This is a genomic window from bacterium (genome assembly GCA_041649255.1).
Classification (GTDB): Bacteria; Hydrothermota; UBA3073; order JACQXS01; family JAQTXJ01; genus JAQTXJ01.
On record JBAZNK010000001.1, the window covers coordinates 1 to 115,343 of the forward strand.

General features: G+C 36.4%; 99 protein-coding genes, 1 tRNA gene, 1 other RNA gene and 1 pseudogene (1 of these 102 running past the window's edge). 52 read left to right on the top strand and 50 right to left on the bottom strand.

The annotated features are described in order from the left end of the window. From WC614_00005 to WC614_00095, 19 genes are all read right to left on the bottom strand, one after another. Window positions 1–765: DUF4424 family protein (locus WC614_00005; GenBank protein ID MFA5031377.1), on the bottom strand; the 765-nt coding region annotated here is incomplete at its 3' end. Window positions 766–770: 5 nt separating this feature from the next. Beyond that, entirely contained in the window at window positions 771–1,940 is a 1,170-nt protein-coding gene (locus WC614_00010) for a VCBS repeat-containing protein (protein ID MFA5031378.1), read from the bottom strand. An 8-nt stretch (window positions 1,941–1,948) separates the two neighbouring features. After that, window positions 1,949–3,331, bottom strand: coding sequence for a two-component regulator propeller domain-containing protein (locus tag WC614_00015; GenBank protein ID MFA5031379.1), 1,383 nt, complete (start codon window positions 3,329–3,331; stop codon window positions 1,949–1,951). A gap of 11 nt (window positions 3,332–3,342) precedes the next feature. After that, window positions 3,343–5,496, bottom strand: a complete 2,154-nt coding sequence (locus WC614_00020; protein MFA5031380.1) for a T9SS type A sorting domain-containing protein — start codon at window positions 5,494–5,496, stop codon at window positions 3,343–3,345. Window positions 5,497–5,524: 28 nt separating this feature from the next. Beyond that, the gene (locus WC614_00025) at window positions 5,525–6,982 is read right to left on the bottom strand and encodes a T9SS type A sorting domain-containing protein (protein MFA5031381.1); all 1,458 of its coding nucleotides are present in this window, start codon (window positions 6,980–6,982) and stop codon (window positions 5,525–5,527) included. 18 nt (window positions 6,983–7,000) lie between these two features. Further along, on the bottom strand, window positions 7,001–7,471 hold the full coding sequence (locus WC614_00030; GenBank protein ID MFA5031382.1) for a T9SS type A sorting domain-containing protein: 471 nt from the start codon (window positions 7,469–7,471) through the stop codon (window positions 7,001–7,003). After that, window positions 7,455–8,549: an FG-GAP and VCBS repeat-containing protein gene (locus WC614_00035; protein MFA5031383.1), complete on the bottom strand. Its 1,095-nt coding sequence runs from the start codon at window positions 8,547–8,549 to the stop codon at window positions 7,455–7,457. The genes WC614_00030 and WC614_00035 overlap by 17 nt, the downstream gene beginning before the upstream one ends. Before the next feature lie 32 nt (window positions 8,550–8,581). After that, window positions 8,582–8,968 (bottom strand): hypothetical protein, encoded by a 387-nt coding sequence (locus WC614_00040; GenBank protein MFA5031384.1) that lies wholly within the window; start codon window positions 8,966–8,968, stop codon window positions 8,582–8,584. An 11-nt stretch (window positions 8,969–8,979) separates the two neighbouring features. After that, on the bottom strand, window positions 8,980–11,142 hold the full coding sequence (locus WC614_00045) for a T9SS type A sorting domain-containing protein (GenBank protein ID MFA5031385.1): 2,163 nt from the start codon (window positions 11,140–11,142) through the stop codon (window positions 8,980–8,982). A 30-nt stretch (window positions 11,143–11,172) separates the two neighbouring features. Beyond that, a complete protein-coding gene (locus tag WC614_00050) occupies window positions 11,173–13,590 on the bottom strand; it encodes a T9SS type A sorting domain-containing protein (protein MFA5031386.1) in 2,418 nt (805 codons plus the stop codon). Between the two features lie 338 nt (window positions 13,591–13,928). Further along, entirely contained in the window at window positions 13,929–14,066 is a 138-nt protein-coding gene (locus WC614_00055; protein ID MFA5031387.1) for a hypothetical protein, read from the bottom strand. A 99-nt stretch (window positions 14,067–14,165) separates the two neighbouring features. Further along, complete coding sequence (locus WC614_00060) at window positions 14,166–14,993, bottom strand: T9SS type A sorting domain-containing protein (GenBank protein ID MFA5031388.1); 828 nt, start codon at window positions 14,991–14,993, stop codon at window positions 14,166–14,168. Between the two features lie 125 nt (window positions 14,994–15,118). Continuing rightward, on the bottom strand, window positions 15,119–16,387 hold the full coding sequence (locus WC614_00065) for a YncE family protein (protein MFA5031389.1): 1,269 nt from the start codon (window positions 16,385–16,387) through the stop codon (window positions 15,119–15,121). An 11-nt stretch (window positions 16,388–16,398) separates the two neighbouring features. After that, a complete protein-coding gene (locus WC614_00070; protein ID MFA5031390.1) occupies window positions 16,399–18,504 on the bottom strand; it encodes a T9SS type A sorting domain-containing protein in 2,106 nt (701 codons plus the stop codon). Between the two features lie 113 nt (window positions 18,505–18,617). Continuing rightward, window positions 18,618–19,205, bottom strand: a complete 588-nt coding sequence (locus tag WC614_00075) for a response regulator (GenBank protein MFA5031391.1) — start codon at window positions 19,203–19,205, stop codon at window positions 18,618–18,620. Next, window positions 19,198–19,650 (bottom strand): response regulator, encoded by a 453-nt coding sequence (locus WC614_00080; GenBank protein MFA5031392.1) that lies wholly within the window; start codon window positions 19,648–19,650, stop codon window positions 19,198–19,200. The genes WC614_00075 and WC614_00080 overlap by 8 nt, the downstream gene beginning before the upstream one ends. A 245-nt stretch (window positions 19,651–19,895) precedes the next feature. Next, window positions 19,896–21,338, bottom strand: a complete 1,443-nt coding sequence (locus tag WC614_00085; GenBank protein ID MFA5031393.1) for a sigma-54 dependent transcriptional regulator — start codon at window positions 21,336–21,338, stop codon at window positions 19,896–19,898. After that, window positions 21,335–23,443 (bottom strand): ATP-binding protein, encoded by a 2,109-nt coding sequence (locus WC614_00090; protein ID MFA5031394.1) that lies wholly within the window; start codon window positions 23,441–23,443, stop codon window positions 21,335–21,337. Before WC614_00090 ends, WC614_00085 begins: the two co-directional genes overlap by 4 nt. 287 nt (window positions 23,444–23,730) lie before the next feature. Then, a complete protein-coding gene (locus WC614_00095; GenBank protein ID MFA5031395.1) occupies window positions 23,731–27,648 on the bottom strand; it encodes a S8 family serine peptidase in 3,918 nt (1,305 codons plus the stop codon). Between the two features lie 261 nt (window positions 27,649–27,909). Between WC614_00095 and WC614_00100 the strand changes: the two genes are divergently transcribed. From WC614_00100 to murJ, 9 genes are all read left to right on the top strand, one after another. Continuing rightward, on the top strand, window positions 27,910–30,645 hold the full coding sequence (locus WC614_00100; GenBank protein MFA5031396.1) for a kelch repeat-containing protein: 2,736 nt from the start codon (window positions 27,910–27,912) through the stop codon (window positions 30,643–30,645). A gap of 37 nt (window positions 30,646–30,682) precedes the next feature. Next, window positions 30,683–31,264 (top strand): manganese efflux pump MntP family protein, encoded by a 582-nt coding sequence (locus WC614_00105; GenBank protein MFA5031397.1) that lies wholly within the window; start codon window positions 30,683–30,685, stop codon window positions 31,262–31,264. Window positions 31,265–31,572: 308 nt separating this feature from the next. After that, a complete protein-coding gene (locus WC614_00110; GenBank protein MFA5031398.1) occupies window positions 31,573–32,028 on the top strand; it encodes a PilX N-terminal domain-containing pilus assembly protein in 456 nt (151 codons plus the stop codon). Between the two features lie 17 nt (window positions 32,029–32,045). Further along, a complete protein-coding gene (locus tag WC614_00115) occupies window positions 32,046–32,645 on the top strand; it encodes a hypothetical protein (protein ID MFA5031399.1) in 600 nt (199 codons plus the stop codon). Between the two features lie 12 nt (window positions 32,646–32,657). Further along, entirely contained in the window at window positions 32,658–35,300 is a 2,643-nt protein-coding gene (locus WC614_00120; GenBank protein ID MFA5031400.1) for a PilC/PilY family type IV pilus protein, read from the top strand. Window positions 35,301–35,445: 145 nt separating this feature from the next. Continuing rightward, on the top strand, window positions 35,446–36,039 hold the full coding sequence (locus tag WC614_00125) for an L-threonylcarbamoyladenylate synthase (protein ID MFA5031401.1): 594 nt from the start codon (window positions 35,446–35,448) through the stop codon (window positions 36,037–36,039). Further along, entirely contained in the window at window positions 36,026–36,166 is a 141-nt protein-coding gene (locus WC614_00130; protein ID MFA5031402.1) for a hypothetical protein, read from the top strand. Before WC614_00125 ends, WC614_00130 begins: the two co-directional genes overlap by 14 nt. Before the next feature lie 12 nt (window positions 36,167–36,178). After that, entirely contained in the window at window positions 36,179–36,943 is a 765-nt protein-coding gene (gene map, locus WC614_00135; GenBank protein MFA5031403.1) for a type I methionyl aminopeptidase, read from the top strand. Beyond that, window positions 36,943–38,250, top strand: a complete 1,308-nt coding sequence (murJ, locus tag WC614_00140) for a murein biosynthesis integral membrane protein MurJ (GenBank protein MFA5031404.1) — start codon at window positions 36,943–36,945, stop codon at window positions 38,248–38,250. Before map ends, murJ begins: the two co-directional genes overlap by 1 nt. Before the next feature lie 412 nt (window positions 38,251–38,662). Here the strand turns inward: murJ and WC614_00145 are convergent, their stop codons facing one another. From WC614_00145 to WC614_00175, 7 genes are read right to left on the bottom strand one after another with little or no spacing between them, the layout of a single operon-like run. Continuing rightward, the gene (locus WC614_00145; protein MFA5031405.1) at window positions 38,663–40,594 is read right to left on the bottom strand and encodes a M14 family zinc carboxypeptidase; all 1,932 of its coding nucleotides are present in this window, start codon (window positions 40,592–40,594) and stop codon (window positions 38,663–38,665) included. Then, a complete protein-coding gene (locus tag WC614_00150; protein ID MFA5031406.1) occupies window positions 40,594–42,222 on the bottom strand; it encodes a glycosyltransferase family 9 protein in 1,629 nt (542 codons plus the stop codon). The genes WC614_00145 and WC614_00150 overlap by 1 nt, the downstream gene beginning before the upstream one ends. Window positions 42,223–42,267: 45 nt before the next feature. Continuing rightward, window positions 42,268–43,353 (bottom strand): glycosyltransferase, encoded by a 1,086-nt coding sequence (locus WC614_00155; GenBank protein MFA5031407.1) that lies wholly within the window; start codon window positions 43,351–43,353, stop codon window positions 42,268–42,270. Window positions 43,354–43,357: 4 nt separating this feature from the next. After that, the gene (locus WC614_00160; protein ID MFA5031408.1) at window positions 43,358–44,071 is read right to left on the bottom strand and encodes a class I SAM-dependent methyltransferase; all 714 of its coding nucleotides are present in this window, start codon (window positions 44,069–44,071) and stop codon (window positions 43,358–43,360) included. A 6-nt stretch (window positions 44,072–44,077) separates the two neighbouring features. Continuing rightward, window positions 44,078–44,440 (bottom strand): hypothetical protein, encoded by a 363-nt coding sequence (locus tag WC614_00165; protein MFA5031409.1) that lies wholly within the window; start codon window positions 44,438–44,440, stop codon window positions 44,078–44,080. Between the two features lie 9 nt (window positions 44,441–44,449). Next, window positions 44,450–45,730, bottom strand: a complete 1,281-nt coding sequence (locus tag WC614_00170; GenBank protein ID MFA5031410.1) for a glycosyltransferase — start codon at window positions 45,728–45,730, stop codon at window positions 44,450–44,452. 35 nt (window positions 45,731–45,765) lie between these two features. Further along, window positions 45,766–46,599, bottom strand: coding sequence for a hypothetical protein (locus WC614_00175; protein MFA5031411.1), 834 nt, complete (start codon window positions 46,597–46,599; stop codon window positions 45,766–45,768). Between the two features lie 277 nt (window positions 46,600–46,876). Here WC614_00175 and tsaE point away from each other — a divergent pair, with 277 nt between their 5' ends. From tsaE to WC614_00270, 19 genes and pseudogenes are all read left to right on the top strand, one after another. After that, window positions 46,877–47,296, top strand: coding sequence for a tRNA (adenosine(37)-N6)-threonylcarbamoyltransferase complex ATPase subunit type 1 TsaE (gene tsaE / locus WC614_00180; GenBank protein ID MFA5031412.1), 420 nt, complete (start codon window positions 46,877–46,879; stop codon window positions 47,294–47,296). Between the two features lie 251 nt (window positions 47,297–47,547). Continuing rightward, window positions 47,548–48,732 carry a succinate--CoA ligase subunit beta gene (locus WC614_00185; protein ID MFA5031413.1) on the top strand — a complete coding sequence of 395 codons (1,185 nt, stop codon included), beginning with the start codon at window positions 47,548–47,550 and terminating at the stop codon, window positions 48,730–48,732. Window positions 48,733–49,284: 552 nt separating this feature from the next. Next, window positions 49,285–50,319, top strand: coding sequence for a radical SAM protein (locus WC614_00190; protein ID MFA5031414.1), 1,035 nt, complete (start codon window positions 49,285–49,287; stop codon window positions 50,317–50,319). A 62-nt stretch (window positions 50,320–50,381) separates the two neighbouring features. Then, entirely contained in the window at window positions 50,382–51,332 is a 951-nt protein-coding gene (locus WC614_00195; protein ID MFA5031415.1) for a branched-chain amino acid ABC transporter permease, read from the top strand. Continuing rightward, entirely contained in the window at window positions 51,332–52,444 is a 1,113-nt protein-coding gene (locus WC614_00200) for a branched-chain amino acid ABC transporter permease (GenBank protein MFA5031416.1), read from the top strand. Before WC614_00195 ends, WC614_00200 begins: the two co-directional genes overlap by 1 nt. A gap of 43 nt (window positions 52,445–52,487) precedes the next feature. Then, on the top strand, window positions 52,488–53,252 hold the full coding sequence (locus WC614_00205) for an ABC transporter ATP-binding protein (GenBank protein MFA5031417.1): 765 nt from the start codon (window positions 52,488–52,490) through the stop codon (window positions 53,250–53,252). Beyond that, window positions 53,245–53,949, top strand: coding sequence for an ABC transporter ATP-binding protein (locus WC614_00210; protein MFA5031418.1), 705 nt, complete (start codon window positions 53,245–53,247; stop codon window positions 53,947–53,949). Before WC614_00205 ends, WC614_00210 begins: the two co-directional genes overlap by 8 nt. 99 nt (window positions 53,950–54,048) lie before the next feature. Continuing rightward, complete coding sequence (locus WC614_00215) at window positions 54,049–54,849, top strand: hypothetical protein (GenBank protein MFA5031419.1); 801 nt, start codon at window positions 54,049–54,051, stop codon at window positions 54,847–54,849. 6 nt (window positions 54,850–54,855) lie between these two features. Next, a complete protein-coding gene (locus WC614_00220; protein ID MFA5031420.1) occupies window positions 54,856–55,131 on the top strand; it encodes a hypothetical protein in 276 nt (91 codons plus the stop codon). A 1-nt stretch (window position 55,132) separates the two neighbouring features. Then, on the top strand, window positions 55,133–55,435 hold the full coding sequence (locus WC614_00225; protein MFA5031421.1) for a hypothetical protein: 303 nt from the start codon (window positions 55,133–55,135) through the stop codon (window positions 55,433–55,435). Window positions 55,436–55,678: 243 nt separating this feature from the next. Beyond that, complete coding sequence (gene purE / locus WC614_00230; GenBank protein ID MFA5031422.1) at window positions 55,679–56,104, top strand: 5-(carboxyamino)imidazole ribonucleotide mutase; 426 nt, start codon at window positions 55,679–55,681, stop codon at window positions 56,102–56,104. A 288-nt stretch (window positions 56,105–56,392) separates the two neighbouring features. Next, window positions 56,393–57,643 (top strand): UDP-N-acetylglucosamine 1-carboxyvinyltransferase, encoded by a 1,251-nt coding sequence (murA, locus tag WC614_00235; GenBank protein ID MFA5031423.1) that lies wholly within the window; start codon window positions 56,393–56,395, stop codon window positions 57,641–57,643. Window positions 57,644–57,729: 86 nt separating this feature from the next. Beyond that, window positions 57,730–57,936: a DNA polymerase ligase N-terminal domain-containing protein gene (locus tag WC614_00240; GenBank protein ID MFA5031424.1), complete on the top strand. Its 207-nt coding sequence runs from the start codon at window positions 57,730–57,732 to the stop codon at window positions 57,934–57,936. A gap of 194 nt (window positions 57,937–58,130) precedes the next feature. Then, window positions 58,131–59,345, top strand: a complete 1,215-nt coding sequence (locus WC614_00245; protein ID MFA5031425.1) for an ATP-binding protein — start codon at window positions 58,131–58,133, stop codon at window positions 59,343–59,345. Between the two features lie 326 nt (window positions 59,346–59,671). Next, window positions 59,672–59,755, top strand: a pseudogene (locus WC614_00250) (UDP-N-acetylglucosamine 1-carboxyvinyltransferase). A gap of 62 nt (window positions 59,756–59,817) precedes the next feature. Beyond that, complete coding sequence (gene rpmA, locus WC614_00255) at window positions 59,818–60,087, top strand: 50S ribosomal protein L27 (protein MFA5031426.1); 270 nt, start codon at window positions 59,818–59,820, stop codon at window positions 60,085–60,087. A gap of 521 nt (window positions 60,088–60,608) precedes the next feature. Further along, on the top strand, window positions 60,609–61,724 hold the full coding sequence (rnhB, locus tag WC614_00260) for a ribonuclease HII (protein ID MFA5031427.1): 1,116 nt from the start codon (window positions 60,609–60,611) through the stop codon (window positions 61,722–61,724). Between the two features lie 113 nt (window positions 61,725–61,837). Then, window positions 61,838–63,064: an ATP-binding protein gene (locus WC614_00265; protein MFA5031428.1), complete on the top strand. Its 1,227-nt coding sequence runs from the start codon at window positions 61,838–61,840 to the stop codon at window positions 63,062–63,064. Window positions 63,065–63,067: 3 nt separating this feature from the next. Beyond that, window positions 63,068–63,220, top strand: a complete 153-nt coding sequence (locus WC614_00270) for a hypothetical protein (protein ID MFA5031429.1) — start codon at window positions 63,068–63,070, stop codon at window positions 63,218–63,220. A 310-nt stretch (window positions 63,221–63,530) separates the two neighbouring features. On the opposite strand, the gene WC614_00275 is transcribed toward WC614_00270, so the two are convergent. From WC614_00275 to WC614_00285, 3 genes are all read right to left on the bottom strand, one after another. After that, a complete protein-coding gene (locus WC614_00275) occupies window positions 63,531–64,331 on the bottom strand; it encodes a hypothetical protein (protein MFA5031430.1) in 801 nt (266 codons plus the stop codon). Window positions 64,332–64,787: 456 nt separating this feature from the next. Next, window positions 64,788–65,492: a hypothetical protein gene (locus tag WC614_00280; protein MFA5031431.1), complete on the bottom strand. Its 705-nt coding sequence runs from the start codon at window positions 65,490–65,492 to the stop codon at window positions 64,788–64,790. Between the two features lie 855 nt (window positions 65,493–66,347). Continuing rightward, entirely contained in the window at window positions 66,348–67,385 is a 1,038-nt protein-coding gene (locus tag WC614_00285) for a Fic family protein (protein ID MFA5031432.1), read from the bottom strand. 298 nt (window positions 67,386–67,683) lie between these two features. Between WC614_00285 and WC614_00290 the strand changes: the two genes are divergently transcribed. Next, window positions 67,684–68,562 carry a hypothetical protein gene (locus tag WC614_00290; protein MFA5031433.1) on the top strand — a complete coding sequence of 293 codons (879 nt, stop codon included), beginning with the start codon at window positions 67,684–67,686 and terminating at the stop codon, window positions 68,560–68,562. Window positions 68,563–68,683: 121 nt separating this feature from the next. Continuing rightward, window positions 68,684–69,046 carry a hypothetical protein gene (locus WC614_00295; GenBank protein MFA5031434.1) on the top strand — a complete coding sequence of 121 codons (363 nt, stop codon included), beginning with the start codon at window positions 68,684–68,686 and terminating at the stop codon, window positions 69,044–69,046. Window positions 69,047–69,101: 55 nt separating this feature from the next. Here WC614_00295 and WC614_00300 read toward each other — a convergent pair whose 3' ends face one another. The 9 genes from WC614_00300 to WC614_00340 all read right to left on the bottom strand — a co-directional run bounded on the left by WC614_00300 (window position 69,102) and on the right by WC614_00340 (window position 74,797). Further along, the gene (locus tag WC614_00300; protein MFA5031435.1) at window positions 69,102–69,749 is read right to left on the bottom strand and encodes a hypothetical protein; all 648 of its coding nucleotides are present in this window, start codon (window positions 69,747–69,749) and stop codon (window positions 69,102–69,104) included. A 7-nt stretch (window positions 69,750–69,756) separates the two neighbouring features. Then, window positions 69,757–70,008 carry a hypothetical protein gene (locus WC614_00305; protein MFA5031436.1) on the bottom strand — a complete coding sequence of 84 codons (252 nt, stop codon included), beginning with the start codon at window positions 70,006–70,008 and terminating at the stop codon, window positions 69,757–69,759. A 3-nt stretch (window positions 70,009–70,011) separates the two neighbouring features. Continuing rightward, window positions 70,012–70,767 (bottom strand): TIGR04255 family protein, encoded by a 756-nt coding sequence (locus WC614_00310; GenBank protein ID MFA5031437.1) that lies wholly within the window; start codon window positions 70,765–70,767, stop codon window positions 70,012–70,014. 110 nt (window positions 70,768–70,877) lie between these two features. Continuing rightward, a complete protein-coding gene (locus WC614_00315; protein MFA5031438.1) occupies window positions 70,878–72,053 on the bottom strand; it encodes a hypothetical protein in 1,176 nt (391 codons plus the stop codon). 258 nt (window positions 72,054–72,311) lie between these two features. Then, window positions 72,312–73,007, bottom strand: a complete 696-nt coding sequence (locus WC614_00320) for an HNH endonuclease (GenBank protein MFA5031439.1) — start codon at window positions 73,005–73,007, stop codon at window positions 72,312–72,314. Window positions 73,008–73,028: 21 nt separating this feature from the next. Beyond that, window positions 73,029–73,250 (bottom strand): hypothetical protein, encoded by a 222-nt coding sequence (locus tag WC614_00325; protein ID MFA5031440.1) that lies wholly within the window; start codon window positions 73,248–73,250, stop codon window positions 73,029–73,031. Between the two features lie 14 nt (window positions 73,251–73,264). Next, the gene (locus WC614_00330) at window positions 73,265–73,528 is read right to left on the bottom strand and encodes a hypothetical protein (protein MFA5031441.1); all 264 of its coding nucleotides are present in this window, start codon (window positions 73,526–73,528) and stop codon (window positions 73,265–73,267) included. Further along, window positions 73,525–73,824, bottom strand: coding sequence for a hypothetical protein (locus WC614_00335; GenBank protein MFA5031442.1), 300 nt, complete (start codon window positions 73,822–73,824; stop codon window positions 73,525–73,527). The genes WC614_00330 and WC614_00335 overlap by 4 nt, the downstream gene beginning before the upstream one ends. Before the next feature lie 28 nt (window positions 73,825–73,852). Next, window positions 73,853–74,797 carry an HNH endonuclease gene (locus WC614_00340; protein MFA5031443.1) on the bottom strand — a complete coding sequence of 315 codons (945 nt, stop codon included), beginning with the start codon at window positions 74,795–74,797 and terminating at the stop codon, window positions 73,853–73,855. 182 nt (window positions 74,798–74,979) lie between these two features. Between WC614_00340 and WC614_00345 the strand changes: the two genes are divergently transcribed. The 9 genes from WC614_00345 to kbl all read left to right on the top strand — a co-directional run bounded on the left by WC614_00345 (window position 74,980) and on the right by kbl (window position 81,086). Next, on the top strand, window positions 74,980–75,375 hold the full coding sequence (locus WC614_00345; GenBank protein MFA5031444.1) for a hypothetical protein: 396 nt from the start codon (window positions 74,980–74,982) through the stop codon (window positions 75,373–75,375). A gap of 154 nt (window positions 75,376–75,529) precedes the next feature. Continuing rightward, the gene (gene acpS / locus WC614_00350; protein MFA5031445.1) at window positions 75,530–76,213 is read left to right on the top strand and encodes a holo-ACP synthase; all 684 of its coding nucleotides are present in this window, start codon (window positions 75,530–75,532) and stop codon (window positions 76,211–76,213) included. Window positions 76,214–76,757: 544 nt separating this feature from the next. Continuing rightward, window positions 76,758–78,458: an acetate--CoA ligase gene (gene acsA / locus WC614_00355; protein ID MFA5031446.1), complete on the top strand. Its 1,701-nt coding sequence runs from the start codon at window positions 76,758–76,760 to the stop codon at window positions 78,456–78,458. After that, window positions 78,451–78,612 carry a hypothetical protein gene (locus tag WC614_00360; GenBank protein MFA5031447.1) on the top strand — a complete coding sequence of 54 codons (162 nt, stop codon included), beginning with the start codon at window positions 78,451–78,453 and terminating at the stop codon, window positions 78,610–78,612. Before acsA ends, WC614_00360 begins: the two co-directional genes overlap by 8 nt. Continuing rightward, window positions 78,609–78,809, top strand: a complete 201-nt coding sequence (locus tag WC614_00365) for a hypothetical protein (protein ID MFA5031448.1) — start codon at window positions 78,609–78,611, stop codon at window positions 78,807–78,809. The genes WC614_00360 and WC614_00365 overlap by 4 nt, the downstream gene beginning before the upstream one ends. A gap of 99 nt (window positions 78,810–78,908) precedes the next feature. Next, window positions 78,909–79,148 carry a DUF4160 domain-containing protein gene (locus tag WC614_00370; GenBank protein MFA5031449.1) on the top strand — a complete coding sequence of 80 codons (240 nt, stop codon included), beginning with the start codon at window positions 78,909–78,911 and terminating at the stop codon, window positions 79,146–79,148. Then, on the top strand, window positions 79,126–79,365 hold the full coding sequence (locus WC614_00375) for a DUF2442 domain-containing protein (protein ID MFA5031450.1): 240 nt from the start codon (window positions 79,126–79,128) through the stop codon (window positions 79,363–79,365). The genes WC614_00370 and WC614_00375 overlap by 23 nt, the downstream gene beginning before the upstream one ends. Window positions 79,366–79,581: 216 nt before the next feature. Next, window positions 79,582–79,839: an acyl carrier protein gene (locus WC614_00380; protein MFA5031451.1), complete on the top strand. Its 258-nt coding sequence runs from the start codon at window positions 79,582–79,584 to the stop codon at window positions 79,837–79,839. Then, window positions 79,839–81,086 carry a glycine C-acetyltransferase gene (gene kbl, locus WC614_00385; protein ID MFA5031452.1) on the top strand — a complete coding sequence of 416 codons (1,248 nt, stop codon included), beginning with the start codon at window positions 79,839–79,841 and terminating at the stop codon, window positions 81,084–81,086. The genes WC614_00380 and kbl overlap by 1 nt, the downstream gene beginning before the upstream one ends. A 72-nt stretch (window positions 81,087–81,158) precedes the next feature. Here kbl and rplL read toward each other — a convergent pair whose 3' ends face one another. Next, window positions 81,159–81,551 carry a 50S ribosomal protein L7/L12 gene (gene rplL / locus WC614_00390; GenBank protein ID MFA5031453.1) on the bottom strand — a complete coding sequence of 131 codons (393 nt, stop codon included), beginning with the start codon at window positions 81,549–81,551 and terminating at the stop codon, window positions 81,159–81,161. A 1-nt stretch (window position 81,552) separates the two neighbouring features. Next, on the bottom strand, window positions 81,553–82,059 hold the full coding sequence (gene rplJ, locus WC614_00395) for a 50S ribosomal protein L10 (protein ID MFA5031454.1): 507 nt from the start codon (window positions 82,057–82,059) through the stop codon (window positions 81,553–81,555). A 165-nt stretch (window positions 82,060–82,224) separates the two neighbouring features. Between rplJ and WC614_00400 the strand changes: the two genes are divergently transcribed. The 3 genes from WC614_00400 (at window position 82,225) to WC614_00410 (ending at window position 84,591) form a co-directional block, all read left to right on the top strand. Further along, window positions 82,225–83,316, top strand: coding sequence for a branched-chain amino acid ABC transporter substrate-binding protein (locus WC614_00400; protein ID MFA5031455.1), 1,092 nt, complete (start codon window positions 82,225–82,227; stop codon window positions 83,314–83,316). Then, window positions 83,317–84,450 (top strand): M20/M25/M40 family metallo-hydrolase, encoded by a 1,134-nt coding sequence (locus WC614_00405; GenBank protein ID MFA5031456.1) that lies wholly within the window; start codon window positions 83,317–83,319, stop codon window positions 84,448–84,450. A 56-nt stretch (window positions 84,451–84,506) separates the two neighbouring features. Next, window positions 84,507–84,591 (top strand) — tRNA-Leu (locus tag WC614_00410). Between the two features lie 209 nt (window positions 84,592–84,800). Here WC614_00410 and WC614_00415 read toward each other — a convergent pair. The 5 genes from WC614_00415 to WC614_00435 all read right to left on the bottom strand — a co-directional run bounded on the left by WC614_00415 (window position 84,801) and on the right by WC614_00435 (window position 96,366). Further along, a complete protein-coding gene (locus WC614_00415) occupies window positions 84,801–87,497 on the bottom strand; it encodes a kelch repeat-containing protein (protein ID MFA5031457.1) in 2,697 nt (898 codons plus the stop codon). Window positions 87,498–87,688: 191 nt separating this feature from the next. Then, window positions 87,689–90,865 carry a BTAD domain-containing putative transcriptional regulator gene (locus WC614_00420; GenBank protein MFA5031458.1) on the bottom strand — a complete coding sequence of 1,059 codons (3,177 nt, stop codon included), beginning with the start codon at window positions 90,863–90,865 and terminating at the stop codon, window positions 87,689–87,691. 160 nt (window positions 90,866–91,025) lie between these two features. After that, a complete protein-coding gene (locus WC614_00425; GenBank protein ID MFA5031459.1) occupies window positions 91,026–91,898 on the bottom strand; it encodes a FlgD immunoglobulin-like domain containing protein in 873 nt (290 codons plus the stop codon). Between the two features lie 14 nt (window positions 91,899–91,912). Further along, window positions 91,913–93,976: a hypothetical protein gene (locus tag WC614_00430; GenBank protein ID MFA5031460.1), complete on the bottom strand. Its 2,064-nt coding sequence runs from the start codon at window positions 93,974–93,976 to the stop codon at window positions 91,913–91,915. A gap of 191 nt (window positions 93,977–94,167) precedes the next feature. Beyond that, window positions 94,168–96,366, bottom strand: coding sequence for a C1 family peptidase (locus WC614_00435; protein MFA5031461.1), 2,199 nt, complete (start codon window positions 96,364–96,366; stop codon window positions 94,168–94,170). 222 nt (window positions 96,367–96,588) lie between these two features. Here WC614_00435 and ssrA point away from each other — a divergent pair. Beyond that, window positions 96,589–96,968, top strand: a transfer-messenger RNA (tmRNA) gene (ssrA, locus tag WC614_00440). Between the two features lie 155 nt (window positions 96,969–97,123). Here ssrA and WC614_00445 read toward each other — a convergent pair. Beyond that, window positions 97,124–98,254, bottom strand: coding sequence for a T9SS type A sorting domain-containing protein (locus WC614_00445; GenBank protein ID MFA5031462.1), 1,131 nt, complete (start codon window positions 98,252–98,254; stop codon window positions 97,124–97,126). Between the two features lie 249 nt (window positions 98,255–98,503). Between WC614_00445 and WC614_00450 the strand changes: the two genes are divergently transcribed. The 6 genes from WC614_00450 (at window position 98,504) to WC614_00475 (ending at window position 104,778) form a co-directional block, all read left to right on the top strand. Further along, window positions 98,504–99,421 carry a prohibitin family protein gene (locus WC614_00450; protein MFA5031463.1) on the top strand — a complete coding sequence of 306 codons (918 nt, stop codon included), beginning with the start codon at window positions 98,504–98,506 and terminating at the stop codon, window positions 99,419–99,421. Between the two features lie 93 nt (window positions 99,422–99,514). Further along, the gene (locus tag WC614_00455) at window positions 99,515–100,306 is read left to right on the top strand and encodes a DUF4412 domain-containing protein (protein ID MFA5031464.1); all 792 of its coding nucleotides are present in this window, start codon (window positions 99,515–99,517) and stop codon (window positions 100,304–100,306) included. Window positions 100,307–100,545: 239 nt separating this feature from the next. Further along, window positions 100,546–101,223, top strand: a complete 678-nt coding sequence (locus tag WC614_00460) for a YggS family pyridoxal phosphate-dependent enzyme (GenBank protein ID MFA5031465.1) — start codon at window positions 100,546–100,548, stop codon at window positions 101,221–101,223. Between the two features lie 169 nt (window positions 101,224–101,392). Next, the gene (locus WC614_00465; GenBank protein ID MFA5031466.1) at window positions 101,393–102,799 is read left to right on the top strand and encodes an acetate kinase; all 1,407 of its coding nucleotides are present in this window, start codon (window positions 101,393–101,395) and stop codon (window positions 102,797–102,799) included. Beyond that, window positions 102,796–103,860, top strand: a complete 1,065-nt coding sequence (gene buk, locus WC614_00470; GenBank protein ID MFA5031467.1) for a butyrate kinase — start codon at window positions 102,796–102,798, stop codon at window positions 103,858–103,860. Before WC614_00465 ends, buk begins: the two co-directional genes overlap by 4 nt. 12 nt (window positions 103,861–103,872) lie before the next feature. Next, window positions 103,873–104,778, top strand: a complete 906-nt coding sequence (locus tag WC614_00475; protein MFA5031468.1) for a bifunctional enoyl-CoA hydratase/phosphate acetyltransferase — start codon at window positions 103,873–103,875, stop codon at window positions 104,776–104,778. Window positions 104,779–104,858: 80 nt separating this feature from the next. Here the strand turns inward: WC614_00475 and WC614_00480 are convergent, their stop codons facing one another. The 3 genes from WC614_00480 to WC614_00490 all read right to left on the bottom strand — a co-directional run bounded on the left by WC614_00480 (window position 104,859) and on the right by WC614_00490 (window position 111,512). Beyond that, on the bottom strand, window positions 104,859–107,279 hold the full coding sequence (locus WC614_00480; protein MFA5031469.1) for a S8/S53 family peptidase: 2,421 nt from the start codon (window positions 107,277–107,279) through the stop codon (window positions 104,859–104,861). A gap of 25 nt (window positions 107,280–107,304) precedes the next feature. Continuing rightward, on the bottom strand, window positions 107,305–110,103 hold the full coding sequence (locus tag WC614_00485) for a kelch repeat-containing protein (protein MFA5031470.1): 2,799 nt from the start codon (window positions 110,101–110,103) through the stop codon (window positions 107,305–107,307). Between the two features lie 185 nt (window positions 110,104–110,288). Continuing rightward, window positions 110,289–111,512, bottom strand: a complete 1,224-nt coding sequence (locus WC614_00490) for a MiaB/RimO family radical SAM methylthiotransferase (GenBank protein ID MFA5031471.1) — start codon at window positions 111,510–111,512, stop codon at window positions 110,289–110,291. Between the two features lie 220 nt (window positions 111,513–111,732). On the opposite strand from WC614_00490, the gene rpsO reads away from it, so the two are divergent. The 3 genes from rpsO to apt are packed head-to-tail and all read left to right on the top strand — an operon-like array spanning window position 111,733 to window position 114,641. After that, the gene (gene rpsO / locus WC614_00495) at window positions 111,733–112,002 is read left to right on the top strand and encodes a 30S ribosomal protein S15 (GenBank protein MFA5031472.1); all 270 of its coding nucleotides are present in this window, start codon (window positions 111,733–111,735) and stop codon (window positions 112,000–112,002) included. Between the two features lie 28 nt (window positions 112,003–112,030). Next, entirely contained in the window at window positions 112,031–114,082 is a 2,052-nt protein-coding gene (locus tag WC614_00500) for a polyribonucleotide nucleotidyltransferase (GenBank protein ID MFA5031473.1), read from the top strand. Window positions 114,083–114,128: 46 nt separating this feature from the next. Beyond that, a complete protein-coding gene (gene apt / locus WC614_00505) occupies window positions 114,129–114,641 on the top strand; it encodes an adenine phosphoribosyltransferase (protein MFA5031474.1) in 513 nt (170 codons plus the stop codon). Window positions 114,642–114,667: 26 nt separating this feature from the next. On the opposite strand, the gene WC614_00510 is transcribed toward apt, so the two are convergent. Then, on the bottom strand, window positions 114,668–115,343 hold the end of the coding sequence (locus WC614_00510) for an MATE family efflux transporter (protein ID MFA5031475.1). 716 nt of this gene lie beyond the right edge of the window; the window shows 676 of its 1,392 coding nt (coding positions 717–1,392); the start codon falls outside the window, past its right edge; the stop codon is at window positions 114,668–114,670.

Consider the following 115,343-nt stretch of genomic DNA (forward strand, 5'->3'; position numbering starts at 1 on the left):
TTTTTTGTAACACTTATTTAAATCAATTGTTATATTTGCTTTTCCTATTGGACCTTTCCAGCCTGCGCCTGTTTCTAATATATAACTTATAACATGATGCGTACCGGCACTCCACATTGAAGGGTAACCCCAGTATGTATTTCTTATTGTTTTTGTTTCGCCTTTTGCGAAATCTACTTTCCACGTGTACCATTTTCTTACCGGGAACTCTACGTCTTTTTCCCCGGTCATTTCATTTTCGCCTCTTTTTGTTTCTTCTTTTATATTAACCGGAACGGGTTTATTATCAATCCAAACATTGAAATCGTTAAGATTAGAATCGTAAAAGGAATGCTGAGTTTCATCAACTCCCGGGAATCCCAATAAAGCATCTTTGACTGCTTCTCCTGTATTTACGAACTTAAAGATACAATCAACGAGAATTTTTTTCTTAGCCCAACCGTATATTTTTGTTGAATCTGAGGGGGGGGCTACTTTTATGTTTACTGTTTCTGCTTGCATAACAATATTTTTACTATTTATAGGATATACGTTATGTGCCGATTCAAAAAGCAGCGCATCATCTGCGAATAAAGGGTTACAAAAAACCAAAGCAATCAATAGAATTTTTAGAATCGGACTTCCATCAAAGAGACTGTAACATAGCTGAGAAGGACTTGATATATTTACCAGCTTGGAATTATCAGACATCTTCTCTGTATCTACTTTTAGTAACTTTGATTTTCCTTTTTCCCGTTCAGATGTAACTAATGTTATAAAATGCATATTATTTATCTATAAAATAAATATTTGGTTTTATAATCCGGTTCTTTCTCTCCCTGTTTACGCGCCCGATGTCCTTTTTTGACTTTCTCATCCGTGTTTGTCAAAGGCACTGTTTTATCATCAAATTTGTCCTCCTGCCCTGAATTCAATGTCATTACTCCTTCCCCTTTTCCATCTAAATTTATCACTGATGTTTCAAAATTAGCGCAAGCGCAGCAGTTTGATTCCAATGCTTTCAATATCCTGAAGTTATTTTTCATTTCAAAAATTACTGTTTGAAAGTAACTATAAGGATGTAAACTATCAGGAGCGCATTCTACACATCCCAAAAAACATTCTTTTCCTTTGATATAAATGGGTTTGAAATGTCCAAGCAAGAAAGGGGGTTCTTCAGTGTGTCCTTTAGTTATTATATTCCCTTCCGCGACAATAAAAGACTTCGTTAGTTCTAACTTGTTTTTGTTCCACATTAATAAATTGTATGTTGTTGGACTCACATCAGATTGTTCTTTAGCTATTACTAACTGTTTTCGGTGAATATTTTCCACATTGGCAATACAAACCAATTTATCAGATGTATTATAATTAACATATCCAAGCTCCCCATTGTCTGTCCATAGAAAGTGTAAAGAATCTTTTTCTGCTTTTATAATACAAAGATAATATTTATGTCCCCTATTTTTTTCTCCAAATACTACAAGTTCCTTAAAGTTATCATTATTGACATCACCAATTAAGGCATCGCCAACTAAATAAGGCAACTCATTTACTGTTTTTTCAAATTCTTTTCCATTCCATTCATATCTTATCATAGATTGTTCTTTGAATAGTATTATTTCATCTTTGCCATCATTATTTAAATCGCCAGTTGTCCATTTAGTATTTTTTGCCGAGTTGCTATCATTAAGTGTAATTTCGTAAAAGGTTTTCCACTCTTTTTTAACAAACTGCAGAATTTTAAAAATACTAGTATCTTTTATTACAATAAATTCTTGCCGGTTGCCAAGTAAATTAGCCGACTTCAGTTCCATTGTATAAGATACATGCTCAATGTTATAAGATATTGGTTCGGGTAAATATCCTTCATATATTAAATTGAAATCAGGTAACTTTGCCATAAGATTTGAAGTTGATAATACAGTCCCTATAAATATGCCGGAAAATATTTTTTTCATAATTCTTTTTACTTCATCAATACAAGTTTTTGGGTTGCTTTATATTTACCGGTAGCGAGAGTAGCAAAGTAAATACCTGAAGGTAAATCTTTTGCATTCAGGTTTAGATTATAACTTCCTGCTTCTTTTTCCTCATTTACAAGGATTTTTACTGTTCTACCTGAAAGGTCATAGAGAGTTAAGGAAACATTTGTCTTGGTAGGTATGAAATAGCTAAGAATTGTTGATTTTAAGAATGGATTTCTTCCTACTTCCAATTTTGCTTTTTGTCTCGTTATGGAAGAAACGGAATTTTCTTCTATGCCTTCATTCCCAGTATAAATTGTTACTCCCCTATTAACAGTGCCTACCCATATATTACCATTTTTATCTATTGCAAGACTGGATACCCCATCATAAGGCAACCCGGAATTGGAATAATCATACGTTTTCCAGTTAACTCCATCAAATTTTGTTAACCCACGGGCTCCAATCCATATGTTACCACTATCTATTGCGATAGTCCTAACACTGTTATCTGGCAAACCAGAGTTAGAAGTATCATACACTGTCCAATTAGTTCCATCAAATTTTGCTAATCCAGCTTCTTGTGTTCCAACCCATATATTGTTATCATCATCTACTGCGAGAGCACCAACAAAATTATAAGGTAAATCAGAATTAGAAGTATCGTATACTGTCCAGTTCGTCCCATCAAATTTTGCTAGGCCTCCTTTATATGTTCCAATATATTTATTTCCATTTTTGTCTATGATAAGAGTTTGAATAGAATTGTCTGGCAACTCAGAATTAGAAGTGTCATATACTACCCATGTTGTTCCATCAAATTTTACTAAACCTCCAGTTGTTAAGCCACCGCATGCAGTCCATATATTGTTGCTATCATCTATTGCAATGAAGCTACCCGGATTATAAGGCAAACCAGTAGAAGTATCATACAGTGTCCAATTTGTGCCATCAAACTTTACTAAACCTGCCCACGTGGCTACCCAGATATTTTCACTATTGTCTATAGCAACAGCATCTATGCAATCATGAGGCAGACCAGAGTTTGATGTATTATATACAGTCCAATTTGTCCCATCAAATTTTGCTAATCCTCCAACGAATGTTCCAATCCACTTGTTCCCGTTCTTATCTACAGCAATAGCTGTAACAACATTTTCAGGCAAGCCCGAGTTAGCCTTGTTATAAAAAGTCATAGAATCCGTAGTTTTATCCAATTTTACTAATCCTCCTCCTGTTCCTATCCATAATTCATTCCCATTGTCAGCTAAAGCTTCCACACGTTGCCCGTTTGTATAATTAATCCAATTAGGATATTGGGCAAAGGAATTAGAGGAGATTGCGGCAACAAAAAAGACAGAAAATAAAATCAAATATTTTTTCATGTTTTTTCTCCCTATTTCATTAAGATTAGTTTCTTCGTTTCTTTATACGTGCCTGTTGTCAGTCTCACAAAATAAATTCCTGTCTTTAGTTCTTTTGCGTTCAGGGTTGTGGTATAAGCGCCTGCAGGTTTTTCTTCATTTATGAGTGTCTTCACACAACTGCCGGAAATGTCGAAAAGAGTTAACGAAACCTTACTTGTGGCAGGTATTTGATACTTGATAACTGTTGATTTAATGAACGGATTTTTTAGGATCTGGAGGGAAGCGACACCCTGTCCTGGCGGTGGTGAGTTTTCTTCTATTCCTAACCCATCATCCTTAAGCACCCAAACTCCACCTGCATCATAACAGCTTACATACATCAAAGTATCTTGTGTATTAACTGCAATACATCTCAATCCTTTTCCCGTACCCACAGGAACTGTTTGTATTAATGAATTATTTGTTCCATCAATTACAGAAACATTATTACTATCCGCACCTGCTACATAAATTTTATTTGTTATTGGATTTACACATATCCCCCAATAATGAAGCCCGACGGTTACTGCCCCAACCACTGAATCATTTGTTCCATCAATTACTGAAATGTAGTTACTATTTTTATTTACCACATAGATTTTATTTGTTGCCGGATTTACACAGATATCATTAGGAGAAGAGCCGACGATTACCTTAGCAACCACGAAATTACTTGCCCCGTTAATTACTGAAACAGTACTATCGTTAGAATTTGCCACATAAATTTTGTTTGTGCTTGGATTTACACATATAGCACAGCAATAAGAATAGATAGGTACTGTAGTGACTACTGAATTATTCGTCCCATCAATTACTGAAACATTATGACTATAATTATTTGCGACATAGATTTTGTTTGTAGTCGGATTTACACATATACCTTCAGGTCCATCCTTGACCGTTACCGTAGCAACCACTAAATTACTTGTCCCGTTAATTACTGAAACATTACCGCTATAATTATTTGCGACATAGATTTTATTTGTACTCGGATTTACACATATACCCCATGGCCGAGTCCAAACAGATACTCTAGCAAGCGCTGAATCATTTGCCCCATCTATTACTGAAACATTATTACTAGGCTGATTTGGTACATATATCTTGTTTGTGCTCGGATTTAAACATATATCTGAAGGGGAAAACTTGGTAACTATTACACCAACCACTGAATTAGTTGTCCCATCTATTCGTGAAATAGTATTACTACCACAATTTGCTACATAGATTTTATTTGTAGTCGGGTTTGCACATACGCTTATAGGACATGATCCGACAGCTAATACATTAAACAGTGAATTAGTTACTCCATCAATTATTGAAACAATATCGTTCCCATAATTTGTTACATAAATCTGACTTGTTGTTGGATTTACACATATTCCCATAGAATAAGACTGAAAAATAGATACTGTAACGAGCACTGAATTATTTGCCCCGTTAATTATTGAAACAGTAGCCTTACCTGAATTTGCCACATAGATTCTATTTATGCTCGGATTTACACATATACAACAAGGCAAAGAATCAACTTTTACTGTAGCGACCACTGAATTATTTGTTCCATCTATTACCGAAACATTTTTGCTATTATTATTTGCCACATAAATTTTGTTTGTGCTCGGGTTTACACATATACCATAAGGTTGGGACCCGACAGATACTGTAGCAATCACTGAATCATTTGCCCCATCTATTGCTACGACAGTACCGCTAGCCGCATTTGCCACATAGATTCTATTTGTGCTTGGATTTACACATATACCCCGGGGATGAGACCCAATGGGTATTGTAGCAATCACTGAATCATTTGCCCCATCTATTATTGAAACAGTATGACTATAGTTATTTGTCACATAGATTCTATTTGTTATTGGATTTACACATATGCCAGAAGGAATAGACCCAACGGGTATTGTAGCAATTACTGAATTATTTGTTCCATCAATTACGGAAACATTATTGCTTCTGGAATTTGCTACATAAATCTTATTTGTTGTCGTATTTACAGTTGTTGCAACCGGATTTACTCCATTCCCTGATTTCGGTCCCAACAATATGCTGTCAACCACTGACAACTTTGCCCATACACATTGACTCAGTATTGTAATTACAAATACTATTAATATATTTAGTTTTTTCATAAATTCTCCTACTTTATCAAAATCAACTTTATTGTATCAAGATTAATTTCTTTGCTATGTTATAATTTTCTATGTGAACATTTACAAAATAGATGCCATTAATTTTTATATTAGGTGCAAACGTATAATTGCCTTTAGTTAATGTGCCTTGGTAGACAGTATTTTTTAATCTGCCACATAAATCGTAAATTTTCACATCCGCGTTTATTGTTTTCGGAACATCCAAATAAATCTTATTCTTTATAATTTTAAACTCTAAACTTTTTACTCTTAACTCTTTACTTCCTTCTTCTATCCCGACATAACCTAATGAGTCAGTCTTTATAAGATATACATTTGCAGAATCCGGTGTGCCTGTACCGAAAGAGTACGTATATCCTGCAACTATATAACCTTTATCCGCAGTTTGTTGAACTGCATTAGCACAATCTTCATCAGTTCCACCAAAAGTTCGTGTCCATAATGTATCTCCCGTTGAATTAATCTTTATAAGCCATACATCATAACCGCCTGCCCCATAAGAACCGGTCTCGCCCGCTATTATATATCCGTTATCGCTGGTCTGTTGAATTGAATTTCCATATTCAGTGCCGGTTCCGCCATAAGTTCTTGTCCATAAACTATCTCCTGTTGAATTTATTTTTATAATATAGACATTAAAACAAGTTGGAGTCCCTACACCGTAAGAGCTTGTTATACCTGCAACTATATAACCGTTATCCGTCGTTTGTTGGACTGAAAAACTTCCATCGGTGCTCGTTCCCCCATAAACTCTTGTCCATATGGTATCCCCGCTTGAATCCGTTTTTATAAGGTAGACATTAGAACCGCTTGCACCGTAGGAGTTTGTATATCCCGAAACTATATAACCTCCGTCATTAGTCTGCTGAACTGCATAACCCCAATCGTTGTTAGTCCCGCCATAAGCCCTTGTCCATAAAGTATCTCCCATTGAGTTTGTTTTTACGAGATAAACATTGGTATATATTGGAGCGCCTGCACCGTAAGAGCCTGTCATCCCTGAAATTATATAACCACTGTCTTTTGTTTGCCGGACTGCGTAGCCTCCGTCATTACCGGTCCCACCATATGTTTTTGTCCACATAGTATCACCCGATGAATTTGTTTTTACAAGATAAACATCTCCTGCTCCTGCACCATATGAGTATGTCCATCCCCCAACTATATAACCGCCATCATTAGTCTGCTTAACTGATCGTCCGTAATCTCCATTATTTCCACCATAAATCCGTTTCCATGAGGTATCTCCCGATGGGTTTGTCTTTATAAGGTAAACATCCGGGCCACTTGTACCGTATGACCATGTTCCTCCTGCAACTATATAACCGGTGTCGGTAGTTTGTTGAACTGAATTGCCACCGTCATCTTTATTCCCGCCATAAGTTTTTGTCCATCCTGCGTTTACGGTATTGGCTATAATTAAAGCCATTCCCATCAAAACCCAAACTCCTAAATTTTTATTCATAATCTCTCCTCCTTGTTTTTATCTTATAACTGTAATCTTCCTTGTAGCTTCAACTGTGCCGGCTGTCAGTCTCACAAAATATATACCTGTTTTTAGTTCTTTTGCATTTAGGGGTGTGGTATAAGTGCCCGCGGGTTTTTCTCCATTTATTAATGTTTTTACACAACTGCCTGAAATATCGTAAACGCTTAATATCACTCGAGTTCTAATGGGTATGAAATACTTCATCATTGTTGAATTAATAAAGGGGGTTTGAAGTATCTCTAATTTTGCTCCGCCTGAGGCGGATTGATTTTTAATGTTTGATTTCTCTTCTACTCCCGGTCCCGTGTATTTGCAAATCCACACTTTATGAGGAGTATTATCTGCAAAAAAATTGGAAAATATGATTTCATCCGTACCATCTCCATTTATATCCACAGCTGTAACAGCACCTCCTATTCCTTGCGTGTCTGCACCTACTGCTAAAGCATCATAGATCGTATCCATTAGAGAACCCATCATATATACGTAAAGCTCTACCTCTTGGTAAGTAAGCGGGGTACATGGGAGCTCCTACAATCAGAGCTTTTCCCCCGGCAGGATGGATTTTTCTTGACCCGCAAACTGCATTCCCAAAATAAAGTCCTGAATCTGCAAAAACCATATCTATTGTACTATCCATTGGATTACCACCCCAGTAAACAAAGACAGTATCACGCACTGCATTAAGAGGTTCTCCTACAACTGCTTCATCAAAACCATCGTTATTCAAGTCCGGCACTAATGCAATGACGTCTCCAAAAAAATCTTGAGTCCTTGGAGGACCTATCATTTCTACATCTGGAATAGTATCCATCGGATTACCGCCATAATAAATATAAGTTTTGCCTCTCCACGTTGCTACTGTATCACTGTATGCCATTGCACTGACAAACAAATCATCATAACCGTCATTATTAACGTTATACCCGCTTTCAAGATATGCCCCAAAATTACTTGCAGGCTCTCCGTTTAAAATTATATCTGGTACACTATCAGGGACAAGACTTCCAAAATATATTCTTACTAAACCAGCATTGCCATTGGCTTGATATTGACCAATTATCCAATCATCATAACCATCGCCATTTAAATCTCCTGCTCCTGCATAAAGTCCTGCTTCCATACTTAAATCAGGTAGCGAATCCATTGGATTGCCTCCAAAATATACATTACAACCTTCTCCTGCGGTTGTGATTATATCATCATATCCGTCTCCGTTTACGTCCCCAACGCCTATAAAAAGACCATATCCACGAAATATATCGCCTACAAGAGTTACATCCGGTATGCTATCTATTGTGTTGCCTCCATAAAATACAAATACAAGTCCATGTTTACCTGGAATATTTGAATGTCTTCCTACAACAATATCCTTAATCCCATCTCCATTGATATCCCCTGAAGAAAGTCTTTCCCCGAATCCTCCCAATGTGGTATCCGGGTCTGATATCTCAAGTAAAAGTTCTAGATTATGTAGTTCCAAAGGATATATTGGGGATAAAAAAACAATACTCCCTAATAAAATACTTATAAAAAATTTCATATTATATATTCTCTTTCTAATTTATAGATGTTTCATTTTTGCGGTTTTTTCTCTATTTTTCTTCCTATTTCCATACTAAGGAATAGACATATTATTACTACCGTAACAATAATATCCTTTGTTCCCGATATGTTCGGATAATAAATATGTTTTGGTAAAGTTTGATTAAAAGCAAGCCATCCAAAAATATTTATAGTAGGGAGGACTGTTAAAAAACACATAGTATCAAATGCTAATCTTAACCATAAAATAGGATTTTTATACCAGCGATTACTAAAGAAAAAAAGTATCGTCCCTATAAGACATCCTATCGCCCATATAATTCGTACGGAAAGTATGACGGTTATGTTTATAGCGATAATTGAAATCAGGAAAATAAGAATTCCTGAAACGCTAAGATAAACAGATTTTTTATTCATTTTGCCTTCCCTTACTTCATCAAAACCAACTTCTTTGTCTCCTTAAAGTTACCTGCCGTCAGTCTCACAAAATATATTTCTGTTTTTAGTTCTTTTGCGTTTAAAGTTATATTATAAGAGCCTGCAGGTTTCTCTTCATTCACTAATGTTTTCACACAACTGCCGGAAATATCATAAAGGGTTAACGAAACTTTACTTGTGGCGGGTATTTGATATTTGATAAATGTTGATTTAACAAATGGGTTTTGGGAGAGTTGTAATTTTGCATTTTGAATTTGGGCTTTTGGATTGGAGTTTTCTTCTACTCCTATTCCATCCTCCTTAAGCACCCAAACCCTCTCTGTAGCATAGCAACTTACATATATCAGGCTATCTTGCGGGTTAACTGCAATAGAAAACGGGATACTTCCCACAGGCACTGTTTGTATTACCGAATTATTTGAGCCATTAATTACTGAAACCATATTAGTCCATAGACTTACTACATAGATTTTATTTGTCACAGGGTTTACAGATATTCCCCGAGGATGAGATCCAACAATTACTGTGTCAATTACCAAATTAGTTGCTCCATCAATTACTGAAACACTACTACTATCCCAGTTTGTCGCATAGACCATGTTTGTCATAGGGTTTACACATATTCCCCGAGAACAAGATACAACAGATATGGTATCAACAACTGAATTAGTTGCCCCATCAATTACCACAACATTATTATTCCAGTCACTTGTTGCATAAACTCTATTTGTTGTTGGGTTTACACATATAGCATAAAGCCCAGTCCCGGTTCCTACATTAGCCATAACTGTATCATTTGTCCCATCAATCACTGAAACGTAATTACTAGTAGTCGCATAGACCCTGTTTGTCAAATGGTTTACACATATCCCATCATGGGTGTCCCCTTTAGTTGTTGTGGCAATCACCGAATCATTTGAGCCATCAATTACTGAAGTACCATAACCACCATTGCAATCTGCCACATAAATTTTATTTGTTGTTGGATTTACACATATCTCACCGGGATAAGACCAGTTAATGGGGACAACGGCAACCATTGAATTATTCGTTCCGTCAATTACTGAAACATTATGACTGTTCCAATTTGCCACATAGATTTTATTTGTGGTTGGGTTTACGCTTATGCCATAAGGACAAGACCCGGCTCCAACAGTTACCGTGGCAATAACTGAATTATTATTCCCGTCAATTACTGAAACGTTGTTGCTCCAGCCGTTCGCTACATAGATTTTATTTGTGGTTGGATTTACACATACACTGCTGGGAGAAGATCCAACAACTATCGTAGCCACAATTGCGTCGTTTGTCCCGTCAATTACTACAGTATACTTATTACTACTATTTACTACATAGATTTTGTTTGTCATTGGATTTACACAGATACCATCGGGTCTACCCATTACGGCTTTTGTAGCCGTAACCGTATCAGTTGTTCCATCAATTACGGAAACACTTGCGCCAAGATAATAACTATTTGCTACATAAATTTTATTTGTCGTTGGATTTGCACATATACCTGCAGGATAATATCCTACGGGGATTATAGCAACGATTGAATCAGTTGTTCCATCAATTACGGAAACATTATTTCCCTGATAATTTGCCACATAAATTTTATTTGTTGTTGGGTTTACAGATATAGCAAAAGGCCCATATCCAAATCCAATTATAGAATCTACAACTGAATCAGTTGCTCCATCAATTACTGAAATATTATTGCTATTATAATTTGCCACATAAATTTTATTTGTTGTTGGGTTTACGCATATTCCCCCAGGAGAATTCCCGACAGTTATGGTATCTATAACTAAGTTACTTGCGCCATCAATTACGGAAACATTATTTCCACCACTCGTTACATAAATCTTATTTGTTGTGGAATTTACACATATACCAGCCGGATAAGAAGGTCCAACGGTTGTGGTAGTAATGAGTGAATTAGTTGTCCCGTCAATTATTGAAACATTATTACTACTCTGATTTGCTACGTAAATTTTGTTTGTTGTCGGATTTACGGCTACTGCACATGGATTTAACCCATTTCCTGCTTGAGGACTTAACAATATACTGTCAACTACTGATAACTTCGCCCATACACATTGACTCAGAATTGTAATTGCAAATACTATAAGGACATTTAATTTTCTCATAATTTCTCCTCTTTTATTTAGTTTATAATATTATTTCATCAATATCAATTTCTTCGTTTCTTTATTCCCGCCAACTGTTAGTCTCACAAAGTATACTCCCGTCTTTAATTCTTTCGCGTTCAGAGTAATATTATAAGTTCCAGCAGTTTTTTCTTCATTTATTAAAGTTTTCACACAACTACCGGAAATGTCATAAAGCTTTAATGACACTTTACCTTTAAGCGGAATCTGATAGCTAATAAGTGTGGATTTAATAAACGGATTCTTAGTTATTTGGAGCGTAGCGACATTCCATCCTGGCTGTGGCGCATTTTCTTCTATTCCAATTATCCCGCTTATTACAGTCAAATTACTACTATGATAATTCGCTACATATATTCTATTGTTTGTCTGATTCAATGCAAATGCGCAGGGGGATGTTCCTACTTTTAGGGAAGTTAACACTTTATCAAGTTTGCCGTCTATCACAGTAACTTCACTGTCACTGTTAGTAAGATATGCGGAATTGTTTTTTGAGTCCCAGAAAATACTACCACAACAATAATCATAACCATTATTATAAGAAATGCCAACGGGTATAGTTTTAATTACCGTATCTCCCGCGCAATCTATTATCATTGTCGTATCATTAATCGCATAGTATATTTTATTATTCGTTGAATTGTAAGCCAGTTTCCCATTCCCATAAGGATTATGCAAAGTCGTAATAACTGTGTCTCCCTTACCGTCTATAACTACCAGGGAATCATACGCAGAACAATATACTTTATTATTAGAAGTATTTACCGCAATGTCACCGTTCCAGAAATCAAGACTACCCATAATGGTATCTGCCGGCAAGTCTATTATCTTAATACTGCCATAACCGGAACAATATAGTTTACTACTTACCGGGTTCCATGCCATAATTCCGCTTCCCACCGCCATATTTTTTGTAATAGTATTGCTTGCACCGTCTATTACAACCAAATTATAATAGTTGCCGCAATATATTTTATTATAAACAGAATCCCATACCATTGCATAAATCGCACCGAGACCGGTTGAAATCGTATCAACAATAGAATCGGTAGCGCAATCCAATACTTCAATCCCTCCATATCTATCATGTCCAATATATATTTTATCATTCGTAGAATTCCAGACAAAAGCAGTAGCGAATCCTTTTATCTTCAGGGCTTTGATTGGCAAGTTTGTTGCTCCATCTATTACCGCTATATGACCATCTATATAAGTAGAATCGGGAGCGCTTAAACAATATACTTTATTGTTTTTACTGTGCCATAAAAGAGCAGACGGCCATACTCCCAACAATTTATCCGTAATAAGCGTATCTCCAAAGCCATCCATTATTTTGACATTGTCTGAGTTGGGATTGTAACTACTATGTCCAACATAGAATCTATAATACTTGTTCTCCACCGGGTTCCATTTTACAGGAACATATCCCACATTGAAATGGAATTGGGATGCGATTACATCAGTCTTGCTGTCAAGCACAAAAGTTGTTTCCGCGACATTAAAATATATTTGATTTTCTATTGTATCGCACAGCCATATATACGGATGTGAGCTTGTTGGGAGACTATCAATTATCGTATCTCCTTTGCAGTCAATTATAAGGATACCGTTGTCGTTGTTTCTGGATGCATATATCTTATCAGTCTTAGGATTCCATGTTATTAAGCATCCCCCGGTTACAATACTATCAGTAATTACATCAGTAACACCATCTATCACATAGAGACAGTTTGAGGAGGGGCAATATGCCTTGTTATCAATATTATTACAAACAATGCCATTATTATAAATTACAGGTAAAGTACCGAATACCGTATCCCCTACGCCATCAATTATTCTCATATTCTGTGCGCTTGAACGGGTATTACAATATACTCTGTTGCTTACGGGATTCCATGTCAGACCGGTACTAAAAGGAAGAGCCATTTTCTTGATTAGCGTATCTCCTACTCCATCTAATATAAAGACAGTGTCAGATCCATTGGCATAAATTTTATTGTTAGTAGAGTTAAATGCATAAAACTCGCCATAATACGGAATGGTCTTTTTTAGGGTATTGGTTGCGCAATCTATAACATTAGTAAAAGCAGTAGAATAACCATACCTACTGCAATATAGCTTATTTCCTGTTGGATTCAAAAACATAGGCAGGGAATAATACGTATAGGGAGTAGTTCCCCCGGGAATGTCTATCACGGGTAATAACATATTAGTTGAGCCGTCAATTACAACTATCCTATTATTGTTTCCCCCACCAATATATAATTTATTATTGACATAATTAAATAAAGCAGTTGGTCTTACTATTGCTGAATTGCTCTCAGGTAGATAAATCGTGGTTTCTAAGGTCTGGGCATTTACGATTTCGGGTGCTGTAAAAATTCCTAATCCTACAACCATCCCAAAAAATCCAAATACTTTTTTCATCTTTCCTCCTATTTATTTCATCAACAAGTATCTTTATACTTAAATATTCTCAAAACCTATCTTTGTCAATCTTTAATGCCAACTTTTTTCATTCCTTGGGGAAATCAAAAAATTGGGGTAAAAATCCTGTGCCATATTGGGGTAAAGATTTGTGAAAATCTCTCCTGTATTTTTCGAGAAAATTGAGCGATAAAAATTTCTTCCGGATTTCTTCCAAAAAGTGGTCAAAATTGATCAAAATCCATCAAAATAAAATCATAAAAAAAAGGGGGATTTCATTAGGGTTATCACGGGATTCAGTTGAATTTACTGGGGGTTACGAAAATGGTCAAATCTGTTTAGAAATCCGTTGCTCTATCCAGTTGAGCTACGAGGGCAATATTACGGAACATATATAGTTTATTGAATTTGTCAAATTTTTTTACTTTTCTTGTATTGAATATATTATTTTGTATCTTTATAAGGGATGCATACATTCAAAGCGGTAAAAAAATAAACTTCTTAAATAACCACCCTAATCAATCTTGCGGATTTAATTTTTTTAACTTGTCTTAGATACTATCCAATATTATACATTATCTCATAAGTATTAGTTTCTTTATTTCTTTATAATGTCCGGCTGTAAGTCTTACAAAATATACTCCTGTTTTTAAATCTTTTGCGTTCAGATTAATGGTATACCTTCCCGCTTCTTTCTCCCCGTTAACTAATGTCTTCGCGCAACGCCCGGAAACATCGTAAAGAGCTAATGAAACTTTGCTTGTGGCAGGAATGGAATAACTTATAACCGTTGACTTAATAAACGGGTTTTTTGATATTTGGAGCGTAGCGACATCCCGCCCTGGCGGTGATGATTTTTCTTCCACCCCTGTATTATCCTTCAATACCAACACTTCCCCGGCATCACTGCAACTTACGTATATTATGTTTGTTTGCGGATTGACTGCAATCCTGGTCGGTTTCCTCCCTAAGGATATTTTCTGTATCAGCGAATCCCCTATTCCATCTATTACCGAAAGGGTGCTATCGTACTGACTTACCGCATATATCCTATTTATTGTAGGATTAACGCATATCCCGGTAATATAATTTCCGGTAGGCACTACGGCTATAATGGAATCATTTATTCCGTTTATTATTGATATATTTGTCCCCCCTGCATATATTTTGTTTGTTATTGTATTTACACAAATACTCCCGCTGGCAACTAGTGTATCTACAATCTCATTTGTTGCTCCATCTATTACTAAAATATTGTTATTACCTACATACATTTCACATACATATATTTTATTCGTAGTTTCGTTCCCGCAAATAGCTCCAATTCCCCCAAAATTCATAAAACCGCCATATTTATTTATATTTATTGTATCTATAATTGAGTCTTTTCCCCCATCTATCACAGGAATATGGATGATACGCGTGCCGCCGAAAAAACCTATAATAGTTCCAACATATATTCTATTTGTTGTCGGATTTACACATATAGAGAAAGGAAGTCCACCAATATATCCGGTATATATTCTATTTATAACCGTATCATTACTCCGTCTATTACTGAAATATTCGCAGAACTTCCGGCACCATTTTTATTTTTTGGGGATCCGCCTAAGAATCCGCTTAATGCTGCATATATTTTATTTGTAGAAGAATCTACACATATGTCGGAAAAATAATACCCGACATCTGTCGTAGAAATGATCGTATTGTTTGTCCCGTCTATTACTTTAACATCATTACTTACAGAGTTCCCCACGTATATTTTATTCGTTGACGGGTTTACACATATACCGGAAGGGCATTCATTGTATCTGACTGTTGCTATAATTTCATCACTTGCCCCCGATAATACTAGGATATCGCCGTTTACCGTATATATTTTATCCGTTACGGGATTTACACATATATCAGAAGGGCCTAAACCCGTTTCTACTGTTTTTATTAGTGAATCACTGGCTCCATCTATTACTGCAATATTTTTCTGATAACCGTTACTTACTATATATACTTTATTCGTTGAAGGATTTACACATATAGCTTCAATATATTCAAAAACACAGATTGTTTTTATAAGTGTGTCAGCGTTCTCATTTACTACAAAAAGACTATAACTATCTATTGCATATATTTTATTTGTTATAGGATTCAAACATATGTCAGATACAGAAATCGGGATTGTATCCATAACAGTATCGCTGATGCCATCTATTATTGAGATTTTGCCATTACCTGCTACATATACTTTATTTGTTAGTGAATTAATACAAAGTCCTCTCGTATAATTTCCAATCACTATGGTATCCACAACGGTATTAGTAAAACCGTCTATTACAGATATTTTACCTTTTTGCCCATTGGATAAATATATTTTATTCGTTGCTGTATTTACGCCTATATGCCCATTTTCATAATAAAATGCCATTGTATCTACGGTTATCGTATCTACAACTTTACCGGTTGAGCCATCTATTACTGAAATATTGTTACTTCCTTTATTTACCACATATATTTTATCGGTCACGCTATTTACACATATATCTACAGGTGTATCCCCGACTGCTATTGAAGCTACAAGTGTGTCGGCATTCCCATCTATTACCGAAACGTTATTGCTATTTTGATTCACCACGTATATTTTATTTCTTATAGTATCTACATCAACTGCCACAGGGGTTTTCCCAACACCAATTGTTGGCTTAAGCATTATACTGTCCGTTATTTCCACCTGTGCCAATGCAGATTGAACCGCTAACGTCATAAACAGTATTCCTATTATTATATTTAATTTTTTCCTCATCTTGTTTTCTTTTATTTCATCAAAATTAATTTCTTAGTTAGTTTATACTTATCTGCCGTAAGTCTTACAAAATATACCCCTGTTTTTAATTCTTTTGCATCCAGATTAACACTATAACTTCCCGTTTCCTTTTCTCCATTCATTAAAGTCTTTACGCATCTCCCCGATAAATCATACATTTTTAATGAGATTTTACTCTTTGCCAGAATCTGATAACTGATAACCGTTGATTTAATAAATGGGTTTTTTGATATTTGGAGCGTAGCGACATCCCGCCCTGGCGGTGATGATTTTTCTTCTATCCCTACATTATTATATACTGCAAGTCCACCGCCCAAAGTTCCGACCCATATACTATTGTCTTTTATTGTAAGACCAATGATAAAGTTATTCGGCAACCCGGAATTTGAAGTGTCGTAAACTGTCCAGTTATTCCCATCAAACTTCGCAAGTCCTCCCCCCAAAGTCCCAATCCATTTATTGCCCTCCTCTACTACAAGGTTAGAGATACCATTAGACGGCAAACCGGAATTTAAAGTATCATATACAGTCCAGTTATCACCATCAAACTTCGCAAGACCTCCCCACAAAGTACCAATCCAAAGATTTCCCTCTTCTATTGCAAGTGCAGTAACAATGTTATCGGGCAATTCTGAATTTGAAGTGTCATACACAATCCAGTTAGTACCATCAAACTTCGCAAGACCTCCAAAAGTACCAATCCAGATATCACTTACTTCTATTGCAAAAGCACGGACAATGTTATCGGGCAATTCTGAATTTGAAGTGTTATACACAGTCCAGTTAGTGCCGTCAAATTTCACAAGCCCGCCACCTAAAGTTCCAATCCATTTTTTATTTCCTTCTATTGCAAGAGCAACGATGTCATTAGTAGGCAACCCGGAATTTGATTCATTGAATACAGTCCAGTTAGTACCATCAAACTTCGCAAGACCTCCCCACAAAGTACCAATCCATTTGTTACTCCCTTCTATTACAAAAGCAGAGACAATGTCACAAGGCAACCCGGAATTTAAGGTATTATAGACAGTCCAATTAGTGCCGTCAAGCTTTGCTAAACCATTGCCGGTCCCAATCCATTTATCGCCAGTCGTCCCTTCTATTACAAGAGTAAAGATATCATTGGTAGGCAACCCAGAATTTGAGGTTGGGAAAATAGTCCAGTTTATATCGTCAAATTTCGCAAGGCCATTACGAGTACCAACCCATTTATTATTTCCTTCTACTATAAGAGCGTTAACATCGTTATTTGGCAATCCAGAATTTAAAGTATCATAAATTGTCCAGTTATTATCGTTAAACTTTACAAGACCACAATAAGTCCCAATCCATTTATTCATACCTTCTATTGTAATAACAAAAATATCGTTAGAAAGTAACCCGGAATTTAAGGTATTATATATTGTCCATTTAATATCATCAAATTTCGCAAGACCAGCATCAGTGCCAATCCATTTATTATTCCCTTCTATTGCAAGAGTATTGACATAATTAGAGGGCAACCCGGAATTCGAGATGTTATAGACAGTCCAGTTGGTGCCGTCAAACTTTGCAAGACCAGCGTTATACCCCCCAACCCATATATTACTACCTTCTGTTGCAAGAGCATTGATACAATTAGAAGGCAGCCCGGAATTGGAGGTATTATAGACAGTCCAGTTGGTACCATCAAATTTCACAAGACCAAGGTTATAACCATCCGCACCAATCCAGATATTACTACCTTCTATTGCAAGAGCCCGGATATAGTTATACGGTAAACCAATATCATACACAATCCAGTTAGTTCCGTCAAACTTCGCAAGACCACCATTAGTGCCAACCCAGATATTATTCCCAGCTATTGCAAGAACATTGACATTATTATCAGGCAATCCGGAATTTGAGACGTTATAAAATGTCATTACCGCGGTAGTTTTGTTCATTTTTATGAGTCCACCGCCACTAGTGCCAATCCATAATTCATTACCATTATCAGCAACAGCTGCGACGTATTGTCCACCATGGGTATAACTGGTCCAGCCCATATATTGACCAAAACAGTTAGGGACAATTACAGTAAAAAGAACAAAAAATAAAACAATGTTTTTTCCCATCTTTTCCTCCTGAGTCAAAATTATATTTTAATGAGAAATATTTATAACTATTAAGATAACGGTTGAAAGAGTAAATAGACGCTACTTCCCTTGAGTTTTCAGACTTCTGTGTTTTATACGTACGCTCTATTTTTTTCTTTGTAATTTCTTTCTAAACTAATTAAATCCAATGGACCAATTTCTAATAGTTTATTTCTGATTACCGCCAATCTTTGTTTTTGGATAATCTCTTTAACTTTATCTGCAATTTTACCAAGATTAACAGGTTTTGTTAAATAATAAGACGCTTCATTATTTAATAAATTGATTGCATTTATTGTTTCCAGACAGTCCGCAATTATAATTACTCCTATATCGGGATACATTTCTTTAAAATACGGCACTAATTCTATTCTTTCCATTCCCGCCAGCAAAACTATATTAAAGAATCTATTCCGCAATTTTTTTAAAGCATCCTGTCCTGTTCCGGCGGTATCTACCCCAAAACCTTTTTTATATAAAAAATACTTAAACATAAGGCACATCTCTATATTATCATCCACTATTAAAACACTGTGGGCGGGTCTTTTCTTTAGCTTAGAAATCTCTGTAAAATTAGAGGTTTTATAGGAATATTGCCCATTTTGCCTTTGAATTCTATTCTCTTTAGAATCAAACTGTTTTGCTATTTTAGATATTTTAGAAAAAACCGTTTTATTCATTTTTTTGATACCCTCCTGTTTGCTTACATCCAACCAATGTTTTCTCCGGCATTTTTCTATCATCAATTATTAGACATTGTTTTTCAATTGCTTCGCTAATCTTAAAAAGTAGTTCATCTATGTCAAAAGGCTTAACAACATAACTCAATGCCCATTTGTCTAAAATTTTCATAGAAATGTTTAGATAAGAAAATCCGCTAACTATAATTATCTTCATAGTCGGATGTATCTTTTTAAGCAAAGGGACTAATTTTGTCCCTTCTATATCCGGCAATTTAATATCCAGTAAAATTACGTTAAAAAATCTATCCCGGACCTTTTTAATAGCTTCCCCCCCTGTCATAGCCGTATCCACTTCATAATCATTAAGATTAAATATCTGTTTCAACATAAAACACACATCTTTGTCATCATCAATTATTAAAATACTGTTCTTTATGTTCATAATTACTTATAGTATTAAGCAAGTTTTGTGCCAAAAAATTAAATTTCAGCAAAAGCCCGTTCATGATTGCTATTACGAAATAAATGCGGAAAATTAATTATCAGAAAATTTGAGTGCTGCGGCACTCACAAAATGGAGATAAAACAATATAAATCAAGTGTTTTAAGCTAAGTTTAAGTAGTGAGTGCGTTAGCACTCAATTATGTGGGTTGAATTTCGTGTTTAATTATGTTAGGGGATAGTATTTATTTTTTATATTTCGTTGCTTCTATACCGTATTCTTTAAGCTTTTCCGTTAAGTATCTTCTGTTCATTTTAACACTCTGTGCTGCTTTTGATATGTTACCATTGGATTTCTTGACTAAATCTATAAAAAAAGCTCGCTCAAAATCTTTAATAAAATTAGTTTTTAACTCAGTAAAGGTTTTATCTTTAGGAGAAGATTTATCTTTACCTGTACGCCCCTGGGACGGATAATCTATTTTATTATTCCCTTCGCTAATAAATTCCGAAGAATTGATGCCATAATCAGAAAAAATCTTGTGTAAACTTTCTAATGTCACTACTTTTGTTTCGGACAATAATATTAATTTTTGAATTGTATGTTTAAGTTCGCGAACATTACCGGGCCATGAGTATTTTTTTAGTTCTCCTACAACTTCTTCGGCAAGTTTAATATTTTTTTTGAATTCCTGATTAAATACATTTAAGAAGAAGTTTATTAGTTCCGGAATATCCTCGATTCGCTCTCTCAACGGTGGAATATTGATTTCCACGACTTTCAATCTTTGATATAAATCCTGTCTGAATTTTCCTTCCGCGACTTCTCCTGAAAGGGGTTTATTTGTTGCTACTATTATTCTTACGTCTGCATTACGAACTCTTGTTTCCCCAAGTTTTCTAAATTCCCCGGTCTCCACAACTCGTAATAGTTTTCCCTGGGTTGAAGGAGAAGCATCAGCTATTTCATCAAGAAAAATTGTTCCACCGTCTGCAACTTCAAAAAGTCCATATTTATCAACATTTGCTCCCGTAAATGCCCCTTTGATATGTCCAAATAATTCGTCATCCAAAAGCGTTTCGGGTAAAGCACTGCAATTTACAATCCAGAATGGTTTTTCTTTACGAGGATTATACGTATTATAATGCACGGCTCTAGCAATCAATTCTTTCCCGGTTCCGCTTTCCCCGGATATTAATACCGGAACAGTTTCTTTTGCAACTTTATCCACTATTTCTAAAATTCTGTCCATTTTAGAACCTTTATAAACAATACTCGCCATACTTTTACGAGCCTGGACCCTGTAACTTTCTATTTCTTTCTGGAGTTTGTATATTTCCAATGTTTTAGCAACCCTAAATAACATATCTTCTATATTGAAAGGTTTTTGGAGATAGTCATCGGCACCTTTATTCAAAAGTTCGAAAGCCTGTTGATAATCCCCAAAAGCGCTCATAATAATAACCGGTAATTTGCTGTTCTTCTGCTTTATTTTACTTAACACCTCTATCCCGTCCATTCCCGGCATTCTTATATCAAGTATTATGAGGTCATACTTATTATACCTGCTTAGCGCATCTTTCCCATTAAGAACGTAATCCGCATTAAAGCCGGCTTGTTCCAAGCATTGTTTAACAAAGGAACACATTCCTTCTTCATCATCAACGATTAAAATATTTTTACTCATAAATGGCTTACGGGAAGTCTTATTATGACCTCTGTTCCTTTCCCTTTCTTGCTGCTTATTTTGATATCTCCCCTATGATTATTAATTATTATCTTCGAAAAAAATAACCCTAAACCCGTCCCGGTATTTTTAGTAGTAAAAAAGGGATTGAATATTTTGTCAAGATACTTTTTTTCTATTCCCGACCCGGTATCTTTAATTTTCACTTCAATCTGTGACTTATTATCTTTTATACCTGTAGAGATTTCAATCTGTCCATTCTTAGACATACTTTCAATTGAATTATTTAAGATAACGGTAAACACTTCGCTGAGTTGGTTTTCATCTCCTTCTATTTCCAATGAACTTAATTTAAAATAATTTCTTTTTATAATAATCCCCTGTTTCTTTAATAAATACTGATGCAAAGTTATTATTTTATCTAATATCAAATGAATGTTTAGTTTGTTAAATTTAATATTTGATCTTGTAGTAAGGTTCAGAAGTCCCGTTACTAAATTAGATGCACGGTTAATTTGTTCTCCTATAATTAACAAACTATTAGAGATGTTTTTATCGTCTATTTTTGCTATTTTATCGTTTCTGGATATTAACTGAGTATGTCCCAGTATTATTGCTAATGGGTTTTTAAGTTGATGTGCCAGCCATGGAGCCAATTGTTCCAATATCTTGATTTTTTCTGTTTGAAATTTCTGTTGTTCTATTCTTTTTTTCTCCGTAACATCTTTAAAAATAACAAGTATTTTCCCTTTTTCTTCTAAAGATATTACCTTTCCTACAATTTCAAATATTTTCGCATCGGATTTTCCTGTTTTATAAATTATTTCAAGATTGTCCAGCATCTTTCCCGTTTTTATAATTTCCGTTAAATTATTTCTAAGAGTTCCGGTTCTATTCACTTTTTTTAATAAAACATCCGTAATAAAACGCCCTTTTATTTCTCGATAATTCCCATGAAATAGAGCATAGAAAGTTTGATTATTGCTAATTATTTTTAAGTTCTTGTCAAGAATGACAAGTAAATCAGGTATAGTTGCTATAATATTTTCCGAAAAAGTTTTTTCTCTTTCTAATTCTATTGTTCTACTTCTTACTCTAATTTCTAATTCTTCTTTATTTAAAATAGTTAATTTTTCATATTTAAGAATTCCATCGGGAAAACTTTGAATAATATCAAAAAATATAGGAGTATCTTTAATTTTGTTTTTTATTATTGCAAAAGTTTTTTCAAAAACCTCCGTAGCATAAGTTGGGGAAGTTACCGTTCCATATAATGTTATAATTTTCGAAATAAGTAAGGAAAATAAATTACAAATTATTTTTATTTTATCTTTCCCGTATAATTTATTGATATTTAAAGCAATCGCTGATACATCTATTGTTAAATCATCTCTTATTTTACAGTTTTCAAAAAACATAGGATTATTTTCAAAATATTCTACCAGCGTATTTCTTAAGATTTTATCCCCTGTTGCGGTTCGCACTACCGTCAGAAACATATTGAGCATAACGACATAACTATTAACAGCCAGCACATCATCTTTGAAAAGCATTTTCCACCCGATATGTTCCAGTGCTATTACTTTTAGTTTCATACTCATAAAAAGTTTTCTTTCTCCTATCGCAAAATTTATAAAGGCAACCATAATAGCAAGCTGTATCACTATGCTCCAGGCAGCTTCGGAAATAATAGATAAAATTATTGCCCAGAAAAGCAATACGGCTAATAAAAGTACTAACATACTAAATGAACGGTATATCTTATGGGGGATTATTCTCAGAAGTTTTAACAGAGGAATCCTGTAGTTTTTTGCAATGGTTAGCACCGAAACAATATTACTTAATAAAAGAATACTTACTCCAACTACAAACAGGAGGAATAAAACAAGATAGAGAAGCTTTAAATTAAATGCACTATAACTTACAAAAATTATTGTTGAATAAATAATTTCTACAAAAGTTATAATAAGAGTCCCGATAATTAAAAGATATTGAGTACTTACCGCACTTAAAATAAGCGAATTTCTAAAAACATAGTAAATGAAGATTATAGCAGAAGCTATGGTGATAATACTTACAATTAGACCAACCAATGGCGTATACATTTATAATTTAACTTATTAGAGTAGAATCCTTATACATTAATAGACAATTGTCTTTTAAAAATATCTTTATAGCACTTACCATCGGGAAAGATACTGTTTTTCTCACTTAAAAAATTAGCCCAACAATAGGAACATATGTTAACTTTATAATCTTTGAATATCCTAATCTGTCCTAATCTCTTTCTATACTATCTCATAAATATCAGTTTCTTTGTTTCTTTACCCAGCATAGCTGGATAGAACTCCCTAAGAACTAAAGTTCTAAGGGCCTTCTATATTTTCCGCTTTTATTTCATTAAAATTAGTTTCTTTGTCTCTTTATAGTTTCCAGCTGCAAATTTCGTAAAATAAATTCCCGAAGCTAATTTCTTTCCTGCGTTATCTTTGCCATGCCATCCGGCCACATAATATCCCGGCTTCTCTTCCCTGTCTATTAATGTGCACACTTCTCTTCCCGTTAAATCGTATATCCTCAGAGAAACCTTGCTCTTCGCGGGAAGCTGGTATTTAATAAACGCCGACTTTCCGCACGGATTTGGATAAGCTCCCGAAAAAGCAAAAACTTTTGGAATGGAAAGTTCCTCTACTCCGATAAATCCGGTAGCTTCAGAAGAATAACTGCTCTCCTTAAAGTTATTATCAAGAACCGTATAAACATAATAATATATCACACCTTTACTTGAATCCGCATAAGTTGTATCAATAATAATCTTTGAATTAAGCAATGTATATGGCCCGCCTGAAGTCGCGCTCCTGTAAATATTATACCCAAGTAAATTAGCTATGGTTGAAGGATGCCACGAAAGAGCTATCTTAACAACGTCGGACTGTGCAATTAACTCTCTGGATGCGCTTCCTGCCGTATAAACACGAAATCTACCACGAGTATCAACAGGCATAATAAAAGAAGCATCCTGAGCATTAGCAACTCTTATGGTATAAGTAGAATCCAATACCATTTCATTAATAAAATACTTACCGTTCCAGTGCATTAAATCAACCCATTTTCCGCTAATTTCATATTGAGTTAGATTTGTATCTATTCCAAAAGTGACTTCCGGGGTAACAGTTGTATCCATTTGCTTACTGAAAGCAAGATGAGTATACAGAGTTTCTATGCCTGCCGGCTCAGGATAAACGTTTATGCTGTCAAGATATGGCGGAGCGGCTATATCCGGAGATGTTAATAAAGGAGTATAATTTACAAGCCCGAGATTCATTGCGTCATCATTCATATCCCAGATATGCTCATCAATCGTATCGGTATTTGTCGTTCCCCACCAGTTGCTGTCTGCAGACATAGAAACAGAAGACGTATTTTGGAATGCATAGCCGGTATTACATAAAATATTATTGTGATGTACCCGACTTATTTTTTCTCCTCTTATTCCCGGCCCCGAATTATTTATAATCGTATTATACATTATCTCTTTAGTTTCCCTGTAACCTGTCGAGGTTGTTACTCTTATTCCACCGGAATCATTACCTGCTATTACGTTTGAATCTACACAAATTATGCTGTTGTTAATGCTGCCTATGTTAGATACACCGTAGCCTTTATTATTTATTATTCTGCAGTTGGTTATTATTCCGCTTGCCCCGTTTATAAAAACAATACCGTTGCCAAGATTATTCTCTATCAGATTGTTACTTACTTTTGACAAAGAATCAAAACCGCCCCATAACATAATGGCGCCGCCACCTTCGCTCCCAATATTATTACCTATATAGTTATTGCTGATATCATAATGAGTAAACTCGGGGCCGCTGTTCCCGCCGCATTGGAGACCGCTTCCGCTTTGATAACTGCTCCCGGAATTATTGGTAATGGTATTTCCAGTTACTTTAAGAATATTTCCTGACGTCATCCGCATCTGCAAATATACTCCTCCTCCCGTTCCCGAAGATTTCCAATCTCCTTCTGCCGTATTGCTGTCTATGATATTCCCGGAAAGAGTCAACATTAAAACATCTTGCCCCGCGATTCCTCCGCCGTAAGCCTCCATTGCTCCACCGATATGTTTTACTTTATTATTTATTATGTAATTGTCCTTGATTACGCCTCCCGCATAAGATAAGGCAATCCCTCCACCATAACTTGCCGTTCCCATGGCGCTGTCTCTACGAAGATTATTAGTTATCAAACATTTATGAATAAACAGTGATGCTGTGTCGCAGTTTATTGCCGGTCCCGCATATTGTATCGAACAGTACTCCAGTATGCTTCCCGACAAATAGTTTCCGGAACTATCATACGAAGCATCCGTCGCCGAATTTGTAAAACGAATCCCATACCAGTTCCCCGGTTTCGGTATCGTATCATTGGAGGTGAATTTAATTGTGTCCGCAGAATCGCCTCTTGCAATTAGTTCCCCGTCTACTCTTATCATTTTGCCCGACTTAACTCTTATTTCCGTCCCCGGTTCTATCGTAAGAGTTACTCCCGGCTGTACTATTACGGGATTGGTAACTATATAAAGTTTATCTTTTGTCCATAACGTATTTGTGCTTATCATCCCGCTTACGTTATAACTATTCTGAGTCCCTATGGAAAATTCTATCGTGTCCCGGTAAGTTCCGCTGTTTGAAGCTATCTCCAACCTGAATAATGCATTATGTTGAGGACATCCTCCCGAAAGAGAAAACGTAAATACGTCCCCGGAATTTGCTTTCTTTACACGCGCAAGTATGTCGCCGAAATTGGACGTAGAATCCGTAACCGTAATGTTTGCATCGTCCGTATGCAAAACTCCAAATACGCCGGTTGCATCCATTCCGTTATTCTGTAACGCAATCACCAAATTTACCGTTTCGCCTGCATCCGGCACGCCGTCATTATCACCGGCCGGGTCTTTTACCGTATCTCCAAGCATTGCAAGTTTCGGCAATAATCCTCCCGTAAGTACAAGATGCGCATTCAGCCTTCCACTTCCTATTTTTCCTGCATAAGTCGGATTTAAAGTATCAATAGGATCAGTATTATTCACAATCATGTTCATTATTGCGCCCGTAGAAAATGTCGGTTTATAAGCTGCAATCAATGCTGCAACTCCGGATACAAAAGGAGCCGCCTGTGAAGTGCCCGTAAATCTTGCATAATCATTTAGTCGTGTATTGTATATACTAACTCCCGGCGCTGACAAATCCACCCAGCTCCCGTAATTCGAGCCGTCCCATTTTACGTCATTGCTATCCGTTGCTGCGACTGCAAGTACCGTTGAAAAACAAGCAGGATAAAACAACTGCTCTTTATTATCATTCCCGGCTGCTCCTACGGGTACTGATGTAGCATACGCATTTATGAGCGCATTCTCCAGAAGAGTAGAAGAAGCATATCCGCCCAAACTCATATTTATAATTTTTGCATTATTGTTAGCCGCATATACTATTCCCAACGCAATATTCGAGTAAAGTCCGGTACCATTATTATTAAGCACTTTAACTGCCATAACTTTTGATTTCCAGCTTACACCTGCTACTCCGGTTCCATTATTTGTTACTGCGCCCGCGATACCTGCGCAATGAGTACCGTGACCGGCATCATCATTCGGGTTGTTATTATTACTTACAAAATTCCATCCGTATACGTCATCAACAAATCCATTTACATCATCGTCTATACTATTACCGGGTATTTCATCTTTGTTTATCCATAAATTATTTACTATGTCGGGATGAGCCGTATCAATTCCCGTATCAAGTATTCCAATTACAACTGAAGTATCCCCGGTAGTTGTATCCCATGCGGCTTCTGCTTGAATTTTATTTAGTCCCCATTGTTCGCCAAAATATGAGTCATTTGGAGTTGCGCAACTATGGGCAATATAATCAGGTTCGACATATAAGACATCAGGATTATTTTTATATTCTTTGACTGCAGAAAGAATATCTGCATCTTCATTGAGAGTTAAAACATAAATATTTGAAAGAGACGGGACATCTACTATCTTATCTTTTATGACTACTGTTTTTGTAACAGGCGTATAATTTTTAAATAATTCGGTTGCTTGTTTCGCGGAATATTTTTCATTCAATTTATCTACACTCTGTATTCCTGTTAAAACACTACCTTTTTGATTTGAGATATTAACCCCATCTTTAAACTTTACAATAAGTCTGCCCTTTGCGAAGTCCTGAGCTGATGCTGTTGCACAAGTAAGTGCAAATAAAATTCCTAATCCTGTAAATTCAAAAAGTTTTTTCATCTTTCCTCCTGTTATCCATAAAAAGACTTTTTTCTCTATTTGTTGTATTTTGAACTATGTATCACAATATCTTCTTTTTGCAACAAAAATCTATAAAATTCAATATTTTTACGGTTTATCTTAGCATTTATAAAAATTCTTATTTTAAATCCCCTCCCGGTGTTTTAAGAATTTCTTATCCAATTTCAAAAAAAATCAGTTTTGTCTTGACAATTAAGGTAGAAATGTACCATATAATCATATGATCATTTTGGAGGTATTATGTCTAAAATCAAAATTTTCTCATTTGTGATCTTTTTTTTATTTTCAACAATTGCCGGAAGCGCGGGAAGATGGGGAAGAACGGGCGACCTTAACGTAGGCAGATGTGGTTCTCCAACATCATTACTTTCAGATGGGAAGCTAATAATAATCGGAACGCAGGACTCAGAAACTTCAGGCTATGAGGTTTTTGATCCCGCAACGGGAAAATGGACAAGAACTGCAATGCCTTCAGGAGTTGAAGACGATGATGCTCATACAAATGCCATCCTTCTTCCAAATGGTAAAGTTTTTTACGTAACAAGTTGGACATTTAATAAAAACTGGCTTTACGATGAATCTGCAAATACTTTCACTGCATCTGCGGCATCCAACAGTTTTAGCAAATGTGGCGCATGGGCAACACTATTCAGAAATGAAAAAGTAATTATAGCGGATGATGGGAGAACTCCATATATTTATGACTATACTACAGATGCCATAGCCGTAACAGGTCTTCCGTCTAATTATCATTATAACGCTTCAGAAGTTTTATTACCTTCCGATAAAGTTCTTATAATTGGAGGTGGATCTTTTGCATGGAGTGGAGACAGCAAAAATTGCGAAATTTATACTTATTCTTCAGGGACATGGGCAACCACAGGGCTTATGAATATCAGTAGAACCAGTGCTACCGCAGTCCTTTTGCCCCCGCCATGGAATAATAAAGTATTGGTAGCGGGTGGAGTTGGCGGAGGCGTCAGGTTAAAAACATGTGAACTTTATGATATTAACGCCGGGGCATGGTCGATTACCGATAGTATGAAGATTGGAAAATGTGCAGGAGGATTTGCATTATTACCGTCAGGAGATGTTTTAGCAACGGGTGAAGGCACTTTAGTATCCGAACTTTATTCACCTGCAACCGAAACGTGGTATTCCACGGATACAACACTAATAGCAAGAGGGCACGGAACCCTTGCCATTTTACCTACCGGCAAAGTATTGGCGATTGGGTCTTCTGCGGGAGGAGCTCCATTTACAAAACAAGTCGAAATATATGACCCTTCAAATGGATTATGGCAAAACAAAAACTCATTTAATACCGCACGTGAAGCTCAAACCGTAACGATACTCCCGATAATACACACGAGCAATTGCAGCACTAATGTTCTTATTGCAGGGGGGCAAAATGTCGGTGGTGCGCTTAGTTTATGTGAATTATATAATTATTGCAAAGATACCGTAAGCAACACAGCTTCTCTTAATGACGCAAGAAGCAACCATACCGCAGTTTTATTGACATCCGGGAATGTTTTGGTAGCGGGCGGGAAAAACGTTTCTGCCATCAGTTCGGCAGAACTATATGACGTATCAACTGAGACATGGGCAAACACAGGAAGTATGGCTACCGCAAGATTTAATCACAGCGCTACTTTTCTTAGTGATGGAAGAGTTCTTGTAGCCGGTGGAGAAAATAGTAGTGTTTTAAATTCTTGTGAAGTTTATAATTCAGGCGTCTGGAATAGTGCAGGAAATATGAATGTTCCAAGGACAAAGCATACGTCCGTTCTTTTACTGGATGGCACCGTTCTTGTTATAGGCGGACAAACAACAGGGGGAAATTCTTCGGCCACCTGTGAATTATGGGATGGTACAAACTGGACAAATAAAGCCTCTTTAAACACGGCAAGATATTTTCATACTGCTACTCTTTTACAATCGGGACAAGTTTTGGTAATAGGCGGAACAACTGATGGAACATCTCCATTGTCAACCTGTGAAATATATGACCCGGTTGCAAATACGTGGACATTAGAAGGCGCTTTAAATAATGCAAGGTTTTTACATAACGCTACTATCCTTTACTCCGGTCTTGTTCTGGTGACAGGGGGGCACAATGGGGTAACCCCACTTTCAAGTTGTGAAATATGGGACCCTGCCGAACGAATTCCGGGAACAAACACAAATAAATGGAAAAACACCGTATCACTTTCCACTCCACGAGCATATCATTCTTCTGTTCTTGTTCCTGCCGTGCAACCATATATATTAACAATCGGCGGAAATAATGGGACATATCTTAATTCCATTGAACAATATGATATAGGGCTCGGATATAGAAATGAATGGCAATCAACAATAACAAATCATCAAAGCGTAAGCACTTTATCTACTAACACACATATAGAAGGGACACTTTTCAGAGGTGTATCCGAAGCAGATGGAGGAAATTACTGTCATATGGCTTCAAATGACCATCCAATTATGTCATTTGTCCGTGTTGGCGGCGGGAATTTTCAGGGCAACGGAGGCGGAGAATTGCTTTATATGCCGATTAGCACTTCCTGGAATGAAACACATACGGACGTAACTCTTCCATCCAATGCAGCTGCGGGGAATTACAGAATATGGTCAATAGTTAATGGAATACCTTGCAGGTGGTGTTTAGGTTGTCAGGCCGGGATTGAAGAAAATACGAAACCTAAAATTAACAACACAATATTGAAAATATCTAAAAACCCATTTACCTATTCTACAAATGTAAGTTATTTCATACCCAAAACAACTAAAGTTTCATTAACAATATATGACATATCGGGAAGGACAATTAAAACACTGGTTAATTCGGAACAAGAACAGGGGAACTACAATATTAATGTCAGCGCAAAACATTTAAAACCGGGCATCTACCTCATAAGATTAAAAACAAATTCTTTAATTTCAACTCAAAAACTTATCCTGATAAAAACATAATTATTATTTACTTTTATTTCACATAATTCAAGGGATTATGTTAACTTATGTATTTATAGCTTTTGGTCTGGCAATGGATGCTTTTGCTGTCTCCATTACGAGTGGCGCAATTATAAAAAATGTAAAATCCGGTCCCCCTACAAAGAAAGGCGAGATCTTCGACAATGCGTTAAAAATTGCACTCTTCTTTGGTGTGTTTCAGATGGGTATGCCATTAATAGGCTGGTTTGTGGGATCTTACCTTGACCGTTTTATTTCAAGTTTTGACCACTGGGTAGCCTTTGGATTATTAAGTTTAATAGGGATTAAAATGATTCATGAAGCAACAAAAAAAGAATCAGAAAAAAAAGAAATTAACCCGTTGAACTTATATGTACTGTTGTTATTATCCGTTGCCACAAGCATTGACGCATTAGCGGTTGGTTTGAGTTTTGCATTTTTAAGAGTTTCCATCATAACCCCAATAATGATTATTGGGATTATCACTTTTTCACTCTCTTTTATAGGCGTGTTTATTGGCAATAAAGCCGGGCATTTTTTTGAGAATAAAATCGAAATTCTTGGCGGTATAATTTTAATTGCTATTGGATTAAAAATTCTCATACAACATCTAATCTGAAATATAAGTTACACGTTTTTTCTCACATTTATATTCTATTTAATTGTCGAGATTCAGGGTTCTATTTAGTTGGAGTTCCCAAGACAATGATGATTATAGCAAGCCCTTTCCAGCTATACTGGATTAGGGATTTCTATCCAGAGCGTAGCGTGGGCCTCCAACTTATCCAGCTCTGCTGGACATTCTGATTCGCCTGCTTGTCCGCCGATCTTTTTGGTGGAAGGCGGAGAAGAATCTCATCTCTGCCGATAAGAAAATGAAAAAATGTATTGACAGTTTCAGGGATTTGCTTCATATATATAATAGCTATGGATAAAGAAAGAGGTGTTTCACTCATATTGGTCATGAGCGTACTCGTTATACTTGGATTATTGGTTATAACTTTAATGACAATGAGTATGAGCGAAATTAGAATCAGTGTTGCGGGTTCAGACTCGAAAATTGCATTTCATTCTGCAGAAGCCGGGTTAGAACGGGGCATATCAGAGGTGCCGGCAAAATGTGAGGCATTCCCGGCATCACCGGATACATGGATTACGCTTGTTAATAATGCAAAATATAAAAGCGGGTTGCCAAATACGATTCCAACTCCTCCTCAACTTGTTGGCGCTGCTTATAAGGAGGGATTCAGCATAGAAGAAGGCAACGAATTCTTTGATTTCAAGTATGATGTAATAACTTCAGGCAAAATGAATAAAAGTAAACGTGTCGTAAAAGCGAGAATTAAATGTGGTCCGCTTGGAAGAGGTGGAACACAGTATTGATTACTATAGGGGGGAAAATGTTGAACAAAGGGAAATTCATTTCAGGTGGAAATAAGTTAATTTTTGGAATATTTATGTTTATGCCTTTGGTATGTTTTTCTGCAAATGAAGGGATTATTATTTCTCTTGAAACAAGGCTCCTGTCTGATAATATTGTATATAAAACTTTTATCAAACAGGAAAACAATAGAATTCGGATAGAAGAGACCTTGCCTAACTCAGAAGAAATAGGACTCGTAATGATATCCGATGAAAAAGAATGTTGGTATATACCTGCTTTCGGCAAGATGCAAAAGATGCCGCCAATAAAAGATGCTCTGGAGGTGGTAGGTATTAAAATGGAAAAAGGCAAAACGCAGATAAAGTTAGGAGATAAAATAGAAAAAGCTTCTTCAAATAAGGAGATAATTAGTTATAAAAATTATATAGAAACCGACGATTTGGGGTGGATTCCAAAAACAATAGAAAAGTATGATTCTACGAACACATTACAGTCTACAACTGAAGTTAAAGATGTAAAAGAAGGGATAGATATTTCTGACAATATGTTTAACTATAAAAACGTAAAATTTTCCTATAAAGTACAGGAAATGGCAAAAAAATTACATTTTGAATAGGAGGGAAATAATATGAAAAAACTCATTTTCGTACTATCTTTTTTATGTTTCTCTATAAAAGCGATTTCTGAAGATGTTGACCTTTTTACTATAACTGTTTACCCGGATATATTACTTATTTTTGATACTTCCGGCTCAATGACTTTTGATATGAACGGCAATTACACATGGGGAGATGGAAGCGATTTGTATCCCGGCAGAGATACAAATGGAGATGGATTTAAAAATGATTCGAGAATGTATATTCTGAAAAATGGGCTTCGGCAGGCTATTCAGGCACACAATAGTATAAGATTCGGTTTAATGACTTATGGGCAATATAAAGCTACCAATGAATATGCTCGTGATTGGTATCGAACATCTCCTTATACCGATTCAAAAGTTCAAAAAATTCCATGGCACGGAGTAGATGGAAGCGGAAACGATTACTGGCCTAAAAATTACCCTGAAGCAACAAAAACGATTTTAAGGGCAAAAATGGGATCTTCCCTGGACTCTATTAAACAATGGATTGATAACACCGGGCAAATCAATGAATTCCGAGCAGATGGAGGAACTCCTATGGGTGGCGCTCTTTACTGGGCAAAACAGTATTATACACAGGAAATCATACCTAAAGATGTCGCAAAACGCTGCAGAGGGTATTTTGTATTGCTTTGTTCCGATGGTGCAGAAACCGGATACCCCAGTTATAATACCCATTCACCTTATACTGAAGCAAAAAATCTTCGAAATATACAGATTTTAGGAATTAAGTATGATGTTAAGACTTTTGTTTGTGGCGTAGCTGTCGCAGGAGGTGCTGACGCTAAATGCCTTGATTCTATTGCTAAACTCGGTGGGACTGAACATTACTACCCCGCAACATCACCTGACTTGCTTGACTCAGCTCTTAATCAAATCATTGGAATAATGGAAGAACGCGCTACTTCTTTTTCGGGTCCTGAAGTTCCTTCCGTCAGAACCGAATACTATAATAATATGTATATAGCTTCTTTTATGCCTTCTGAATCCAGCCCTTTCTGGCAAGGATACTTAAAAGCTTTTCGTTTAAATCCCGATGGAACATTACCTCAAGATGATTCAGGATATATTCTATCAACTCCTCTATGGGAAGCAGGGACAGTTCTTAAAAATATGACCTCCGCGGAAAGGACTATTTATACTCAAAAAAATAACAGTCGCGTCGTGTTTAATCCAACTTATATAGATTCTAATGATTTAGGAGTTGCCGATGATTCCGTGGAATCTCTTATAAATTATGTAAGGGGAGATAATGAGTATAGTTGGAAATTAGGAGATATATTCCATTCCTGGCCTGTTTGTGTGGGTCCACCTTCTCCGTGGTATACCGATGAGGGATATGAAGGGTTCAAGGCAGTAAATAAACATCGCAGGAAAATCGTTATTAGTGGTGCAAATGATGGTATGTTACACGCATTTGATGCAGGAACGTATGTAGCACAGGGAGATACTTTTACTCCCGGGACAGGACAAGAATTATGGGCGTTTATTCCCAAAAACCAGTTGTCCAGATTAAAAAACTTAACAACCACGCACGGCTACTATGTGGATGGTAATCCTATTGTATTTGACACATGGATTCCATCAACCATTGGCGATACAACAAAAGACAGCACTGAATGGAAAACCGAATTGATTTGCGGAGAACGTAGTGGTGGGAGTTATTATTTCGGACTTGACGTAACCAATACTCAAAATCCATCATTCTTATGGGAAATTGGTGGCGACACAATGTTCGCACAAACATGGTCAAGCCCGGCAATAGGAAGAGTAAAGGTAGGGACAGGAGAAAAAACTATTGCAGTGATTGGTGGCGGATTTAACAAAGCATCCGGAACTTTGGGACGGGCAGTTTATGTTATTGACGCAAAAGATGGAACCGTGCTTAAGAAATTTACTAATACACATATGACAAATTGCATACCTTCCGACCCTATTCTTGTTGATACTTCAAATGATGGACTTTCAGATTATATATATATCGGGGACATAAAAGGACAGTTATGGAAATTTGATATTCGCAGTACTCTCCCGGCAAGTTGGACAGGCAGTAGAATTTTTGTATCCACAAGCGAACAGCCATTCTATTACCCTCCATCCTGCGCTTACGACGCAGATGGGCATTTATGGCTATTCTTTGGTGGAGGGGATAGAGATTCTTTAAGAAAAACCAATACTTACAACAGATTCTACGGTATGAGAGATAATAAGCAAACCACACCTTATACGGATTCAGACTTATCAAATATTACGGGTGGAGGGACGGCTAATAGTAATGGATGGTATAGAGCGCTTAGTAAAAATGAAAAATCCATTTCAAAACCAATTGTATTTAATGAAATAGTTTATTTTACGACTTATGAACCTTTAAATCCTGATAACCCTTGTAATATTGAAGGATTGGCAAGATTATATCACACGAAATTTACAACGGGTAAAGCGCCGGATGACGACTCCCTGTTTGAAGAAATTGGTGAAGGTGTGCCTATGAGTCCGCAAATATCCGTTACCGCAACCGGTGATTTTGTTATTACTATCGGCGGCAGTAAAGGGGAACTTATAAGCGAAAAAGTTAAAGGGCCATCCAATTTCAAACAAATAATTTATTGGAAAGAACAAAAGAATTATTAGTATCGCTTGAGTGATAGTTCTGCCTACTTGATAATTAATAAATAAGGGTAGATGGGGTGACGTTACCCCATCTACCCTGTACTTAATTTGTTTCTGTCTAGAGTTGATATCCCGAACAAAAGTTCGGGCAAAGTATAGGGAATAAATGAATAAAACGGATTTAATAGAAGGTGCGATATCTACACTTGGCAACGGGGGAATAATCGGATTTCCCACGGATACTGTTTATGGAATAGGTTGTGATGCGCATAATTTAATTGCAATTGACAAAATATATAAAATAAAACACAGGAACAAGGCAAAACCTTTGATTCTTTTCATTAAAGATACATCCGAACTTGATAAATATGTATATGTTCCTGAAATTGGATCAAAGCTAATAAATACTTTTTGGCCCGGCGCATTAACGATTATTTTCAAAGCCAAACCGGGTTCACCTGTCACAAGTTCTAATAATACACTTGGCGTAAGAATTCCTGATTCCGAACCTATTCTTTCCGTTTTATACCAATATAAAAACCCTCTTGTAATGACAAGCGCAAATATACAATCCGAGCCTCCTCCAACTTCTCACTCAGGGCTAAATATTAAATTAGATTTTGTTATCCCGGGGACTTCCGGCAATATTCCTTCTACAATTATTGACATAAGTTTTTCTCCTGTTATACTACGGGAAGGTAAAATTTCTAGAGAAGAAATAGAATCGGTCATAGGAAAAATAACGAATGCCAAATACTGAATTACAGATAGTAGAAAAAACTTTAACCACAGAGAACACAGAGAAGAGACAGTTGAGAGTTAAAAGAAGAACAGACAACAAAATGGAGATAGAAAACAGAGAGGGCACAGAGAAAAAAAGAAATTAATAATGCAATAAGATGATTAACTTGAAATCTCAAAGAGAAATTGCTTTAATGCGAGAAGCGGGAGCAATTGTCGGTAATTTACTGAACTTATTTAATTCAATGGTAAAACCGGGAGTCACTACAATTGAACTGGATAAATTTGCAGAGAATTTCATAATTAAACATAACGCTAAACCTGCTTTTAAGGGCTTCGTTTCTGCGTTTAAACAACATTATCCTTATACTCTTTGCACATCGGTCAATGAATCCGTAGTCCATGAAATGCCTTCCAAACGTGTTTTACAAGAAGGAGACATAATTTCTATTGATGTCGGAACTTACTACAAGGGGTATTATGGAGATGGGGCATATACTTTTACAGTTGGCGAAGTTAACAAATCTAAATTAAACTTAATTGAAGTAACTAAACATTCATTAGAACTTGCCCTAAAAAAAGCTTACCCGGGGAATCATTTAACGGATATTTCCAATACTATCCAGACTTATGTCGAATCAAATGGATTTTCAATTGTCCGTGATTTTACCGGACATGGGATAGGAACTAAATTGCACGAGGAACCTACAATATTTAATTTTGGGAGTCCTTCTCGTGGGCCTGTGCTTGAACCCGGAATGACGCTTGCAATTGAGCCAATGGTAAACGCGGGGACTTATGAAGTAAAAGTTATGAATGATGGTTGGCGGGCAGTTACTCTTGACGGGAAACCTTCTGCCCATTTTGAACATACTATTGTAATAACGGAAAGCGAGCCTCAAATTTTAACGTTACTAAAATAATGAAAAAACATAGTCTTCTAAAAGGTGCACTTAATTTTAGTATCGGCACGGGTATTTCTAGAATACTTGGTCTCTTGAGGGAAATAGTATTCGCGCATTTTTTTGGTGCCGGTATCGCTATGGATGCTTTCCGCGTGGCATTCAGAATCCCAAACCTATTGAGAGACGTTCTTGCGGAAGGGACATTAACTCCTGCGTTTGTGCCTATGTTTGCAGACTATCACGCAAATAAGGATAAAAAAACAACTACCGAATTCGTAAGCCTTATCCTTGGGACAATGCTCTTAATTACCGGAGCAATAACTTTAATTAGCATAATATTTGCTCCCTGGTTGGTTAAACTTGTTGCTTATGGATTCCAGGGAGAAAAATTTCTTCTTACCGTTAAACTAACCCGTATCTTATTTCCATTTCTTATATTCATTACGGTTTCTGCCCTTGTAATGGGCGTTTTAAACTTTTTTAATCATTTTTTTACTACAGGAATAGCATCTTGTTGGTTTGACGTTGCCATTATTGGAATTGGAGTTGCTCTTGCACCTCAATTCGGAATTACATCAATAGCTATTGGCGCACTTATCGGAGGCGCTTTACAACTTATTTCCCAATTTCCTCAATTACGCAAAGAAGGATATCTCGTGCGTCCAAAATTTAAGTTTACGCCTGAAGTAAAAAAAGTTCTTCTCCTTATGATGCCTATTGCAATTGGATACAGCGCAATGAAAATCAACACGATAATAAATACTCTTATCGCATCTTTCCTTCAGGATGGAGTAATTGCATGGCTTGAATATGCTTTCAGGATAATGTGGGTTCCCGTTGGAGTGCTGGGGGTTGCGCTTGCTAATGTTGCTTTGCCATCCGCTGCAAAAAACCTTTCCGGGGAACACAGAAAAGAATTTACTAAAACGATACGGACTACTTTTATTTATGGGGTGCTTTGCAGCATTGTATCAACGGTTTTAATCTGGGTACTGGCTTACCCTGTATGCAAACTCCTGTATCAACACGGCAAATTCACTCCAACGGATACAATAAATACGGCAAAGGCTTTACAGGCATACGCTATGGGAATACCCGGTCTTATACTGGCAAGAATTCTTGCTACGGGATTTTATGCATTAAAAGATACTAAAACTCCTATGATTGCAAGTTTTATTACCGTTATAGTTAACGTAATATTTGTGCTTGTGCTTGTAAAAGTTATAGGGTTTACCGGAATCCCGTGGGCAAGTTCCATATCCAATTCTGTAAATGCTTTATGGTTGGGAATCTTATTACTTAAGAAACTCACACCAAACCGCTAATATCAAACTAGTAGAAATAATGGTTCTTTCATACGACTAAATTTTCTAACGGAAACTCAAACCACAGAAAAGAATTTTAGCCACCCCGCCCACCGCCACATCGGGATCTTCGACTCCTGCGGGGTAAACTCCGACCACAGAAGGAAAAACGGAGAAAAGAAAGAGTTTTTGGACGCAGATAACAACAAGATTAAAAAACATAGAAACATAGAGATAAAAAGGATAAACAGAATTAGGTTTTTCGCAGAGAAAAAGAACTACAAAAAAATTACCACGAAAGTATGAAAAAAACACGAAAACAGAGGACAGAAAACGGATTGGAACCGCGAGATTTCCAGTCCGCCTCAGGCGAACCTAAAAAAACCGTTACCGAAATTGTGAAGAACTACACTTGGGGATTAACAACCTGGTATTAATGTAAAACAATTACCTTCTTTGTAGTTGCCCAGTTTTTGCCTTCTACTTTCAAAAAATAAATATTAGAAGGAATCTTGTCTGTAGCAATTGAAAAACTTGTTTGTCCATTAGAAATAATATTCTTAGCCAGTATTTGTCCTGCCAAATTATATAATTTTAAAGTTATATTTCTCTCATTAGAATTAGATATTTTAATTGTTAATTTATTAACAACCGGATTAGAACAGAGCATTATATTGGGTTTATAATTGTTTTTTTCTGCAACTCCAAACAATCTGTATGATTCAACTGCATCAAGGTCAAACCCGGGAGTCGTATAATTACTAACATTCCCATCATCAATTATTTTGACATATCTTGCTTCAGGTAAACCGGTTGAGGTTATATTAAAAGTAGTAGTTCCCGTTCCCGAGCCAAGACTGACAAAACCGCTCTGCCATATATTAGATACTAAAACCTGATATCCTTCATTCCCTGTGCTATCCGATCCCTCATACACGGTAAAACTATCTTGGATAGGGATTCCCATATCTAAAACTACTTCCCCGGCAGTACCGAGGGAAAGAGCTTTATTGTCTTCCGGACCAAGAGAGGCAGAACTTAATGTTTTATTTGAAATTCCCGTATATTTAATAGTTAGCAATCTATCCGCATAATATTTATTATTAAAAAGTAACGGAACATTGATAAGGGTTATTGAATCACCTACTGCTATATTTGCAATCTCTTTACTTGCGTATCCGTTTGCAGAAACTTTTAATGTATATGTTCCCGGCAGTAAAACTATATGATAAAACCCGGTAGAAAGGTTTGTATACATTTTCCAATCAATTCCTTCTATTTCTACTCTTGCATTTATAGGATTACCTGTAGCAGAATCCGTAATTATCCCTGATATTCCAACATTTCCGGAACGTTCTATCATTTTAAGCATTGCGCTTGCATTTGACACACAAACGGGTGTAGGGTCTGCATCTTGCGGAGTTTCTATTGTATACGCAATAATTCCATTACATCCATACATTGCGTCCTGACAGCTTCCACATACCTGATACCAGTCATAGCCATGGACTATTGAATAGCCTGTAGAATCCGAATAATCCTTTGCAAGATTAAGCATAATTGTGTCCATTGTAGGTTTTGTCGGAGTATAATCCCAGAGACAATTAACTACATTATATACCGAGTGATAGTCAAAACTAATCGCAAAATTATGCGTTTCTGCATTTGATTTCAATGCGCGGGGTTCAGGTTGTGAAAAAGGATAAGGGCTATTGCCGTCATTAGCCCACATATAACCGTAATCACGATTTAAATCTACTCCATTGGAATTATGTCTTGAATAACTATACATTCCGTCGGGATTGACTATAGGGACACACCATATCTGACGTCCATCTACAAGTTGTTTTATATATGAATCCGTAGAATATTCATCCGTTAGCTGTTTGATTAAATACAAAACTATTTCCGCCGAAATTATTTCGTCTCCGTGATGACAACCCGTAAATCTTATAGCCGGTTCTGTTTCTTCTGTTCCTGCATTGTCCGATATTTTCAGTCCGAGAATTGGTCTTCCTTCCACGGAATATCCGATAGTATCAAGTTTTGTAATCGCCGGATAATTAATTGCTATGGAATCAAGTTCATGCACAAGCGCCGAATAACTATGGTAAGTCCCTTTAGCGAGTAGTTTTTTCACAGACTCTCTATAATCATTCAAAATAACTTCATAATGAAAACCTGCATTACTAAGAGTTTTTAATTCATTATCGTCTGCTATTATTTGAATATCGTAATTTGTAACAGATTTGATTGTTAATTTTAGTTTATTTATTTCATATACTTGAGATTTGCTTGTAATAGGTATCTCTACGAGTTTTTTTATAGGATTATTTAAAAGAAAAACAAATAATAATAAATTCATTAAATCCTCCTTCTGATTTCTTGCATTACTCTATCTATACTTATAAAATTTATGCACTTTTTCCCCCTGAGACATTCTTTAGAATAACATGCGAACTTGCATTCTTTTGGTCTTTCCGGTTCTAAAATGGTAGGGCTTCCCCAATATGGTTTAGAAAAAGAACTTTCACTTCCTCCAAAGATTAAAATAGAAGGGGTATTTATTCCCCCTGCCAAATGTGCAGGGAATGAATCTATACCAATAAAAAGAGATGCACCTTTTATTAGAGTGGCTAATTTTCCAAAAGATAATCCTTTACAATCTTTACAACCAGGAATTAAAGGATCCCATTCCCAACCTACTTGAAGTATATCAATATTTTTATATTTTTTTATCTCTTTTACTAATTCCGGGAAAAAATCCCAATTCCTTGTAGAAGCGAATGTAGCAGGATGTATTATAATAAAATTTTTATGTTCCGTTTCTATTAACTCTTCAGAAAGAAAAGGACGTTGTATTTCATTCTTTTTTATATCACAGAATTTTGCAAAAAGTTCTACTATGTTTATATGAGAGCGAAAATTTTGTTCACGATTTGTAATAAATTCGATTTGTACTTTGTCATAGGGAAGATAAATTTTGTCATAACTCTTTATAAGGCATTCAGACATTGGGAGGGTAAGAAAAGCCGCGCATCCATAAGGAGAAGAAAAACTATCAGGATATTCGATTAATTTTTCAATATCAGGATTAGAAATCAAAAGGGGGAAGCATTTTTTTTTAGTCATAAAGTGAATTTGTTTTTCAAGAAATATGGATTTCATCGTTGAAAGAATGGCTGTCGTACGATAAACATCTCCAAAACTTTGTGGCATAACGACTAATATTTTGTTAGTAAGTTTAGGATAACTACGATGAACATAAGCAGGAAACTCCGGTGACAGGACATTTTGAAGATGAGTTTCTATTTTAGTTACTGAATCATTTGAGATTACAGGATTGTTATAAACATTAAACCCAAATTCCTGATATTTATTTTTTAACGATTCGCTACAAAAATATGCATATTTCAATTCTTCAGAATTTAAATACCCCAAAGATTCATTAAAAGAGAATTTCTTTTTTAAAAACATATTTAATAAACAAAGGCTTATATATCTCAAAATTGTTGTTTTGATATTTTCATTTTTGAAAAACAGCCAGTTATCATAAGAAGTATTATCCGTTATCCAATAATCAACTATATCAAACACGATTGGTTTTTGGGAAGCTTTTAGAGTAAGCAATATAGATTTTTCTATTCCCCACATATTAAATATATATATCAGATCAGGATTAAATTTATTTAATAAATTTTTAAGAGCAAAATTATCTTTTAAACTTGTGAAGGTACTTTTGTTTATATTTTGACCAGGAATGTTTAATGAAAGCAATCGATATACTTGATTTTCAGCACAAAATTTATTTACTCCATACATACTTGTTAATATTTTTATTTCATGCCCTTTTTTTGTCAATTCATCAATTTTTTTCTTACAATCTTTCCCATAATCTGCTTGAGGATATCCAGACAAACAATAAGGAGGATAAAAATTAGAAATGACAAGGATTTTCATTCTTTGCAAGGGCGAGTCTGTAAGTTTTTCCATCTTTTTCCGTTTTATATTTTTTTCTTAAACTCTCAAGCTTTCTTTTTATTCTATATATGTTTCTATGGAATTTCCCGAATTTTTTAATTCTTCAATATACTTTATAAGCTTATTTTTAGTATTTTCTAAACTAAATTCTTTTAGTCTATCATTTTGTTTTTCTACTATTTGCGAATATAATTTTTTATCCGTTAAAATTATATCTATAAGCTCCGCAATTTCTGCGTAATTTTTCTTATTTACCAGAACTCCTGCATTTCCAAGTGTATATGGGATTGCAGTTGAATTATATGCAATGATTGGCAAAGTAAAATACATCGCTTCCAGTAACGGGACACAAAAGCCTTCGTGTTCGCTCATACATATAAATATATCCGAAACGCCGTAAAAATTTACAAGTTCCTCAAAAGTTATTTGGCCTGTAAGGCAAACATTCTTATTAAGGTCTAATTCTTTTATTAACTTCTTTAGAAAATTTACATACCGGGGACAACTTTTACACTCCCCTACCAGAAATAAATTAGATTTTGGGTTAATTTTATGGTAATAATAAAAGGTTTTTATAATATCTTCATGTTTTTTGTTTGGCACTAATCTTCCCACAAATATAAGATTTTTAGTTGTCTTCGAAACAGCAGCTTTTGATGTTTTTTTATACTTATTAAAATCAATAAAAACAGGTAATATCTGTATATTCTTAAAACCAAAATTTTCAAGCTCTGTTTTAGTATATTCTGAAGTAGCAAAAGATGAATTCATTTCGGATATTAGAAATTTGGCATCTTTATTGCCGCCAATAGTATCCAATAAGGATTTTGGAGTTTCTTTAAGGAATTTAGGCGGGGTTACGCTATGATATCTTAATATTTTTTTGGCTTTTAGTTTAATTATAAAATCCGTCAAAATAGACCCTTCACCATATTGATAAATAACAATGTCGTTTTTTGAACGGTAATTATATTTAGAATAAAACCTGGCGCCACTATCTTTTTCAGGGTCTATTGTAAATATATCTGAAATATAACCGGCATTTCGTAATGTTTTTTGCGTTTCCAGTATATCGTTAAATACGGCGCCTTCTGCAAACTTAGGATAGAAACTAGATATAAACTGATCGACTCTTATTTCCATAACTTTATATTTTATCTGCTATTATAATTTTTGCAGTATTTACTTGCTTAAATTTTGCATAAGGGAGAAGGCGGAAAACTAATTTATTGATAATTCCCCCTTTAGGTTCCATAGAACTAATCATAAGCCGGGCAAAATCCACTGTAAGATGTGGCAATAAAGCTATGATTTTAAGACCGCATTTCTCAAAAAGTTTATTTATTTTTTCTTCCGTGTAATATCTTAAATGTGTTTTATCTATGTAATGGGCGTAAATAAGATAAAACTCCCTAAACCAATTATTGCAATCCATAGGAACGGTTACTATTATTCTATTTTTAGTTACTCTTGCCGCTTCAGTTAATGCCTTTTCGTCATCCGTATGTTCTAAAACATCAAATAATATAGAAGTGTCGAAACTATTCTCCCTAAAAGGTATTTGCATTATATTTCCACAAATAAATTTTCGTTGCCCTGAAGGTAAAAAATCTTTTACAAAATCCGCACCATAAGCAGTTTTACCCAAGGAGTTAAGATAAGAAGCGTATTGTCCTTTTCCACATCCTATATCTAATATCTTATCTCCTGTAACAAACTTTAATATCGCATTTATTTTCTCCTTATCAATTGTTCCAAAACCGGTTACTTTATTAATTTCATTGTAATAATCTTTGTAAAATTTTGCATTATACTTGCCTGTTTCAGGTATAGCAGATAGATTTGTTGATTCTATAGTCATTTTAATTTAAGAGACGATTTCCTTTACTGATTCTTCTATTTTTTTTATCGCATTTTCATTACGTATAATTCGTTTTTTTATAATATTCTTAAATAAACATTTTTTAATTTTTAAAAGAATTTTACGAATAAAATAAAACCTTGTTAATGGTTCTACGGAAAATAAAACCACCTGTGCTCTTTGCAATTTATTTTTTGCTTTATAAAGATTGTATAAAACATCCTCATCTTTTATTTCTAATGTTTTATACTCTTGTTTTAGAATTTCAAGAGGTATTTTCTCGTATTGTCCGGATTTCACTTTGTCTATTACCTTTCGCAAAAGTTCTTTTTCTTTCGTTTTATTGCCTTTAAATTCAAAAGTGTCCATTTGGTAGTATTATCGTGTCAATGTTTGTTTTAAGTAATCTTCTATTTTATTTATCATTTTTTCCGTTGTAAAACTTTCTTTAACAAATTTAGGGGCATTACTGCTTATTTTTTCATACATATTGTTATCATTAATCAGCAATTCTATTTTTTGGGCTAATTCGTTGGCATTATCGGGTTCAAAGGTTAAACAATTTTCTTCATTTTTCAAGATTTCACTACTGCCACCTGTAGTTGTGCTTATAACCGGTAACCCTGCCATCATTCCTTCAAGTAAAGTAAGACTAAACGGTTCATCCCATACGCTTGAAAATATTAGCGCATCGTAATCTTTATACATCTTTAATGTTTCTTCTCTTTTATATTTTCCTTTATATGTTACAGGTAATTTTTCCAAAGAAATTAAAGAAGTTATCTCCTTGAAGTAATTCAAATCTATTCCCCCTATTAGGTCCAGACTAACTTCAATTGTCTTTTTTGTCAATACGGATATTGCTTTAATAATTGTAAGAGTTCCTTTATTGGGTGTTATATTGCCGACATATAACAACTTAAATGGTTTTCTCCCGGAGACGGGTCCGCATATCTTATGAGGAATTAACTCTACAGGAATTCCACAATATATTACAGGTGAATTTTTAACGTTAAAACCGGATTTAATATACGATTCTTTAAGAAAATTGCTAGTAAAATAGCTAAAATTTAGGTTAAAAGAGTGTGATTGTATAGGCAAAATATATTTAGTTAATTTGTTCAGAAAGTTTTTAGTTATAAGGGCTTCAAATTTTAATTTTATAAATCTTGAGATTGCTAATTCAGGAGATTGTTTCCAGTATATCAACCAGTTGTCCATAATTCCTTCCCCGGAGAGCCAATAATCAGAGATATCGTAAACCGCAGGGATTTTATATTTTTCTATTGTTCTAAGCAAAGATTTGCTCAACCCTCCCATATTAAAAATGTAAATTAGGTCAGGACTAGTTTGTTTTATGGTGTCTCTTAAAATTTTATTATCTTTTAATTCCCTTATAATAGTATTCTTCAGGGAAACTTTTATTGGGTACTTATCCTGAAAATGCAGTTTTCTATGTACATTATTTTTTTCTACCGTATCCAATCCCTTTGGTTTGCCTGAGATGAAATAGTTACCGGTAAGAACTGTAACTTTAACGTGCCTGCCGGCAGTCAGGTGTTCGCGTTTTATTAGACTATCTAGAATATCTTTGCATCGTAGTTCGTATCCGCCTATGTAATATGGAGGATACAGGTTAGAAATAACAAGAATTTTCATAAAATAAAAGTATAGAACTTCTATCGCTCAATTTATCAACTTTTTTCAATAATTCCTACAAGCAAACCATTAGCGGCTGTAAATGGATACCAATTTTTCGTGTCACAAATATCTTCCCATTTTGCTTCTTTCCATTTATCTTCCCGGACACGTTTCAGGTAGTATTGCTTTGGAAACTTTATTTTACCTGCTTTTAATAACTTATCCATCTCAGGATTATAACCAATAGGTAGAGTAACTATCATTTTCCCTTTTGGAGCAAGGCAACTTGTCAGATTTTCAATAGCACGCAAAATTTTCGTAGGGTCCCTTGGTTTTTCATCCCAACCTATATGTTCTAAAGTTGAGATAGTGATTATAAAGTCATACTTATAAGCAGGCTTAAAATCCGCAGCATCCTGATTGATTATACCTTTCATCTTATCGTATTTATCCAAGATATCGTGTTTAACCGGAAAATAATAATAAAGCACATTTCCAACTTCAAGTATTTTTTTGTCTGAATATTTTTTCATCATTTCTAAAATTATTGGAATCTCAACAACTCTGTCGTTCCCCCAGGTGTATTTATGATAGAAATAAGTATAAGTATGCCCACCCATTTTGAAAGTTCCGGGTGATACAAGAAATTCATAATACCCTCTTATTAACAAATGAAGAATAAATTTTCTCCCCGTGCAAATAACATAGTAAATTCCTCTTTCTTTTGATTTTTCCACTAACATCATTTTATAATAGTCGTTTATTGTCCAAAGAAGAAGTTTTCCCATACAACTATAAGCAACAAAATAAGCTCCTTTTTCTTTTGATGTCTTTGAAATTTTATACAAGAGTTTATTTGTCCTTTTTAGAAACTTTTTGAGGTTCATTTGTAATAAATATTTTTATTTTATATTATAATTAATTTATAATGTTCTTCAATGCTATTTTAGAATTTAATGTTTGTTAGTCAAGTATTTTTATAGTTTGTATATTTTCCCTTTCACAGAAGCATTATATGTAATTATCTGCTATTCCTTAAAATTAGTCTTGACTTTTGTAAACATTAGTTTAAAAATCATTATGTTTTTCTATATACCAACAAATAAAAACAGGTAAAAGTTTTTACTTCTCTACTTAAAAATTATCGGAGAGGCACAAAATCATATGAAGGATATAATAATATCAAATAGCGCGGAAGAAACATTAGAATTCGGGGAAAAATTAGGCAAAAAACTAAAAAAGAATACGCTTATAGCTTTATACGGGGAATTCGGAGCAGGGAAAACGGTTTTTGTTAAAGGTATAGCTAAAGGACTTGATTGTAATATAGACGTAAACAGCCCGAGTTTTGTATTTATGAACGAATATCAATGCAAAATACCATTATATCATATAGATTTGTACAGAATAAACAAGTTAGAAGACGTACTTAGTCTCGGGTTAGATGAGTTGTTTGAAAGTCAGGGAGTTTGTGTGATTGAATGGGCGGAAAAAGCAACAAAATTATTGCCTGCCAAAAGGATAGATATAAAAATCAATATTTTAGACGATGGGAACAGAGAAATAGAAATTATCAACAGGTAGAATTATCCGCCGGAGAACAGATAAAAACGAAAGGAAACAGAAATATTCACAAAACGAAAAGTCGCAGAGAACGCAGAGAAAGAAAAGTTTTAGGGTAACAGATTAACAAGAAAACAAAGAACAGAGAATGGACAACAGAATTGGAACAACCTACCAAAAAGATTGGTAGGCAGGGAGTGGATTAACAACTTGGTATTAGTAAAAAAAGTATTAATTGACAATAAATATTTTATTATTACATTGGGAAAATTATGAGACTATATGAATACGAAGGAAAGATGTTGTTTAAAGAGTACAAGATTCCTGTACCCCGCAGTGTATTAATAGGGAACATTTCCGAACTTAGCGAACTCGATAAAGTTGTTTATCCCGTAGTATTAAAAGCTCAGATTTTTGTTGGCGGACGCGGGAAATCAGGAATTATTAAAATCGTTAATTCTTATTCCGAAGCCGTAGACGAGATAAAAGGGATGCTTGGAAAATCCGTTTCCGGATATGAAATAAAAAAGATTCTTGTAGAAGAGAAGATCCCAATATCTCACGAATTTTATATCTCGGCTACAATTGACAGGACTATCCATAAACTTCTACTCATTGTTTCAAAAGAAGGCGGTATGGATATAGAAGCTATCGCAAAAACTTCACCCAAAAGCATAATAAAACAATATGTTGATGTAGGCGTTCGTCCTGATGCATATCTTGGAAGGCAACTTGCAAGTAAAATGGGAATTACGGGTAACGGAGTAGTCGAAGCAGGCGCGATTATATCCAATATGTATAATTTGTTTCTTTCCTGTGAAGCAAAGCTTGTCGAGATAAATCCGCTTGTTATGACTTCAAACGGAAAATTCATTGCTCTTGATTCGAAGGTTGACATTGATGAAGACGCAATGTTCAGACATCCTATTCTAAAAAAGCTGGGAATAGAAGCTCGACATGAAGTTGGGGAATTGACTGCTTCCGAGCAAATTGCAAAATCTGCCGGAATACCTTACGTTGAGCTTGACGGAGATATCGGCGTATTCCCGGGTGGGGCAGGTTTCGGCATAGCTTCATTGGATTTGATAACAAAGTTTGGAGGAAAACCGGCTAATTTTATGGATTCCGGTGGTGCGCCCACACAGGAAAGGCTGCAACTTATGATAGGACTTTTAATAAACAATCCACGTGTAAAAGCTATTTTTGGAGCTCGTTTTGGAGGGATATCCCGTTGCGATGACTGGGCAAAAGCAGTTGTAAAATATGTTATCGAAAACAAGCCGAGCAAACCAATGATTATGCGTATGGCAGGAAATATGGAAGCAGAAGGCAGAGAGATTTTCAATGAAGCTTTCAAAGAACATCCCGATTTATTTAAGAAAATTAAAATTTATAAGTCGGATACCCCGATTGAAGAAGTAATTAAAGAAACAATAAAAGTAGCAAAGAGTCTCTAGTAAAGTTTTCCTGCAGAAAAGTCCGATCCGAAAATTAATAAAAAGCCACGAAAGAACAGAAATATTCACAAAACAAAAAGTCGCAGAGTTCGCAGAGAAGAAAAGTTTTTGGGTTAACAGAGAACGGAAAATCAAACCACAGAGTTCACAGAGAAGAAAAACGAAAAATAAACAGATAAGAGAAATGAGAACACAGAGAGGAAAAACGGAGGACACAGAGAACTGATAACAAAATGGAACCGCACGATTTCACCCTCCAAAAAGACCGGCGGGCAGGCACGATTAACACACGATTAGAAAAAGAATTAAAAAAACAGAAAAGGATAAACAGAATGGGATTTTCGCAGAGAAGAAGAACTACAAAAAAATAACCACGAAACAGGAAAGAAATATAGAAAGACACCCTTCGGCAAGCTCAGGGTAAACGAAAAACAGAGGACAGAAATAATGGAACCGCAGATAAACGCCAATTAACGCAGATAACAATAGTAAAACTTATTCTGAAAAAGTATTGACAGGATAAGAGTTATAGTTAAGAATAAAAACAATAAGATGAAAATAAATTATTTTTATTTCAAAGCTTTATTATACGGGTTATTGCACAAATACGAAGCTTCTCATTATAAAAAAGCATTACGCTTTTATCCTTACCGTATCGGCATTGAACTTACAAATAAATGCAATCTTGATTGCATACATTGTATAGAAAAAACAGGTTATGAAAAAGGAATGATGGGTTTTGATAAATTCAAAAAAGTATTTAACGAATTTCCGTATGCGTTGTCTGTAAGCTTAAATGGAGTTGGAGAACCATTACTCCATCCTCAATTTTTTGACATAATCAGATATATAAAACATACGCGTTCTTATGTTATAACAACCATATTCTCAAATGGCGTATTGATAAACGAATCTATGGCTCGCGACATCATAAAATCAGGGTTATCAAAAATCCATATAAGTCTTGACGCCACAAATTCTTCTTCTCATAAGAAGATACGGGGCACGGATAAGTTCGACAAAGTTTTAAATAACATAAAAACATTAGTCGAATTAAAACGTAAACTTCACAGCAAAACACCGCTTATTGGGATAAATTTCATACTTATGAAAGAGAATGAAGGGGAATTAATTGAATTCATAAAGCTTGCAAAAGAGCTTGGGGTAGACTATATTTGCGAAATAGATAGTTATCTTTTTAATTTTGGAGATTGGAAATTAAAGGGTGCAAAGCCCTTGTCTTTTCATAAAAAAGAATTGGAAGAAGGAAAACAGGAATTAAAAAAATCAGGAATCAAATGTATGTATTATCCCGAGTTATCTAAGACTTATGATTGGAACAAGCCTTTTATTTGTGATAGGTTTTGGAAAGAGATAAGGGTTACGTTTAATGGGAATGTTACGCCCGGGTGTTGCATACCTTTTGCCGAACAATACAGTTACGGGAATATATTAGAAAGCTCTTTTAAGCAGATATGGAACAGTGAAAAATTCATCAAGGATAGAGAATTGGCAAGGGAAGGGACTGCACCAATTTTAATTTGTAAAGAATGTATTGAGATGACGAAAAAGTATTTGACATTATAGAATTATTGGGTTAACTATCAGGATATAAATAGGAATAGTACGCCTCTCGTTTTATCTTTTAAATGCTAGCACAACAAATAATTAACGGGCTTACCGTTGGCAGCGTATATGCGTTAATCGCATTAGGCTACACAATGGTATATGGTATATTACAGCTTATAAATTTCGCGCATGGTGAAATTTATATGCTTGGCGCATATCTTGCTATAATATTTGTTGTTTCGATTAAGTTTTCTTTACCTATTGCAGGTTTACTCCCGCTTGTATTTCTATTTGCCATGTTTTTTACGGGATGTTATGGTTTTACGATAGAAAAATTTGCATATAAACCGCTGCGAAACGCTCCGCGTTTATCTGCATTAATAACTGCCGTTGGAGTATCCATATTTTTACAAAACTATGTAATGTTGACGCAAGGGGCTAAAGACAAAGTTTTTTCTCATTTGATTTCAGAACAAATAAATGTTTATTTTTCTAATTTCTTTTCTAAATTCATACCTTCGGACGGTTCAAGATTATACATATGTGGAGCCCAGATTTATTCTCTTCAGCTAGTAATAATTATCACTTCCATTTTACTGATGGTTTTATTAAATCTTTTTGTCACCCGTACTAAGATGGGAAAAGCCATGCGCGCAACTGCGCAGGACTTAAAGATGGCTCATCTTGTAGGCATAAAAGTAGACACCGTAATTTCCGTTACATTTATCATAGGTTCAATTCTTGGAGCGGCTGCCGGAGTAATGGTAGCAATGTATTATGGACGAGTATGGTATTATATCGGATATCTGGCAGGGGTAAAAGCGTTTACTGCGGCGGTATTAGGCGGGATTGGCAACATTTATGGCGCAATGTTTGGCGGGTTAATACTCGGGTTAACGGAAAGTCTTGCAGCGGGATTAATCCCCGGAGCATCTGAGTGGAAAGACGTTTTTGCGTTTATTATTTTGATTTTAATATTAATTTTCCGTCCACAGGGAATATTTGGAGAGAGAATAGGGGAAAAGTTTTAATGCTTAATTCATTATTCTGGACATTCTGGTTATGGGTTATTGCCTTGCCATTTGCGGGCCCCATAAAAAGCATATACATTGCATCCGTAGTTTTTATACTTTCATTTTTACGGTTCATTAAATTTCCTGCTACAGTTTCTTCTTTCAAGGACAACTGGGATGAATTTATAATAAAGGCTAATGAAAAAATCCCTTACGGGTATTTGATTGTTCGTATTTTATTTATTCTTTCGCTTATAGTTATTCCTATGTTTCTTGACAGGCGTGCCAACAATATTCTTGTTGACTGTGGAATATATGCATTGCTGGCTTTAGGATTAAACATCGCCGTTGGTTTTGCAGGATTGTTAGTTCTGGGATATATTGCATTTTATGCTATAGGCGCTTATACTTATGCTCTACTTTCCGTGCATTTCCATATTCCTTTTTTTGTATGCGTTCCTATATCAGCAGGTACGGCAATAATATTTGGAATATTACTTGGGCTTCCCGTTCTAAGGTTACGCGGAGATTATCTTGCAATTGTAACGCTTGGTTTTGGCGAAATAACGAGAATTGTTCTTAACAACTGGGATAATGTGACGAATGGGCCAAATGGAATTTTAGGAATAGCCCGCCCGAGCATTGGAAGTTTTGTATTTCACAGTCCAAAAAATTATTATTATTTAATTTTAGCTTTTTTGTTTGTTGCAGTATTTGTATTTAACAGGCTCAATAATTCCCGTCTTGGGAGAGCGTGGGTAGCGATAAAAGAAGATGAGCGGGCGGCAAAAGCGATGGGGATTAATTGTATGAGTTTGAAGTTGTTAGCTTTTGCGATTAGTGCGGCTTTTGCGGGAGTAGCAGGCGCATTTTTCGGAGCAAAAGCGACTCATGTATCACCGGAAAGCTTTACATTTTTTGAGTCTGCGCTTGTTTTGTGTATGGTTGTATTGGGCGGGATGGGAAGTATTCCCGGCGCAATTTTAGGTGCAAGTTGTTTAATTATTATTCCCGAGATTTTCAGGGATTATTTTGGCAATTCCCGTATGTTACTTTTTGGTATAGTAATGATTGCTATGATGAGATTCAAACCTGAGGGTTTATTGCCGTACAAAAGAAGGAACTTATGATTAGCCATTAGTCCCGCCTTGATGGGATTATCAGGAGTTTAGCGTGAAAATTTTAGAAACGAAGCAGGTTAGTAAACATTTTGGTGGAATAAAGGCAATTGAAAAGCTTGATATATGTATAAATAAAGGGGAGATTGCAGGCTTAATCGGACCTAATGGCGCAGGGAAAACTACTTTTTTTAATTGCATTTCGGGAGTATATCCGCTCACGCACGGAAAGATTTTATACAAAGAAAAATTGATTTCTAATCTCAGGGCAGATGAAATAGCCACTTTAGGTTTAGCAAGAACTTTTCAGGGAATACGATTATTTACATCTTTGACTGTTTTAGAAAATGTTATGGTAGGACGATATTCAAGAACAAAATGTGGACTTTGGGGAGCTTTGATTAAGCCTAAATGGGCAAGGGAAGAGGAGAACTCCGTAAAAGAAAAAGCCGGGACTTATCTTGAATTTGTCGGATTAAAAGATTACAGGAATGAGCTTGCAAAAAACCTGCCATATGGGTGTCAACGTAAATTAGAGATTGCCCGCGCGATAGCAAGTGAGCCTGAATTATTGTTATTGGATGAGCCTGCGGCCGGAATGAACCCTTCAGAAGTTAAAGAGCTGGTATGTTTAATAAAAAAAATTCGTGATATGGGCGTAACAGTATTAATAATTGAACATCATATGCGTATGATAATGGAAATATGTGAAAAAATCATTGCTCTCAATTATGGAGTAAAAATATCGGAAGGTACTCCTTTAGAGGTATCAAACGACCAAAAGGTCATTGAAGCGTATTTAGGAAGGGAAAATGCTTAAATTAGAATCCGTATCGGTTTATTATGACAAGCGGGAAGTTTTAAAATCTTTATCTTTTCAAGTAAGACCCGGGGAGATAGTTACGCTTATAGGCGCGAATGGAGCAGGTAAAACCACGACATTAATGACAATAAGCGGGTTGGTAAAGCTTCGCAGCGGTAAAATAATATTCAATAATAAAGACATAAGCAATATGTCTGACTATAAGATAGTGCAGCAAGGGATTGTGCATGTTCCTGAAGGAAGACATATTTTTCCACAACTTACAGTATTGGAAAACTTACAGATGGGAGCATTTTTAAGAAGGGATAAAAAACAAATAAAACAGGACATGGATTACGCTTTTTCTTTATTCCCGATACTTGCTGAAAGGAAAAGTCAACAGGGAGGGACTCTTTCGGGTGGGGAACAGCAGATGTTAGCTATTGCCAGAGGATTAATGGCATCCCCAAAGCTTTTATTGCTTGACGAGCCTTCTTTGGGGCTAGCGCCAAAAGTTGTAGACATTATATTTGATGTAATTTTAAAAATACATGCCGAGGGAACAACAATTTTATTGGTCGAGCAGAATGCTCAAAGAGCATTATCTATTGCAAATTATGGATATGTTATAGAGGTTGGAAAGATATCCTTAACGGATTCAGGAACAAACCTACTAGAAAACCCACAAGTTAAAGAAGCATACTTAGGAAGTTAACCTTTTTATCTTTTTTCTTATAAAATTATCATATTTCCTTGACAAAAAGCTCTTTATATTCTAAACGTAAGATGAGGGGGACCGTAAGTATAAAAGCATATGGAAATCAGCGCGGTAAATAGTAGTAACACCTCCGGTAACAATTTTGTCATATCCCAACAGATAGAAAAAGAGCTTACTTCTTTAAAACAAGCAATAAACAGGAGTAGTAATTCTTCCAAATATATGGCTTTAGTAAACGATATTGAACGTCTTTACGCCCAGGGCAATGTTTTTGCAGCTAAACGGAAATTAACAGAAGTTGAAAATATGGCCCAAAAAGAAGGGATTATAGATTCTAATACTCCTGGTGGAAGTCAACAAAATACATTACAAAATACTGTAACTCCCAATATTCCACAACCTATTGGTCCAACCATCGGTATATCCGGGCAGGATACACTTTCTAACGAAACACAAAAAACATCTAATACATTACAGAATACTATAACGCCCAAAATTCCACAACCTATTATTCCAACTGCTAATATCCCCGGTCAGCAAACATCAGACGATAACACACAAAAAACACCTTATGGGGACGAGGATATCCTTACTCGAGGCAAGACAAGAACCTATCAAGACGCAAGTGGTGATATAGGAGCAAGTTTTAAGCATCCTACCCCGTTAAATGACATGCAGGCAAAGATTGAGGTTCCCGCACATGAGAGCGGGCATGTAATGCGGGCAGTTGGAAATGCACTGGTACACAAAAGAAAAATTAATTATGCTTATTACATGGCCAACTGGCAGGTAGATTATACTTCAAACAAATTTTTTATTGCAGGTGGTGTAGCGAAAATACAGACGGATGGACCTGCTTTTAATCTTAAGGATTTCGCTTTAGATTTAGTTGCTTAAAAAAAAATGAACATAGACAAAATAAAACATTTTTCGGAACAGGTAACTCTACCTTCCGAGAAAGAGAGAATTGGGAAACGGGTAGTCCCTTCTGAAACAGATAAGTCTAATGAAAATGAAGATTCGAGTTCAATAAAAAAAATAACTTTTGCATCCGAAGAAATAGAAAGCGAAAAAATCAAACAAATAAAAGAAAAAATCAAACAAGGATATTATAATAGAGATGACGTAAAAAAAGAAGCCATTGAAAATTTTTTGAACTTTTTAGATATAAGGGGGTAAAATGAATGCTGTTAATGGAGTAAGACCTATTACTTATCATGCATATTCGACAGAGGAAGCTATGAAGCAGCCTGAAACAAAAACTCAAACTACAAGAACGGAAGAAACCTCAGAAGCAAACGTTGTAAAAACAAATAATCCTGTAGATTTTGGAAAAACTATTACCAATATTGCAAAGCAGGAAAAAACTCCTTTTGAGTTAAATAGAATAGCATCGTCTGAAGCAGACAAAAATAACATGGAGCAAAGCGTTAAACCTGTTATGTATAAGGGGCTTGGAAGTGTAGTGGACGTAAACGCATAAAACTAAACTAATCTTAAATAGCTTGTTTAGTTTGGTTTTTTAAAATTTTAGTTATAGTTTATTCTACAATTGCAATAATTCCACTTTTTAAGTATTTCCTACGGAGCTATATAATTCCGCCTTCGGACTAGTGATTTTGCGTCCAGAGGCTTCTTATGAAATGGTTACGTTATTATCCCTATTCCATAAACAACAAATAAAATAAAGTTGACTTTATATTAATATACTCTATATATAATTATTATGGCTGATAAAAAATTAAATCCGGTAGTAAGTATAGCAATAGGCAGTCAGTCCGATGAATCCTGGCTTGAAGACTGCAAAAAAGTTCTGGATGAGAATAAGGTTTCTTACGAAGTAATAATTACTTCCGCACATAGAACTCCTGATAAAACAAGAGAATACGCAATGGGGCTTAAGAAAAAGGGAGTTAAAGTTGTGATTGCAATGTGCGGGTATTCCTGTGCTTTACCCGGAGTTATCGCTTCGTATACGGATTTGCCTGTAATTGGGGTACCATTGCCAACTTCTCCATTAAAAGGCGTGGACTCATTGTTATCAATAGTTGAGATGCCGGGGGGAGTTCCGGTAGCGGCAATGGGGATAGGGAAAGCCGGGTCGAAGAATGCGGCCGTATTTGCGTGTAAGATGTTGAAACACGGTAAGTAGAGAAATTCACCGCAGAGACGTCCCGCCAAAGCGGGATAAACTCCGCACGCAGAGAACTGATAACAAAATGGAACCGCAGATGAACGCGAATGAACGCGGATGAACAGAAAATTAGAGAGTTAAAAAAACAGAAAATAAATAACCACGAAACAGGAAAGAAATATAGAAAGACACGAAAAACAGGTAACAGAAAGAATTTAACAGGGATTTGAAGAGATAAAGAAAAGAACAGAAAATTAGAGGGTTTTAAAAACAGAAACAGATAATGGATAAGTTAGACCATAAACTATGCAGAAATTTATAATTGAGGGTGGCACACCGCTTAGGGGTGAAGTTACAATATCAGGTTCAAAGAATGCCGCATTGCCAATAATTGCCGCTACAACGCTAATTAACGGAATAACCACACTTCATAATGTTCCTCTACTTGGAGATATAAGGACGATGTTGAAAATACTTGAGAATGTAAATATTAAAACAAAGATTTCTTCTAATACTTTAACGATAGATGCGAGCGCAGTAAACAATAATTTTATCCCTTATGAGCTTGTTTCCACGATGCGGGCGAGTTTTCTCATGGCAGGAGCGTTGCTTGGCAGGTTGAAAGAAGTTAAAATCGCTCACCCGGGTGGATGTGCAATCGGCGCAAGACCTGTTGGAGAGCATTTACATGGATTTAAAGCTTTGGGTGTAGAAATAAAAGAAGAACACGGTTATATAAATGCAACTTGTAAGTCAAGTCCGTCAAGCGGGACAAAAGTAACATTTAATGAAAGGTCTGTTACTGCTACTGAGAATATAATATTAGCATCCGTTTTTGCCGAAGGGGAAGTTTCCATAATAAACGGGGCATTTGAGCCGCATATTATAGATTTGATAAATTTCCTCAATGCTGCAGGCGCAAAAATTCATACTAAAGACGGTATTATTTTTGTTCAAGGCGTAAAAGATTTACATCCTATTGAATACACAATAACGCCCGATTATATTGAAGCGGGGACATTTATGATATGCGCCGGAATTACTGCGGGAGATGTTTTTCTGAGAAATGCTTGTTGGGAAGATTCTACTCCGGAAATATCAAAATTGCAGGAAATAGGCGTTGAAATAACAAAAGAAAAAAATGGGATAAGGGCAAAAGGGAAATATCCATTCAAAAGTTCTTTAATAAAAACGGCTCCATATCCGGGATTTCCGACAGATTTACAATCCCAGATAACTTCATTGCTTACGCTTGCGCAGGGGGCGTCTATAGTCATAGAGACTATGTATGAAAAGAGATTCAATCATATACCCGAATTGATTCGTATGGGCGCGCAGATAGAAATAAAAGACAGGAGCGCCATAATAAACGGAGTAAAAGAATTATCGGGGACAAAAGTTATGGCTTCGGACATACGAGGTGGCGCGGCACTTGTTATTGCGGGGCTAGCGGCAAAAGATACAACGGAAGTATTAAGAGTTTATCATATAGACAGGGGTTACGAAAAGATAGAATCCAAATTACAGGGATTAGGCGCAAAAATAAAAAGAGTTTAAAGAAGAGAAAGGCGAAAAGAATCCCCCTTAATTCCTCAGTATTTTCATTAAAAATTCAATTGTTATATTTGTTAGGATTTTTAAGATTGACAAAGATAGATTTTGAGGGAGAAATTCCGGAAGGGTATGGTGCAGGGACAGTGAAAATCTGGGATAAAGGAGAATATGAGCTTTTGAATAGGGATGACAAAAAAATAGAAATTTGCTTGAAAGGCAATAAATTAAAAGGATATTATACGCTGATTAAATTTAAGGATAATTGGTTACTCTTCAAATATAATACACCTTCCTAAAATTCGGAAGAGGAATTAGGTAGATTGTAAAATCAAAAGTTAGACAAGAAGTCCTTCTCGCAGTTAGTTGATGGAAAGGTGGAATAGTTTTCTCTTGGCGAACCGATAAGGAGTAGTTACCATTTACCTACCTCAGTCATCAAAAGAACAATTTTCCCTTGACAATGTCAAAAGATAACATATCGTGTTAAAGTATGACAAAGTATAAGCCAAGAGAAGTGACAAGGGAATTGCTTAAGGCATTAAAAAATATGCCTGTGGTTGTGCTTTCCGGGATGAGACAAACGGGAAAAAGCACTTTACTTCTTAATCAACCTCAATTACGCGGCAGGAAATATTTCAACTTTGATGATTTCAATACCCTTGAATTTGCAAAAAGTAACCCTGAGAATTTGCTAACAGGAAAAGAGCCTATAACTATTGATGAGGCGCAAAAATATCCCGAGATACTCAATGTTATCAAACAAGAAGTTGATAGAAACCGCAAACCCGGGCGTTTCCTTTTAAGCGGGTCGGCAAATTTTCTTCTTCTGAAAAACATTGCAGATAGTTTGGCAGGCAGGGCTGTCTATCTAACATTGCCACCTTTTACGCACCGGGAAATTCAAGGCACTAAAACATTGCCCGGTATAGTAGAATTTATAAATAAAAAAACTTTTCCAAATCGGGATGAAAAACCTGTGAGCTGGAAAGAGATTCTGACGGGAGGGATGCCGTCTGTTTGCCTTGGTGAAGTAAAAGACCCTGATATATGGTTTCGTGGATACGAGCAAACTTATTTGGAAAGAGATATTCGCAATTTAAGTCAAGTTGCGGATTTAGGATCCTTCCGTTACCTTTTAAGACTTGTTGCTCTCAGAAATACGCAAATTTTAAAGCAGAGTGAATTAGCCCGTGATGCTAAATTAAATGTAATGACAGTTTCCAGATATCTTTCATTAATGGAAGCGTCTTTTATTTTACGTCGCATTCCACCTTATCTTGGTAACCACACCAGCCGACTAATTAAGTCTCCCAAAATATATTTATCCGATACGGGATTAGCTTCTTATCTTACCGGGATAAGAGCATCAGGAACAAATGAATATTTTCGTGGTGCCCTTATGGAAAACTATGTTGCTCAAAATCTTGAAGGAATATTATCTGCCTATTGCCCTGAAGCAAAGATTTTCTATTGGAATATACAGGGTAGGTATGAGGTAGATTTTATTGTTGAAATTGAGAACGAAACCATTGCTATTGAGGTTAAGAGCAGCAGTCGTTGGCATGAACAGGATTTAATCGGAATAAAAGCATATTTACATAGCAGTAAAAAATGTCGTGCCGGCATTTTGGCTTACAATGGAACACAGATAATAAAATTGGAAGATAAAATATGGGTATTACCAATTAATTTGCTTTTGAACTGATTAACTGAGTAGCAGGTAGAGCTTTCCATCTTCCCGATTTTCCCCTTGAGAGACAGAACAAAGAGTAACTAATGGTAACTATAGGTGTCCCTTAATATTGCAGAAAAAATTTGACAAAAAAGACAATGAACTATAATAAAAAAGCTAAGGTCTTATGAAGAATAAAATTATTTTTTTAGTAGGGATAATTGTAATTCCTGTTCTTATATACGCAAATGAATTCCCTATTTGCGTAAAGGATGGGATCCAAGGGATAACAAAAGTAGTTTGGGGAGATTCATCTTTTCTGGTATGTTGGGTTGATTATTATGGAGGAGTTCAACAAGATAGTAGTGATTCATATGGACAGGGGTTACGAAAAGATAGAATCCAAATTACAGGGATTAGGCGCAAAAATAAAAAGAGTTTAATGTTGACAGATTTGAAAAGATAGATTATACAACAAAGATTGAAATAGGGAGGTGCAAAACACATGGCACATAAAAAAGGACTTGGAGCATCAAGAAATGGTAGAGACAGCAATCCTCAGTTTCTTGGAGTAAAAAAATATAGCGGAGAATTTGTAACAGGTGGAACAATAATCGTAAAACAAAGAGGCACACCAGTACACCCGGGAACTAACACGGGAAGAAGCGGTGACGATTCCATATTCGCTAAAATAGACGGGAAAGTGCAATTCAGAAAAGGTAAAGCAGGAAGAAAGTTCGTGAGCGTTATCCCGCAGGAAGTTAAAACTGCCTGATTTTTCACCGCAGAGTCGCAGAGGACGCAGAGAATAGAAAGAACGCATATCAGAATATCAGCAAATCAGTGGGAAGAATATCAGGGTATCAGGAAACAGAAATATTCACAAAACGACAGATAGTAACCACGAGATTTCACACGATAAACACACGATTATTACAACAAAAAACAGATATTAGCCACCCCGCCAGGGCGGGGTAAACTCCTAACAGGGATTTCCACGGAAAACGGAAAACAGAAATATTCACAGAACAAAAAGACGCAGAGGACGCAGAGAACAAAAAAATAAAACAATAAAACAACAGAGAATGGAAGAAAGATAGAAAACCGAGAGAGCGCAGAGAAAAGAAAAGTTTTTGGGTTAAAAAATAACAGAGAACAGATAATAAAATGGAACCACACGATTACACACGATTAACACACGATTTGAACAGACAAAAAATAGAAAATAAATGAACAAAAAACGATTTCTACAAGATTAACAGAGAGAAGGGAAAGAGGTTTAATAGGATTGATAGTATGAAAAGGATATTGGGGATTGATGAAGCGGGACGCGGGCCGGTTATAGGACCGCTTGTCGTTTGCGGGGTATTATGTGATGAATCCAAATTGAAAGAATTAAAAAAACTCGGCGTAAAAGACTCCAAAATGCTTACTCCGTCACAACGCAACGCTTTTGTTCCACTTATCAAAGAAATTGCTATTGCCTATGAAACAATACAAATATTGCCGGATGCCATTGAACAAACTAATTTGACCATTCTTGAGATGGATGCCAGTGTTGAAATAATCAATAAATTTTGCCCGGATAAAGTAATTATCGATACTCCTGTTTCGCCTTCTGCGATAGCTAATTATTCCAAAAAAATAAAAAGTCTTTTGACTATTCCTGAACCCGAATTAATTATCATACCAAAAGCCGACCAGAAATATCCCGTAGTAAGCGCGGCGTCTATTATTGCAAAGGTAAACAGAGACAACGAGATAGAGGAATTACATAAAAAATATGGAGATTTTGGGTCGGGGTATCCTAATGACCCCAAGACTCACGAATTTATAAAAAACTGGAATAAATGCCCGGAAATAGTACGAAAAAACTGGTCGACATGCGAATCGATTCTTGTTGAGCCCGGTAAAATTATGGTTATAAGTGAAAATAATTTGCACAGTTACGAATTCTGCAAATCGCTTATCAATACGGGGTTTATAAATGGATTAAGAACAGGGATTTTGAATCTTGATACTGCACACCCTTGCATAGGGACTGAAAACAGCATAGGTTTTGGGATAGTTGAAAAAATGATAAGGAAATTAGAAAAAATAACGCCAATATTAATGACGCCTTTTATATCGGAAGGAAATATACTTAACGGGATAAAAGACATACACAGCAAATTACCGTTAGACGTAAAATTTGTTGTAATTCATTGTCCTTATAATACGAATCATAATCATATGTTAAAACAGATAGGCTTGATAAGTCCTGATAAAATTGTGCTTCTGGAAGGGGAAGATGGGAAAATGGATGGGTTGGCCGGGTTGTTGGGGGAGTATAGTGTTTATAGATTTAGGGGTTTACGGGGAGTAAGCAACAGCAAAGATGAATCCTTACCTTACGTCCAAACAAAAAAGTAAACAACAAGCACACGGATTTACCTTGAGTTTAATGCGAGAACAGATAACAAATTACTCAATGCATTGAGTAATTTGTTGACATTTTACAGTTAGGCATTATTTATAAAACCATTATGAAAGAATATATCAGAAAAACTCTATTTGAAGTGTTAAGTTCGAGATTAAAGGGAGGGCCCAGGTTACTACAAGTGGTAATTGGCCCAAGGCAGGTAGGGAAAACAACATTAGTTTTACAATTATATGACCGCTGGACTGGTCCAAAACTTTACAAGTCAGCTGATTTGCCCAATATGCCTACTGTAGATTGGATTATTGCAAACTGGGAAGATTGTAGGGCTTTGTGTAAAAAGAATAAAGGGGAAGCACTTTTAGTGATGGATGAGATTCAAAAAATTCCTCGCTGGAGTGAAGTGGTGAAAAAATTGTTTGATGAGGACAAAAGATTAAAAACACGAATGCGTGTTGTATTGTTAGGATCATCTTCCTTGTTGATGCAAAAAGGATTAACAGAGAGTCTTGCAGGGCGATTTGAAATTCATAGACATAATCATTGGTCTTTTCCGGAATGTAAGGAATGTTTTAATCTCAAATTTGAAGAATATCTTTATTTTGGTGGGTATCCCGGAGCAATACCTTTGCGCAAGGATGAAATAAGATGGGCAAGATATATCAGAGATTCGTTAATAGAAACCGTATTATCTAAAGATGTTATCCTAATGTCGTCTATAACAAAGCCGGCATTACTGCGACAAGTTTTCGGACTATGTATTGAACATCCTGCAGAAATTATGAGTTATCAGAAAATGATGGGACAACTTCAGGATGCAGGCAATACCACTACAATAGCTTTCTATCTTAAATTACTGGCTAATGCTTTTCTGATCGTTCCCCTGGAAAGATACAGTGGAAACAAAATTAGACAGAGAGGGTCAATACCTAAAATAGTAGTATTAGACAATGCTTTAATTTCTGCTATATCCGGGAAAGGATTTAAACTTACCGTAAAAGATAAAATATTTTGGGGAAGAATGGTTGAAAATGCGGTAGGGAGTAAGCTTTATTCTATGACTCAAGAAGCCGGGGGACAGCTTTTTTACTGGAGAGAAAGAAATGACGAAGTAGACTATGTGATACAAATCGGGCAACGATTAATTGCTATAGAAGTAAAATCAGGGGCATCTTCAGGAACTCCTGCTTTGCATATATTTGCCATGAGATATAAAAAAGCAGAGAAAATAGTTATTTTAGAGTCAGAAATTAAGGGTACAGAGAAAAACATAAAATACATAACCCTTGAAGATTTTTTTAGTAACCCCTATAAAAGTATTGGTATTTTATAAGAAATGGAGTGGGAAAAGATTGGAACCACGAGATTTCACACCTGCCTGCCGGCAGGCAGGGATTTTCACGAGAAAAAACAGAGGACAGAAGAATTTAACAGGGACTGTAAGAGACTTAAAGAGACAACAGAATACAAAAAGATAATATACGATTAATACGAGATTAGCACAGAGAAAAGAAAAGAAAGAAAAGTTTTTGGGTAACAGATTAACAAAAAACAGAGAACAGAGAAGAGTTAGCCACAGAAATTCACAGATTAACACGGAAAACAGAAAACAGAAACAGAAAAGTTATAGAGTTAAAGAATAACAGAGAACGGATTGGAACCACACGATTACACACGATTAACACACGATTAGAAAAAGAATTATTAGCCGAACAAAAAGAGTTTCTAAGCGAGAGTACTACCTGAAATGTCGGAATAAGTGGTAGCATTACCTTTCGCTTCGCTACAGATAATCATCTCTAATTCCCCCCTTGGTGGGAAAAGAGCTGAACCCCTGAAATATCTGAGTAACTACTGCCATTAGAGAAGAAGAGGAAGGTGGAGAGGAATTTGGGGTTCAAACCTTCGTTTATCAACATTGACGCTTCGCCTTTGTTTCGAACAGATTTGCCGTAAAAGATTTTAATTTCATAGTTCACCTTCGTATTGCGGGTGGGTATTTGAGAACGAAAAATTGTGTAGGCGTTCGTGAATATTTCCGGCGGGACATCGGGTTGACAGGTATACAAACAATTCGAGGTTAGGGCATCTTTGTCTACGGGGACGCAATAGATTGCGATTATATGGGCAATATCGTCCGGGGCGCCGTTTTTCCAAACGCCGGTGTGCCATTCGAGATGAAGCCTATTTGAATCGTAAGTAAGATTTTCTATTTGCATTTTAGGTTCGGATAACCTGCCGCCATAGACGAGACGCATTTCCGAAAGATTTATCCAGTTATCTTTGGAGAGGGGTTGTTTTTTATCGGGTAAGGACTGGAAAAGGTATCCCATATTTTGATAAAGGAATTGGCTGGTTTCCACGCTGTTTTTATTGTAAGTTTTCCAATATTTGTAAAATTCCGGTTTTAACAGGCCGTATATTTTCATTACTAATGCCAGAATTTTGCTTGTATTTTGGAATCCTATGGGTTTTTCTTCGAGCAGCTGGGAATAATTTTGTCTCAGGCGGACAAACTGTTTTCCTCTACTGACGAAAAAGGTTAAATTGCCTATGGGACCGATAATGGTGCCATAAGGTGAACCGTAACATATTGCCATTTTTGTACCCCCTTAAATCATATCAAAAATTAAAAATCAAAAATCAAATATACAGATAAAAAATCAAATATCAGAAATACATATATTAGCCACTAAAGCACTAAGACACAAAAACAGATGAAACGGAGATGTTCACAAAACGAAAAGCCGCAGAGTTCGCAGAGAGTACAAAAGACAGAAAGAGCAGAGAATAAACAAAAAGTCTAACGCCGAGAGAGCGCAGAGGAAGAAGTTTTTGGGTTAAAAAATAACAGAGAACGGAAAACAAATTACCACGAAAAAGGAAAGAAATATAGAAAGACACGAAAAACAGAGAACGGAAGAATTTAACAGGGACTGTAAGAGACTTGAAGAGATAAAACAGAACAGAAAGGGATAGGGTTGAAAACAACGGAAAACAGAATACAAAAAATTTGCCACGGATTTTCACGGATAACAAATGGATTAATGTTTTATTCATTGGGGGATTGGGACACGGACGGATGGGGAGAAGTTTTTATCTTGTTTGTAATAAATGAAGACCAAGGAATCGGGTGTGGGGATGGGAATGGGGATAGTTTTATTGAAAGAGCGATCGGGCCCTCCTATCCGGTAATCCAATAAATACTCTGAGCGGCGGGCAAGCTCATCCTTTGGATTGTAATGATTAATTTGAAGGGTTTGAGGGTTAATTGTAAGGATACCGAGTTCGTAGTCGGGCAGGGAATTTTTTGTTTTGATTTCGAGGGTATTGTCTTTTTTGAGGATATCGTTATGAATTTCCGGCGTGGGTAAGTTACCGATTGTGAGCAATATATTTTCGAGACCGGAAGGGATTCGTTTAAGGTTTACGCTAATAAACATATGATAACCGGACATATATTTTTCTTCATCTGCGATAAGAGTCCAGGACGGGCGAATAATTGTTTTCAGTATTTGTTTGGCGACAGTGGAGAGAGTGGAGAAAGCTTTAGCATTAGTTTTGAGGAGCGGGCATATCGGGGTATGGTTGTAGTATTTTTCGGGGAAATAGGGTCGGATTTCGGTTTTGTTGTTTTTAATAGAGAAGGAAACGCCTTTAGCGTCGGGCGGCATATCGTAGTTAAACATTTGTTTAGCCTGTTCAGGGGAGATTCCTTTGATAGTGCCCCTGAATTGCATAGGCCAGTTTTGTAAAAGCATCTTTGTTACCTCCTTTAGTTAAAAAAGTTAAGTAAGGTAAGTAAGTTGAGTGGGTGAGTAAGTAACGGAAAACAGAAATATTCACCGCAGAGACGCAGAGTTCGCAGAGAACAAAAAAATAAAACAGCAGAGAATGGAAGAAAGATAGAAAACCGAGAGGGCGCAGAGAAAGGAAAACAGAGAAGAGAAGATTTAAGACGCTGCTTCATAAGTTATTTAACTTCGAGCAAAAAAATGCCTCCTACATAGTTTTGCTTTGGTCCAGCTGAGATTCGTATAACTACGAATAGCATATCAGAGAATCAGAATATCAGTTGGCAGGACACCAGAGTATCAGGATATCAGAAACAAAAAAAACTCATACAAATGTGCCGTAAAGGGCGGAGCGTAAGGCGCTCTATTTGAGTGGAGTAATGTCCACTTAATACGATTAGATGCAGGAAAACCTAAAAAGGATTCAAAAAAGTTGAAAAAAATATAAAAATTGTAAGAACTGTAACAGGTAGTAACTTATAGTAACTAGTTGCAACGGAAAACAGAAAGAGTTTTGGACGCAGATTTTCGCAGATTTTTGGGATAAAAAAGAAAAGTTGAGAGTGAAGAGTCCAGAGTTGAGAGTTTAAAAAACGGATAACAGAAAAACAAACAACGGATCCATTTTAACAGGGACTTGAACCCCGCTTTGCGGGATAACTTGGACTAATGCTTCTGCGACGCAAAGTCCAAGTAAGAGATTGAAAGAGACAACAGAAAGATTCAGAAAAGGATAAAAGGGAAAATTAGGAATTAAGGAATGAATTGCCGGAATTTCCTCTTACAAAATCGCCAACCTAATCGCCAACCTAATCGCCAACTCTATATGAGTGTATAATATAATGCTCTGCCTTTGTTTTGACTTTTGATGACTTCCAGTTTTATGAGTTTTTTAATTTCTTTTAGCGCTCCTTCATCTGAGAGTTTAAACATTTCTCTTACATCTTTGTTGGTTATTTTTCCAGTTAGATTGATATGTTCTACGATTTGCATTTGTCTTTCAGTAAGAGCGATTTGGCCTTTTTCTGTTTTTCTCAATCTTTCGCTACTCAGTTTTATTACTCTTTCCTTAACGGCATTAATGCTTACATTAACACCTTCAGCAAAATATTCAAGCCAGTTTGTTAAATCCAGAGTTTTCGGGTCAACATTTTGCAGGGTTTTATAATAAGAAGGTCTATCAGAATCATAATAATCATCAAGGCAGAAGAACTGTTTTATATCAAAATCACGGAGGAAGAGAATCAAACTTGCCAGGACTCTTGCTGTTCTACCATTTCCATCAATAAAGGGATGGATTCTAACAAACTCGTAATGAGTTATTCCTGCTTCAATTACCGGATCAAGTTCTTGTGCCTGTGTAGAATTTATCCAATTTAGGAGGTTTCGTATTAATTCCGGCACATCTTCATTCAGAGGAGGTTTAAATATTATTTCTTTTGTTAATCTATTAGCAACAACGACATATCTTTTCCGGTATGTGCCACAGTCAGATGGATTTTCCAGAGTATTTTTCGTAAGCATTTTATGGATATTCAAGATATTTCGTTCTGTAATTTTATCATTTTCGGCTAATTTTTCGAGGTTTTCAAGGGTATGTAAGTAATTTAATACTTCCTGTTTATCTTTTCTTAAAGCCATTATTTCTCTTCCGAGAGCGAGTTCGCTGACCTGTTCCAAAGACAATCTATTTCCTTCAATACTTGTAGAAGAGTGGGCGCTCTGGATAATAGCCTGTTTTCGGATGCTGATTTCCCATTTAGGAATAAGAGGGGAATTAAGAACGACTTCCCTTGCCGTAGAAATTTTTGTCAGGAGATTAACTATTTTATGAGTATATTGAAACTTAGGATTGAACATTCTTTGTATGATAATAGTTATTTGCAGATTTGTCTATTCTTTTTTAAAATACTTTTCGGGAGAAGGGCGGAGCGAAGGCGCTCTATTTGAGTGGAGAAATGTCCACTTAATACGATTAGATGCAGAAAAACCTAAAAAGGATTCAAAAAAATAAAAAAAGTTTATTTTTTTTGTTTTTTCTTGTGTCATTCTGACACCAAACGAAGTGAATGGGAAGAACCTCTCTGTTTACTTTTTTTCTTGCCAAAAGGGAAAAGCAATTTAGTATCATTAATTAATAAAATAATTAGGAGGTAAAATGAGCGAAAAAAGTTTACATACCTATGCTGGTGATATATATTTTGAATTGAAAAGAGATATAAGAACAAGTAAGTCTGTAATATGTCCAAGATTAATTGTACCTCTTACGGTAAAGCATGATTCTAGTCATCAAGAATATGTTATAAAAGAATTGAGGATAACCAATATTGAATTTTATGCTTTTAAACAATTTGCTGGAAATATACAACTCAATGAATCATCTCTAGATTTTAGTAATATGAAAGAACGAGAAACAGAACTTTATTTACCTACTAACAATTATGTATTATCTAAATTTGAAGATTTAAGAAATACTGAAAGCACTCAGGACTTTATATTTAGCTTAATTTTGCACATTGAAACAAGAGTAAAATTTAAAGGCAAAGAAGGAGAGTTCTCTAAAAACTATGATCGTGTAACTATTGAACATAAAATCCCGCAAAGTGAGTGGATTAAATTTTTAAGAGAATTAAATTATAAACAAGTGTTTTTAATGGAAGTTCCAAAATTAAAAAATGATGATTTTGCAAAAGCTTTAGAGTATCTTGAAGTTGCTCATACTAATCTTTCAAAAGGAGATTATTCCTATAAGTATATTGCAGTTGAATGTCAGCAGGCTTTTGAACAGGCAAAAAAATCATTAAAAGAGAAAGGCTTTGTGGATAAAGAAAAAGACAACATAGATTTTAAAAAATTGCTATGCAGTGATGCAGTAGCAGAATATGTAGACACGATGTTTAGAAAATTAAACGCTTTTTTTCAAAAGACAGGAAGACATTCTGATTATATTGCCAAAAAAGAGTATGCGGAGTTCTCAATTCTTTTAACCCACGCTTTGTTAAATATTTTTATAAAAGCCACGGAGGAAAGTAATTAACAATAAGTTTTTAAGAGGCAATGGAGAAAAACAATTACTTTGTAAGATATACCAACCTGGGATCATAAGCGAAATAGTTTAATGTTTGAGTTAGACCAGATAAAATTTAGAAAGGGTATACATGAAAGATTATACTAGAAGGGGAATAGCGTATATTGCAGGATGTTTAATTTCCAATAGTAATGCATCAACAGTATATGACTATTCTGTTTCTAAATATTTTAACTTTAGTGGAGATATTGTGACTACTAGCGTTTCCGTTTATGATTATGAACAAAAATGCTATATTAGGGGCTCTGGAGCTTCGGGTTCTTATTCATTATATCATTACAAGAATGGGAAATATATTAACCTTGATATCAATGGAAATGCCTTCCAAGGCTATGATTATGATTCAGGTAAACATTTTTCCGGAACTGTCAATGGGAATTCAGTTGTGCTTTATGACTATGAGTATTCAAAATATTTTAACTATAGTATATAAAATACCTAATATTAACAAAATTCTATTTTATTATTAAATTTCAGAAAGGTAGGGATTAATCCACTATGTCTTCTTCTGGAATCCTATAATAATAAGATAGTTTATCCTTCAATTGGGTTCGTGTTTCAGCAGATAGCTGTAAACATTTTGATTCTATTATTGAATTTATTGTTGTATCCGCTGATGGTTGTCCTAACATTTGTATTTTGTTACATTTTATTCTATAAACATTATTAAAATCAATCATATAATTCCTTAATGTTTCTCCCGCTAAAGTATACTCCTCAAAAATTTCATTTTTTTCGTAGATAAAATTTGCCAAGCATGCATATTTTTTCCCTATTTTTGAACGTTTCTCTCTTTCAATTTGAGAAAGTCTATTCCAATCATCAGATGGAAGTGACTGCTGTGGTTCCATTATGCAGTTTATCCTTGTTAAGTCTCCTTTGAAATAAGGATTTATTAAGAATTTGCTCATTATCCTGACCAAAGGAGTTAAGGAAATTGTGGTATTTCCCTTTTTGCTTATTGAACAACAAGGAGTAAGTACAACAGAATAGGATGGTATTTCAACATCAATTTTATAATCGTAATTTTTATGTAAAATAGAAATTGGATCTTTAATACTTGGGTTAACTAAAACATATCCCCTTAAAACATCTCCAAATCTTAATATTGGCTCTTTTTCGTCACAATAAAACATATATTATTTACTCTTCGGAATAAAATTTATCAACATCATGGTACCCTTTTGTTGCTGTTTTTTGTTCGTATGACAAAAAACTTTTGTTAATTTTAACCTCTGTTATTTCAATGAATTCATTCGTCAAAGTCAATTTCACCCCAATTTGATATTTATCAAAAGGATAAAAAACTATTTTATAATCTTCAGATTTATCATGTTCACCAGTCCCTTGTTCTTTTAAGCCGTTATTTTCATAATTTTCTATATTTATATTCATTTTTTATCCCTCCACTCTCCGCATATATGTATAAACAGGTTCTTTAATTGTTTTTTCGTATTCATCGCTTATTATCGTATGCAATTCATCGGTAACTCCCAAGTAATTCTCAGGAATAATGTCTTTCGCAAAACCATCAAAATCAAGAATTAGCTTATATTCTGTTCCAGTATTTTTTAAGATTTCCTTGTAACGTAAATAGTAAGTTCCCTTTTTGATCACAGTTTTAAAGTCCAACTCGCTTACATCTGCTAAATTAAATCTCTCTATAGGGAAGATTGAATTATAATAGGATGTAAATGTAGAGTTATCTTTAGAAATAATTGGACATTCATCAATATATCGTAACCCGATATGACTAAATATAGGGATAGAAACCACTTCTAAAAACCTACTCATTACAAACTCTATAGTATCTCTAAATTTATCTCCTTCTAAGGCATAGGTTTTATGATGTTCTGAAACTATACTTAATGAATCATTTAATATCTCTAATTTAAATCCTTTATCCGAATCAAATTGCCATAATTTTCTTCCGAGCCCTTTATCTAAATCCTTAATATCTTCTATTTTAACTTTTGGGCCCATATCTGCAATTACAATTTGTCTTCTATATACAAGAGCAGATTTTGGAAATTGTTTCATTATTTTTTCTTGTAGGCTTCCTATTTTGTTCTCCATATAGAATAAATTAGGGAAACGTATTCCAAATATTACTTGTTTTACAGTTGGTTTAGGAAATACTTCATTGATAGCCATTTATCCCCCTATTGTTGAGTTAGTATAAATATTAACGAATATTTATATAGTCATTTTAGAAATTAGCAAGAAAAATATTTTATAGTTTTTCCTTTTGTAAGCGAAAAAAATTAAAGTTTAATACTTCCTTCAAGTTTATCTTTATTAAACCATATAGTATATATTTCAAGGGACTCTAAAAGGTCTATAATATCCTGATGTGGTTTTTTAGGCAACAATACTGCAAGATCTATTTTATCAATTTCTGTTGGAAAATGTGTTTTTCTATAATCAAAAAGTTGCCCAATTGCTACGCGTATTTGCATTCTTCCGTTTCCATCTGATGAGGAAGTCTTAGCTTCTACCAAAAGACTCTTGTTGTTTTTATACTTAGGAATAAAAATATCAAAATAACTTTCTTTTGTTAGATACTTCCATTCTAAATATTTTTTGAATTTATTTACTAATTTATTGTGTTCTTTTGTAATTATTCTTCTTTCCTTGGATATAGAAGAATGGCTATTTTGTTCGGATTTATGCCCCACATCTCTAAACTTTTCAGTTTTTGTTCTGGTTACTTTAGATTTAAAATTAAAATGCTGAACTGATGGCAAAATTGCTACTTGTGCATATACATCAAGCTCAAAAGCGTCCCTAACATTAATATCCCCTTTTGAAATTAATTCTGATAATGCAATTGCACCATCAATATCTTGTTCTTTATTTATTGTTTTTAATAATTTTTTTGTTCTCTGATTCATTATAGGAAATTTCCGATTGGGATCAAGACACGCCATAGCCGGAGTTATTGCATTTAAAATTGAAGAATCCCCACCATTAGGCGTTGCTATATAGAGGGGCTCTTTCCCAAATACCTTAAATATACGCTTAATCTTATCTTCAGTATTATTGGTTTTTGAGGACACAATTGTGAATACTTTACTCATTTTCTCAGTATTATTACAAATATACTTAGTTGTGTTTGGTCTAAAAGCTGTATAATAATTTGTAATCCCCAATTCTAATAAGTTATTTGCATCATTTTCGCTTATATTTTCCCATTTTTTGTGGATTGCTTTTGATAGAAACTTAGTATTAGAATCTTTTTCCCCTAAATATCTTGCTAGAATTTCATTGCCTTTTTTATGGTTAAGCCATCCACATTGAACTATAAAAGTGAGAATCTCGGGTTCAGCTTTTTCTTTTTCAGTTAGCGTATTCCAAAACATTTTAAGATATTTTGCTGTTTCTATCTCTCTTTCTACATCTTTTTTATGTTTTTCTCTATTAAATTTTGGCAGTAGCATATTTTCTCCTTATTTATTTCATGCTAGTTTACTACATATTTAATGAGGAAATGGGAAAAGTCAAGAGTTTTTAGGAAAATAGTAACTAGTAGTAATAAGTAGTAATAAATGTAACTTATAGTCCTACGCTTCGCTTCTGGATACGAATCCCTAATTGCTAAAGCTTCAAGGGCTTCGTATAATTTATTGTAAAAGAAAGACAAAAGAATTTTGAGATTACTTATGGAATTTAAGTGAGGAGAAAGTATAATTAATATATTACACAAAAACCATTATTTTACTGCTCTTTTTTAGATTACATTTGGCACAAAGTAATCTGATGTTTTCTTCAGTTAAACTTGTCCCGCCTTTTGCATATGGTAATTCATGGTCATAATGTAAATTCTCTGTTGAACCACATAAAACACATTTCCCTCTATCTCGTTCCCAAACTTTAACTTTTACCGCAGTTGGGATTAATCGATTAAAGGGCAAATCTTCAACGCGATTAAATATTTTAGGCAAAACCGGATTTAGATAAAATTTAAACACATTCCTTTTACCATCAGAAACCTGTTTAACATCAACGAGTTGAAAGAATCCTTTTATTGACCAAACACCAATATCAATCTTTTCATAAACCTTTACAAGTTCAGGTTCTTTCTTTAAACCACTTTTGAAATCCATTGCCGCTTTATAGAATTTTCCATTTTCAGTCCACGTTCCGTTTGGAGTTTCAAGAGGTTGGTCAATTATTTTTGGATTAACTCCATCAATAGCTCTCGCATCGTGCCCTTCATAAATTAAGTTCCCATCATCATCAAAATCATCATTGTAAACAGCATCTTTTCTTTGAGACATTAATAAAATAGAGTATTTTCTTTTCCCGTTAGAAAAAACCATTCCCCTTTGCAAGGACATTTTTTCTATTCCTACCATTTCGTGGTATGAAATTATTTTATCGCTATCTTGCATATGAATTTATTAAATAGAATATCAATCCGTTGAATATTTAGCAATTTTTTCTTTTATGCCATCCCAATCAGGGACTCCATGATTAAAGAAACTTTTGAAATTATCTTTTAACCATTCGTAATAATCGTCTTCTGTGTATTTACAAAAAGTCTCAACGAGCGCCTTCTTTGAAATATCTTTCGGTATTTCAATCCCCTCTAATTCTTCTTTTAAGAATTCTTTAACTACTTTTCTGTCAAGCATTGTACTCCTTACTATTAAGAATTCTGAATTGGTTCACTCTTTTTTCCCAGATAATAATAAAATTCCATTACTTTATTATACATTTCTGTCTCAAAATGTTCTTTCCGCTTCTCTTTTTTTGATTTAGCGCCCAAAATATTACCTAAATGCACCTGTGCAAAAAGTAAGAATTCTCTTCTTTTGACTATTTCAGGTGGGTATGGGGAAATCTCAGGTTTATTAAACCTAATTTCATTAGTGATTTTCTTATATTCTTGTTTAATTTGCTTTTTTGTCATTTTTGGCTTTTATTAATATTTTTTTTATTCAATAACAGTACATATTCCCAGTCAATATGGCTTTCACATTCTTCACACATTGGTTTATCTGCATTGGCAACAAGTTCTTCCTCTCTACTATACATCTTCTTTTTTTTGTCCCATTTCCAATAAACCATACCCAATAGTCTTTGTGAAATATTGTTCATCGGTTGATCACATTCCGGACAAATGAATTTCCCATCAGTGTTTTTGGGGAATTCCGTTGTAATCTTCCGAAAGGATTTTTCCATTCGTCGTTTGGTTTGTTTTTTCATAATCTTATGTTATTTTATTAGAAATTAGTTAAAGTGTAATCTTTTCTTTTTTAATTTTTTCTTCCCTTTTAACAGCCCATTGCTCTACTTTCTGCAACAATACAGGATCTTTTAGATGCCCTTCATTTTCAAGATGTTCATTAAGTCCATTATTATAAACAAATGCGAGTTTATTTCTGTCAAATTTGGGCTTTGCTTCGTGAATTATCCTGTGATGATTCGGACAAACAACTATTAAATTATTACTATGGTCAATTCCTCCCCGGGAAAGCCAGATTATGTGATGAGTTTCGGAATAAGGGACATCATATTTTTTTTCAAAACCATACCCGCAAACCTGACACTTAAAACTATACAGTTCTTTAAGCAACCAAGGCAATTCTGCATTACGCTTAATTTCCTTGTGCGCAGGAACGGTAGTCCAGTTAATTTGATCCGGATTGCTTTCAACTATTCTATCATTATTTTTAATTGCTGCTAAAATATTATATTCTCTGTGGCTAAAAGCAGGATCATTAAGAACTTTATGTATTTTAGATCCAAGATTTTCTTCTGCTGATGGGAAACCTATAATATAAAACATAACCTTATTTACATCTTCAGGTTTTATTATCATAGGGTTTGTTTCTCCGCTATAGTTATTTGCAAGATTCAATTTTTCTAAAGAGAAGGGAAAAGTAGACTTTATAGCGTTACAGTGTAGAATCCAAGGCCAGGTTTTTCCAGCATTAGGCCAATGAAATCTACTAATTGCCCCATCATAATCTTGTTCATAACGGTCAAAATACAGAGCAAATTCTATTCTTGAATCTCTTTTATCCCACTTGTCAGCATCAGAAGCTAATAGCTGAAGGAGAAGAATATCTCCTTTTTGAATTTCCGGATTCTTTGGCCTTCTATAAATAGCATATGTCCAACTTTTGATACATTCGGCCATTTGACTTTCCCCAACATTTAAACGCCATATATTCATAATCTTCCGCTATCCTATTTCTACATTCTAAAAAGTCAATAGATTTTCAGGGGAATAGTAATAACTGTCCAGCGGAGCTGGATAGAAATCCCTAAGGAGTAAAACTCCTAAGGGCTTGTCTATAAGAACTGTAATAACTGTAATTGATAAAACAAATAGTATATCAGGAGACCAGGTTATCAGTGGGCAGGATACCAGAAGATCAGTATATCAGGAACGGAAGCAACAACATCGTTGTTGCACTCCAAAAACAAAAAGACAAAGGCAACAGAGAGATTCTTCGCTACGCTCAGTCACCGCCTGAGCGGGATGACACTGTGGTGTCAAATGACAGAGGCGGGAAGCACATCAGGAGACCAGGGTATCAGTGGGCAGAATACCAGAAGAGCAGGTATCAGGAACGGAAGCAACAACATCGTTGTTGCACTCCAAAAACAGATGGGCGAACAGCCGTTCGCCCCTACGAGGGAGAAAAGTTGGGGCAGTTGCCCCAACCTACCCAACTCAGAGAAAAGCAAATGGCAAAAAGGGAAATAGTAAGAACTGTAATAACTGTAACTTGTGGTAACTGGTTGTAACAGATAGAGATTCTTCACTTCGTTCAGAATGACAGATAAAACAGTAGCCGATGAGGGCGGAAAGAATATTCGGGAAAAAAATTACTAAGAATTGGGTTGTAATTTAAGAAAACTTGACAAAAGTATAACTTTTTATATAACCAAACTATAAAAAATGATTATCGGAACGGGTATTGATATCGTTGAAATAAAAAGATTCCAGAAACTAAATAACAAAAACGATTTTGTCCGGCAGTTCCTTACGGAAAAAGAAATTACAACTGTTTCCGGTAAATACCTGAAAGATGAGTTTTATGCTATGTTTTTTGCGACAAAAGAAGCAATATTGAAAGCACTCGGATGCGGGCTGGAATACGGTTCGTACTGGCATAACATAGAAATAAATAAACAGGGGAAAGCTGTGTTGTCGGGATTTGTTAAAAAGTTTGCAAAAGAAAAATCGGCGGCGGATATTCACGTTTCTTATGCGCATTCAAAGGAATACGCTATGGCGGTGGCGGTGGCAGAGGGGAAAGTAGACCAGAAGATCAGAATATCAGTAGGAAGGTCATCAGGAAACCAGAGTATCAGGAACAGAAAAGAGAAAACGGAAATATTCACCGTTGCTGTGGTGGATGGGAAAGTAGATCCGTGCCTACGGCAGGCAGGCAGGAGAGCAGAATATCAGTTGGAAGGGTATCAGATAGGCAAAATTAAAAATCAAATATTAAATATCAAAAATACAGATAAAAACAAAAACATTGCCACGAAAACACGAAAGCACAAAGAAGACACGAAAACAGAGAACGGAAAATCAAACCACAGAGTTCACAGAGAACAGAAAATTATAGAGTTTTAAAAACAGACAACAACTAAAAAAATGAGGACACAGAGGAAAAACCGAGAGAACACAGAGAAAGAAAGTTTTGGGGTTAAAAAATAACAGATAACAGAAGAGAAAAGAAAGAGTTTTTGGACGCAGATAAACGCAGATAACAAAAGGATTAAAAAACAGAGAAATATAGAGATAAAATAGAAAAAGATATAAAAAGGATAAACAGATTGGGATTTTCGCAGAGAAGAAAAAAGAAAGAAAGTTTTGGGGTGACAGATTAACAAAAAACAGAAAATAGAAATGGAATTAGACACGAAAACACGAAAGCACAAAGAAGACACGAAAACAGATAACGGAAAATCAAACCACAGAGAACACAGAGAAACAGAAAAGCAGTAGAGTTAAAAGAAAAACAGATAAAAAACAGAGGAATAAAACATAGAGAACACAGAGAAAAATAGAGTACACAGAGAACAGACATAATAGAGTTTTGCAAAAAAGAGCCCAGCTAAGCTGGATAATTTAGACTAAGTCCTTGACAGGACAAAGTCTAACTAAGGGGGGAAGAATGAGTAATATCGGCTCATATGAGGAAAAATATAAAAGCTTTAATTGGAAAGATTCGGAAAAGGAACTGGAATACGGTAAAGACGGGATGTACAATATCGGGTACTACTGCAGTGACAGAATTTGCGAAAAAGGATTCGCTGACAAAACTGCCCTGATATGGGAAGGATTTACAGGGGAAGTTAAAAAATATACCTACAACGATATAAGAATTTATAGTAACTGCTTTGCTAAGTTTTTACAGGATACCGGATTAAAACCCGGTGACAGAATATGCGTATTTATGGACAAAATTCCTGAACTTTATATTTCTTTCCTGGGGATTCTAAAAATGGGCGGAATCGTCCAGCCACTATTCTCGGCATTTGGAGAAGAAGCACTATTCACAAGGTTAGACAATGCCAAAACAAAAGCAATATTCACAACAAGAAAACATCTGGGAAAAGTTCGCAGAATTCGTAAAACGCTTCCTGAAATGACAAAAATTATCGTCGTTGATGCAGGAGAAAAGCCATTAGAAAATGATGAACTTTCTTTTGAGATGGAAAAGATGCCAAAAGTTGATAAATTTGATATCTTTAAAGCCAGCCCGGAAACTCCGTCAGTCCTACATTACACTTCGGGAACTACCGGCACGCCCAAAGGAGCACTGCACGTTCATTCCTCGATAATCTCGCAATATATAACTGCAAAATGGGTACTCGATATCAGACCTGACGATATTTACTGGTGCACGGCTGATCCCGGTTGGGTAACCGGAACTTCTTATGGAATAATTGGCGCATGGGCAAACGGCGTTACCCAGACAGTCCTTGATGCCGGGTTTAACGTTTCAAACTGGTATGATTTTATCGATAAATATAAAGTTACCGTCTGGTATTCGGCGCCGACTGCAATCCGTATGTTAATGAAAGAAGGCGACGAACCCGTAAAAAGACACGACCTTTCATCTTTGAGACATTTAATAAGCGTAGGCGAGCCGCTTAACGCTGAAGCGGTTGTATGGTCGGAAAAGGTATTTGGAAAGCCATTTCTTGATTCTTACTGGCAGACAGAAACAGGTTCAATAATGATAAGTAATTTCCCGGGTATGAAAGTAAAACCGGGTTCAATGGGGAAAGCAGTACCGGGCATAACGGCGATAGTTGTCGACCCGAAAACTTATGAACCGATAACGAAACCCGGATTAGTAGGGCTCGTTGCCCTTAAACCGGGCTGGCCATCTATGTTCAGGACTTACTGGGAAAATAAAGCAACTTATGACGGCAAGTTTAAGAACGGATGGTACATATGCGGAGACCGTTCAAGCATTGATGCCGAGGGGTATTTCTGGTTTGTCGGCAGAGATGACGACGTAATCAATACTGCGGGACACCTTGTGGGGCCCTTTGAAATCGAGTCTGCTCTTCTGGAACACGAAGCGGTAGCAGAATCCGCGGCGGTAGGAAAACCCGACCCGATAAATATGGAAGTAGTCAAAGCTTTCATAGCGTTAAAACCGGGATTCGAGAAAAGCAGTGATTTAGAGATGAGCATAATGAATTTTATTCGTAAAAAATTATCTCCATTAGCGATGCCACAGGAAATTGAGTTTGTTGCTTCGCTTCCGAAAACAAGAAGCGGTAAGATTATGAGAAGGTTGTTAAGAGCGCAAGAATGGGGCGAAGAAATAGGAGATATTTCGACATTAGAAAATGATTGAAGAAGATAGCACACCTACCAAACAGACCGGTAGGCAGGCGGGAATAACGAAGGGAGAGGCGAGATCCTTCACTTCGTTCAGGATGACAGATGGGAAAGATGGATGCGGGAATGACGAATGGGAGAGACGAGATCCTTCACTTCGTTCAGGATGACAGATGGAAAAGGTGGATGCGGGAATGACGAAGGGGGGGAGAGATCCTTCACTTCGTTCAGGATGACAGATGGGAAAGATGGATGCGGGAATGACGAAGGGGGAGAGAGATCCTTCACTTCGTTCAGGATGACAGATGGAAAAGGTGGATGCGGGAATGACGAAGGGGGGCGAGATCCTTCACTTCGTTCAGGATGACAGATGGGAAAGATGGATGCGGGAATGACGAATGGGGAGAGAGATCCTTCACTTCGTTCAGGATGACAGAAGTGTTGTGGGAGGAATAGAATAGAATTTATGCCAACGATATTAAAAGTTAAAGGATACAGATTTTTCTTTTTTAGTAATGAAAATAACGAACCGCCACATATTCATGTTGAATCAGCGGATAACTATGCCAAATTTTGGCTAAATCCAATATCTTTAGCAAAGTCTATAGGTTATAATGCAAAAGAGTTAAGGATTATCCGAGAAATTGTTGAAAAACATGCTAATTTATTTAAGGAGAAATGGAATGAATACTTCAGTAATTATTAAGTCAAAACAAGTATTTGCTGTAGATGTTTTTTTCAGTAAAGAAAAAATGCATGTTCAACTTTCTGATGGCAGGGAAATTATTATTCCTATTGAATGGTTTCCTAAGCTGAGAAATGCCACTGAGAAACAAAAAAATAACTGGCGTCTTATCGGAAAGGGCATAGGCATACACTGGAAAGATATAGATGAAGACTTGTCCGTGGAAAATCTATTGTAATATCAAAATACTTGTTTAGATATAATTAGATATTAATAAATTTGGGAATGTAAAGTAAAAGCCCGGCAAAGCCGGATAAGAATTCCTAATTCCTGCCTTGGGCGGGGATGACGAAGGAGAGGAGAGATCCTTCACTTCGTTCAGGATGACAAAAGTGTTAATAGAATTTGTGCCTACAAGATATAAAAAGGAAAAGGTATTAATAAAGGGGGAAAAATGGCAGACGATATGAAAAAACTAATTACAGATTATGTAAAGAGAGAATATCTCGACGAAGATTCAGACCAGGAAATAGATGAGAACACGCCTTTAATATCAAGCGGAATTGTGGATTCTTTTTCTATGGTATCACTTAAAACGTTTCTCGAGAAAAAATTCGAGATTAAAATCCCGGACGATAAAGCAACTCCCCAGGCGTTTGACACTGTTAACAATATTATAAAATTAGTCGGGGAATTTAAGAAGGGGGTCTAATGGCTTACAGTAATAAAGCAAAAGAGTTTTACGGCACAGAACTCACGGGTATAAAGAACAACGGACTACTCAAAGAAGAGAGATTCATAAAATCACCACAGCGCGCTAACATAAAAGTAGAATATCCCGTAGGTTCAGCTACAAAAGAAGTGTTAAATTTTTGCGCCAATAATTATCTTGGATTGTCCAGTCATCCTGAAGTTATAGCAGCGGCGCATAAAGGGCTTGACGAAAGAGGTTTTGGATTATCTTCGGTCAGGTTTATCTGCGGAACGCAGGACATTCATGATGAACTCGAGAAAAAACTTTCCGAGTTCCTCAAAATGGAAGATACGATATTATTTCCTTCCTGTATGGAAGCAAATGCGGCGCTTTTTGACGTGACATTGGATAAAGAAGATGCGATGATATCGGACAGGCTTGTGCACGCTTCAATTGTGGACGGGATGAGATTATGCAAAGCGCAGTTATTCAATTACAAACATTCCAATATGGAACATCTTGAGGAAAAATTACAGGAAACCCAGAGTTGTCGTTTCAGAATGATTATAACCGACGGAGTTTTCTCAATGGACGGCGACATAGCCAAGCTTGATAAGATATGTGATTTGGCCGATAAATATGATGCAATAGTTATGGTAGACGATTCTCATTCTACCGGATTTATGGGAAAGAACGGCCGCGGGACGCATGAACACTGTGGCGTTATGGACAGGGTAGACGTAATTACGACGACTCTTGGAAAAGCAATGGGTGGAGCGACGGGTGGTTGCGTAAGCGGACCGAAAGAAATTGTCGGAATGTGCAGACAGCGGGCAAGACCTTATTTATTTTCCAATACGGTTCCGCCGGCAATAGTTGCGGCTTCAATAAAAATCATAGATATGATTTCCAAGAACAACGAAAGAAGGGACAAACTTGAGGCAAACGCGCTATATTTCAGGGAAGAAATAAAAAAGAGAGGGTTGGACATAAAAGAAGGGACACATCCGATTGTTCCCGTAATGTTATACAATGCGAAACTTGCCCAGAACATGGCAAAAGACTTATACGCAGAAGGCATATATGTTATTGGGTTCTTCTTCCCGGTAGTTGCGCAGGGGCAGGCAAGAATCAGAGTTCAGATTTCAGCAGACCACGAGAGAGAGCATCTGGATAAGGCAATTAATGCATTTGCCAAGATTGGAGAGAAGTATAAAATACTCGGCAAAAAGAAAGACGAGATTATAGCAATGTACGGACTATAAGAATAGGAAAGAAAAAGGGGCAAAAAGTTTTGAAAACTTTTTGCCCTTTTTTTATAAATATCTTTTAAAAGCTTATTTTATTTCGCAGGTTGCGCCACAATCCTCAAGTTTCTTAACAATAGAATCGGCTTCTTCTTTAGAAACTTTTTCTTTAAGAGCTTTAGGAACTGCATCAACGAGGTCTTTCGCTTCTTTTAATCCGAGGTTCGTAAGTTCTCTGACTGTTTTAATGACCCGAATTTTATTATCGCCAAAAGTCTTTAAGATAACGTCAAATTCAGATTGTGCTTCTGCAGGTGCTGCCCCGCCTTCTTGTGGAGCTGCTGCTGAAGCTGCGGCCATCATTGGAACGCTTGCGGTAACACCAAATTTATCTTCAAGTGATTTTACAAGGTCAGATAACTCGAGTACCGACATATTAGCAATAAGGTCAATTACCTTATCTTTTGTAGTTGATTCTGCCATTTTATTCTCCTTTTTTCTTATTAGATACTGCGTTTATAGTGTAAACAACATCTCTTATAGGTGCATTTAAGACATTTATACAATTAGATATCGGTGATTTTAAAGTTCCGCATAGTTTAGCAAGCAATACTTCTCTGGAAGGGATACGGGCGATTTCTTTTATTTTATCTATTCCATAAAAATTCCCTTCAATATATGCGCCCTTAAGTTTTAATCCCTGGGATTCTATGAGTAATTTGGCTCCCGTGGTAGCATCTTTACCATAACATACGCCAACCATACCTTTTAGCCATTCCTGGGGAGTTTCTACGCCAATATCTTTGAAAACATATTCCAAAATAGTGTTCTTTATTACTTTATAATCAAGGTTCTTATCGTGCAGCTTTCGTCTTAACTTTGTTATGTTAAGGGCATTCAAACCATTGTAATCCGTAAGCCATATAGCTGAAGAGGCACCAAACTTTTCTCCAAGCTCTTTTATAACGGCTACTTTTTCTTCTCGTTTCATATAAGAGAAATGAGCCTAATTTATAATTTAAATAATGTCAAGAAATAATATAGTTAATTATTAATAATTAAAAAATTGGGGGCATATTACACATAAAAAATAAAAAATCTTGACTTAGGATGAAATTATTATTAAAATAACGACACTTTTTGAAAGGGGACACCAATGAAGAAATTTTGTATATTGCTTGTATTATTTGTAGTTTTTGCAGGCTGTAAAAAAGAAGATGTTATAAAAATAGGTATTGCAGGGCCATTAACAGGCGACCAGGCGAAAATAGGTTATGACCTGTTAAACGGCGTAACTTTAGCGGTAGATGAATGGAATGAAAAAGGTGGAGTTTTAGGGAAAAAAATTGTAGTAATAAGAGGCGATGACAGGAGAGACCCAAGAGAAGCCGTTTCCGTGGCAAACAAAATGGTAAATGAAGGCGTGATAGGAGTGATCGGGCATTTTAATTCATCCTGTTCTATACCTGCATCAAGAATATATAATGAGGCGGGCATCATTCAGATAACCCCGGCATCAACGAATCCCAAATTAACCGAGCAGGGTTTTCATAACATATTCAGGATATGCGGTAGAGATGACCAGCAGGGAAGCATAGGCGCCAAATTCGTTATAGATAGCCTGAGGAAGACCAGAATAGCCGTGTTGCATGATAAGACTACTTACGGACAGGGATTGGCAGATGAATTCAAGAAAAATGTGGGCTCCATGGCTAAAATAGTAGCCTATGAGGGATTAGTACAGGGAGAAAACGATTATACTGCAATAGTAACGAAGATAAAACAATTATCTCCTGAGGTAGTATATTTTGGTGGGATTTATCCGGAAGCAGGATTGCTTATAAAGCAAATGCGTGAAATGGGATTGGAAGCAATATTCATAGCCGGAGATGGCGTCATTGACCCTGAATTTATAAAGATAGGCGGGAAAGCAACGGAAGGCAGTTACATGACTTTCAGCCCTTCAGCAAAGGAATCCCCTTGCGCAAAACAATTCATCGATAAATATACTGCAAGATACGGTGATGTAGGTCCATATTCTACTTACTCTTATGATGCCGTAAACATATTATTGAAAGCAATTAAAGAAGCGGGCAGTGTTGACGAGAAAAAAATAGCCGATATTATACACGGGACAAAATACAGTGAAGCGATAGGAGATGTTGAATTTGATGAAAAAGGGGACAGGAACGTATCGCCTTATATATTATGGGTCGTAAAAGAAGGCGTTTTTATTCCTCTACAATAAATGATTAATAAAAAAAGATTGGTTGATGAGTTTATTGAACTCGTAAAAATAGGCAGTCCATCAAAATCCGAAGGGAAGATTTGTAAAGTCGTAGCCCGGAAATTAACGCAACTTGGCGCGAAAACAGAACTTGGCCCTGTCGGTAAGAAATTTGGAAGTAACGGTTCAAATGTTATCGCGAGAATAGAAGGAAAAAAAGGGGTGGCTCCTATTTTGCTTAATGCGCACCTTGATACGGTTGGCGAAGATTTCAATATAACACCGATAATAAGTAATGGAATTATAAAAAGCGACGGGACTACGATTCTTGGCGCAGACGACAAGTCCGGCGTTGCAATCATACTTGAAATTATAAAAATTTTCAAAGAGCAAAAGATTTCTCATCCGCCGATTGAAATAGTTTTTACCGTATGCGAAGAAATAGGCTTATTCGGAGCGAAAACTTTGGATTTCTCAAAAATAAAAGCGAAATATGGATATTCGCTTGATACGGGAGAAATAGAACACATAACAACGGCGGCTCCTTCACATAACAGGATTTATTTAAAGATATTTGGAGTCGAATCACATGCAGGCGCCGCGCCGGAACTGGGAATATCTGCAATAGAGGTTGCATCAAAGGCAATTGCAAGCCTAAAACTCGGAAGAATAGATAAAATAAGCACTTCAAACATAGGAAAAATATCCGGAGGAGTGGCAACAAACATTATCCCGGGGTATACGGAGATAGCAGGGGAAGCAAGAAGTCACTCGGAAGAGAAGTTAAAAAAGATAACTCAGGATATGCTTAAAAAATTCAGGGAAGCAGTAGAAGAAAGCGAAAAGACAATAAAAGGGAAGAAAATAATAGCAAGATTAGAAGAAAAAGTCGTAAATGAATACTCAAAATTTGCACTTTCGGAAAACTTACCGGTAGTACAAAAGATAATTAAAGCAGGTAAAAAAATTGGTAAAAATATTACTACACTTCAAGGTGGCGGTGGTTCGGATGCAAACGTATTCAATAAAGCAGGGATACAAACTGCAGTCGTAGGAACAGGAATGAAAAAAGTGCACACCAAAGAAGAATACATAGAAATAGACAGTCTTGTTTTCAGTGCAAATCTTTTGTTGGAAGCATTACGCTTGAATTAAGTTCTACTATTTTACTTGACATTTCTCCAGAAAAAGTATAGTTTTTTGAAATTATTGCTGGGGTGGCGGAATTGGCAGACGCACTAGCTTAAGGGGCTAGCGCCTCGCGGCGTAGGGGTTCAAATCCCCTCCCCAGCACCAAAATTCAAATTTCTCCTTGAATATATTCCCGCTTTAATTTTTTAGAAAAACAAATAAAAAAAGCCCTTCTGGTTCTAACAGAAATGCTTCGGTTGTTTTTATTTTTTTACTTCATCGAAATTAACTTCTTTGTCTCTTTGCCCAGCTATGCAGGATAACAAACTCTAATCCGCCAAAGGCGGAAAGAGATTTGTAATAATCTCCCTCTTTTATTTCATTAGAATTAACTTCTTGGTCTCCTTATATTTACCAGCGGAGAACTTCGCAAAGTATATACCTGCTGGCAACCCTTTTGCATTGAATTCAATATTATAACTACCTGCAGGTTTTTCTTCGTTGACAAGGGTTTTTACTGTTCTGCCTGTAATATCACAGATAATCAGTAAGGCATCGTTTTCCTTTTGGAATTGGTAGTTAATAGTTGTTGATTGCACAAATGGGTTTCGGGAAATTTGTAATTTAGGGTTTTGATTTTCGACTTTTGAATTTTGAGTTTCTTCAGTCCCTGCGATGCAGTTCCAATCCCATTTACAAGGAATTCCGTTCACTATTGACCACAACCTGTAATATCCCGATACTGTTGGTAATCCTACGACGTTTGTATGCGCGCTGTCCCATGATACGCTGTGCGGCATAAGCATTATTTCCCCTCCGCCGTTCCCCTGCCAGTTTCCTCCTCCTGCGCGCACGAGTGATATAATAGGGTGGTCATTAGATGCTACGTGGCAGTAGTTTCCACCGTCTGCTTCGGATACTCCGCGTAATAGCGTTCCTGTCATATTCATAGTAGGCGATATCGAGGTAATTGAGTTGTAGTTTGTAATTGTTGATTGCCATATATCCCTATATCCAAGACCTATATCATATTGTTCAATAGAATTTAGAACTGAACTGCCGGTATATCCTCCTATGGTATAAACATAAGGTTTCAGGTAAGGCACAAGCATTGATGAGTGATAAGCCCTTCCTGTTCCCATAGTAGCAGAGACTTTCCAACCGTGTTTTCCGGTTGCCCTGTCCAATTCTGCTGCCGGATCCCATAATTCGGATGATGTAAAATAATTTGTTCCGTCCGTTCCACCCGTAACTAACACAATACCTGAATAAAGCAAAATCGTATTATGTCCATATCTTGCCGTATTCAAATCTGTTTCTGCCGTCCACGTGTTTGCTACCGGGTCATATATTTCACAGCTGTTTAATGCGGAACCGCCTGCGCCCCTTCCTCCAACTACCAATACTTTGCCTGACTGCAGAAGCGTTGTCGTATGCAAACTTCTTCCTGTTGTCATTGATGCCGCAGGTACTGTTGTCCAATTAGTCCCGTTCCAGATTTCGCAGGTGTTCGTTACTACCCCTGCGGATGTCTCTCCACCGATTACCATTATATTTCCATTAAGCAATAACACGGCGCTGTGTCTTGCTCTTGCCGTTGCCATTGTTCCTGCTGATGACCATGTGCCACCACTATATACTTCACAGGTATTTAAATAACCCGCTCCTTCTCCTCCTGTTACCAGAACTCTTCCGTCTCCCAATAACGTTGCGCTGTGGTCAAATCTTGCATTTGCCATTGCGCCTGTTGAATTCCATACTTGTGTTGTCAAATCAAATATCTCGGATGAATTGAGGGCGCCTCCTGCATTCTTCCCTCCTGCGGCAAGGACTTCATAGGTTGTTGATGCAAGTAAAACTGCTATATGATGAGTTCTTGCCGTCCCAAGAGAACCGGTAAACGCCGTTCTTTTCTCGCTATAATTATATAATTCGCAAGAATTTAGTGCGGTGCCGCTTGCATTTTCACCGCCTGTTATAAGTATATTTGTTGAGCAGTTAGCGGTATGTTTTATAGGTAATATTGTAGTTGTCGCATATTGACGAGCCGTGCCAAGCACCTCTGTTTTTGTTTGCCAAACTCCATTAGATGGGTCATATATTTCGCACTGAGGCGGGAATCCTGATGCTTGAGTTCCCATTGCCAATATTTTTCCCGTATATAATATTGATAAAGAGAAATGGTCTCTTGCTATGTTCATTGCATCTACTGTAGTCCATTGTTCCACATCAGGGTCAAAAATTCGGCAAATTTTTGAGTCTGAGCCCCCTGCTAACAATGCTTTTCCGTTGGGCAATAATGCCATTGCTTCTATGGTTGCTGTTGGTTGTTCCATAGTATCCGTTGAACTCCATTTCTCTGTCGTCAGGTCATATAGTTCGCTTGGAAGGTCATCTCCGCTCATCAATACTTTATTCCAAGGGGGTGGAAACAGCATACCCACATGTGCCGTTCTTTTAGTTTTCATAGAATCCGTGAGACTCCATACTCCCAATACCGGGTCATAGAGTTCACATCTTTTAGGCATTGTAACCCATCCACCTGCTATAAGGACCTTTCCGTTTGGCAGCAGAACTTCTACTCCAGTAGTATGCACTGAACTGGTTGAGCCGGTAACACTCAACGTATTGGAGGTATAGTTATAGAGTTGGCAGTTCTGTCCATTATAAATTATCAGCACCCGCCCATCTTTTAACAGTGTATAACAATTCCAACTACTCCAGCTTGCGAGACTTACACCTGCGCTGCGCCAATTATTGCTATCCGGCTGAAAAAACCAGAAATCATTCCCATCTAAATATAGCAATTTCCCATTATAAAGCAAAATAGCCATATCATGGCTGGAGCTACTTGGTAGAGTTGTTCTTATCCATTTCCCTGTTGCAGGGCTGAAGGTTTGATAATAATCACTTTCGTTTAAGCCTCCCATCATCATTACTCTTCCGTCAGGCAATCCGACACATTCAAATCCTGAGTTTCCAACAATCAGGTCATTTGTATAGCTCCATCTGCTTCCATAAACTACAGATACTGATAATGCAAAAACAATTAATGTAAGTTTATATCTCATCTTCCCCCCTTTTTGTTTTATCTTCTTTAAATACACAGATTTACAGCTATATTATACGTTTTTTTCTGTGCAAATCCTGTGCAAATCCGTGTAAACACCTATGTGAAAAAGCGAAAGAGGTAAGAATTTTTGAATTTTACGATTAAAATGCAGTGAGGTAAGATAAAAAAAGCAAGGGGCAAAATTTTTTATTAATCTTCTTTTTTGTTTTCAATCAGCTTATGGAATAGCGCTTTTGTCTCCACAGAGGGTTCAATATTCAACTCTTGTTTTAATATTTTCTCCAGCTTTTTATAAAGGATAGAAGCTTCTTTCCTTTTTTTGAGTGTGGAATACGCTCGCATAGCCATAAAATATGCGGGTTCATTAAATTCATCGGCAGCAATTACCTTTTCGGAATATTCCAATGTTTTTTCAAAATCCCGTTTTTTTAAACAATAAGAAGCCAATTTCCCCAGCGCAGTAAGATATTGCTCTTTATAGTATTGCCTTTCTTCCTCGCTCCAAATCTCGTACATCTCGGGAAGAAAATCTCCATTATAAAGTCCAACCATTGACTCGTATTTAGGTATTGCGATTTTTTCTTTTTCTGTTTCTTTGAGCTCGTGTATTTCTTTTATTAATTTATCAAACTCCTCGAAATCGAGTTGAAATTTGTATTGGGAGTTGATTTCGTAACATCCGTTTTTATAATCAATAACCGGGACATTTTTTTTGGAAAGAGAATCTATTGTATCGCGAATACGGGAGACAGTATAATGCAAATTACTCCTGCCTTTAGAAATTTTTTCTTCCGGCCAGAAGAGTTCAATTAGCCGGTCCGGGGAAAAAGATTCCTGTCTATTTGCCAGAAGATAACAGAACAGCGACTTTGCTTTTCGTGTCCTCCATTTTATATCTTCCGTCTTTCCATCGCCCCTGCTTATTTTTAATCCCCCGAAGAAATTTATTACCAAATCGTACCGGAAATAAATCTGTCTGAGCAGAGTTTCGGCATAATGCGACTCAATACCTTCTTTGACCGCAAATTGGAGCAATGAAGAATCTATTCTTCCCAATCTTGTTAAAACAAAAGAATAATTGCTATCTTTCGAAACCTCCAGAGCTTTTCTAAGGTATTTGGAAAACAATTTTTCTTCCTGTTTTTTGCGATACAATTTTGCCAATACGGCGTAGATAAGCGTAAGGTCGTATTTATCGCACGATTTTACGATTCCCGGGAGACATTTATCAAGAATATTTTCCGCTTCTTTCAGAGCGCCAGTTTCAATTTTTACATTTGCTTTTGTTATTGAAAAAAATCCCTGACCTTCGGTTTTGTTTATATATTCTTCCGCTTTTGTGAGATTATTTTCAAGAAGGTAACCCATACTTATAAGGTTTAGCGCCTGCGTGGTTGCCCATTCTTCCTTGCTTTCAGTATTTAGTTTCAATGCTCTCTCGCACAGTAAACGTGAAATTTTATAATGTCCCATCATAAGATAAAGGCGTCCCATTTCCAAAAAGCTGTGAATCATTGATTGTTTGCTGTGGAAAAATATTCCAAGCTTAATTGCTTTTTTTAGAAAGTCTTTTGATTGTTCGAATTCGCCTCTTAAAACAAGTATACCGGCAAGGCGGATAAAAATCCAAATCTGGCTGTATTCGGAAAATTGCGATTCCTTAATAAGTTGACGGGTTTCTTTGATAAATCTATCGCCGTCGTCGGAATCCCCTATAATAGCCTTTGCATAAAGTATTCTGTACATAATCCTTATTTCATCGCCATGTTTTTTGATTTTTTTTGCTATTGCCAGCGCTTCGTTAAATGCCGAAAACATCTTTTGATAGTCGCTTGTGTCGAAACAAAAACTGCCAAACATATCCAGCATTTTCATTCTTATAAAGGTTGGATGTTTGCCAATTATCCCAAGCGCTTTTGTCAATAATGCTTTTCCTTTTTTAAGGTCTCCCCTATTAGCCACTAAAAAAGCTGTTCCCAGTATTGCCTTGGCGGCTTTTTCTTTTTCCCCCATTTTCAGGAACTTTATTCTTGATGCCTCGTAGGCTTTCACCGCCTCATCCCATTTTCCCTGATTAAGAAATATTTTCGCCTGATATAAAAGTAAAGTTGGGTTTTTATTAATTATACTGTCGGGAAGAGCTTCAATCCATTTTTTCAGAATCTCGATTTTTCCCGTATCAATTAAATTTTCCCCCTCCATCTCGATAATTTTAACTGTTTTGTCTATGCATTTTGCCGAAAGATAATGTTGTACAGCACTATTGTAATCTTTCGTACGATTAAAGTAATCGCCTGCTCTTAAATGAAGGTCTTTGATGTTTTTTTCATTTTCTCCCCCGGATAATCTGTTTAAAAGGAAATCACGGAAAAGCTGGTGGTAGCAGAAAATTTGTTTCTGTTCATCAATACAGGAGACGAATAAATTTTTGTTTGTCAGTTCTTCCAATATTCCGGATGAATCTTTTATTTTGAGGACAGCGTTGCAGGATTCGGGTGTCATATTTTCGAGGATTGACGATTGTACGAGAAAGGATTGTATTTTTTCGGATTGCTGCAGAAAGACTTCGTTTGCGAAATAATCCATAGTATCTTTGCCGTGTTTTATTTTTTTCGCTGCATTTTTGGGGTCCTTTGCAAACAGGTATGATATAAGTTGTAAAGACGTTACCCATCCTACCGAAGAATCCTCTATTTCCTTTAGCTGTAAATCGGGAATATTTAAGCCATAAGTTTCTCCAAAAAGCTTTCGTGTTTCGGCGCTTGTAAATTTCAAATCTTCACTTTCGAGTTCGAAAATATCGGCTTTTGCCTTGAGTTTAACGGTGGGAAAAGGTATCGTATTCCTTGAGGAGATTACGAAATGGATATTTGACGGAGAATGTTCTATCAGGTAATGCATAGCCTTATTTATCTGTTCTGTTTTATCCAACGATTGGTAATCCTCGATTATTATGAACAAGGCTTTGCCTATCTTATAGCTATCGCGTGAATTTTTTGTGATATCCACCAGTTCGTTCAAAAAAGTCCCCATTAGTATTTCCGTAGGAATCTTTGATGAAGAAAATCCATTGATTATGCTTTGAGTTCTTGCGCCGAATTTTTTATATATTTCCCTGATGCCTGCTACAAGATAGGAGAAGAAGGTTACAAGGTCATCGTCCTTTTCGTCTGTCCTGTAAAAAACAAAAGGGGCATTAAGTTCGTTCACGAACTGGCTAAGCAGGGTTGTTTTCCCATATCCTGCGCCGGCTGTTATTACGAGAAGTTTCTTATCCGAATTCTGCTGTAATGTTTTTAACAATCTATCGCGTTTTAATATGTTCTTTTTTAATCCCGGAGGAATAAATTGCGTTTTCAACAACATATATTTAATTTAACGGTCCGCTTTATAATATTATGTTTCCTGAATTATATTTTTGCAAGATATTTTTAAGAAAAGAATAAGAAAATATTAAAAAGGAGTTACAACACAGGATTTACTTGAATTACGTTGCACAGAAAGGGATATTTTTGATCTAACTACACTATTTCAGGAATATCATTTTATTGATAATTTTCTGATTGCCTGAGACGGATAGAATGCAGAAATATATACCGGAACCCATAGGTTTATTCATCTTATCGCATCCATTCCAGCAAACCGTATAATTACCGGCATTATGTTTTCCACTTACAAGTTGTTTTACCAAGGCGCCTTTTATATCATAAATACCTATTTGAACTTCTTTGTTATTATCATTTATTGAATAAAAAATAGAAGTATTATTTGCAAAAACACTTGGCGAAGTCTTCAACGTAACAAGCGATGGGAAGATATTATTTTCTTCTTCGCCAACGCTATTAAACTTTATAATAGCTCCGTGAACGTAATCTACGTTGTCTGCCGTCCAACCAGAACCATTGTTATATTTACTGCTCCCGGGAGCACTGTCAATTACGGAAGTTGGAAAAAGAGTATCCATCTCGTAATTACCGACCCAGAAAGGTCCCGAGAAATAAAGAGTTGGCGTTACCGTATAAACGTCTAACACGACTCTATTTGCAGTATCTGCCACAGCCGTAACCTGAGCTTTAAAAAGAACTGTTTTGGGAAAACCTACAGAATCAGACCACACAAAAACACTGCACTGTTTCGCAAGTCCTGCAGTTGGAGCAAAAACACCATGGGTTATAGCAAGTACGGAACAAGGATGAACAGGAGTAAGTTTTGTCGCTTCATATTCGACACGAAAATCCGATTTCCAGCCGCCAAAGAAATCTCCCTCCAGTGATGGGAACAAAGTATCTGTAACCCATGCTTTACTTCCGGAAAGTTGTACAATCTCAGCCGCTTCCAATGCGAAAATATTCCCTGTTATTAAAAGCGCTCCGGTCAATATGGCGATAACTTTTTTCATTTTCTTTATAAATATTACTTTAATGCCGGGATAGGTCCGGTTCCATCAGCCGTAATATCCGTATTTGGAATAGTTTTGACATTGGGATCGCTTGGATAAGCCGTGCCTATTCCAATACCCGTATTATTGAAAACATTATTATGTCTACCATAATGATTGCCAACCCTGCCAATATAAGTAGCATCATTAGCATCCCAACTATTTAGACCTATATGTATGCCTTGTCTTTGATAATTTACACCAACTATAGCATTTCCGACACTAACGCCGGTCGGTTGTGCTCTCAAATATATTTTGCTATTTGGAATATCTAAATAATTTATCCTGCCATACACTGATCCCATCCTTACACCCATTCCATTAAATCCAACATTTCTCCCATATCTTATATCATACCATCTATCAATATGCGCGACCTTAACATAGTATCCCGAAACAGAAACTTCGGTAATAGTATCCATCTTTTCCGAAGCTCTATTGCCGCATTCATTATAGCTAACAATTGTGTTATGCGTATGGTCACTAACATCTATTCCATCTCTATCCCACTGGCCATTCCAAGTTGTATCAGTATTCTGTCCATTATCATTACACCTATTATTAGTAATAACCGAACCATCGCTATACCAATAATCTATACCGTTCTGAGATTTATACTCACATATATTATGATCAATGAGACAATAAGCATCATCGACACACTGTGAATAATAGTCACCCCAATTACTAGTGAAATCTCGCCAATCCCACGCATGCCAACAAGACGGGCAGATTCCACTATATCCGTCTCCCCTTATTACATTGTATTCAACCCATGACCTTGAGGGGAAAATTCCACTACCGAAAGAATTGCTTTCACAAATATTCCTATAAATATGTGCATATTTAGAGTTTATACCAGCCCCTACAAAATATCCATATGAATTCACTCCAATATAATTATCATATACATTAGCATAAAACACGGTACTGCTCGTAGGTGCAGTATTTCCAATTCCGGTAGTCTTTCCTTCCACCCAAATCGGAGCGCCTGTTCCAGTCAAAAACTCATTACTGTAAACACTGATGATGCATTCTCCCAATCCATTAACCCCATTTCCTAAAAACCCGGTTAATATACCGGGTCCGGTAGGTGTCGCTATCTTATCCGCACTAATTGTATTATACCCATAAAACGTACAATTATGGATACTCGAGCCACTTTTTGAATTGGTAAAATATATACAGGACACGGGTCTTGAATTCCCATCAAATTTTAAATAAGAAATCTCAAACGCTCGCGAATCCCCGCAACTTATTATTGCTGAATTATCCTTATTGGCAATCAATGTGGGAGGATTGCCTGACGTATTAGCCGTTAACGTATAAATTATGTCGCTTCCGGGAATGATTATAGAATTTGTAATATTATATGGGCTATCCGTTATAAGTTTTACAATTTTCTTGGTCGCAAGAGCTTGATTGATTTCTACCTCATCATTCGTACCATCACATATATAATCAGACCCGGACCCGCTATGTCCTACAGTGACTGACCCGCCAGGAGTATACGTACTCCATATAAATGTCTCGTTCGCAATACGAGTTCCAAACGATACGCTTGTTCTGCTCTGTGGAGTATAACCACTCCATTCAAATGTTTCGTAATTTCCTACATTGGTAGCAGACGCGGTAATTGTACTGTCACCCCCATTTGTTGCGCTTAAATAATGTGTCCCGTCATAACACTTGAACGCATATTTTCCGCCGCCCAAATCTACCATAGTGAATGTTTCCCACGTAGTTCCTCCAAATGACGTTGCCTGTACCGTTCCACCACCACCGTTATTTGCCCACACATAATGCGTATTATCATAACATTTGATAGCTACACGACCGCTCACTTGCGACTCTATGGTAAAAGTTTCTAAAGTAGTCCCTCCGAGCGATGTAAACTGCAACACACCACCACCACCATTTTCTGCCCATAGATAATGACCGTCATAACTTTTAATTGTTGTTGACAGAGCAAAAACGGCCGAATCAACCATGAGCAATAAGATTAGCAAATATAAACTTATTCTTATATGGTTTTTCATATGTTTCCCTATAATAAGTTTTAGCTTATCGCAAATGTGTTTGAAAACCGAATCAACTCTCAAGTTGGAATTTGTCATATTAAAGCTTTTTATATCGCTCGGTTAAGAGTTTATAAATGCTTCAGCCTAAAATACTATATACCACAGAAGATTAAAAATAGATACTATTATTGTGCCCAATTAAACAAAATTTACTTCATAAAAACGAACTTCTTCGTTTTCTTCACGTCCCCGACTTCCATCACAGAGAAGTATATCCCGTAAGGTATTTTTTTACAATTCCAGGTAGTATTGTGATTTCCCGCCTTGAACACCTGATTCATTTTATAAACGGTTCTGCCTGATATGTCATAGACAGAGATATTTACTTTCTCATCCTTATAAAGATTGAAGTTGAAATGGACTTGAGAGGATGAAGGGTTAGGAGAAATATCAAAATTTATATAATGGAAAGTATTATTTTCTTCTGCACCCTGTTTATAAAATCCGGCTACCCTGTATATTTTATTGGGGTACAAACTATTAACCCAGTATTCGCTTCTCATAGGATTAACTTCTATACAGCACCCATCCGTATCAGGAGAGCGGAATCTATGTGTTGCAACAAGAACGCCTGCCCTTGTCATTTCCCATACGGCAGTTGAATCAAAGTAATAATCCGAGCCGGACTGATGCCAATGAGTCACAAAAAGAAGCAAACTACCTCCGTTTGGTCCGAGTGGTTCAAAACCCAAATCGTACGGCATATAAGGTTGTGCAATTCCCGAAGGGATGTTGAAATTTGAGACGTTTACCCCTGCTGTAGTTAACTTATAAATTTTATATGCATCCCCGTCCACTGCCCATAAGTTAGTTCCGTCAAAACAAAGTCCTGATGGATAACCGGCGCAAGGAGATGAAAACGATGATACTATGCTTCCACTCGCGGGATTTACTTTATAGATTTTTTCAGTTCCTCCATGATGAACCCACAGATATCCATTCCCATAAGCTATACCTCTGTAATCATTTGCATTGTTCGGGGTAGGTATTGAGTCCAATAAATATCCCTGCTGGCTGAATTTGTATATATAAGTAGAACTAAGGTTCACACCCCATAAGTATGTACTATCAAAAGCAAGTCCCATTAAACAACTTAAATTAGATGGAACCTCAAAATTTGTTGGTAAGCCTACATTTAAGTTTACGCTAATATCCTTAGCATAACTGCCATCTGCAGTAACGTGTAAGTTAAATGTAGCAGTATAAGGATCCGGCGTAGAGCCATTTGCAGAGATTACAAATGGACTACCTGAATTATTACCGGTTGCGTTTTTCGCTATATTTCCAAAAGCAGCACTACCCGTTGTAACACTAACGTAGGGGTCTGAAATAGAGAGCGTTGCATTTACGTTAGTTGCATTTATTCCCAAATTAGTCAGCGTATTAATAAGGTTTGCTGTTTCTCCTTTATTCCATATATTATCATTTCCATCGCTAATTTGTTTTTTTACGAGAAGAATGGATGGTTTAGTCGTAGGGTTAACGATTGGCCATGCAATACTAAGCGGTTGTGGGCTATTAATCCAGTCAAAGCCTTGAACTCCCCAAGCAGTACCCCATGAGTTTTTAAGCAACCATGCATTCTGGGAATCATCCCAACCGCATATAATCATTGCGTGCCCACCAAGTACTTCTCCCATAATTGGCGTATAAACTCCGCCTTTATAATACAAGAAATCTTTTTTTAGCATATAAGCGGCGGCTACCGGGCCTTCATAAGCTGCATCTTTAAACTCCGACGCGGTCGAAGATTGATCCCAGTCGTATGCTTTTACAACTCTTGATGCCCAGTTAGAACATCTGCCGCTACAAGCTGCATCAATTTCTTTATAAGTAAAACATGCTTCATCAGGAACTCCCGCATACATAAGGAAATTGACTCCTTTAGGTAAAGTTCCACCCATACATCCACTATTTGCAGTATCGCAAGAAATCATGAACTGTTCGGATAAGTCATAGCTATAATTTGGAGTGCTATTAGCGATATTTATTCTTGATTCAAAAGAACCCACACATGCAAAAGCCCAGCATCCACCACAATCCCCCTGGTCTTTGGCTGCAGTCATCCAGTTTTGTCCGTTTACACTTCTCCAGTCCCATATAGTCGGAACACTTTTGTGGTGTTTTAAAGTACGGGCTTTTACTTTAACCTGTGTTTCAGGTATGACAGTTCCGAAGAGTTTTTTCTGTTGTTCCGGTGGAAGTTTTGAAACACTCGTTTCTCCTGCTATCCAGGGATCGCCCCTTTTATGGAGTTCTTCCTGAAGTTGTTTTAAGAATAAGTCTTCTCCAAATGCTATAGAGCTATACATAAAAAGCCCTATAAACAAATACATAAAATTTTTCATCTTCCCCCCCCGATATTACACTTTTATTTAAATACTATATTGTATTATATGTTACAATATATATAAGTTGTCAAGTGCCAAATTGCATATTTATTGCATTATAATAAAAAACACCGAACACAAAACATAATAAATAGAAATTTTTTCATTAAAAAAAAGATTTTTGCTTGAAAAACTTGACAACTTCAGGATTATTATAAATAATAGGCTCAAATGAAAGATGGGGGCGAAAGTTTCGACAGAGGTAAAGTATTACAGGTCGCATGCCGGGGAGCTAGACCCTGTTAAAACCAGCAAAAGCCATAATTGGCGACTACGCATTTGCAAGAGCTGCATAATAGCAGTTCCGTCCTCTGATTCTTGCCTTTAAGAATCAGACTGCCAAAAGCGGGTCTACCCGAAAATCGGTAGACAGGACGCCGATTTAAGGGCTGGTCTCTTTCGTCTGACTATTAAGGAAGAGATAAGATAAACATAGTAGTCTGGTTTGTTGAAATCCTGTCCGGTGGAGTTTAACAAATAAGATCAAATATCGGAATAAACATGTAGATGCCTGTATTAAAGTACTTTTGGACGCGGGCTCAATCCCGCCGCCTCCACCAAATTTGTAGGTCAGACATTTCTGTCTGACAAAAGAATAAAAGGATGTTAAGTTCCCCTTAGGCAGGTGGTTTGGAAGAAAAAACTACCGGGGTTTCCCCCATCACAACTAAATAATTCGACTTAAACAGACAGAAACTAGCAAACAGGTTTATGTTCAATCCCGGATGACTATCTTTCGAGACAACGTTTGGTCTATAGTTTTTAACCGGCAAAAATAAATTCCATTGTCTATTTTTTTGCCCTTGTTATCCTTTGCATCCCAGGTAATAGTATGAGTTCCTGTTTTCTGTATTCCGCTAACTAACGTTTTTACCGGTTGACCAATTATATTGTAAATTTTAATTTCTACATTAGAGCTTTTATTTAGCGTATATTTAATAGAGGTAGAATGATTAAATGGATTTGGATAACTCTGGATGGATACCGGTAACGTTGTAAGTTTGTTTTCTTCAACGGCTACATCTTCCCATCCGGCAAGCCTTGCCATTAACCACCATAAAGCTTTACCTTTTTGTTCACAACTTTCGTAAGTCGTATGAGCATCTTCGTTTCCATTGAAATGCGTGTGCTCGACAGGAATAGTGCTGTCACTATAGGTATAACTGTTAAATTCCCATGTTGAAGTTCCGGGATTATACCACCAAGCGTCTAAATCGGCGAAATCAAATAACACTTTGTTATTTGTCTTGCAATATTGACGAATCAATTGGTTTCTCATATGACGATTATAACCGCTGTAATCCGTCCCCTGGGCATTTCCTGTCATATAAATAAAAGTTACATTCGGATATTGTGTTTCTAATTTATTCATAGAATCAAGGTAAGCCTGAACCTGCGCTGCAGAATAATAATCTGCCTGACAGCACCACGACCACATTGACAGGTTAATAGTAGAGTTGTGGTTAAGAACCGCACGTGTTTTGTTCATTCCATCTACTGCCTCCCAGTATTCTTCCGGTGATATATAATTATCCCCTTCCTGACCGTCAAATATACAAAAAGCGCCTGCAGTTGTCGGCAAAGTACTATTTCCTATGGCAACATTATAAGTATCATTGGAAGCTTCGATTCGAGCAATCCCCGACGTTAACTGCCCGCCGTGAGATGTGTGCGCATAATGTAGTTTTAATTTCGCCTGCACGGAATCTATCCATTGCGCAGGAATTTTAGAAAGGTCTACACAATTATGGTCTACGACAAGAGAACCGCTCCATGAATATCCCGCAACTGAAAAAAACATCGACAAAAGCCCAACCACCAAAAACTTAAACGTTTTATTCTTCATCTCCCCCCCTTTATTATCCCACTGATGTTACTTATTGTATGAGGATATGTTAATTCAAACTAATTAAAAGTCAAATGATTTTTTTTAGCGGGGAAAGCAAACAGAAAAAATATATAAAGAGAAATATTGACAGAATCTTTTTTCATAATATATGTGGAATATATCAAAAAAATGGAAATTATCCGGCGGAGCTGGATAACAAACTCTAATCCGCCAAAGGCAAAAAGAGATTTGTAATAGGAGGGAGAAATGGGTTTCGTGAAATTTTTGTTGTTAATCATATTTTTAGCAATCGCGTTCTTTACTGCTTTTAGATTCCCAACGGAAAAAGAGAAGAAAGGATCACCTTTCCTTTTAATAAAAAAACATTCTTTTTCTTTCGGAATTTTTCTTTTTATCATCGGCATACTTGTAATCCCTGCAATTGGCGCAATACCGGTCGGTCATCGCGGAGTAGTCGTAAGGTTGGGAGCAGTAACGGGAAAGATATTAAATGAAGGTATTTATATGGTTAAACCGTTAATAGAAAATATAAAATTAATGGATGTCAGAGTTCAGGCATATTCTGAAGACGCAGCCTCAGCATCAAAAGACTTACAGGAAGTAAGAACAAAAGTAACCTTAAATTATTTCTTACTTCCTAATGTAGTCGCAAGAATATACCAGAATCTTGGCGATGATTACCAGAGACGAATCATTAATCCCGCTATCCAGGAAGCAGTTAAGGCTTCTACGGCTCTTTATGAGGCAGAAAAACTGATTGTTGAAAGGTCAAGCGTAAGAGACAAAATAATAGAAAACTTGAAAGCAAGATTGGAAATACACGGAATTATGGTAGAAGCATTATCAATAACCGATTTTTCATTTTCGGAAGAATTTACAAGAGCAATTGAAGCAAAAGTAACTGCATCACAGTTGGCGCTAAAAGCCGAAAGAGATCTGGAAAGAATAAAGATGGAAGCAGAGCAGAAAATAGCAACCGCAAGGGCAGAAGCAGAAGCTCTTAGATTGCAAAAAGAAATGGTAACCGATAAACTAATTGAATTAAGAAAAGTAGAAGTCCAAAAATTAGCATTAGAAAAATGGGACGGACACTTGCCAACTTTTGTTGGCTCGGACAATGTTCCCATATTAGCTACATTTGGGGATATTAAGAAAACAAAATAAGAATAAATACTTCAGATAGTTTAGATAGCATAGAAAAAAGTTACAAAAAGCGGAAATATAAAATATTCCAATACAAGATTAGGAGGAGGCAAGATGAAACAAATTAAACTAATAGGAAGTATATTTTTTATGATTGCAAGTATGGCAATTCCTTCAATTGCAGGAGTAATAATGATTAGCCAGGCTTCCCCCGATGTTACGGATGTTACGGACATTAAAACGTATCTTGACAAAGATTGTATGCGAATAGATACAAAAGCGGGAGGAGAAGAACAGAGTTTTATTTTTAGAAAAGATAAAGAAACCTTCTGGGTTGTTGACTACAAAGAAAAATCTTTTATGGAAATGACTAAAAAAGATTTACAGGCAATGAAAGCTAAAATAGAAGAGGCTATGAAAGTACTGAAAGAACAAATGAAAAATTTGCCTCCCGAACAAAAAGAAATGATGGAAAAAATGATGAAAGGGCAAACGCCAGGGAATGCTCCCAAAATAGTTTACAAAAAAATATCATCGGGGGAGAAAGTTAATCAATGGGTTTGCAATAAGTATGAAGGGTGCCTGGACAATAAAAAAGAAGAAGAAATCTGGACAACCGATTGGGAAAAGCTTGGACTCAGCGTTAATGATTTCAAAGTTATGCAAGACGTCGGCGAATTTATTGGGGAATTTTCTAAAGGACTCGGAGCTTCTTTTTATAAAGTCGGCATCGAAGGGAACAAACAAAGTTATATCGGGATTCCAATAAAAACGATTAATTATTCCGGCGACAAAGTGCTTTATACGACGGAATTAAAAGAAATCCAGAGACAGGACATTGCATCTTCATTGTTTGAAGTCCCCGCCGGATTTAAGAAAACAGAAATACCCACAGGGGAAGAATAATTTCGGATTTGGTCCCGCCTCAGGCATAGCAGATTGAGGGATTTCAGAATTATTAACAGATTATAGATTCTTGCTGCAGATTAAAGATAATAAAAAAATATATAGCATGTCTCCACAAATACTAATTTTCCCGGAACAATATAACATTTTCTAAAGGTTCCCTAAAACAGTAAAAAACAACTCATTTTATTTGTAAATACTTGACAAATCAAGTTTTCAGGCTATTGCCATAGAAAGATATGGAAAGAATAAAAGAGAATGTAGAAAGAATAAGAGAAAAGATCCATAAAGCTTGCGCAAAAATCGGCAGAGACCCCGATTCTATTGTAATCGTCGGCGCCTGTAAACACAATACTCCTGAGAGAATAGAAGCCGCATATAATTGCGGAATTAAAGTAATGGGCGAAAATATAGTTCAGGATGCGCTTGTAAAATATGATGCGCTCAAACATACGGATATAAAATGGCATATGATAGGACATCTGCAAACTAATAAAGTAAAAAAGATATTGGAAATGGCATCAATGATACAATCCGTAGACAGTTTATATTTAGCCGAAGAAATAAACAAGAAATCATCCCGGAAAATACCCGTGCTTATTGAAGTCAATACTTCGGAAGAAGTCACAAAATACGGAACTTCGCCGGAACAGGTGATTCCTTTAGTAAAACAAATTGCTATTCTTGAGAATATAAAAATCTCCGGACTTATGACAATCGGGCCATTGGCTGAAGATCCACGTCCTGCTTTTAAACTACTACGAGGATTAAAAGAAAAAATAGAATCGGAAAATATCCCAGAAGTATCTATGGAATGGCTTTCTATGGGAATGTCTGAGGATTACGAGATTGCAATTGAAGAAGGCGCGAATATAGTGAGGCTAGGAAGAGTGATATTTGGAGAAAGAATAAAATAAATTCATCTAATTTGTACCCCCTGAATTGTAAAAATCCCTTACAGGGACTACCTTTATTAAAATAATTACAAAAATTTTCTATAAACACTTGACTTTTATTTTTTCAGTATTAGGAAGGATACTTTAATATTAATTAAATAATTAAGATTAAATTTTTAGGAGGGGGAAAATGACTATATTGTGTCTAAATTGCGGAAGCTCGTCTGCAAAATACAGAGTTTATGACTGGGATAAAAAAAACACATTGGCAACCGGAATAGTTGAAAGAGTTACCGTTGGAGGTTCTTTCTGTATTCACGAAGTTCCGGGAAAAGAGCCTTTGCGAATAGAGCATGATTGCAAAGACCACAAAGAAGCAATAAAATTAATAGTCGATACGCTTACCCATAAAGAATACGGGGTAATAGAAGATATGTCTTCTATTTCGGCGGTAGGACATAGAGTAGTTCACGGAGGAGAAAAATTTGCAAAATCCGTGATAATAAATCCTGAAGTTCTACAGACATTTAGAGACCTTGCCGACCTTGCTCCGCTTCACAATCCGCCAAATATTTTAGGTATTGAAGCAGCGCAAGATGTTATGCCAAACATTCCTCATATGGCAATAATGGATACGGCATGGCATCAAACGATGTCGAGTTATGTCTATACTTATGCATTACCTTATGAATGGTACGAAAAATATGGAGTCAGAAGATACGGGTTTCACGGAACTTCTTTCCTTTATGTGGCAAAAAGAGCAGCTGTCCTTCTCGGAAAAGACCCGTTTGACTGCAATATTGTTGCCTGTCACATCGGGAACGGAGTATCCACAAATGCTATAAAGAAAGGCATTTCCTATGATACTTCAATGGGGCTTACTCCTCTTGAAGGCATGGTAATGGGGACAAGGGCAGGCGACCATGACCCGGCGATCGGTTTTTATATGATGGGGAAAGAACAAAAAACAGCAAAAGAAATGGATAGTATTTTGAATAAGAAATCAGGCGTTTTTGGAATTACCGGTAAATATACCGACAGAAGAGATATTGAAGAAGCTGCAGAAAAAGGCGATAAGAGAGCACAGCTTGCAATAGATATTGAAGCTTATAGAATAAAAAAATATATCGGGGCATATAACTTTGCTCTTGGTAAAATAGATGCGATAGTCTTTACGGCAGGTGTAGGCGAAAAATCACCTATCATAAGAAGCAGAGCATTAAGTGAATTGCAGCATCTTGGTATTGAAGTTGATGAAGAGAAAAACATAGCAGCAATGACAAGAAATTCAGAATCGGATATAACGGGAGCTAAATCAAAAGTGAAAGTATTCGTTATTCCTACGGATGAAGAAAGAGTTTTTATCGAAGATGTTGCAGCATTATACGAAGGCAGATATGATATTCATACCAACTTCACTTACAGATTCCAGAATCCGGAATACGTAAATACATTGAGAGCTTTTGCTTTTGCAAAAGAATGCCAGAAGAAACCAAAATTATGGGGTGTTATGGCAAAAGCAGCAAAGAAAGCTTTCCTTGATGAAGCAAAGAAAGACAAAGAACTTAAAGTGTTGGTGGATAAAATGCCAAAATGATGATACTTGTAATAAATCCAGGCTCAACTTCTACGAAGGTAGCCGTTTATGAGGATTATAAAGAGCTTTTTTCGGAGAATATCAGTCACAGTATAGACCAGCTCGGTAAATACAAACGAATTGTTGATCAGAAAGACTTTAGAAGGGAATTAATTAATGACGTATTGAAGAAGAGAGATATAGACGACAAAAAACTGAATGCAGTTGTCGGCAGGGGTGGTTTGCTAAAACCCATTCCAAGCGGAACTTACAAAGTTAACGCCAGAATGCTTGAAGACTTGAACAGTGGACTGCAGGGCGAACATGCTTCTAATTTAGGAGGAATACTTGCTTATGATATTGCCTCTCCTCTTAAAATACCAGCATTTATAGTTGACCCTGTAGTAGTGGATGAACTTAACGACACTGCAAGAATAACTGGAATAGCAGAAATTAAAAGGAGAAGTATATTTCATGCGTTAAACCATAAATATACTGCAAGGCTTGCAGCGCAGAAACTCGGCAAAGAATATGACGATGTTAATCTTATCGTTGCGCACCTTGGAGGGGGAATCTCAATCGCGGCTCATTGCAAAGGGAAAGTAATAGACGTAAATAATGCGCTTAACGGAGAAGGGCCAATTACTCCTGAAAGAGCCGGGACTTTACCGGCATGGGATCTTGTAGAACTTGCACTTTCCGGGAAATATAGCAAGGATGAGCTAAAAAAAATGATAACCGGAAAAGGTGGTGTGGTTGCATTGCTTGGAACAAATGATATGCGAGAAGTTGAGAGCAGGGTGAAATCCGGCGATAAAGATGCAAATCTTGTTTTTGAAGCAATGGCTTACAGAATAGCAAAAGAAATAGGAAGTTGCGCATCCGTGCTGAAAGGGACAGTAGACGGAATTGTTATAACAGGCGGGTTTGCACGATGGAAAGAATTTATTGAACTTATAAAAGATAGAATATCTTTCATAGGGGAAATATTTATATTCCCCGGTGAAAATGAGATGGAAGCACTCGCAGCCGGTGCTATGAGAATTTTAAAAGGCGAAACAGAAGCCATAACATATAATTAAAAGGAGGCATTCGTGATAACAAAACTAAAAGAAATAGCTGAAAAGGCTAAAAAACAGGCACCAAAGAAACTTGCGGTCGCCTGCGGAGAAGATCCTCATACCATTGAAGCAGTTGGAAAAGCAGTAAAAGAAGGTATAGTTAAAGCTATTCTTACGGGAGATAAGGCAAACATCATAAAAGTGGCAGAAAAATATAAAGTAGATGTAAAATCATTAGAAATTATAGATGAGCCCGACAAAAAGAAAGCATTATACCTTGCAATTTCAAAAGTAAGAAGCGGCGAATGCGATTTTTTAATGAAAGGGCTTATAGACTCTGCCGTTTATATTAAAGGGATATTAGATAAAGAAAAAGGGTTATGCCCACCGGGAGCAGTTTTGTCACACGTAACAATCATAGAAGTCCCTACCTATCCGAAACTTCTGACAGTTTCTGATGTTGCCGTGCTCACTTACCCCGACCTTGCCCAGAAAATTGCTATGACAAATTATGCAATAAACGTGGTGCATAAATTAGACAACCCGAATCCAAAAGTTGCAATTATATGCGCAGTTGAAAAAGTAAATTCTAAAATGATTCCTACTATGGATGCCGCTATAATGTGTAAAATGGCAGACAGGGGTCAAATAAAGGGCGCAATTCTTGACGGCCCACTTGCTATGGATCTTGCGGTTTCAAAAGAAAGCAAAGAAATCAAAGGCGTTAAATCCGAAGTTGCCGGTGATGCAGACATACTTATTTTCCCGAATATTGAATCGGGTAACGTATTCTTTAAAACCTGCGTTTATCTCGCGAAAGGGGAAATAGCTGCATTTTTGACAGGCGCAATGTGTCCTTGTATTCTTACGTCACGTTCAGATTCGGAAGAATCGAAATTCTATTCAATCGCAACCGGTGCGCTCGTATGCAATAAATAATTAGAATTATACTCTTGTAAAAAGGAGTCTCTGTTTTTCAACAGAGACTCCTTTTTTTTATTAGAAACTGAAAAAGTTTGTTATTTTATCAAACTAATCTTTTTAGATATTCTGGTATTTCCCGTTTGTAATACAACAAAATATATCCCGGAATTAATATTACACGTATTAACCGTTAAACTATAATTACCTGCGGTTTTATTTCCATCAAAAATTGTTTTTACCACTCGCCCGGCAGCATCATAAATTCTTAAACTGATGGGTTGAGAACCCAAAACAGCAAATTTTATAGATAACAATTTTGTAATCAGACTCGGGAAAACATCTAAACCTGCATTCCGTAATCCAAAGTCCGTATTGTCTTCTACCCCGGGATTCCCTACCTTAAGGGTAATCGGAACAAGATATGGTTTATAAGTAGAGTCATTAGAAGCAATACGAAGGGTATCGTAATAATAGCCTTTAGAAAGTTTGGCTTGAGCAATAACAGTAACCGACTGTGAGCTTCCGGGCATTACAGTAAAATTTCTTGGGACAACAGATCTAACCCACTGTGCCTTGTAAGAAATATCCGTAACGCTTAAATCTCCGCTTGCAGAACTTGAATTGGAAACGGTTATTGTTCCTGTATCCGCAGGCAAAGTGTTGTTATTAAGCGCCGCCTGAACTGCTGCCTGAAGATTAGGTTTGCCATAACCATAGTATTTATCACGTCCTGTAGTCCCAAGATCAACTGCAGTAGAAGTCAGAATATCTCTTACTTCCTGGTTTGTAAGATATGGGTTTGCGGACCACACAAGCGCTGCGGCTCCGGCTACGAGAGGAGTGGCCATTGAAGTTCCGTTCCACGTTCCCTGATAAGCACTACCGGTAATAGTCGAAGTAATCGTATCCCCCGGCGCCACAAGTTCAACTTCCACGCCGTAACTACTGAAACTGCATAACTGATTATTTGGTTCTATTGCGCCCACTGCTATAACCGTAGAATAGGCAGCAGGATAACCTACAAATTCCGTGCCATCATTTCCGGTTGCTGCGCAAAGAACGGCTCCGGAATCCCATGCTGCCTGACATTCATCTTCAACATAGGAAGATGGGACGCCATATCCAATACTCATAGAAATTACATTTACTTTATTATCTATACACCATTGGATACCCTGACCAACCTGGGAAGCAAGTCCGGTTCCGCCATTTAAAGCCCTAATCGCATAAAGATGTGAATTTGATACTCCCGCAACTCCAACTCCATTATTAATAGTTGCACCTGCAAGACCGGAACAAAATGTTCCATGATCATTATCCGATCCGCTTGGTCGAGGGTCATTATCCCCGTCCGGGATATCTTTGCCTTTAACCGCACCAAACTGGGATGCCAAATCGGGATGAGTATATTCCGTTCCTTCATCAATTATTCCAATGGAAATAGCATAGCTTCCCCAACCGTTTAATCCCCATGCTGCAGGAGCATTAAGATTATCCATATGCCACAATTGCGACCAATACGGGTCATTCGGAGTACCAAGAATTCTCACAATCCTATTAGGCTCTACGGATTTGACGTCTGGGTTTGTTTTCATACGGGCAATAAAAGCTTTTGTCTCCGAAATTCCACCCGGAATTCTGACAAGTATAAAATTGGAACCTAATTCTCTATTTACCAAATCTATTCCCTTTTCTGCAATACCCAGTTCATTTAATTTAGCATTTTTAACATTCACCTTGTTCTTATATCCTATTATTATTTCTCCGGACGCTATATCTTCCCAGTATTTTTTATCATTTTCAGATATTACAGAAGCAGGAGATGATTTGTAGCTTCCCTTACTACTATCTATTTGCAACATAAGACTTGAAGGCATTACACTAATATACGGTGTTCCTTCTCCTTCGTACTTTACCACAGCAGCATGGAAATAGTCAAAATCGTCATCATACCATGTTGCCCCATTGGTAGACCATTTATTCGGCGCGCTAGGAACTTTATCAACTGCAGTTGTGGGAAAAGCAACACTCCATTCATAATTTCCCACCCAGAAAGGGCCCGAAATATATATTGGAGTAGGTAACGTGTACGAATATATGCCCGTATCACTTCCGGTACCTGACTCCAGTGAACGCAAAGAGAATAATCTTGTGCCCGGGTGCCCACTTGCGTCACTCCAAATAAAGAGACTGCACTCCTTTGCACTGAGTCCGGAGAGTTTGACCCCATGCCAGATTGCCATTATAGAACAGGGAGTCGCAGGAGTCAAACAAGTAGCCTCATATTCTTGTATAAAAGTGGCAGATAAAGCATAAAAAGGTGGTTTAAGGTCAGGCATTAAAGTATCTATATTCCCTTTAGAAAAAGAGAATGCCTTGTTGTCATTCTTCGCTTTATAATTATCGGAAGTAAGGACAGCAGTTCTTGATGCTTCAACAGAAATATTAACGGAAAACAAAAACAACAAAAAACAAGAACCAATAAACCTCGACTTCGAAAATACAACTTTACACATACTTCCTCCTTGTGCTTATAGCCATTTAATTATTATTTATTAATGTAAATTTCCCTTTGTTTTGTATATTTTTATATTGAACAGAATAGAAATAAATTCCCGATTTAAGCCCATTTAACTTAACATTTTGGACTTTAAAGTTATTTGCTCTTAACGTTTTCACCAATCTACCAGAGCAATCATAAATATCAATAGTAGGACAAGTTTTTTCTGCAGTATCAAAAGCCCTTAAGTCGAAATTAATAATCCCCGTACTTGGATTTGGGTATATTGTTATTTTAGAATTTTGTTCGCTGAATTTGGAATTTGATTCTTCTTCCGTTCCTGCACAAGCCTGATACCATTTGCATGGTATACCATTTACAATAGACCACACTCTATAATAGCCCGCAGCAGTATCCGGGAAATCAACATCCGTATGCGTTTTATCCCAGCTATGGCTTGATGGCATATACATCATCTCTCCGCCACCGTTGCCTTGCCAATTACCACCGCCAATTCTTACAAACGACATAATCGGGTGGTCAGAAGAAACTATATGACAATGATTGCCGCCATCCGCTTCAGAATAATCCCTAAAAAGAGTACCTTCTATATGCATAGAAGGAGATATTTGCGTAACCGCCTTACAATTTGTTATTGTTGACTGCCATTCCGAACGATACCCGAGTCCGACATCATATCTGTTAATTGAGCTAATATCCGTTCCTCCCGCATCTTTCCCGCCTATCATTAAAACGTATGGCTTATCAGAAGACACAAGCGTAGAAGTATTATAATGTCTTCCGGAAATAGTTCCTTCTGATTTCCATTTGTGAGTAGCAGGGTCATAAACTTCCCATGTTTGAACATCACTCGTCCCGTTATATCCGCCTATTGTTAATATAAGCCCGGAATATAATAAGACCGAATTATGCCGGTATCTTGCATTATTTAAAGAAGTTTCTGAACTCCATACACCGGTTGCCGAATTATAAACCTCGCAACTCGCTAATGCTGTGCTGCCATTTGTTCCACCGACAACAAGAACATTCCCGGACTGCAGAAGAATGGAAGTATTTGAATATCTCGCATTTGTCAAGCTACCTGTACTTGTCCAGTTAGTGGTACCCGGATCCCAAATTTCACAGGATGTTATAGCTCCGCCTGATGACTGTCCGCCTACGACAAGCACTCTTCCATCAAATAACAAAATGGCGGAATGATATGCCCGTGAATTAGTTAGACTATTAGTAGTTGTCCAAGTATTAGTATTCGGGTCATATATCTCGCAGGAATTCAAAAAACTTCCGCCTGACTCTCCACCGGTTACAAACACTCTACCATCTTTCAATGATGTAGTTGTATGATTAAATCTTGCATACTCGAGACTATCCGTCAAACTCCATGTTCCCGCAGTTATATCATAAAGCTCGCAGGATTTCAATGTTCCACCGAAATTTCTACCACCTATCGTTAATACTTTTCCGGAAGGCAATAAAACTGTCGCATGACAGGTTCTTTCTATATTTAATGAATCAGTAAGATATGCTATATCTAAATTATAATTATAAATTTCGCAACTTTTCAAAATACCCCCGACGTTTTCTCCGCCAACAACAAGAACATTTGTCGAACAAGTAGCAGTATGTATAATAGGAAGGGGGGTTGCCGTATGACAAAAACGAGCAATATTTAAGGGCATTCTTGAATCTACTATTCCATTTGATGGGTCATATATTTCGCACGAATAATTTAACCCGTAACGATTGACCGCAAGGTGTTGCGCAACACTATCGTGTCCGCTAATTGCCAATATTTTACCCGTATAAAGCACTGCAGCCGGGAAATGAGATCTGCCCCATCGAGTTGCATATTCAAGCGAGTCAGTAAGTCTCCAAACCCCGGAATCAGGTTCGAATACTTCACATTTTTTTGTTGAAAGGGTAGGTAAATAATCGTTGGCTCCACCCATTATCATTGGTTTTCCATTTGGAAGTAATACCATGGCAGAAGCACTTCTTGGTATAACATTTAAGTTGCCGGTATTGGTCCAGATACCGGTATTCGGGTCCCATAATTCCGTTTCTGCCCCTCCAAAAGTTCCACCTGCAACAAGAACTTTATCCCATGGCGTACGCAGGTATATTCCCACGCTTGCTCTTCTCCATCTATTTAGTGACCCCGTATTCGTCCATGTTTGCCCTACAGGGTCATAAACATCACATTTAGTGCTGTCTTTTCCGCCTATTAAAAGAACTTTTCCGTCCGGCAATATTAATTCTACCATACCACTAGTTCCTTTTTCGGCACTGTGATGAAAAGTACTTGCTGCCGTAACACTTATATTTTTTGTGTTCCAATCATATAAAATACAGTTTTGAGTTGTATCCCGCCCGACTATCAAAATTTTTCCATCTTCAAGTAATGTTCCACAAGCTCGCCACTGCCATCCACCAAAACTATAACCAGCACTCCATGTGTTAGTTGCAGGATCATAAATAGAGCTATTCCCGGCATTATTTACCCACAAAACAGTTCCATCCGGTAATAACATAGCAAGGGTATGTTCCCCCCCGGTAGTTAACGCTCCTTGTACCCATTTACCGGTCGCAGGACTGAACACTTCATAATTTTGAAATCCGTTGCCCGACCAGGTACCTGCCCAGATACTACTTGTTGTATCAATTTCCATGCCGGATATTGTTATAATCCTGCCATCCGTAAGCATTGCGCTTTCACTTCCCGAACGCCAGGTATTTACATCACCGGTTCTGCTCCATTTACTTCCTTCTATAACAACCGAAAACAAAATCAAAACAGACAATAAAATGTACTTACGCATAATTTCCTCCCAACTATGTTATGTTAAAATAACGTAATATATTATATATATGTTAATTCTTTTCCCTATTTGTCAATAACTTTTTAAGCGTATACACAAATTCTGAAAAATTGTTTATAAAATATAAGCGGATTACAGAAAAATCAGAGATGAGATAAAAAACAAGATTTTATTTTTTATAAAGATTAAATTTCTACTATTTGTCCGTAAGTCTTTTGTTTATCTATTCTTTCCAAACGGACATTTACAAAGTCATTTAGCTTTTTGTCGGACGAGAAAAAGACTTTTATATAATTTGAAGTTATACCCGTATATTCTTTACTTTTCGTATGTTTTGCATTTTCAATATGAACTTCGAGTGTTTTATCTATGAGATTAGCTCGGAATTGTTCCCATTTCTTTTCCCCGAGTTCGTAAATCAACTGACTTCTTTGTTTTTTTGTTTCATCCTGAACTTCATCCTTAAACTCTAATGCTTTTGTCAGGGGTCGTCTTGAATACCTGAATACGTGTAGTTTATCTATTGGCAATGTCGAAATCAAATCGTAAGTATTTAAAAATTCTTTTTCTCCTTCACCCGGGAATCCCACTATAATATCCGTTCCGATAGCAACATCAGGGATATTTGATTTCAATTTTACAATCAAATCGGAAAACCCGGCAGGAGTATACCAGCGATTCATTGATTTCAGAACTTTTTCGTCTCCGCTTTGCATAGGTATATGAAAATATTTTGAAAACTTAGAAGAACCGGCAACAAAATTTATCAATTCGTCGGATATTCCAATGGGCTCTATTGAGCTTAATCCCACTCTATGAACATCGGGAATTTGTTCAACTGATTTTAACAAGTCAACCAGTCTATCGTATTTGCCGAGGTTCGTTCCTGTAAGAGTAAATTCTTTAAACCCGTTTTCACGAAGTCTTTCCACTTCAGAAATTATATCTTCAAAATTTCTATTTGAAGGTTTGCCTCTAAGATGTGGGACTACACAATAACTGCAAAACTGGTCGCATCCTTCCTGCACTTTTACGAATGCCCTGCTGTGTCCATAAAAACTCTTTATTCCTGAAATCAGAGGAGATTTGAGATAATCGGTAACTACTTTTTCAAAAGAAGGTTCAAAAAATAATATATTTTTTACGTTCTTTAATTCTTTTTCAATAAGCTTTGCACCGCATCCCGTAACGATTATATTCATTCCTTGTTTTGCCTGGTGACGGATAATATTTCTGGATTCCCTGCAGGCTTTTAAGGTAACCGCGCAGGTATTAACGACACAAATCTCCGAAGCGGAATCTACGGATTGAAATCCTGCAGACTCAAAAGATTCCCTTAGCCATTCCGTATCATATTTGTTTAAGCGACAACCAATAGTCTTAAAACTTACCTTTTTCATATTTTCCATTTGTTATACTATAATCCATAGACATTAAAGTCAATGAAAATTAAATACAAGGATAATTTAGTCGTTAATTAAAATGGTTCAAAATTATAACGCAAACAAGTAATCGCTTAAATCAGAAAACGGAAAAAATAGAGTTACTGTTTGAAGTATTCCCACAGAAAAGTAATAATTTATTAAAAACTTGTTGACATAGTTATAAAAATACTTAACATAAAACATTATGTTGGAAAAAGCAGATAAAAAGAAGTTGGTGAAACAATTCTGTATCCACAAAGAGGATACTGGTTCCCCGGAAGTGCAGGTTGCTCTACTTTCAGCTCGTATAAGCAGCTTGACCACTCATCTTAAAACTCACAAAAAAGATGTGCACTCCCGACGCGGTCTTATTATTATGGTATGCAAAAGAAGAGGTTTGCTGAAATATTTATCCAAAGAAAGACCCGACGACTACCAGAAACTGATAAAGAAATTGGATATTAGAGGAATTTAACTGTTTTAACCCCAAAAAATAAAAATATATGGAACTTAAAATTGGTGAGAATGTTATACATGTTGAACCTAACAAGGTAGCAAAAACCGCGGACAGTTCTTGTCTTCTGAGATGTGGAGACACCATTGTTTTGACAACCGTTTGCAGAGCGTATTCAGAACCCGAAACTGCCCAGAATTTCCTTCCTTTAACCTGTAATTACCTCGAAAGAAGATATGCCGCAGGTATGATACCCGGAGGGTTTTTCAAAAGAGAAGGCAGACCTACAGAAAAAGAAACGCTCACATCAAGACTTATGGATAGACCGGTTCGTCCTTTGTTTCCTGAGGGATGGACAATACCGGTTCAGATAATTTCTACCGTTCTTTCCGCAGATAAAGAAAATGATGGCGATATTCTGGCTATGCTGGGAACTTCCTTTGTGCTCAAACTATCAAGCATACCATATACAAAACCATTTGGCAGCGTAAAAGTAGCTTTTGTTAATAATAATTTTGTACTAAATCCTTCTATGCCACAAGCCGAAGAAGCTTCACTTAACCTCACGGTCGCCGGAACGGAAGAAGGTCTCACTATGATTGAAATGGAAGCCAAAGAAGTTTCCGAAGATAACGTAGTAGCCGGACTCAAGGTTGCTATGGGCGCAATAAACGATATTCTCAAATTCCACGAAGAACTAAAAGATGGCACAAGAGAGTGGACTGCTCCCGTAAGAACAATAGCCGAAGCCAGAACTGAAGTATTAGCGGAATTCGGCAAACAAATTGAAGATGCACTTAAAATCAAAGAAAGATTCCCAAGAGGACAAAAACTTAGCGAAACTTATAAACAAATAGTTAAAAAGTTCGGCGAAAAATATCCTGCTTCCGAGTTAAATGAAGTTTTTGACTTATACCAGGAAGAAATATTAAGAAACCAAATCATTAAAAATAAAACAAGAATAGATGGAAGAGGACCTAACGATATAAGACAAATTACCTGTGAAACAAGTTTATTACCCCGTGTGCACGGCTCAGCTTTGTTCACAAGAGGCGAAACTCAATCTTTATGCACGGTTACTCTCGGGACAACAATTGATGAACAAAGAATAGAAGAACTAACGGGTGAAACACGTAAAAGCTTTATGCTTCATTATAATTTTCCTCCTTTCTCCGTTGGAGAGGTTGGCAGACTTAACTCTCCCGGCAGAAGAGAAATAGGACACGGAGCTCTTGCTGAAAAAGCATTGCAACAAGTTATTCCTGTAGCAGAAAATTGTCCATACACAATAAGAATAGTATCGGATATTCTTAGTTCAAACGGAAGTTCATCAATGGCAACGGTATGCGGTGGGTCATTAGCTTTAATGGATGCCGGAATACCTATAAAATCACATGTAGCGGGAGTTGCCATAGGCGCAGTTGAAGACACCGTGCTTATAGATATATGTGGTGAAGAAGACCATTTCGGAGATATGGATTTCAAAGTAGCAGGAACAAAGGAAGGAATAACTGCTCTTCAATTAGATGTTAAAAGTAAAGGAGTAAGTGTTGATTTTCTTGAAAAAGCTTTAAAACTTGGCAGAGATGCAAGACTGGCAATACTTGATAAATTAGTAGCAGCATTACCGGCAGCTAAAACAGAAGTAAGCGCTTATGCTCCAAAAATAAGTATTATAATGATTCCTAAAGAAAAAATAGGGCACGTAATTGGGCCGGGCGGAAAAATCATCAGAGACATTATAGAAAAAACAGGTGCCAAAATAGAAATATCGGATGATGGAAGAGTAAGTATATCTTCGGATTCCTGGCAGACAACAGAGACAGCTAAAGCCATCGTAGAAGGTATAGTTGAAGAAGTAGCCGTAGGTAAAACTTATCTTGGAAAAATAAAAAAGATATTGCCTTTCGGTGTAATAGTTGACCTTTTACCGGGAAAAGAAGGAATGATTCATATATCCCAGCTTGCCAATTACAGAGTTAAAACTCCTGAAGACGAAGTTAAAATGGGAGAAGAAGTGCCTTGCAAAGTAATATCCATTGATGACGACGGCAGAATACAGTTGTCAAGAAAAGCGCTCCTTCCACCTCAGCAGAATTAGTCCTCTTTTCCATTAAGTACCTAAAAATAAACTAATAGGGGGTAATATGGAATTAAAAAACTTAATTCGTTCCGTTCCCGATTTTCCTAAAAAAGGAATATTGTTTTGTGATATCACAACGCTTATAAAAGACAGCAAAGCATTTAATTATGTAATCGATTCCATATGCGAACATTATAAAGGCAAAAAAATAGATAAAGTAGTTTCTACGGAAGCTCGAGGATATCTTTTTGGCGGGGCGCTTGCTTACAAATTAAACGCAGGAGTTATACCTGTCCGTAAACCCGGGAAGTTACCTGCGGAAGCAATAAAAGAAGAATACACACTTGAATACGGAACAGATGCTCTGGAACTTCACAAAGATGCAATAGAAAAAGACGAAAATATCCTTGTTTTTGATGATTTACTCGCAACAGGCGGGACTGCGCTCGCATCCTGCAAGCTTGTAGAAAGGTTAGGCGGAAAAATAGTAGGGATCTCTTTTCTTATTGAACTTACCGAATTACCCGGGAAAAACAAGCTTAAAGATTACGATATCTTCTCTTTAATCAAATACTAGTAGGAACTTAGTCGGCTTTATTCTTTTTAGTCTTTCTCTGTTATTACTGCCGTTTCAGGCATTGGGTTATGCGTTACTATGACTTTTGTTCTCCATCTGCCGGAGCGATAATACCAATAATTAAGCACAAGTCCAACAAAAGTACTGATTAAGATTGCAACCCATATTCCGTATTCTCTCATAGTAGTAAATTTAGTAAGGGCATAAGCAAGCGGGTATCTAACACCAACAAATCCGATTAAGCCAAAAATCAGCATATACATCGTGTCTCCTGCCCCGCGGACAACTCCCTGCAAAGCAAACATTACCGAAAAAATAAAATATGTAAAGCTTACTATCCTTATGTACTCCTTTGTAAGAACCAACACCGAATTTTCTTTTGTAAAAAAAGATGCTACCTGTATAGGGAAAGTATAGAAAATAATAAAAAACACCAGAGACATTGCCAAAGACAACAAGATAGAAAGTTTTGTAATTTCTCTTACCCTATCATACTTTTTTGCGCCTAAATTTTGCGCCACCATAGAAGATACGCTCATCCCGATTGCCATTGCAGGCATAAAAGCAAGTTGGTCAAGTTGCATTCCAATTCCATAAGCTGCAGTCATCTGGACACCAAAAGTATTTACAAGTGACATAATAAGTGTTCCGCTCAATGATACGACAATCATTTGCAGGGAAACCGGAATACCGATAATAAAT

What these genes read in the sequence shown, in the direction of transcription:
- WC614_00010 (MFA5031378.1), bottom strand. Translation starts at nt 1,940, where the DNA reads ATGAAAAAAATATTTTCCGGCATATTTATAGGGACTGTATTATCAACT.
- WC614_00015 (MFA5031379.1), bottom strand. Translation starts at nt 3,331, where the DNA reads ATGAAAAAATATTTGATTTTATTTTCTGTCTTTTTTGTTGCCGCAATC.
- WC614_00020 (MFA5031380.1), bottom strand. Translation starts at nt 5,496, where the DNA reads ATGAAAAAACTAAATATATTAATAGTATTTGTAATTACAATACTGAGT.
- WC614_00025 (MFA5031381.1), bottom strand. Translation starts at nt 6,982, where the DNA reads ATGAATAAAAATTTAGGAGTTTGGGTTTTGATGGGAATGGCTTTAATT.
- WC614_00030 (MFA5031382.1), bottom strand. Translation starts at nt 7,471, where the DNA reads ATGGATACGATCTATGATGCTTTAGCAGTAGGTGCAGACACGCAAGGA.
- WC614_00035 (MFA5031383.1), bottom strand. Translation starts at nt 8,549, where the DNA reads ATGAAATTTTTTATAAGTATTTTATTAGGGAGTATTGTTTTTTTATCC.
- WC614_00040 (MFA5031384.1), bottom strand. Translation starts at nt 8,968, where the DNA reads ATGAATAAAAAATCTGTTTATCTTAGCGTTTCAGGAATTCTTATTTTC.
- WC614_00045 (MFA5031385.1), bottom strand. Translation starts at nt 11,142, where the DNA reads ATGAGAAAATTAAATGTCCTTATAGTATTTGCAATTACAATTCTGAGT.
- WC614_00050 (MFA5031386.1), bottom strand. Translation starts at nt 13,590, where the DNA reads ATGAAAAAAGTATTTGGATTTTTTGGGATGGTTGTAGGATTAGGAATT.
- WC614_00055 (MFA5031387.1), bottom strand. Translation starts at nt 14,066, where the DNA reads ATGTATGCATCCCTTATAAAGATACAAAATAATATATTCAATACAAGA.
- WC614_00065 (MFA5031389.1), bottom strand. Translation starts at nt 16,387, where the DNA reads ATGAGGAAAAAATTAAATATAATAATAGGAATACTGTTTATGACGTTA.
- WC614_00070 (MFA5031390.1), bottom strand. Translation starts at nt 18,504, where the DNA reads ATGGGAAAAAACATTGTTTTATTTTTTGTTCTTTTTACTGTAATTGTC.
- WC614_00075 (MFA5031391.1), bottom strand. Translation starts at nt 19,205, where the DNA reads ATGAATAAAACGGTTTTTTCTAAAATATCTAAAATAGCAAAACAGTTT.
- WC614_00080 (MFA5031392.1), bottom strand. Translation starts at nt 19,650, where the DNA reads ATGAACATAAAGAACAGTATTTTAATAATTGATGATGACAAAGATGTG.
- WC614_00085 (MFA5031393.1), bottom strand. Translation starts at nt 21,338, where the DNA reads ATGAGTAAAAATATTTTAATCGTTGATGATGAAGAAGGAATGTGTTCC.
- WC614_00090 (MFA5031394.1), bottom strand. Translation starts at nt 23,443, where the DNA reads ATGTATACGCCATTGGTTGGTCTAATTGTAAGTATTATCACCATAGCT.
- WC614_00095 (MFA5031395.1), bottom strand. Translation starts at nt 27,648, where the DNA reads ATGAAAAAACTTTTTGAATTTACAGGATTAGGAATTTTATTTGCACTT.
- WC614_00100 (MFA5031396.1), top strand. Translation starts at nt 27,910, where the DNA reads ATGTCTAAAATCAAAATTTTCTCATTTGTGATCTTTTTTTTATTTTCA.
- WC614_00105 (MFA5031397.1), top strand. Translation starts at nt 30,683, where the DNA reads ATGTTAACTTATGTATTTATAGCTTTTGGTCTGGCAATGGATGCTTTT.
- WC614_00110 (MFA5031398.1), top strand. Translation starts at nt 31,573, where the DNA reads ATGGATAAAGAAAGAGGTGTTTCACTCATATTGGTCATGAGCGTACTC.
- WC614_00115 (MFA5031399.1), top strand. Translation starts at nt 32,046, where the DNA reads ATGTTGAACAAAGGGAAATTCATTTCAGGTGGAAATAAGTTAATTTTT.
- WC614_00120 (MFA5031400.1), top strand. Translation starts at nt 32,658, where the DNA reads ATGAAAAAACTCATTTTCGTACTATCTTTTTTATGTTTCTCTATAAAA.
- WC614_00125 (MFA5031401.1), top strand. Translation starts at nt 35,446, where the DNA reads ATGAATAAAACGGATTTAATAGAAGGTGCGATATCTACACTTGGCAAC.
- WC614_00130 (MFA5031402.1), top strand. Translation starts at nt 36,026, where the DNA reads ATGCCAAATACTGAATTACAGATAGTAGAAAAAACTTTAACCACAGAG.
- map (MFA5031403.1), top strand. Translation starts at nt 36,179, where the DNA reads ATGATTAACTTGAAATCTCAAAGAGAAATTGCTTTAATGCGAGAAGCG.
- murJ (MFA5031404.1), top strand. Translation starts at nt 36,943, where the DNA reads ATGAAAAAACATAGTCTTCTAAAAGGTGCACTTAATTTTAGTATCGGC.
- WC614_00145 (MFA5031405.1), bottom strand. Translation starts at nt 40,594, where the DNA reads ATGAATTTATTATTATTTGTTTTTCTTTTAAATAATCCTATAAAAAAA.
- WC614_00150 (MFA5031406.1), bottom strand. Translation starts at nt 42,222, where the DNA reads ATGGAAAAACTTACAGACTCGCCCTTGCAAAGAATGAAAATCCTTGTC.
- WC614_00155 (MFA5031407.1), bottom strand. Translation starts at nt 43,353, where the DNA reads ATGGAAATAAGAGTCGATCAGTTTATATCTAGTTTCTATCCTAAGTTT.
- WC614_00160 (MFA5031408.1), bottom strand. Translation starts at nt 44,071, where the DNA reads ATGACTATAGAATCAACAAATCTATCTGCTATACCTGAAACAGGCAAG.
- WC614_00165 (MFA5031409.1), bottom strand. Translation starts at nt 44,440, where the DNA reads ATGGACACTTTTGAATTTAAAGGCAATAAAACGAAAGAAAAAGAACTT.
- WC614_00170 (MFA5031410.1), bottom strand. Translation starts at nt 45,730, where the DNA reads ATGAAAATTCTTGTTATTTCTAACCTGTATCCTCCATATTACATAGGC.
- WC614_00175 (MFA5031411.1), bottom strand. Translation starts at nt 46,599, where the DNA reads ATGAACCTCAAAAAGTTTCTAAAAAGGACAAATAAACTCTTGTATAAA.
- tsaE (MFA5031412.1), top strand. Translation starts at nt 46,877, where the DNA reads ATGAAGGATATAATAATATCAAATAGCGCGGAAGAAACATTAGAATTC.
- WC614_00185 (MFA5031413.1), top strand. Translation starts at nt 47,548, where the DNA reads ATGAGACTATATGAATACGAAGGAAAGATGTTGTTTAAAGAGTACAAG.
- WC614_00190 (MFA5031414.1), top strand. Translation starts at nt 49,285, where the DNA reads ATGAAAATAAATTATTTTTATTTCAAAGCTTTATTATACGGGTTATTG.
- WC614_00195 (MFA5031415.1), top strand. Translation starts at nt 50,382, where the DNA reads ATGCTAGCACAACAAATAATTAACGGGCTTACCGTTGGCAGCGTATAT.
- WC614_00200 (MFA5031416.1), top strand. Translation starts at nt 51,332, where the DNA reads ATGCTTAATTCATTATTCTGGACATTCTGGTTATGGGTTATTGCCTTG.
- WC614_00210 (MFA5031418.1), top strand. Translation starts at nt 53,245, where the DNA reads ATGCTTAAATTAGAATCCGTATCGGTTTATTATGACAAGCGGGAAGTT.
- WC614_00215 (MFA5031419.1), top strand. Translation starts at nt 54,049, where the DNA reads ATGGAAATCAGCGCGGTAAATAGTAGTAACACCTCCGGTAACAATTTT.
- WC614_00220 (MFA5031420.1), top strand. Translation starts at nt 54,856, where the DNA reads ATGAACATAGACAAAATAAAACATTTTTCGGAACAGGTAACTCTACCT.
- WC614_00225 (MFA5031421.1), top strand. Translation starts at nt 55,133, where the DNA reads ATGAATGCTGTTAATGGAGTAAGACCTATTACTTATCATGCATATTCG.
- purE (MFA5031422.1), top strand. Translation starts at nt 55,679, where the DNA reads ATGGCTGATAAAAAATTAAATCCGGTAGTAAGTATAGCAATAGGCAGT.
- murA (MFA5031423.1), top strand. Translation starts at nt 56,393, where the DNA reads ATGCAGAAATTTATAATTGAGGGTGGCACACCGCTTAGGGGTGAAGTT.
- WC614_00245 (MFA5031425.1), top strand. Translation starts at nt 58,131, where the DNA reads ATGACAAAGTATAAGCCAAGAGAAGTGACAAGGGAATTGCTTAAGGCA.
- rpmA (MFA5031426.1), top strand. Translation starts at nt 59,818, where the DNA reads ATGGCACATAAAAAAGGACTTGGAGCATCAAGAAATGGTAGAGACAGC.
- rnhB (MFA5031427.1), top strand. Translation starts at nt 60,609, where the DNA reads ATGAAAAGGATATTGGGGATTGATGAAGCGGGACGCGGGCCGGTTATA.
- WC614_00265 (MFA5031428.1), top strand. Translation starts at nt 61,838, where the DNA reads ATGAAAGAATATATCAGAAAAACTCTATTTGAAGTGTTAAGTTCGAGA.
- WC614_00270 (MFA5031429.1), top strand. Translation starts at nt 63,068, where the DNA reads ATGGAGTGGGAAAAGATTGGAACCACGAGATTTCACACCTGCCTGCCG.
- WC614_00275 (MFA5031430.1), bottom strand. Translation starts at nt 64,331, where the DNA reads ATGGCAATATGTTACGGTTCACCTTATGGCACCATTATCGGTCCCATA.
- WC614_00280 (MFA5031431.1), bottom strand. Translation starts at nt 65,492, where the DNA reads ATGCTTTTACAAAACTGGCCTATGCAATTCAGGGGCACTATCAAAGGA.
- WC614_00285 (MFA5031432.1), bottom strand. Translation starts at nt 67,385, where the DNA reads ATGTTCAATCCTAAGTTTCAATATACTCATAAAATAGTTAATCTCCTG.
- WC614_00290 (MFA5031433.1), top strand. Translation starts at nt 67,684, where the DNA reads ATGAGCGAAAAAAGTTTACATACCTATGCTGGTGATATATATTTTGAA.
- WC614_00295 (MFA5031434.1), top strand. Translation starts at nt 68,684, where the DNA reads ATGAAAGATTATACTAGAAGGGGAATAGCGTATATTGCAGGATGTTTA.
- WC614_00300 (MFA5031435.1), bottom strand. Translation starts at nt 69,749, where the DNA reads ATGTTTTATTGTGACGAAAAAGAGCCAATATTAAGATTTGGAGATGTT.
- WC614_00305 (MFA5031436.1), bottom strand. Translation starts at nt 70,008, where the DNA reads ATGAATATAAATATAGAAAATTATGAAAATAACGGCTTAAAAGAACAA.
- WC614_00310 (MFA5031437.1), bottom strand. Translation starts at nt 70,767, where the DNA reads ATGGCTATCAATGAAGTATTTCCTAAACCAACTGTAAAACAAGTAATA.
- WC614_00315 (MFA5031438.1), bottom strand. Translation starts at nt 72,053, where the DNA reads ATGCTACTGCCAAAATTTAATAGAGAAAAACATAAAAAAGATGTAGAA.
- WC614_00320 (MFA5031439.1), bottom strand. Translation starts at nt 73,007, where the DNA reads ATGCAAGATAGCGATAAAATAATTTCATACCACGAAATGGTAGGAATA.
- WC614_00325 (MFA5031440.1), bottom strand. Translation starts at nt 73,250, where the DNA reads ATGCTTGACAGAAAAGTAGTTAAAGAATTCTTAAAAGAAGAATTAGAG.
- WC614_00330 (MFA5031441.1), bottom strand. Translation starts at nt 73,528, where the DNA reads ATGACAAAAAAGCAAATTAAACAAGAATATAAGAAAATCACTAATGAA.
- WC614_00335 (MFA5031442.1), bottom strand. Translation starts at nt 73,824, where the DNA reads ATGAAAAAACAAACCAAACGACGAATGGAAAAATCCTTTCGGAAGATT.
- WC614_00340 (MFA5031443.1), bottom strand. Translation starts at nt 74,797, where the DNA reads ATGAATATATGGCGTTTAAATGTTGGGGAAAGTCAAATGGCCGAATGT.
- acpS (MFA5031445.1), top strand. Translation starts at nt 75,530, where the DNA reads ATGATTATCGGAACGGGTATTGATATCGTTGAAATAAAAAGATTCCAG.
- acsA (MFA5031446.1), top strand. Translation starts at nt 76,758, where the DNA reads ATGAGTAATATCGGCTCATATGAGGAAAAATATAAAAGCTTTAATTGG.
- WC614_00360 (MFA5031447.1), top strand. Translation starts at nt 78,451, where the DNA reads ATGATTGAAGAAGATAGCACACCTACCAAACAGACCGGTAGGCAGGCG.
- WC614_00365 (MFA5031448.1), top strand. Translation starts at nt 78,609, where the DNA reads ATGACAGATGGAAAAGGTGGATGCGGGAATGACGAAGGGGGGGAGAGA.
- WC614_00370 (MFA5031449.1), top strand. Translation starts at nt 78,909, where the DNA reads ATGCCAACGATATTAAAAGTTAAAGGATACAGATTTTTCTTTTTTAGT.
- WC614_00375 (MFA5031450.1), top strand. Translation starts at nt 79,126, where the DNA reads ATGAATACTTCAGTAATTATTAAGTCAAAACAAGTATTTGCTGTAGAT.
- WC614_00380 (MFA5031451.1), top strand. Translation starts at nt 79,582, where the DNA reads ATGGCAGACGATATGAAAAAACTAATTACAGATTATGTAAAGAGAGAA.
- kbl (MFA5031452.1), top strand. Translation starts at nt 79,839, where the DNA reads ATGGCTTACAGTAATAAAGCAAAAGAGTTTTACGGCACAGAACTCACG.
- rplL (MFA5031453.1), bottom strand. Translation starts at nt 81,551, where the DNA reads ATGGCAGAATCAACTACAAAAGATAAGGTAATTGACCTTATTGCTAAT.
- rplJ (MFA5031454.1), bottom strand. Translation starts at nt 82,059, where the DNA reads ATGAAACGAGAAGAAAAAGTAGCCGTTATAAAAGAGCTTGGAGAAAAG.
- WC614_00400 (MFA5031455.1), top strand. Translation starts at nt 82,225, where the DNA reads ATGAAGAAATTTTGTATATTGCTTGTATTATTTGTAGTTTTTGCAGGC.
- WC614_00405 (MFA5031456.1), top strand. Translation starts at nt 83,317, where the DNA reads ATGATTAATAAAAAAAGATTGGTTGATGAGTTTATTGAACTCGTAAAA.
- WC614_00415 (MFA5031457.1), bottom strand. Translation starts at nt 87,497, where the DNA reads ATGAGATATAAACTTACATTAATTGTTTTTGCATTATCAGTATCTGTA.
- WC614_00420 (MFA5031458.1), bottom strand. Translation starts at nt 90,865, where the DNA reads ATGTTGTTGAAAACGCAATTTATTCCTCCGGGATTAAAAAAGAACATA.
- WC614_00425 (MFA5031459.1), bottom strand. Translation starts at nt 91,898, where the DNA reads ATGAAAAAAGTTATCGCCATATTGACCGGAGCGCTTTTAATAACAGGG.
- WC614_00430 (MFA5031460.1), bottom strand. Translation starts at nt 93,976, where the DNA reads ATGAAAAACCATATAAGAATAAGTTTATATTTGCTAATCTTATTGCTC.
- WC614_00435 (MFA5031461.1), bottom strand. Translation starts at nt 96,366, where the DNA reads ATGAAAAATTTTATGTATTTGTTTATAGGGCTTTTTATGTATAGCTCT.
- WC614_00445 (MFA5031462.1), bottom strand. Translation starts at nt 98,254, where the DNA reads ATGAAGAATAAAACGTTTAAGTTTTTGGTGGTTGGGCTTTTGTCGATG.
- WC614_00450 (MFA5031463.1), top strand. Translation starts at nt 98,504, where the DNA reads ATGGGTTTCGTGAAATTTTTGTTGTTAATCATATTTTTAGCAATCGCG.
- WC614_00455 (MFA5031464.1), top strand. Translation starts at nt 99,515, where the DNA reads ATGAAACAAATTAAACTAATAGGAAGTATATTTTTTATGATTGCAAGT.
- WC614_00460 (MFA5031465.1), top strand. Translation starts at nt 100,546, where the DNA reads ATGGAAAGAATAAAAGAGAATGTAGAAAGAATAAGAGAAAAGATCCAT.
- WC614_00465 (MFA5031466.1), top strand. Translation starts at nt 101,393, where the DNA reads ATGACTATATTGTGTCTAAATTGCGGAAGCTCGTCTGCAAAATACAGA.
- buk (MFA5031467.1), top strand. Translation starts at nt 102,796, where the DNA reads ATGATGATACTTGTAATAAATCCAGGCTCAACTTCTACGAAGGTAGCC.
- WC614_00480 (MFA5031469.1), bottom strand. Translation starts at nt 107,279, where the DNA reads ATGTGTAAAGTTGTATTTTCGAAGTCGAGGTTTATTGGTTCTTGTTTT.
- WC614_00485 (MFA5031470.1), bottom strand. Translation starts at nt 110,103, where the DNA reads ATGCGTAAGTACATTTTATTGTCTGTTTTGATTTTGTTTTCGGTTGTT.
- WC614_00490 (MFA5031471.1), bottom strand. Translation starts at nt 111,512, where the DNA reads ATGGAAAATATGAAAAAGGTAAGTTTTAAGACTATTGGTTGTCGCTTA.
- rpsO (MFA5031472.1), top strand. Translation starts at nt 111,733, where the DNA reads ATGTTGGAAAAAGCAGATAAAAAGAAGTTGGTGAAACAATTCTGTATC.
- WC614_00500 (MFA5031473.1), top strand. Translation starts at nt 112,031, where the DNA reads ATGGAACTTAAAATTGGTGAGAATGTTATACATGTTGAACCTAACAAG.
- apt (MFA5031474.1), top strand. Translation starts at nt 114,129, where the DNA reads ATGGAATTAAAAAACTTAATTCGTTCCGTTCCCGATTTTCCTAAAAAA.